This window comes from Nocardia sp. CC227C (assembly GCF_030767025.1).
In the GTDB taxonomy this organism is placed as follows: domain Bacteria; phylum Actinomycetota; class Actinomycetes; order Mycobacteriales; family Mycobacteriaceae; genus Nocardia.
The window spans coordinates 172,316-283,813 of record NZ_JASITE010000007.1 but is presented as its reverse complement, the minus strand read 5'-3'; the positions used below and the strand labels follow the sequence as shown (position 1 = coordinate 283,813).

General features: G+C 68.5%; 117 protein-coding genes and 1 pseudogene (2 of these 118 only partly in view). 60 read left to right on the top strand and 58 right to left on the bottom strand.

What is annotated here, in order from left to right; translation table 11 throughout:
* From QMO76_RS16895 to QMO76_RS16870, 6 genes are all read left to right on the top strand, one after another.
* On the top strand, nt 1-1,494 hold the 3' portion of the coding sequence (locus tag QMO76_RS16895; protein ID WP_306362252.1) for a SulP family inorganic anion transporter. 27 nt of this gene lie to the left of the window's left edge; 1,494 of the gene's 1,521 nt are visible here — the last part of the coding sequence; the start codon falls outside the window, past its left edge; it ends in the stop codon at nt 1,492-1,494.
* Nucleotide 1,495: 1 nt separating this feature from the next.
* Nucleotides 1,496-1,909 (top strand): MerR family transcriptional regulator, encoded by a 414-nt coding sequence (locus QMO76_RS16890; protein ID WP_306362251.1) that lies wholly within the window; start codon nt 1,496-1,498, stop codon nt 1,907-1,909.
* An 86-nt stretch (nt 1,910-1,995) separates the two neighbouring features.
* Nucleotides 1,996-2,973 (top strand): RNA polymerase subunit sigma-70, encoded by a 978-nt coding sequence (locus QMO76_RS16885; RefSeq protein WP_306362250.1) that lies wholly within the window; start codon nt 1,996-1,998, stop codon nt 2,971-2,973.
* 60 nt (nt 2,974-3,033) lie between these two features.
* The gene (locus QMO76_RS16880; protein WP_306362249.1) at nt 3,034-3,624 is read left to right on the top strand and encodes a maleylpyruvate isomerase family mycothiol-dependent enzyme; all 591 of its coding nucleotides are present in this window, start codon (nt 3,034-3,036) and stop codon (nt 3,622-3,624) included.
* Nucleotides 3,625-3,698: 74 nt separating this feature from the next.
* Nucleotides 3,699-3,998 carry a hypothetical protein gene (locus QMO76_RS16875; protein ID WP_306362248.1) on the top strand — a complete coding sequence of 100 codons (300 nt, stop codon included), beginning with the start codon at nt 3,699-3,701 and terminating at the stop codon, nt 3,996-3,998.
* A gap of 117 nt (nt 3,999-4,115) precedes the next feature.
* On the top strand, nt 4,116-4,568 hold the full coding sequence (locus tag QMO76_RS16870; protein WP_306362247.1) for a hypothetical protein: 453 nt from the start codon (nt 4,116-4,118) through the stop codon (nt 4,566-4,568).
* A gap of 191 nt (nt 4,569-4,759) precedes the next feature.
* Here QMO76_RS16870 and QMO76_RS16865 read toward each other — a convergent pair whose 3' ends face one another.
* From QMO76_RS16865 to QMO76_RS16855, 3 genes are all read right to left on the bottom strand, one after another.
* The gene (locus QMO76_RS16865) at nt 4,760-5,044 is read right to left on the bottom strand and encodes a hypothetical protein (protein WP_306362246.1); all 285 of its coding nucleotides are present in this window, start codon (nt 5,042-5,044) and stop codon (nt 4,760-4,762) included.
* 186 nt (nt 5,045-5,230) lie between these two features.
* The gene (locus QMO76_RS16860; RefSeq protein WP_306362245.1) at nt 5,231-6,313 is read right to left on the bottom strand and encodes a dihydrodipicolinate reductase; all 1,083 of its coding nucleotides are present in this window, start codon (nt 6,311-6,313) and stop codon (nt 5,231-5,233) included.
* The gene (locus QMO76_RS16855) at nt 6,310-7,317 is read right to left on the bottom strand and encodes a Rieske 2Fe-2S domain-containing protein (protein WP_306362244.1); all 1,008 of its coding nucleotides are present in this window, start codon (nt 7,315-7,317) and stop codon (nt 6,310-6,312) included. Before QMO76_RS16855 ends, QMO76_RS16860 begins: the two co-directional genes overlap by 4 nt.
* A gap of 118 nt (nt 7,318-7,435) precedes the next feature.
* On the opposite strand from QMO76_RS16855, the gene QMO76_RS16850 reads away from it, so the two are divergent.
* Nucleotides 7,436-8,110 (top strand): TetR/AcrR family transcriptional regulator, encoded by a 675-nt coding sequence (locus QMO76_RS16850; RefSeq protein ID WP_372341990.1) that lies wholly within the window; start codon nt 7,436-7,438, stop codon nt 8,108-8,110.
* Here the strand turns inward: QMO76_RS16850 and QMO76_RS16845 are convergent.
* From QMO76_RS16845 to QMO76_RS16835, 3 genes are read right to left on the bottom strand one after another with little or no spacing between them, the layout of a single operon-like run.
* Nucleotides 8,064-8,495: a nuclear transport factor 2 family protein gene (locus tag QMO76_RS16845; RefSeq protein ID WP_306362243.1), complete on the bottom strand. Its 432-nt coding sequence runs from the start codon at nt 8,493-8,495 to the stop codon at nt 8,064-8,066. The two genes, QMO76_RS16850 and QMO76_RS16845, sit on opposite strands and share 47 nt — an antisense overlap.
* Nucleotides 8,496-8,500: 5 nt before the next feature.
* Entirely contained in the window at nt 8,501-9,169 is a 669-nt protein-coding gene (locus tag QMO76_RS16840) for a class I SAM-dependent methyltransferase (RefSeq protein ID WP_306362242.1), read from the bottom strand.
* Nucleotides 9,170-9,192: 23 nt separating this feature from the next.
* Nucleotides 9,193-9,954 (bottom strand): SDR family NAD(P)-dependent oxidoreductase, encoded by a 762-nt coding sequence (locus QMO76_RS16835; protein WP_306362241.1) that lies wholly within the window; start codon nt 9,952-9,954, stop codon nt 9,193-9,195.
* Between the two features lie 101 nt (nt 9,955-10,055).
* Here QMO76_RS16835 and QMO76_RS16830 point away from each other — a divergent pair, with 101 nt between their 5' ends.
* The 8 genes from QMO76_RS16830 to QMO76_RS16795 are packed head-to-tail and all read left to right on the top strand — an operon-like array spanning nt 10,056 to nt 18,505.
* Nucleotides 10,056-11,348, top strand: coding sequence for a beta-ketoacyl synthase (locus QMO76_RS16830; RefSeq protein WP_306362240.1), 1,293 nt, complete (start codon nt 10,056-10,058; stop codon nt 11,346-11,348).
* On the top strand, nt 11,345-12,547 hold the full coding sequence (locus QMO76_RS16825; protein WP_306362239.1) for a beta-ketoacyl synthase N-terminal-like domain-containing protein: 1,203 nt from the start codon (nt 11,345-11,347) through the stop codon (nt 12,545-12,547). The genes QMO76_RS16830 and QMO76_RS16825 overlap by 4 nt, the downstream gene beginning before the upstream one ends.
* A gap of 43 nt (nt 12,548-12,590) precedes the next feature.
* Complete coding sequence (locus QMO76_RS16820; protein WP_306362238.1) at nt 12,591-12,833, top strand: acyl carrier protein; 243 nt, start codon at nt 12,591-12,593, stop codon at nt 12,831-12,833.
* Nucleotides 12,830-13,843 carry an acyltransferase domain-containing protein gene (locus QMO76_RS16815; RefSeq protein ID WP_306362237.1) on the top strand — a complete coding sequence of 338 codons (1,014 nt, stop codon included), beginning with the start codon at nt 12,830-12,832 and terminating at the stop codon, nt 13,841-13,843. Before QMO76_RS16820 ends, QMO76_RS16815 begins: the two co-directional genes overlap by 4 nt.
* Nucleotides 13,844-13,846: 3 nt before the next feature.
* Nucleotides 13,847-15,247: an FAD-binding oxidoreductase gene (locus QMO76_RS16810; RefSeq protein ID WP_306362236.1), complete on the top strand. Its 1,401-nt coding sequence runs from the start codon at nt 13,847-13,849 to the stop codon at nt 15,245-15,247.
* Complete coding sequence (locus tag QMO76_RS16805) at nt 15,247-16,464, top strand: cytochrome P450 (protein ID WP_306362235.1); 1,218 nt, start codon at nt 15,247-15,249, stop codon at nt 16,462-16,464. The genes QMO76_RS16810 and QMO76_RS16805 overlap by 1 nt, the downstream gene beginning before the upstream one ends.
* Nucleotides 16,465-16,503: 39 nt before the next feature.
* Nucleotides 16,504-18,120 (top strand): phenylalanine aminomutase (D-beta-phenylalanine forming), encoded by a 1,617-nt coding sequence (locus tag QMO76_RS16800; RefSeq protein WP_306362234.1) that lies wholly within the window; start codon nt 16,504-16,506, stop codon nt 18,118-18,120.
* A complete protein-coding gene (locus QMO76_RS16795; RefSeq protein WP_306362233.1) occupies nt 18,095-18,505 on the top strand; it encodes a nuclear transport factor 2 family protein in 411 nt (136 codons plus the stop codon). The genes QMO76_RS16800 and QMO76_RS16795 overlap by 26 nt, the downstream gene beginning before the upstream one ends.
* Here the strand turns inward: QMO76_RS16795 and QMO76_RS16790 are convergent.
* Together QMO76_RS16790 and QMO76_RS16785 are read right to left on the bottom strand one after the other, a co-directional pair.
* A complete protein-coding gene (locus tag QMO76_RS16790) occupies nt 18,489-19,997 on the bottom strand; it encodes an AMP-binding protein (RefSeq protein WP_306362232.1) in 1,509 nt (502 codons plus the stop codon). The genes QMO76_RS16795 and QMO76_RS16790 overlap by 17 nt on opposite strands.
* A gap of 52 nt (nt 19,998-20,049) precedes the next feature.
* Nucleotides 20,050-20,952: a helix-turn-helix transcriptional regulator gene (locus QMO76_RS16785; protein WP_306362231.1), complete on the bottom strand. Its 903-nt coding sequence runs from the start codon at nt 20,950-20,952 to the stop codon at nt 20,050-20,052.
* A 240-nt stretch (nt 20,953-21,192) separates the two neighbouring features.
* On the opposite strand from QMO76_RS16785, the gene QMO76_RS16780 reads away from it, so the two are divergent.
* A complete protein-coding gene (locus tag QMO76_RS16780; RefSeq protein WP_306362230.1) occupies nt 21,193-22,017 on the top strand; it encodes an AfsR/SARP family transcriptional regulator in 825 nt (274 codons plus the stop codon).
* 6 nt (nt 22,018-22,023) lie between these two features.
* Here QMO76_RS16780 and QMO76_RS16775 read toward each other — a convergent pair whose 3' ends face one another.
* Nucleotides 22,024-23,442 (bottom strand): MFS transporter, encoded by a 1,419-nt coding sequence (locus QMO76_RS16775; protein WP_306362229.1) that lies wholly within the window; start codon nt 23,440-23,442, stop codon nt 22,024-22,026.
* Between the two features lie 74 nt (nt 23,443-23,516).
* Between QMO76_RS16775 and QMO76_RS16770 the strand changes: the two genes are divergently transcribed.
* The 3 genes from QMO76_RS16770 to QMO76_RS16760 all read left to right on the top strand — a co-directional run bounded on the left by QMO76_RS16770 (nt 23,517) and on the right by QMO76_RS16760 (nt 27,149).
* Complete coding sequence (locus QMO76_RS16770; RefSeq protein ID WP_306362228.1) at nt 23,517-24,146, top strand: TetR/AcrR family transcriptional regulator; 630 nt, start codon at nt 23,517-23,519, stop codon at nt 24,144-24,146.
* An 876-nt stretch (nt 24,147-25,022) separates the two neighbouring features.
* Nucleotides 25,023-26,231, top strand: a complete 1,209-nt coding sequence (locus QMO76_RS16765; protein ID WP_306362227.1) for a cytochrome P450 — start codon at nt 25,023-25,025, stop codon at nt 26,229-26,231.
* Between the two features lie 207 nt (nt 26,232-26,438).
* Nucleotides 26,439-27,149: a helix-turn-helix domain-containing protein gene (locus QMO76_RS16760; protein WP_306362226.1), complete on the top strand. Its 711-nt coding sequence runs from the start codon at nt 26,439-26,441 to the stop codon at nt 27,147-27,149.
* On the opposite strand, the gene QMO76_RS16755 is transcribed toward QMO76_RS16760, so the two are convergent.
* On the bottom strand, nt 27,131-27,706 hold the full coding sequence (locus QMO76_RS16755; protein WP_306362225.1) for a dihydrofolate reductase family protein: 576 nt from the start codon (nt 27,704-27,706) through the stop codon (nt 27,131-27,133). The two genes, QMO76_RS16760 and QMO76_RS16755, sit on opposite strands and share 19 nt — an antisense overlap.
* A gap of 465 nt (nt 27,707-28,171) precedes the next feature.
* Here QMO76_RS16755 and QMO76_RS16750 point away from each other — a divergent pair, with 465 nt between their 5' ends.
* On the top strand, nt 28,172-29,125 hold the full coding sequence (locus QMO76_RS16750; protein WP_306362224.1) for a helix-turn-helix domain-containing protein: 954 nt from the start codon (nt 28,172-28,174) through the stop codon (nt 29,123-29,125).
* Here QMO76_RS16750 and QMO76_RS16745 read toward each other — a convergent pair.
* The 3 genes from QMO76_RS16745 to QMO76_RS16735 form a co-directional block, all read right to left on the bottom strand.
* Nucleotides 29,109-30,944: an acyl-CoA dehydrogenase family protein gene (locus QMO76_RS16745; protein ID WP_306362223.1), complete on the bottom strand. Its 1,836-nt coding sequence runs from the start codon at nt 30,942-30,944 to the stop codon at nt 29,109-29,111. The two genes, QMO76_RS16750 and QMO76_RS16745, sit on opposite strands and share 17 nt — an antisense overlap.
* 152 nt (nt 30,945-31,096) lie before the next feature.
* Entirely contained in the window at nt 31,097-32,353 is a 1,257-nt protein-coding gene (locus QMO76_RS16740) for a cytochrome P450 (protein ID WP_306362222.1), read from the bottom strand.
* A gap of 846 nt (nt 32,354-33,199) precedes the next feature.
* A complete protein-coding gene (locus tag QMO76_RS16735; protein ID WP_306362221.1) occupies nt 33,200-34,294 on the bottom strand; it encodes an AraC family transcriptional regulator ligand-binding domain-containing protein in 1,095 nt (364 codons plus the stop codon).
* Nucleotides 34,295-34,777: 483 nt separating this feature from the next.
* On the opposite strand from QMO76_RS16735, the gene QMO76_RS16730 reads away from it, so the two are divergent.
* Entirely contained in the window at nt 34,778-35,386 is a 609-nt protein-coding gene (locus QMO76_RS16730) for a maleylpyruvate isomerase family mycothiol-dependent enzyme (RefSeq protein ID WP_372342001.1), read from the top strand.
* Between the two features lie 784 nt (nt 35,387-36,170).
* Here the strand turns inward: QMO76_RS16730 and QMO76_RS16725 are convergent.
* The 4 genes from QMO76_RS16725 to QMO76_RS16710 form a co-directional block, all read right to left on the bottom strand.
* Nucleotides 36,171-36,977 carry a hypothetical protein gene (locus QMO76_RS16725; protein ID WP_306362219.1) on the bottom strand — a complete coding sequence of 269 codons (807 nt, stop codon included), beginning with the start codon at nt 36,975-36,977 and terminating at the stop codon, nt 36,171-36,173.
* 151 nt (nt 36,978-37,128) lie between these two features.
* Nucleotides 37,129-37,386: a hypothetical protein gene (locus QMO76_RS16720; protein WP_306362218.1), complete on the bottom strand. Its 258-nt coding sequence runs from the start codon at nt 37,384-37,386 to the stop codon at nt 37,129-37,131.
* Nucleotides 37,387-37,590: 204 nt separating this feature from the next.
* Nucleotides 37,591-39,075, bottom strand: a complete 1,485-nt coding sequence (locus QMO76_RS16715) for an ABC transporter substrate-binding protein (protein ID WP_306362217.1) — start codon at nt 39,073-39,075, stop codon at nt 37,591-37,593.
* Nucleotides 39,072-41,075, bottom strand: coding sequence for a hypothetical protein (locus tag QMO76_RS16710; protein ID WP_306362216.1), 2,004 nt, complete (start codon nt 41,073-41,075; stop codon nt 39,072-39,074). The genes QMO76_RS16715 and QMO76_RS16710 overlap by 4 nt, the downstream gene beginning before the upstream one ends.
* Nucleotides 41,076-41,323: 248 nt before the next feature.
* Here QMO76_RS16710 and QMO76_RS16705 point away from each other — a divergent pair, with 248 nt between their 5' ends.
* Nucleotides 41,324-42,160 (top strand): hypothetical protein, encoded by an 837-nt coding sequence (locus QMO76_RS16705; RefSeq protein WP_306362215.1) that lies wholly within the window; start codon nt 41,324-41,326, stop codon nt 42,158-42,160.
* Between the two features lie 91 nt (nt 42,161-42,251).
* On the opposite strand, the gene QMO76_RS16700 is transcribed toward QMO76_RS16705, so the two are convergent.
* On the bottom strand, nt 42,252-43,445 hold the full coding sequence (locus tag QMO76_RS16700; RefSeq protein WP_306362214.1) for a low temperature requirement protein A: 1,194 nt from the start codon (nt 43,443-43,445) through the stop codon (nt 42,252-42,254).
* Between the two features lie 50 nt (nt 43,446-43,495).
* On the opposite strand from QMO76_RS16700, the gene QMO76_RS16695 reads away from it, so the two are divergent.
* A complete protein-coding gene (locus QMO76_RS16695) occupies nt 43,496-44,185 on the top strand; it encodes a potassium channel family protein (protein WP_306362213.1) in 690 nt (229 codons plus the stop codon).
* Nucleotides 44,186-44,559: 374 nt separating this feature from the next.
* Here QMO76_RS16695 and QMO76_RS16690 read toward each other — a convergent pair whose 3' ends face one another.
* From QMO76_RS16690 to QMO76_RS16665, 5 genes are all read right to left on the bottom strand, one after another.
* On the bottom strand, nt 44,560-45,069 hold the full coding sequence (locus QMO76_RS16690) for a hypothetical protein (protein WP_306362212.1): 510 nt from the start codon (nt 45,067-45,069) through the stop codon (nt 44,560-44,562).
* Between the two features lie 196 nt (nt 45,070-45,265).
* Nucleotides 45,266-45,865, bottom strand: coding sequence for an HAD family phosphatase (locus tag QMO76_RS16685; RefSeq protein ID WP_306362211.1), 600 nt, complete (start codon nt 45,863-45,865; stop codon nt 45,266-45,268).
* Between the two features lie 40 nt (nt 45,866-45,905).
* Nucleotides 45,906-46,196 carry a hypothetical protein gene (locus QMO76_RS16680; RefSeq protein WP_306362210.1) on the bottom strand — a complete coding sequence of 97 codons (291 nt, stop codon included), beginning with the start codon at nt 46,194-46,196 and terminating at the stop codon, nt 45,906-45,908.
* Nucleotides 46,197-46,380: 184 nt separating this feature from the next.
* The gene (locus tag QMO76_RS16675; protein ID WP_306362209.1) at nt 46,381-47,169 is read right to left on the bottom strand and encodes a hypothetical protein; all 789 of its coding nucleotides are present in this window, start codon (nt 47,167-47,169) and stop codon (nt 46,381-46,383) included.
* A 1,829-nt stretch (nt 47,170-48,998) separates the two neighbouring features.
* Nucleotides 48,999-49,580 carry a TetR family transcriptional regulator gene (locus QMO76_RS16665; RefSeq protein WP_306362208.1) on the bottom strand — a complete coding sequence of 194 codons (582 nt, stop codon included), beginning with the start codon at nt 49,578-49,580 and terminating at the stop codon, nt 48,999-49,001.
* Nucleotides 49,581-49,717: 137 nt separating this feature from the next.
* Here QMO76_RS16665 and QMO76_RS16660 point away from each other — a divergent pair, with 137 nt between their 5' ends.
* From QMO76_RS16660 to QMO76_RS16650, 3 genes are all read left to right on the top strand, one after another.
* Entirely contained in the window at nt 49,718-50,470 is a 753-nt protein-coding gene (locus tag QMO76_RS16660; RefSeq protein ID WP_306362207.1) for a hypothetical protein, read from the top strand.
* An 86-nt stretch (nt 50,471-50,556) separates the two neighbouring features.
* Nucleotides 50,557-51,063, top strand: coding sequence for a hypothetical protein (locus QMO76_RS16655; RefSeq protein WP_306362206.1), 507 nt, complete (start codon nt 50,557-50,559; stop codon nt 51,061-51,063).
* 310 nt (nt 51,064-51,373) lie between these two features.
* Nucleotides 51,374-52,186 carry a CPBP family intramembrane glutamic endopeptidase gene (locus tag QMO76_RS16650; protein WP_306362205.1) on the top strand — a complete coding sequence of 271 codons (813 nt, stop codon included), beginning with the start codon at nt 51,374-51,376 and terminating at the stop codon, nt 52,184-52,186.
* On the opposite strand, the gene QMO76_RS16645 is transcribed toward QMO76_RS16650, so the two are convergent.
* Complete coding sequence (locus QMO76_RS16645) at nt 52,151-52,573, bottom strand: nuclear transport factor 2 family protein (protein WP_306362204.1); 423 nt, start codon at nt 52,571-52,573, stop codon at nt 52,151-52,153. The genes QMO76_RS16650 and QMO76_RS16645 overlap by 36 nt on opposite strands.
* 78 nt (nt 52,574-52,651) lie before the next feature.
* Here QMO76_RS16645 and QMO76_RS16640 point away from each other — a divergent pair, with 78 nt between their 5' ends.
* Nucleotides 52,652-53,197 carry a helix-turn-helix domain-containing protein gene (locus QMO76_RS16640; RefSeq protein WP_306362203.1) on the top strand — a complete coding sequence of 182 codons (546 nt, stop codon included), beginning with the start codon at nt 52,652-52,654 and terminating at the stop codon, nt 53,195-53,197.
* Nucleotides 53,198-53,547: 350 nt separating this feature from the next.
* The gene (locus QMO76_RS16635) at nt 53,548-54,312 is read left to right on the top strand and encodes an SDR family oxidoreductase (protein WP_306362202.1); all 765 of its coding nucleotides are present in this window, start codon (nt 53,548-53,550) and stop codon (nt 54,310-54,312) included.
* Nucleotides 54,313-54,352: 40 nt separating this feature from the next.
* On the opposite strand, the gene QMO76_RS16630 is transcribed toward QMO76_RS16635, so the two are convergent.
* The 5 genes from QMO76_RS16630 to QMO76_RS16610 all read right to left on the bottom strand — a co-directional run bounded on the left by QMO76_RS16630 (nt 54,353) and on the right by QMO76_RS16610 (nt 58,918).
* On the bottom strand, nt 54,353-55,630 hold the full coding sequence (locus QMO76_RS16630; protein ID WP_306362201.1) for an RNA polymerase sigma factor: 1,278 nt from the start codon (nt 55,628-55,630) through the stop codon (nt 54,353-54,355).
* Nucleotides 55,631-55,649: 19 nt separating this feature from the next.
* Nucleotides 55,650-56,069 carry a YciI family protein gene (locus QMO76_RS16625; protein ID WP_306362200.1) on the bottom strand — a complete coding sequence of 140 codons (420 nt, stop codon included), beginning with the start codon at nt 56,067-56,069 and terminating at the stop codon, nt 55,650-55,652.
* Nucleotides 56,070-56,174: 105 nt separating this feature from the next.
* The gene (locus QMO76_RS16620; RefSeq protein WP_306362199.1) at nt 56,175-57,353 is read right to left on the bottom strand and encodes an NADH:flavin oxidoreductase; all 1,179 of its coding nucleotides are present in this window, start codon (nt 57,351-57,353) and stop codon (nt 56,175-56,177) included.
* On the bottom strand, nt 57,350-57,919 hold the full coding sequence (locus QMO76_RS16615; RefSeq protein ID WP_306362198.1) for a TetR/AcrR family transcriptional regulator: 570 nt from the start codon (nt 57,917-57,919) through the stop codon (nt 57,350-57,352). Before QMO76_RS16615 ends, QMO76_RS16620 begins: the two co-directional genes overlap by 4 nt.
* A gap of 60 nt (nt 57,920-57,979) precedes the next feature.
* A complete protein-coding gene (locus tag QMO76_RS16610) occupies nt 57,980-58,918 on the bottom strand; it encodes a hypothetical protein (RefSeq protein WP_306362197.1) in 939 nt (312 codons plus the stop codon).
* 102 nt (nt 58,919-59,020) lie between these two features.
* Between QMO76_RS16610 and QMO76_RS16605 the strand changes: the two genes are divergently transcribed.
* The 4 genes from QMO76_RS16605 (at nt 59,021) to QMO76_RS16590 (ending at nt 62,694) form a co-directional block, all read left to right on the top strand.
* A complete protein-coding gene (locus tag QMO76_RS16605; RefSeq protein ID WP_306362196.1) occupies nt 59,021-60,112 on the top strand; it encodes a lycopene cyclase family protein in 1,092 nt (363 codons plus the stop codon).
* A 209-nt stretch (nt 60,113-60,321) separates the two neighbouring features.
* A complete protein-coding gene (locus QMO76_RS16600; RefSeq protein WP_306362195.1) occupies nt 60,322-61,248 on the top strand; it encodes a Ku protein in 927 nt (308 codons plus the stop codon).
* A gap of 79 nt (nt 61,249-61,327) precedes the next feature.
* Entirely contained in the window at nt 61,328-61,882 is a 555-nt protein-coding gene (locus QMO76_RS16595; protein WP_306362194.1) for a GNAT family N-acetyltransferase, read from the top strand.
* Between the two features lie 329 nt (nt 61,883-62,211).
* Nucleotides 62,212-62,694, top strand: coding sequence for a hypothetical protein (locus QMO76_RS16590; protein ID WP_306362193.1), 483 nt, complete (start codon nt 62,212-62,214; stop codon nt 62,692-62,694).
* Nucleotides 62,695-62,918: 224 nt separating this feature from the next.
* Here QMO76_RS16590 and QMO76_RS16585 read toward each other — a convergent pair whose 3' ends face one another.
* The 12 genes from QMO76_RS16585 to QMO76_RS16530 form a co-directional block, all read right to left on the bottom strand.
* Complete coding sequence (locus QMO76_RS16585) at nt 62,919-63,539, bottom strand: hypothetical protein (protein ID WP_306362192.1); 621 nt, start codon at nt 63,537-63,539, stop codon at nt 62,919-62,921.
* A 161-nt stretch (nt 63,540-63,700) separates the two neighbouring features.
* Nucleotides 63,701-64,150, bottom strand: coding sequence for a DUF4189 domain-containing protein (locus QMO76_RS16580; RefSeq protein ID WP_306362191.1), 450 nt, complete (start codon nt 64,148-64,150; stop codon nt 63,701-63,703).
* 91 nt (nt 64,151-64,241) lie between these two features.
* Nucleotides 64,242-64,907, bottom strand: coding sequence for a transcriptional repressor LexA (gene lexA, locus QMO76_RS16575; protein WP_306362190.1), 666 nt, complete (start codon nt 64,905-64,907; stop codon nt 64,242-64,244).
* Nucleotides 64,908-64,935: 28 nt separating this feature from the next.
* On the bottom strand, nt 64,936-65,673 hold the full coding sequence (locus QMO76_RS16570; protein WP_306362189.1) for a sigma 54 modulation/S30EA ribosomal C-terminal domain-containing protein: 738 nt from the start codon (nt 65,671-65,673) through the stop codon (nt 64,936-64,938).
* Between the two features lie 180 nt (nt 65,674-65,853).
* Nucleotides 65,854-66,207, bottom strand: a complete 354-nt coding sequence (locus QMO76_RS16565) for a hypothetical protein (RefSeq protein WP_306362188.1) — start codon at nt 66,205-66,207, stop codon at nt 65,854-65,856.
* A gap of 105 nt (nt 66,208-66,312) precedes the next feature.
* Nucleotides 66,313-66,687, bottom strand: a complete 375-nt coding sequence (locus QMO76_RS16560; protein ID WP_306362187.1) for a metal-sulfur cluster assembly factor — start codon at nt 66,685-66,687, stop codon at nt 66,313-66,315.
* 2 nt (nt 66,688-66,689) lie between these two features.
* Entirely contained in the window at nt 66,690-67,163 is a 474-nt protein-coding gene (gene sufU, locus QMO76_RS16555) for a Fe-S cluster assembly sulfur transfer protein SufU (RefSeq protein WP_306362186.1), read from the bottom strand.
* Nucleotides 67,164-67,166: 3 nt separating this feature from the next.
* Complete coding sequence (locus tag QMO76_RS16550; RefSeq protein WP_306362185.1) at nt 67,167-68,477, bottom strand: cysteine desulfurase; 1,311 nt, start codon at nt 68,475-68,477, stop codon at nt 67,167-67,169.
* Between the two features lie 5 nt (nt 68,478-68,482).
* Entirely contained in the window at nt 68,483-69,250 is a 768-nt protein-coding gene (sufC, locus tag QMO76_RS16545) for a Fe-S cluster assembly ATPase SufC (protein WP_306362184.1), read from the bottom strand.
* Between the two features lie 37 nt (nt 69,251-69,287).
* Nucleotides 69,288-70,466, bottom strand: coding sequence for a Fe-S cluster assembly protein SufD (gene sufD / locus QMO76_RS16540; RefSeq protein ID WP_306362183.1), 1,179 nt, complete (start codon nt 70,464-70,466; stop codon nt 69,288-69,290).
* Nucleotides 70,466-71,926: a Fe-S cluster assembly protein SufB gene (sufB, locus tag QMO76_RS16535; RefSeq protein WP_306362182.1), complete on the bottom strand. Its 1,461-nt coding sequence runs from the start codon at nt 71,924-71,926 to the stop codon at nt 70,466-70,468. Before sufB ends, sufD begins: the two co-directional genes overlap by 1 nt.
* On the bottom strand, nt 71,923-72,741 hold the full coding sequence (locus tag QMO76_RS16530; RefSeq protein ID WP_306362181.1) for a metalloregulator ArsR/SmtB family transcription factor: 819 nt from the start codon (nt 72,739-72,741) through the stop codon (nt 71,923-71,925). The genes sufB and QMO76_RS16530 overlap by 4 nt, the downstream gene beginning before the upstream one ends.
* Nucleotides 72,742-73,139: 398 nt before the next feature.
* On the opposite strand from QMO76_RS16530, the gene QMO76_RS16525 reads away from it, so the two are divergent.
* From QMO76_RS16525 to QMO76_RS16510, 4 genes are all read left to right on the top strand, one after another.
* Nucleotides 73,140-74,192: an alpha/beta fold hydrolase gene (locus tag QMO76_RS16525; protein ID WP_306362180.1), complete on the top strand. Its 1,053-nt coding sequence runs from the start codon at nt 73,140-73,142 to the stop codon at nt 74,190-74,192.
* A gap of 81 nt (nt 74,193-74,273) precedes the next feature.
* Nucleotides 74,274-74,462 (top strand): hypothetical protein, encoded by a 189-nt coding sequence (locus tag QMO76_RS16520; protein WP_306362179.1) that lies wholly within the window; start codon nt 74,274-74,276, stop codon nt 74,460-74,462.
* Between the two features lie 64 nt (nt 74,463-74,526).
* Nucleotides 74,527-75,627, top strand: coding sequence for an agmatine/peptidylarginine deiminase (locus QMO76_RS16515; RefSeq protein WP_372341989.1), 1,101 nt, complete (start codon nt 74,527-74,529; stop codon nt 75,625-75,627).
* 37 nt (nt 75,628-75,664) lie between these two features.
* On the top strand, nt 75,665-76,276 hold the full coding sequence (locus QMO76_RS16510; RefSeq protein WP_306362177.1) for a TetR/AcrR family transcriptional regulator: 612 nt from the start codon (nt 75,665-75,667) through the stop codon (nt 76,274-76,276).
* Nucleotides 76,277-76,330: 54 nt separating this feature from the next.
* Here QMO76_RS16510 and QMO76_RS16505 read toward each other — a convergent pair whose 3' ends face one another.
* Complete coding sequence (locus QMO76_RS16505) at nt 76,331-77,197, bottom strand: hypothetical protein (protein ID WP_306362176.1); 867 nt, start codon at nt 77,195-77,197, stop codon at nt 76,331-76,333.
* A gap of 465 nt (nt 77,198-77,662) precedes the next feature.
* Between QMO76_RS16505 and QMO76_RS16500 the strand changes: the two genes are divergently transcribed.
* From QMO76_RS16500 to QMO76_RS16490, 3 genes are all read left to right on the top strand, one after another.
* Nucleotides 77,663-77,905: a hypothetical protein gene (locus QMO76_RS16500; RefSeq protein WP_306362175.1), complete on the top strand. Its 243-nt coding sequence runs from the start codon at nt 77,663-77,665 to the stop codon at nt 77,903-77,905.
* 57 nt (nt 77,906-77,962) lie between these two features.
* The gene (locus tag QMO76_RS16495; protein WP_306362174.1) at nt 77,963-79,600 is read left to right on the top strand and encodes a serine/threonine-protein kinase; all 1,638 of its coding nucleotides are present in this window, start codon (nt 77,963-77,965) and stop codon (nt 79,598-79,600) included.
* Between the two features lie 92 nt (nt 79,601-79,692).
* The gene (locus tag QMO76_RS16490; RefSeq protein WP_306362173.1) at nt 79,693-80,148 is read left to right on the top strand and encodes a VOC family protein; all 456 of its coding nucleotides are present in this window, start codon (nt 79,693-79,695) and stop codon (nt 80,146-80,148) included.
* An 83-nt stretch (nt 80,149-80,231) separates the two neighbouring features.
* Here QMO76_RS16490 and QMO76_RS16485 read toward each other — a convergent pair whose 3' ends face one another.
* Entirely contained in the window at nt 80,232-82,061 is a 1,830-nt protein-coding gene (locus QMO76_RS16485; protein ID WP_306362172.1) for an ATP-binding protein, read from the bottom strand.
* Nucleotides 82,058-82,741, bottom strand: a complete 684-nt coding sequence (locus tag QMO76_RS16480; protein WP_306362171.1) for a response regulator transcription factor — start codon at nt 82,739-82,741, stop codon at nt 82,058-82,060. Before QMO76_RS16480 ends, QMO76_RS16485 begins: the two co-directional genes overlap by 4 nt.
* 122 nt (nt 82,742-82,863) lie before the next feature.
* On the opposite strand from QMO76_RS16480, the gene QMO76_RS16475 reads away from it, so the two are divergent.
* Nucleotides 82,864-83,244: a hypothetical protein gene (locus tag QMO76_RS16475; protein ID WP_306362170.1), complete on the top strand. Its 381-nt coding sequence runs from the start codon at nt 82,864-82,866 to the stop codon at nt 83,242-83,244.
* 95 nt (nt 83,245-83,339) lie between these two features.
* Here QMO76_RS16475 and QMO76_RS16470 read toward each other — a convergent pair.
* A pseudogene (locus QMO76_RS16470) lies at nt 83,340-83,866 on the bottom strand (SDR family NAD(P)-dependent oxidoreductase).
* Between the two features lie 120 nt (nt 83,867-83,986).
* Nucleotides 83,987-84,814 (bottom strand): proteasome subunit beta, encoded by an 828-nt coding sequence (gene prcB, locus QMO76_RS16465; protein ID WP_306362169.1) that lies wholly within the window; start codon nt 84,812-84,814, stop codon nt 83,987-83,989.
* 302 nt (nt 84,815-85,116) lie between these two features.
* On the opposite strand from prcB, the gene mptB reads away from it, so the two are divergent.
* The 6 genes from mptB to QMO76_RS16435 all read left to right on the top strand — a co-directional run bounded on the left by mptB (nt 85,117) and on the right by QMO76_RS16435 (nt 92,964).
* On the top strand, nt 85,117-86,799 hold the full coding sequence (gene mptB / locus QMO76_RS16460) for a polyprenol phosphomannose-dependent alpha 1,6 mannosyltransferase MptB (protein WP_306362168.1): 1,683 nt from the start codon (nt 85,117-85,119) through the stop codon (nt 86,797-86,799).
* Nucleotides 86,793-87,731: an ABC transporter ATP-binding protein gene (locus tag QMO76_RS16455; protein ID WP_372342000.1), complete on the top strand. Its 939-nt coding sequence runs from the start codon at nt 86,793-86,795 to the stop codon at nt 87,729-87,731. Before mptB ends, QMO76_RS16455 begins: the two co-directional genes overlap by 7 nt.
* On the top strand, nt 87,728-88,510 hold the full coding sequence (locus QMO76_RS16450; protein WP_306362166.1) for an ABC transporter permease: 783 nt from the start codon (nt 87,728-87,730) through the stop codon (nt 88,508-88,510). Before QMO76_RS16455 ends, QMO76_RS16450 begins: the two co-directional genes overlap by 4 nt.
* A 150-nt stretch (nt 88,511-88,660) precedes the next feature.
* Complete coding sequence (locus QMO76_RS16445; RefSeq protein ID WP_306362165.1) at nt 88,661-90,553, top strand: ABC transporter ATP-binding protein; 1,893 nt, start codon at nt 88,661-88,663, stop codon at nt 90,551-90,553.
* Nucleotides 90,550-92,310: an ABC transporter ATP-binding protein gene (locus QMO76_RS16440; protein WP_306362164.1), complete on the top strand. Its 1,761-nt coding sequence runs from the start codon at nt 90,550-90,552 to the stop codon at nt 92,308-92,310. The genes QMO76_RS16445 and QMO76_RS16440 overlap by 4 nt, the downstream gene beginning before the upstream one ends.
* 9 nt (nt 92,311-92,319) lie before the next feature.
* Complete coding sequence (locus QMO76_RS16435; protein ID WP_306362163.1) at nt 92,320-92,964, top strand: TetR/AcrR family transcriptional regulator; 645 nt, start codon at nt 92,320-92,322, stop codon at nt 92,962-92,964.
* A gap of 19 nt (nt 92,965-92,983) precedes the next feature.
* On the opposite strand, the gene QMO76_RS16430 is transcribed toward QMO76_RS16435, so the two are convergent.
* Nucleotides 92,984-93,397 carry a VOC family protein gene (locus QMO76_RS16430; protein WP_306362162.1) on the bottom strand — a complete coding sequence of 138 codons (414 nt, stop codon included), beginning with the start codon at nt 93,395-93,397 and terminating at the stop codon, nt 92,984-92,986.
* Nucleotides 93,398-93,486: 89 nt separating this feature from the next.
* Between QMO76_RS16430 and QMO76_RS16425 the strand changes: the two genes are divergently transcribed.
* Both QMO76_RS16425 and QMO76_RS16420 read left to right on the top strand, forming a co-directional pair.
* On the top strand, nt 93,487-94,437 hold the full coding sequence (locus QMO76_RS16425; RefSeq protein ID WP_306362161.1) for a YafY family protein: 951 nt from the start codon (nt 93,487-93,489) through the stop codon (nt 94,435-94,437).
* A 58-nt stretch (nt 94,438-94,495) separates the two neighbouring features.
* Nucleotides 94,496-95,470 (top strand): heme A synthase, encoded by a 975-nt coding sequence (locus QMO76_RS16420; protein ID WP_306362160.1) that lies wholly within the window; start codon nt 94,496-94,498, stop codon nt 95,468-95,470.
* A 3-nt stretch (nt 95,471-95,473) separates the two neighbouring features.
* Here the strand turns inward: QMO76_RS16420 and QMO76_RS16415 are convergent, their stop codons facing one another.
* The gene (locus QMO76_RS16415) at nt 95,474-95,686 is read right to left on the bottom strand and encodes a DUF397 domain-containing protein (protein ID WP_306362159.1); all 213 of its coding nucleotides are present in this window, start codon (nt 95,684-95,686) and stop codon (nt 95,474-95,476) included.
* Nucleotides 95,683-96,573, bottom strand: coding sequence for a helix-turn-helix transcriptional regulator (locus QMO76_RS16410; protein WP_306362158.1), 891 nt, complete (start codon nt 96,571-96,573; stop codon nt 95,683-95,685). The genes QMO76_RS16415 and QMO76_RS16410 overlap by 4 nt, the downstream gene beginning before the upstream one ends.
* A 162-nt stretch (nt 96,574-96,735) precedes the next feature.
* Between QMO76_RS16410 and QMO76_RS16405 the strand changes: the two genes are divergently transcribed.
* The 4 genes from QMO76_RS16405 to QMO76_RS16390 all read left to right on the top strand — a co-directional run bounded on the left by QMO76_RS16405 (nt 96,736) and on the right by QMO76_RS16390 (nt 98,460).
* Nucleotides 96,736-97,029 carry a hypothetical protein gene (locus QMO76_RS16405; RefSeq protein ID WP_306362157.1) on the top strand — a complete coding sequence of 98 codons (294 nt, stop codon included), beginning with the start codon at nt 96,736-96,738 and terminating at the stop codon, nt 97,027-97,029.
* Between the two features lie 2 nt (nt 97,030-97,031).
* On the top strand, nt 97,032-97,214 hold the full coding sequence (locus tag QMO76_RS16400; RefSeq protein WP_306362156.1) for a hypothetical protein: 183 nt from the start codon (nt 97,032-97,034) through the stop codon (nt 97,212-97,214).
* A 182-nt stretch (nt 97,215-97,396) separates the two neighbouring features.
* On the top strand, nt 97,397-97,840 hold the full coding sequence (locus QMO76_RS16395) for a hypothetical protein (RefSeq protein WP_306362155.1): 444 nt from the start codon (nt 97,397-97,399) through the stop codon (nt 97,838-97,840).
* Nucleotides 97,841-98,079: 239 nt separating this feature from the next.
* Nucleotides 98,080-98,460, top strand: a complete 381-nt coding sequence (locus QMO76_RS16390) for a hypothetical protein (RefSeq protein WP_306362154.1) — start codon at nt 98,080-98,082, stop codon at nt 98,458-98,460.
* Nucleotides 98,461-98,503: 43 nt separating this feature from the next.
* Here the strand turns inward: QMO76_RS16390 and QMO76_RS16385 are convergent, their stop codons facing one another.
* Entirely contained in the window at nt 98,504-98,704 is a 201-nt protein-coding gene (locus QMO76_RS16385; protein WP_306362153.1) for a hypothetical protein, read from the bottom strand.
* Nucleotides 98,701-99,009, bottom strand: a complete 309-nt coding sequence (locus tag QMO76_RS16380) for a hypothetical protein (RefSeq protein ID WP_306362152.1) — start codon at nt 99,007-99,009, stop codon at nt 98,701-98,703. The genes QMO76_RS16385 and QMO76_RS16380 overlap by 4 nt, the downstream gene beginning before the upstream one ends.
* A gap of 390 nt (nt 99,010-99,399) precedes the next feature.
* Here QMO76_RS16380 and QMO76_RS16375 point away from each other — a divergent pair, with 390 nt between their 5' ends.
* On the top strand, nt 99,400-99,978 hold the full coding sequence (locus QMO76_RS16375) for a dihydrofolate reductase family protein (protein WP_306362151.1): 579 nt from the start codon (nt 99,400-99,402) through the stop codon (nt 99,976-99,978).
* Nucleotides 99,979-99,991: 13 nt separating this feature from the next.
* Here the strand turns inward: QMO76_RS16375 and QMO76_RS16370 are convergent, their stop codons facing one another.
* Entirely contained in the window at nt 99,992-100,207 is a 216-nt protein-coding gene (locus tag QMO76_RS16370) for a hypothetical protein (protein ID WP_306362150.1), read from the bottom strand.
* A gap of 202 nt (nt 100,208-100,409) precedes the next feature.
* Between QMO76_RS16370 and QMO76_RS16365 the strand changes: the two genes are divergently transcribed.
* The 4 genes from QMO76_RS16365 (at nt 100,410) to QMO76_RS16350 (ending at nt 104,358) form a co-directional block, all read left to right on the top strand.
* On the top strand, nt 100,410-101,408 hold the full coding sequence (locus QMO76_RS16365) for a methyltransferase (protein ID WP_306362149.1): 999 nt from the start codon (nt 100,410-100,412) through the stop codon (nt 101,406-101,408).
* 187 nt (nt 101,409-101,595) lie between these two features.
* Nucleotides 101,596-102,042: a hypothetical protein gene (locus QMO76_RS16360; protein WP_306362148.1), complete on the top strand. Its 447-nt coding sequence runs from the start codon at nt 101,596-101,598 to the stop codon at nt 102,040-102,042.
* A 305-nt stretch (nt 102,043-102,347) separates the two neighbouring features.
* Nucleotides 102,348-102,872, top strand: coding sequence for a DUF1990 family protein (locus tag QMO76_RS16355; RefSeq protein WP_306362147.1), 525 nt, complete (start codon nt 102,348-102,350; stop codon nt 102,870-102,872).
* Between the two features lie 313 nt (nt 102,873-103,185).
* Nucleotides 103,186-104,358, top strand: coding sequence for a hypothetical protein (locus QMO76_RS16350; protein WP_306362146.1), 1,173 nt, complete (start codon nt 103,186-103,188; stop codon nt 104,356-104,358).
* Between the two features lie 125 nt (nt 104,359-104,483).
* Here QMO76_RS16350 and QMO76_RS16345 read toward each other — a convergent pair whose 3' ends face one another.
* The 4 genes from QMO76_RS16345 to QMO76_RS16330 form a co-directional block, all read right to left on the bottom strand.
* The gene (locus tag QMO76_RS16345; protein WP_306362145.1) at nt 104,484-104,627 is read right to left on the bottom strand and encodes a hypothetical protein; all 144 of its coding nucleotides are present in this window, start codon (nt 104,625-104,627) and stop codon (nt 104,484-104,486) included.
* A gap of 159 nt (nt 104,628-104,786) precedes the next feature.
* Nucleotides 104,787-105,287, bottom strand: coding sequence for a hypothetical protein (locus tag QMO76_RS16340; protein WP_306362144.1), 501 nt, complete (start codon nt 105,285-105,287; stop codon nt 104,787-104,789).
* Nucleotides 105,288-105,398: 111 nt separating this feature from the next.
* On the bottom strand, nt 105,399-106,319 hold the full coding sequence (locus tag QMO76_RS16335) for an alpha/beta hydrolase (protein ID WP_306362143.1): 921 nt from the start codon (nt 106,317-106,319) through the stop codon (nt 105,399-105,401).
* 526 nt (nt 106,320-106,845) lie between these two features.
* Nucleotides 106,846-107,469 carry a TetR/AcrR family transcriptional regulator gene (locus QMO76_RS16330; RefSeq protein WP_306362142.1) on the bottom strand — a complete coding sequence of 208 codons (624 nt, stop codon included), beginning with the start codon at nt 107,467-107,469 and terminating at the stop codon, nt 106,846-106,848.
* A gap of 157 nt (nt 107,470-107,626) precedes the next feature.
* Here QMO76_RS16330 and QMO76_RS16325 point away from each other — a divergent pair, with 157 nt between their 5' ends.
* Entirely contained in the window at nt 107,627-108,559 is a 933-nt protein-coding gene (locus QMO76_RS16325) for a metal-dependent hydrolase (RefSeq protein ID WP_306362141.1), read from the top strand.
* Nucleotides 108,559-109,716, top strand: a complete 1,158-nt coding sequence (locus QMO76_RS16320; RefSeq protein WP_306362140.1) for a hypothetical protein — start codon at nt 108,559-108,561, stop codon at nt 109,714-109,716. The genes QMO76_RS16325 and QMO76_RS16320 overlap by 1 nt, the downstream gene beginning before the upstream one ends.
* Nucleotides 109,717-109,886: 170 nt before the next feature.
* Here QMO76_RS16320 and QMO76_RS16315 read toward each other — a convergent pair whose 3' ends face one another.
* Nucleotides 109,887-110,549 carry an alpha/beta fold hydrolase gene (locus QMO76_RS16315; protein ID WP_306362139.1) on the bottom strand — a complete coding sequence of 221 codons (663 nt, stop codon included), beginning with the start codon at nt 110,547-110,549 and terminating at the stop codon, nt 109,887-109,889.
* A gap of 58 nt (nt 110,550-110,607) precedes the next feature.
* Nucleotides 110,608-111,219 (bottom strand): DUF4126 domain-containing protein, encoded by a 612-nt coding sequence (locus tag QMO76_RS16310; protein WP_306362138.1) that lies wholly within the window; start codon nt 111,217-111,219, stop codon nt 110,608-110,610.
* A gap of 269 nt (nt 111,220-111,488) precedes the next feature.
* Here QMO76_RS16310 and QMO76_RS16305 point away from each other — a divergent pair, with 269 nt between their 5' ends.
* Nucleotides 111,489-111,498 carry the 5' end (the start) of a hypothetical protein gene (locus tag QMO76_RS16305; protein WP_306362137.1) on the top strand. Its footprint extends 200 nt past the window's final position, so the window shows 10 of its 210 coding nt (coding positions 1-10); it begins with the start codon at nt 111,489-111,491; its stop codon lies off the right edge, out of view.

Here is a 111,498-nt window from a genome sequence, read left to right as displayed (position 1 = left end):
GATACCGAAGGGTCGGTACTTCACGCGCTGCGCAATCCCACCCGATTGCGCACCGAGGTGCTGGCCGGTCTGGTCGTGGCGCTGGCGCTCATCCCGGAGGCGATCTCCTTCTCCATCATCGCGGGCGTCGACCCGCGCGTGGGGCTGTTCGCGTCCTTCACCATGGCCGTCACCATCGCCATCGTCGGCGGCCGCCGGGCCATGATCTCGGCGGCGACCGGCGCGATCGCCCTGGTCATCGCCCCGGTGGTGGCCGATCACGGACTCGACTACCTCATTGCCACGGTGATCCTGGCGGGCGTGCTCCAGGTGGTGCTGAGTGTGCTCGGCGTGGCCAAGCTGATGCGATTCATCCCGCGCAGCGTCATGGTCGGCTTCGTCAACGCCCTGGCCATCCTCATCTTCATGGCCCAGATTCCGCATCTGCTCGGGGTGCCGTGGCTGGTCTATCCCATGGTCGCCCTCGGCCTGCTGATCATGGTGTTCCTGCCCAAGCTCACCACCGTCGTCCCGGCCCCCCTGGTCGCCATCGTCGCGCTCACCGCGGCCACCATCGTGTTCGCGCTGAACGTGCCCGACGTCGGCGACGAGGGTGAGCTGCCGTCGAGCCTGCCGTCGCTGTTGATCCCGAACGTGCCGCTGAACCTGGACACCCTCCAGATCATCGCCCCCTACGCCCTGGCCATGGCCCTGGTCGGCCTGCTCGAATCGTTGATGACCGCCAAACTCGTCGACGACATCACCGACACCCACTCCGACAAGACCCGCGAAGGCTGGGGTCAGGGCATCGCCAACGTCGTCACCGGATTCTTCGGCGGCATGGGCGGCTGCGCCATGATCGGCCAGACCATGATCAACGTGAAGGTCTCCGGCGCCCGCACCCGCATCTCCACCTTCCTCGCCGGCATCTTCCTGCTCATCCTCGTCGTGGGCCTCGGCGATGTGGTCGCGCTGATCCCCATGGCCGCCCTGGTCGCGGTCATGATCATGGTCTCGGTCGGCACCATGGACTGGCATTCCATCGCACCCAAGACCCTGCGCCGCATGCCCATCGCCGAGACCACCGTCATGGCCGTCACCGTCGCGGTCACCGTGTTCACCCACAATCTGGCCTACGGCGTCATCGCGGGCGTGCTCACCGCCATGGTCGCCTTCGCCCACCGCGTCGCCCACTTCACCGAGGTGACCAAGGTCCACGAAGCCGACACCGACCACGACGGCGACATCGACACCCGCGTCTACAAAGTCCGCGGCGAACTGTTCTTCGCCTCCAGCAACGACCTCGTCTACCAATTCGACTACACCGGCGACCCGCACAACGTCGTCATCGACATGTCCGACGCCCACATCTGGGACGCCTCCACCGTCGCCACCCTCGACGCCATCACCACCAAATACGCCGCCAAAGGCAAGAACGCCGAGATCATCGGGCTCAACCCCGCCTCCGAACAACGCCACGAACGCCTCAGCGGCCACCTCACCGGAGCCCACTGACATGCCCGACCGCGCCACCCTGCAAATCGGTCAGGTCGCCGAGCGAACCGAGTTGTCGATCAAGACGATCCGCCACTACGACGACGTTGGCCTGGTCACACCGTCGGCGCGGTCGACGGGCGGCTTCCGCCTCTACACCGACGCCGACGTGCGCCGCCTCATGGTGATCCGCCGCATGAAGCCGCTGGGCTTCACCCTGGCGGAGATGAAGGACCTGCTGGACTCCCTCGCTGTCCTCGACGACACCGCCGCCTCACCCGACGAGCACCATCGAGCGGCGGAGGTCCTGCGCGACTGTCACGACAAGGCCGAGACGAGCTGCGCGACACTGCGCCGCCAACTCGCCTACGCCGAGGAGTTCGCCGCACTGCTGTCGGATCGCAGCGCGGCCCGCTACTCCGCACCCACGGCCTAGCGGGTACCTCTCGCTGCAGCGTGCGGGCCGACACCGCCAACCGGCCGGTGGTGGCCCACGCGCGCGCCGACTGCGAGCATGGGGCCGTGGCCGTCGATACCGAAGAGTTGGACCCCCGCACCCTGGAGGCGCTGCGGATTCCGCTGACCGGTTACTGCTATCGCCTGCTCGGCTCCGCCGCCGACACCGACGACGCGGTGCAGGAGACACTGATCCGCGCCTATGCGCGGCGCGGCAGCTATGACCCCGGCAAGGGGAGGCTGTCCACGTGGGTGCACGCCATCGCCACCAATGTGTGCCTGGACATGCTGCGGGCGGCGCGACGGCGCATGCTCGTCTGGGAGGGGCCGGTTCCCGAGGGATTCGACGCCGGATCGGTGCTGCCCGCCGACCGGTGGATCGAGCCGATGCCCGACGCCGAACTCATCGACGCGACCGATCCGGCCGAGGTGGTCGTGCACCGGGAGTCGGTGCGGTTGGCGTTCGTGGCCGCATTGCAGCATCTGCCGCCGCGACAGCGGGCCGTCCTGGTCTTGCGGGACGTACTGGCGTTCTCGGCGGCCGAGACGGCCGGGATGCTCGGCGTCAGCGCGGCGGCGGTGAACAGCGCCCTGCAACGGGCCCGCGCGACGCTCGACACGGTACGCACGGGTCGCCTGGACGCACTCGACCTCGATACCGAGCGGGATCGAGAGCTGTTGCGGCGGTACGTGATCGCCTTCGAGGCGCACGATGTCGACGCCTTGGCCGCGCTGCTGTGCGAGGACGCCGAATCGAGCATGCCGCCCTTCCCCTGGCGCATCGACGGGCGCGCCGCCCAACTCCGGATCTTCGCCGCGGCCGACGACTGCGCGCGGGATCGGCTGGTGCCCGTCCGGATCAGCGGATCGGCCGGATTCGGGCAGTACCGCCCGGACGAGCACGGCATCCTGCGCCCGTTCGCCTTGCTCGCGGTCGAGCAGCGCGGCGGTCGCATCGCGCGCCTGCTCACCTTCCTGGGTACGCACGCGCGATTCGCACGGTTCGGACTGCCCGAGACACTCGATTCCCGCGACAACCGATGAATTCCGGCCACGCGCGTCGTAGCAGTAGTGACCCCATCGCTACGACGCTACGGAGAGCCCGTGAACGACACCATCGACCTGCGCGCCCACACCACCGCCGAGCGGGAACGCCTCGCCGAACTGCTGGGCACCCTCACTCCCGACCAGTGGGCCGCGCCCTCGCTCTGCGCGGGCTGGCGGGTCCGCGAGGTCGTCGCCCATATGACCATGCCCTACCGCATCTCGATACTTCGGTTCGCCATCGGCTTGGCCGCGGCGCGCTTCTCGTTCAACCGCTACGCCGACCGCGCGGCGCACGCCGACACCCGACGTCTGAGCGACGCCGACCTCCTCACCTGCCTGCGCGACAATGTGAACCACCCGTGGCGGCCGCCGGGTGGCGACCCTGCCGCCGCGCTGGGCCACGACGTCATCCACGGCCTCGACATCACCGAGCCGCTGGGCCTGCCCGCCGCCCCGGCGGACCGCATCGCGCTGGTCCTCGGGGACGGTGATCAGAAAGCGCTGGCCTACTTCGGTGTCGACCTCACCGGTGTCCAGCTGCGGGCGACCGACGCCGACTGCACGATCGGCTCCGGAAGCCCGATCGACATGCCCGCCAAGGACATCCTCCTCACCGTCACCGGTCGCCGGCCCGTCACGCGGGGATGACCGGATGCGGATCAGGGTGCCACTCGGGGACTTTCCCGATGTGCCCGATCCGACGGGCGAGGACACTCGTAAGTGTGACGACCAACGATCCCACCCCGCCCGCACCGATCACCCCGGCCGATTCCGCACCGGTGCCGCGCCCGCGCGGCGTCGGGGCCCGCTCGCTCGGCGTAGCCCTGCTCGCCGCCGGTCTCCTGGCCGTGCCCGCCGCATGGGCGACCGGCACGGCCACCGCGGAGAACACCGACGAACGGGGCTACGGCTACGTGCTCCAACTCGGCGAGAACGGCTACGAACACCACTGGGTCCAGAACCCCGACCGGAGCGGTTACTACTACCACGACGGCGAGATGCACTGGAATCCGGGCAAGTAGCCCGACACACCCGAATCGGTGCGGCCACCCGCGTCGATTCCAGTCGATTCCACCTGCGCCGCCCGATGATTCGCCCGCTCCGACCCGAGTGTCGGTGAACGGCGCTAGTCTCGCCCCATGGGCATTTCGTCGCGGCGCGATGGCCCGGTCGATCCGATCGCGGCCGCGTTCTTCTGGCTGCCGGAGCTCGGCATGCCACCGCGCCCCGGTGTGGAGGGCCTGTCCCGGCCCGCCGCCCGGGTCGTCATCGAGGCGGCACCGCAAGCCTGGCGCTACGCGGGCGACTGTCTCGGAACCAATTACGCACTGGAGTCCTTCACGCTGGTCGAACGTCTGGGCAGGCAGGCCCCCGACCTCATCCGCCGGGGCAAGCCCGTCCGCTGGGCGCGAGCCTGCGTCTGGGCGGTCGGCCACCGCTACGGGCTGATCGGCCAGGACTGCGGCCTGGACGTGCCGAATCTATCCAAGGAACTGGACGCCAAACCGCACTACCTGAACCGTGACGCCGCCGCCATCCGCGAGGTCATCGACCAGAACTGGCACATCCCCCTGGACTACGACTTCAGCTAGGCGGCGATGCGAGCGTGGCGGGCGCGAGCACCGCGCCGACAGCAGCAACGGGCCATGACAGCGCGCTTCATCCGGTGACAGTGCGCTGCACCCCCGTCATCACCGTGTCGGCCGCGCTCACCCGCCACAGCCGTCGCCGGGTGCCTACCGCCGCACGGCGGCCCGTGAACGCCCGGGGTCCGGCCCCGGGTTCAGTCGATGTGGAAGGTGTCCGCGCGGTGCGACAGCCGTTCGGCGAACGTCTCCGTCCACGCGGTGGACTCGGGTTCGTCGGGGGCGATGGGGGTGCGGTGACTCGCCGTGGGGCGCACGGGGATATCGCGTCGCGGGGAGCCGCCCGGACCGGCCTGTAAGGCCAGCAGGCGCACACCCCAGCGGATATAGGCCGGAACACTCATCCCCGCGCACTCGGCGGCATCGCGCAAGGTGAGCCAGTCCCCCTCGCTCACGGTCACCACTATGTCTTTGCTCGCCATACTCGACAACCGTAGGCCGCGTGCCGGGACGGCGCAGCGAGTCGGGGTATCCACTGCGCGGTGAGATCGGCCGCGCCGCGCGATGTAAGGCGTCCACCACGGCACCCCCTCGCCGTCCCAGCGCGCGAAGAACCACGCGCGATCGCGGAGCGTAGACGCGGCAACCGCCGGGGCTGCGCGGACGACTCAGGGTTTGAATCGGCCCGCGAAGGAGCGCAGGGGCAGGTCGGCGCTGGTGATGATCCCCGGCGGTGCGGCGTGCACGGATCGGATGGCGTTCAGCGCCGGCAATCCGGTGACGGTCATGCCGATGGCGGCGAAGTTCGCGGGATCGGACAGGTCCAACCCCTTGCGCGGGAAGATCATGTGCTTGCTGTAGATATTCGGATCGCCGGTGATCTGGGTGATGTAGCAGCCCTTGATATTCCACGCGGGGTCGGTATGCGGGGTCATCTGCCATTCGAGATGCGTCTCCACTCGCGACACGCCGTCGACCATGCCCCGGTACCTGATGCGGCTCGCGCCCAGCGAGCCCTCGGGCAGGGCGTACCAGCCCAGATCGACGTCCTCGGTGCACGCGCCGAGCTCGTAGTCGAACGACACCTCGTCCAGTGCGAGGTCGAAGGCGTCGGCCATGAGGTGCACCGCGTCGGCGAACACGGCGGTGTACTTGTAGAGCGAATCCGCGATGGTCGGATCGTCGACGGGACGCCCGTAGCCGACCGCCCGCCAGGTGTCCACGGAGTGGTGGCAGGAGACGTCGACCGATTCGGTCACGGTGACATTCTCGATGTCGGCGACGTCGGCGCTGTGCACGATGCCGAGGATCTGGCACAAGCCCGGATTCATGCCGGTGCCGTAGAAGGTCGAGTTCCCCCGCTCGCACGCGGCCCGGATGACCTCGCTGACCTTCCGGCCCGACGGGTGCGGATGGTTGCGGTCCCGATGGAATCCGGTGATCCAGTCGGCGGTGGTCACCACGTCGATGCCCGCCTCCAGCACCCGTTCGTACAGGTCCTCGTCGGGGAACACCCCGTGGAAGGTGAGTACATCGGGCCGGGCCGCGATGATCTCCTCGACCGATCCGGTGGCGCGCACGCCGATCGGTCCGATGCCGACGATCTCACCGACGTCGCGCCCGATCTTCTCCGGCGTGTAGCAGTGCAGCCCGACCAGTTCGAGGTCGGGGTGTTCGCGGACGCGTCCGATCATCTCGGTGCCGAGGTTGCCGGTGGCGACCTGGAACACCCGAATCCTGCCGGTGCTCATGCTGACGGGCCTTTCTGCCGTGGGATGGCGGGATAGAACTGCACCGCCCACTCCCGCAGTGCGGTGAATCCCCGGAATTCGCTGCGCGACAGCGCCGGCGGGTCCGAATACCGCTGATGCGACCAGATCTCGATATCGGCCTCGAACTGCTCGATGACGAAACCCGCCATCGCCCTGCCGTATTCGGTGATGTCGGGACCGTCCTCGCCGCGTTTGCGGCCGATCCACACGGTGAAGCGCACATCGCAGGTGCTGTCGTCGACCGGGGTCACCGCGGGCATGGTGCGGTTGTCGACCATGCCCCAGCTCTTGGTGATCGAGCAGCCCAGCCCGGCATTGACGGACTCGACGCCGCTCCGCACGGCGTCGGCGGTGACGCGCGCGTCGAAGGCGATGGTGAAGTCCACGTAGGAGACCGGCCCCGAGAAGTCGTGGCGGGTGAACTCGGGGACGAACGGCGTCTTGTGCACGAACTCGAAATGCGCGAAGTCGACACCGTTCTCCAGGACGTACTGCGGGTGCAACTCCAGTCCTCGCCGGTACAGCGTCGCGGCGGGGAACGGCGGATAGTAGTCGGCGGCGGTCTTGTCGTCGCCGAAGGCGGAGAACAGATCCGGGACCTCGAAGTACGGCGCTCGTCCGGCGGTGTCGAACCAGATCCAGACCGCCTCGTTGCGTTCGACGACGGGGTAGGAGCGGATGCGCCGTCCGCGATTCGGATGGCTCTCGTACGGTATGCACACATTGCGGCCGTCCCGGTCCCACTGCCAGCCGTGGAACGGGCAGACCAGGTTCTCCCCCTCGACGCGCCCGCCGTAGCCCAGATGTGCGCCGAGATGTTCGCAGTAGGCGTCGAAAACCGAGATCCGGCCCGAAACCGCCCGCCAGGCAACCATATCGCGGCCGAAGTACGTCATCCTGTGCACGCCACCGACGGGTATCTCGGCGGCCCACGCGATTTGGAACCAGCCCGTCGGCTCCATCGGCAGTGGTGGTTTCGCCATCTCGATCCTCCGAAGCCCGGTCCCGCGGCGACCATCAGCATAGAACCCTCTGTGAAAGAATGAAAGAGCCGTCTATGACAGTGGTTCGACGCGAGCGCGATCGGTAGTATCCGGCTGTGTGACGGAGGCGGCGATCGGTGGACGGCGGGCGAACAGGCGCGGCATCGCCTCTCGCGACAGCATGCTCGAGGCGGCCATCACCTCACTGGCCACCGGCGATCCCGCCGCGGTTTCCGGCAATCGGATCGCGCGCGATATCGGCGCGACCTGGGGCGTGATCAAATACCAGTTCGGCGATATCGACGGCCTGTGGGCGGCGGTGCTGCGCCACACCGCCGACAAGCGCGGCGATCTGCCCGCACGCGCGAACCCCGTTGGCACACTGCGTGACCGGGTGTCGGACCTGGTCCACACCATGGCCGCGGGACTGCGCACCCCCGAATCGCTGGCGATCGAGACGCTGCGCGCCGCCCTCCCCCGCGACCATGCCGAACTGGAACGCGACTATCCACGCACCGCCGCCGAACTCGCGTCCTGGAAGCCGCGGTGGGACCATGCCTGTGAACGCACCTTCGCCGACCTGCACGTCGACGCGGTCAAGGTGCGGCAGGTAGCGGCACTCCTACCGGCGGCCATGCGGGGCATCACCTCCGAACGCACGCTCGGCACCTACGGCAACCTCGACGACGCACTCGACGGTCTCATCGGCGGCATCGTCGCCTATCTCGAGCTCGGAGTATCCCCGGTCACACCGGATGGACCAGATCGTCCCGCCGGACGCGACGATGCCTGATGAGCCACCGCCCGTCGCCGCGCACGAGTTCGTCATCGCAGGTGCACAGGAACTCGATCGCGGTCGGGCCACCGGGCGGGGTACGGACGATGATGGCGTAGCTGCTCGCCCGGACGATCCCGTCGCCATCCGCCCGAATGTCGAGCGTGGTCAGGCAGTGTCTCCGAAGGACGTTGTCGTCCAGCAACTTCCGCGCCGCGACACCCGCTCCGGCGGCGATCTCGGCACGCCCGATCTGCGCGGTCGGGCGTGCGTTGGTGTGGAATTCGGCGTCCTCGGTGAAGTCGGCGGTCCACTCCGTCACGCGCCCTTCGTCCATGGCGCGCATATGGCGGGCGTAGAACAGGCTGATCTCGGCGTGCAGTTCGGCCGACACGGTCGTCACACCCGTCATCGCCGCGGCCCCCGCGCGGTGAACAGGGCGACGCTGCCCCGTATTTCGAGGATATGGCTCATGAAGTGCCGGTCCAGCGCGCCGTGCAGGGACTCCACGGTGTCGTTCTGATTGTGGAAGGCGCCCATCCGCTGATAGAGCGTGTTGAACGCCTTCGACAGCGGCGTCGTGGGAGCGCCGCCGGTGACCACCGTGCTGCCGAACACCACCGCGGTGTCGGTCAGCAGCGGCTTCAGCCGGGCGAACACCTCCTGTTTGCCCGCGGGCGGTTCGGGCAGACAGTGCAGCACGTAATTGATCGCGATGGAATCGAAGGGGGCGTTGGGTATCGGCGGCAGTTCGCCGAGGAGGTCGGCCCGCACGGTGTCCGGCGCGTAGCGCGCGATCCGCCCGGCGACGAAGGTCAGCGGGTCGGGATTGAGATCGAGCAGCGTGATCACCGGACGCGCGACCGGGAACTCGCAGTGGTCGAGGTAGTACCCGGACCCGGGGCCGATATCGAGGTGCCGGCCCGAGACGTTCCGGTTGTACAGTTCGACGAAATGCTCCGGCGGACAACGCCAGAGCAGCCGGTTCGCGGCATTGACCGTGATCAGGTCGTAGCCGTTGAGACGATTGGTCCGGTAGAAGGTCTGGCCGGGGTCGGTGGTCGCCGCAGTGTTCATGGCTCGCTTTCGGGACGTGGGTGTCAGTAGCTGCCGAGTCCGCCGCAGACATTGATCGCCTGCGCGGTGACCGATGCCGCGGCCGGGCCGGCCAGGTAGCCGACCATTCCCGCGACCTCCTCGGGCGTGCTGTAGCGGCCCAACGGGATCTTGGCCTCGAAGTTCGCCAGCACCTCCGATTCGGAGATGCCCTGCATACTCGAATAGGACTCCCGGATCGACACCGCCATCGGCGTCTCGACATAGCCGGGGCACACCGCGTTGACGGTGGCCCCGGTGGCGGCGAGTTCCTTCGCCAGCGCCTTGGTGAACCCGATGACGCCCGCCTTGGCGGCGGAATAGGGCGTGCCGTACGGCACCCCCTGCTTGCCGCCGGTGGAGGCGATATTGATGATCCGGCCGGACGCCCCGCGAATGGTGGGGCATTCGTTCAACACCGCCCGGGTCACCCAGAACACGCTGTTGAGATCGGTCTCGATCACGTCCAGCCACAGCTCGTCGCTGATGGTGGCGATCGGCCCGCCGCCACCGCGCCCGGCATTGTTGACCAGCACCTCGATCGGCCCGTGCGCGGCGGCCACCGTCGTGACGAGATCGCGCACCGCGTGGCGGTCGCGGACGTCGTTGACATACCCCGCCCACGCGGGTTGTTCGGCGAGCGTCTTGTCCAGCTTGACCTCGTCACGCCCGGTGATCACCACTCGGAAACCACTGTCGTGCAACTGTTTCGCACACGCGTACCCGATACCGCTGGTGCCGCCGGTGACCAGTGCCACGCCGCCCATGATTCCTCCGAACTCATCGACTGGGATTCTGCGGTCACGCTTCTCGTCGGGCTTCGAGCTCGCTTCGAGACCGGTTCGCGCTCGGCCGCGACCGGACTTCGATGCGATGTGGACATCCCCGCCGCAGGCTGTGCCGTGTGCGTCGACGAGTCGTAGTAACCGGACTGTCAGTACTGGCACCGGGATCGGTGGACACCGAAGGCTTCTGGGCCATGATCACCGCGGGGCGGACGGCGATCCGCCGGATCACCGCCTTCGATCCCAGCCAGTTCCGTTCCCAGGTCGCCGGGGAGATCGATCTCGACCCCCTGGCCATGGGGTTGAGCCACCGCGAGACGCGGCGGCTGGATCGAGCCGCCATGCTGGCCGTGATCTGCGCCCGGCGGGCGCTGGCCCAGGCCCGGCTGAGCGAGGACCGCGACCCCGGGCGAGTCGGCGTGACGGTCGGCAATGCGGTCGGCTCGGCCACCAGCATCGAGCAGGAGTACGTGGTGCTGTCCGACCAGGGGGCCGAGTGGTTCGTCGATCAGAGCTACCAGTCACCGCATCTGTTCGACTATTTCACGCCCGGCTCCATCGCCCGGGAGGTCGCGCGGGTCGCCGCGGCGGAGGGGCCGGTGAGTGTGGTCTCGGCCGGATGCACCTCCGGTATCGATGCCGTCGGGCACGGCGCGACCCTGATCGAGGAGGGTTCGGCGGACATCGTGCTGGCGGGAGCCACCGACGCCCCGATCACGCCGATCGCGGTGGCGTGCTTCGACGCCATCCGCGCCACGACCCCGGACAACGACGATCCCGCCACCGCCGCGAAACCCTTCGACCGCCGCCGCAACGGCTTCGCCATCGCCGAGGGCGCGGCCATGGTGGTGCTGGAGGAGTTCGAGCGAGCGGTGCGCCGCGGCGCGCCGATTCTCGGGGAGGTCGCCGGATACGCCTCCACCTGCAACGCCTATCACATGACCGGCCTGACCGCCGAGGGCGAGGAGATGACGCGGGCAATCGGCCAGGCGCTGGCGCAGGCGCGGGTTCCGGCGGAGGCGATCGGCTACGTCAACGCGCACGGCTCGGGCACCAAGCAGAACGATATGCACGAGACCGCCGCGATCAAACGCGGTCTGGGCGAGCACGCCCGCCGCGTGCCGGTCAGCTCGATCAAGTCGATGGTCGGGCACTCCCTCGGCGCGATCGGCTCCATCGAGATCGCCGCCTGCCTGCTGGCCATGCGGGATTCGCTCATCCCGCCCACCGCCAATCTGCACGAACCCGACCCCCGCTGCGATCTGGACTATGTGCCGCTGACCGCCCGCGAGGCCGAGCTCGACACCGTGCTCACCGTGGGCAGCGGCTTCGGCGGCTTCCAGAGTGCCATGGTGCTGCGAAAGGTGACCGCATGACCCGCACCGACTGCGTCGTGACCGGTGTCGACGTCCTCGCCCCGACCGGGCTCACCGTCGACGAATACTGGCGGCGAACCTGCCTCGGGGAATCCGGCATCCGTGTCGTCGACGATTTCGATCGGCGCTACCGCAGCGCGCTCGCCGGGGTGATCCCGGATTTCGTCGCCAGGGACCATCTCCCGGGACGGCTCATCACACAGACCGACCGGGTCACCCAGCTCGCCCTGGTCGCCGCGGAACGGGCGCTCGCCGACGCCAAGATCGACCTCGACCATCGCGACCCGTTCGACTGCGCGGTGGTCACCTCCAATGCGACCGGCGGTTTCGAGTTCTCCCATCGCGAGATGCGGCGGCTGTGGACCGAGGGCCGCGAAAGTGTCAGCGTCTACCAGTGTTTCGCCTGGTTCTACGCGGTCAACACCGGTCAGATCTCGATCCGCCACCGGCTGCGCGGGCCGGGCGCGGTGCTGGTGGCCGAACAGTCCGGCGGGCTCGACGCCCTCGGGCACGCGCGCCGCACCATCCGCCGCGGCCGCTGCTCGATGGCGATCGCGGGTGGGATGGAATCCTCCTTCGATCCCTGGGGCTGGGTCTCGCACCAAGCCTCCGGCGCACTGTCCCCGGCACGCGAACCCGCCGCGGGCTATCGTCCGTTCTCCCCCGCCGCGGACGGCTACGTGCCCGGCGAAGGGGGTGCGATGCTCGTGCTCGAAGCCGGCGACACCGTCGAACTCGGCACCGTCTACGGCCGCATCGCCGGGTACGCGTCCGGATTCGATCCCCGCGACGATCCTTCGCACACCCGGCCCCTGCACCGGGTGGTGACCACCGCGCTGGCCGACGCCGGACTGCGCCCGGGTGACGTCGACGTGGTCTTCGCCGACGCGGCGGGCACGCGGGCCGCGGACACGGCCGAGGCCGCCGTGCTGGCGGAGATCTTCGGACCACATGGCGTCCCCGTCGCCGCACCCAAGAGCGGCACCGGCCGCCTGATGGCCGGAGCCGGACCGCTGGATGTGGTGTGCGCGCTGCTGGCCCTGCGCGACAACGTGATTCCGCCCGCACCGCAGGTGCCGTCCACCGACCTGCCCATCGACCTGGTGTGCGGGCGGGCCCGGGATACGCCGCTGACCACGGCGCTGGTGCTCGCCCGCGGCGCGGGCGGCTTCCATTCGGCGCTGGTGCTCCGGAAATAGGCGTTCAACGCAGGAGAAAGCAACGCACGAGAAAGGCAGACCGATGCTGACCACCGAACAACTCCGCGCGGCCATGATCGCGAGCGCCGGCGAGGACGAATCCATCAACCTGGACGGCGATTTCACGACCACGGACTTCACCGAACTCGGCTTCGACTCGCTGGCCCTGATGGAAACCTGCGCACATCTCAAACGCGCGCACGGCATCGTGATCCCCGACGAGACCCTGTGGGACCTGACCACTCCCGAACAGTTGATGCGATGGGTCAACGGTGCCCCGGCATGAGCGCCCGCTCCCGCATCGTCTTCCTGTTCCCCGGCCAGGGCGCACAGCATCCGCGCATGGCCGCCGACCTCTACGGCGCCGACGAGACGTTCACCGACACCATGGACGCGGCGTTCACCGTTCTCGACGATCCCGCCCTGCGCAAGATCTGGCTGCGGCCCGATCCCGGGCCGCTGTTCCACGACATCACCCGTGCGCAGCCGCTGCTGCTGGCGGTGAACTGCGCGCTCGCCCGCACCGTCATGGCCGCGGGCATCCGCCCGGACGCCGTGCTGGGGCACAGCGTGGGTGAGATCGCGGCCGCGGTCGTCGCCGATGTCCTCGACTTCACCGACGCCCTCGCGCTGTTGGCCGATTTCGTGCGGCACTATCGCCATGCCCCCGCGGGCGGCATGCTCGCCGTGGCCGCCGATCCGGAATCGGTGCGGGAACGGCTCACCGGGCTGCCCGACGTGGTGATCGGGGCGGTCAACGGCCCCCGGCAGGTACTGGTGTGCGGAGGCAGCGACGGGCTGCACGCCGCCCGGCAACGGCTGCGCACGGACGGCATCACCTGCGCGGATGTCCATGCGCTGCAACCGTTTCACAGCCCGCTCATGAATGCCGGGGCACCGGATGCCGCGACGGGGCCGGCCGGCGCGCGGCTGTCCGCCGGACTGCGCGCCCCGCGCCTGCCCATGTACTCGGGATACCTCGGCGGCCCCTTGGACCCGGGCCACGCCACCGACCCCGAATTCTGGCTGACCCAACCGGCCCGGCCGGTGCTGTTCGGACCGGCGCTGCGCGCCGTCCTCGCCGGCGGACCGTGCACCCTCGTCGAAACCGGTCCCGGGCAATCCCTGTCGGCGCTGGCCCGGCGCACCGCCCCGGTCGCGGCCGGGGACAGCCGCTGCATCGCGCTGCTGCCGCCCCGGCGACTCCCACCCGGTGCCGACCGCGCCGCCCTGGCCACCGCGCTCGCCCGGCTCGGCACCCCGATCACGACCGCCGCCTCCGGCCGGAAGGAATGACCGATGCCACCCACAGCCGATCTGAACTCCCTCACGGACCGCCTGACCGGTCCGGTCGTCCGGCCCTGCGATCCGGGCTACGACCGCGCGCGTCGCGTCTGGAACGGCATGATCGACCGCCATCCGCTGGCTGTCGCGCGAGCCGCCTCCGTCGCCGACGTGCAGGCCGCGGTGACCTGGGCGCGCGCCGCCGAGGTGCCGGTCGCGGTGCGTTGCGGCGGCCACTCCATGGCCGGTCACTCCACCTGTGACGACGGCCTCGTCATCGACCTGCGATCACTGTCCGCGGTGGCCGTCGATCCGGACGCCATGGTGGCCCGCGCCCAGGGCGGCTGCCTGCTCGGCGCCTTCGACACCGCGACCCAGGCGCATATGCTCGCCACCCCGGCGGGCGTGGTCTCGCACACCGGGCTGGGCGGTCTCGTACTCGGCGGCGGGTTCGGCTGGCTGAGCCGCAAATACGGGCTGTCGATCGACAGCCTGCGATCGGCGGAGGTCGTCCTGGCCACCGGCGAACGGGTCACCGCGAGCGCGACCGAGCACCCCGACCTGTTCTGGGGGCTGCGCGGCGGCGGCGGAAACTTCGGCATCGTCACCGAATTCGAGTTCGACCTGCACCGCGTGGGACCGATTCGATTCTTCTGCGGCTACTTCGCCCTCGATGATGCCCGCCACGTCCTGACCACCTGGCGCGACCGGATGCCCACCGCCCCCGAGGAACTCACCTGGGTGTTCTATCTGCGACTCGCGCCGCCACTGCCCGAGATCCCGAAGCCGCTGTGGGGCACGCCGGTGCTGTGCTCGATGGCCTGCTGGGTGGGCAACCCGGTCGACGGCGAGGCCGCCATCGACGAGATCATCGCGCTCGCGCCCTGCCACGGCGTCACCAAGGCCACCCTCCCCTATCGCGGCGTCCAGGCCTACGCGTTTCCGGGAGCCGTTGTCCCCGAACGCATCTGCACCAAGAGTGGATACGCGGCCGCGCTGCCCGACGCGTTGATCGACCAGGTGCTGCACCACGGCAGCCGGATCACCTCGCCGTTCTCGCAGCTGGAGTTGCTGTACCTCGGCGGCGCCGTGGCCCGGGTGCCCACCGACGCCACCGCCTACCACAACCGCGACCTGCCGTACGTGCTGAGTTTCGCGGCGGCCTGGAACGATCCCGCGCAGGACACGGCCAATGTCGCCTGGGCGCGCGAGGGGTACGCCGCCATCGCGGGCTTCCTGTCCGGCGGCTACGTCAACTTCATGAATCCCGACGAGGACGACCGCACCGCCGACTCCTATGGGCAGGCCAAGTACCGGCGGCTCCGGGAGATCAAGGCCGCCTACGATCCCGACAACTTCTTCCGGCTCAATCCGAACATCCTGCCCGCCACCCCGACCGGCGCGGCGGCGTGCTGATGACGGCCGCCGCGCGGGCGACGCCGATATGCGACTTCCCCGTCGCCCAACCGGACGCGCTGCACGTCGAAACGGTGTTCGCCACCCTGCGTTCCCGTACGCCGATCGCCCGTGTCCGGCTGCCGTTCGAAGGCTGTGCCTGGCTGCTCACCCGCTACCGCGACATCCGCGCCGTCTTCGCCTCGCCGGACTGTCGCCGCGCCGCCACCACCGATCCCGCGACGCCGCGCATCCTGCCCCGCGCCGGCGGCGAGGGGCTGCTGATGTCGCTGGACGCACCCGAGCACACCCGGTTGCGCGGGGCGGTGGCGTCCTGGTTCACCGCACGCCGAGTCGAGGCGCTGCGGCCGGCCACCCGGCGCGCCGCGCGCACGCTCATCGCCGAGCTGCGGGCGGCCGGTCGTGCCGAACTCGTCGCACAGTTCGCCCAGCGGCTCTCCGCCATCGTGATCGGCGACCTGCTCGGTGTGCCCGCCGCGGACCGGAACCGATTCCGGCGATGGAGCCAGACCATGCTCTCCAGCACAGCGGCCACACCCGAACAGGTCGCGGCCGCGGCCCGCGAACTCGGCGACTACTTCGACCATCTCGTGGGCGAGCGTGTCCGACGACCGCACGACGACCTGATCGGCGCCCTGGTCACCGGCATGCGGGCCGGACGCCTGACCCGCGCCGAGGTGGTGGCGCTCGCCACCGATCTGCTCGTCGCCGGATTCGAGACGACGTCGGCACAACTCACCAACTCCGTCTACACCCTGGCGACCCGGCCCGATGCCTGGCGGTGGCTCGCCGCCGATCCGGCCCGTATCGCCCCGGCGGTCGAGGAACTGCTGCGCGTGCTCCCACTCGGCGCGGGCGGCTTCCGCGCCCGGGTCACCGCCGCACCGATCACCCTGGGGGCCGACACCGCCGCCCCCGTCACCATCGCGGCCGGTGAGGTCGTCATCGCGCCCACCATCGCCGCCAATACCGATCCGGACGTCTTCGCCGACCCGCTGGCGGTACGCCTGGACCGGGAACGCAACCGCCACCTCACCTTCGGGCACGGCGCACACCACTGTCTCGGCGCGCAGCTGGCCCGGATGGAACTCACCGTCGCACTCACGGAATTGGTCTCGGCCTTCCCCGATCTGAGGCTGGCGGTACCCGGGCACGAACTGCGGTGGCGGTCGGGCCTGCAGGTGCGCGGCCCGCACGCCCTCCCCCTGACCTGGTGACCTCCGACAGGCGTATCCGTTCGAGAAAGGCTCGTAGCCATGGGATTGACCATTCGACTCGATGACCGCGTCACCCTCGACCAGGTGGCCCGCGCCGCGCTCGACCGGTGGCCCGTGGACCTCGACGATCGCTCCTGGCATCGTGTCGCCGAATCCCGGTCGCTGCTGGACGAATTCGTCGCCGACGGCCGGATCATCTACGGGGTGACCACCGGCGTCGGCGGATTCGCCGACCGCTTCGTCCCGGCCGCCGACGCACAGCGGTTGCAGGAGAACCTGATCCGGGCCGTCGCCACCAATGTCGGGGCCTATCTCGACGCGGACACCACCCGCGCCATCATGATCACCCGCATCGTCTCGCTGTCACTGGGCAATTCCGCCATCCGGCCGGAGAACCTCCGCATCTACATCGCCATGCTGAATGCCGATGTCGTGCCCTGCATTCCGGAGAAGGGATCGCTGGGCACCAGCGGCGATCTGGGCCCCCTCGCCTATATCGCGATGGTCGGCATCGGACAGTGGAAGGCCCGCTACCGGGGCGAGATCCTCGACGGCGGTGAGGCCCTGCGGCGGGCCGGGATCACCCCGGCCCGGCTGGGCTACAAGGAGGGCCTGGCCATGATCAACGGCACCGCCGGGATGGTGGGCATCGCCCTGCTCACCTACCGGTCCGCGCGGCGGCTGGTCGAGCTGTACCACGTGATCTCCGCTCTCGCCATCGAGGGTCTCGCGGGCATCGTGGATCCGTTCGACCCGCGGGTGCACGCGGTCAAACCGCACCGTGGCCAGGCGCGGGCCGCCGCCCGCATCCACCGTGGCCTGCGCGACTCCGGACTGGCGCGGTCCGAACGCGATATCGAGGCGATCCTCGCCGCCCGCCGCGACGGCGCGGCGGGCGGCGTCGAGAAGATGGCGATCGAGGACGCGTATTCCATTCGCTGCACGCCGCAGATCCTGGGCCCGGTGCTCGACAGCCTGGACTGGATCGAGACGACCGTCGAGAACGAACTCAATTCCACCAGTGACAATCCCATCGTGCTGCCCGATATCCGGGAAGCCTTCCACAACGGGCACTTCCACGGTCAGTACATCGCCATGGCCATGGACCACCTGGGCATCGCCCTCACCACCGTGACCAACCTCGCCAACCGGCGCGTCGATCGGTTCCTCGACCAGTCCAACAGCAATGGCCTGCCACCCTTCCTGTGCCGGGAGGATCCCGGACTCCGGCTGGGCCTCATGGGCGGGCAGTTCATGACCGCGTCCGTGACGGCCGAGACCCGCACCCTCACCGTCCCCGTCTCCGTCCAGTCGCTGACCACCACCGCCGACTTCCAGGACATCGTGTCCTTCGGATTCGTCGCTGCCCGCCGGGCCCGGGAGATTCTGCGCAACGCCGCCTATGTGATCGCGTTCGAATTGCTGTGCGCCTGCCAGGCCGTCGACATCCGGGGCGCGGACGGTCTCAGCTCGTGGACGCGCCCACTGTACGAACGGGTGCGCACCGTCGTGCCCTACCTGGACCGGGATGTCACCATCACCGATCATCTGGAGGCCCTGGCCGAGTTCCTGCTCAGCGAGGAGGCGGGCGACTTCGCCGGACTGCCCAGCGACGACGAGGAGTACCGCGATGACCGCGCCGCCGAACATGTCTGAGCCGCAACGGATCACCGAGATCGTCGAACGGTGGCGCAGGGCCGAGCTGGCCGGCGACCCGGACTCGCTCGACGCACTGCTGGCCGACGACTTCCTCGGCGTCGGGCCCATGGGGTGGGTGCGGACGAAGGCGCAATGGCTGGACAAGTACCGCACCGGCGCGGTGCGCAACGACGCCTTCGAACTGTCCGACCTCCACATCAGGCCGCTGGGGAGCGCGGCGCTGGTGGTGCCGCTGGGGAGCGCGGCGCTGGTGGTGGCGCATCAGTCGCAGCGTGGCGTGAACGGCGCGGCCGACACCAGCGGTGAGTTCCGGTTCTCGCTGACCGTGGCCGGGGAGCGGATCGGCTCGATCCACGTCACGCGGATCATCCCACCGCGCTAGGAGCTTCCCGCTCCCGCAGGGCGAACCGGCGCACCTTGCCTCCCGGCGTCTTCGGCAGCGAGTCCACCAGCTCGACGTACTGCGGCACCTGGTCGGCCCGCAGCCGGTCGGCGCACCAGCGCCGCAGCTCGGCGATCAGCGCACTCGACTCGTGCTCGGGCACCGAGCGGGCCGGTACCGCGAAGGCCTTGATCCGATTCATCTCCGCCGTGCGGACCGCCACCACGGCGACCTCGGCGACGAGCGGATGCGCCATGAGCGCGGATTCGATCACGTGGGCCGAAACCCACAGTCCGCCGATCTTCATGAGGTCGTCGAGCCGGCCCAGGTACCAGTAGCGGCCGTCGACCACCCGGAAGCAGTCTCCGGTTCGGAACCAGCTGCCCTGGAACGCTTCTCGGGTCGCGTCCTGATTCCGCCAGTAGCGGTCGAAGGTGCTCGGTCCCCGCACCCACAGCTCGCCCGCCCCGGGCTCGGGCGCGCCCGGATGCGGGCGCAGATCGAGTTCGTAGCCGGGGACCGGCCGTCCGGCCGAACCGGCGACCACGTCGCCCGGCCGGTTGCTGCAATAGATGTGCAGCATCTCGGTCGAACCGATGCCGTCGAGGATCTCGAGCCCGAACACGTCGCGCCAGCGCTCCCAGACCGGCTCGGTCAGCGGTTCGGCCGCCGATACGCACAGCCGCAGCGATTCGAAACGCTCTGCGCCGCTGCGATGTCGGAGCATCGCGTGATAGAGCGCGGGTACCGAGAACAAGACCGTCGGCCGGTGCCTCGCGATGGTCCGGGCGATGCCCTCGGGACCGGGCTTGCCCCGCAGATACGCCACCGAGGCCCCGTGCCACAGCGGGAACAGCAGGCCACCGCCGAGGCCGTAGGCGTGGAACAGCTTGGCGGTGGAGAAGAACACGTCGTCGGGCCGCACGCCGAGCACCCGCCCGGCGTAGCCGGCACAGCTTCCGGCGATATCTCGGTGCAGGTGCACCACCGCCTTCGGGCGACCGGTGGAGCCGGAGCTGTAGAGCCAGAACGCGGTGTCCTCGCCGTCGACGACGGCTGGCGGGAGCCCGATGTCGAGATCGCCGGGCGGCGAGGCGATCAGCTCCCGCCCCGTGACGATCTGACAGGGGCCGCCGCTGTCCACCCGATCGGTCACCCACGCGTGGGCGCCGCTGTCTGCCACGGCGTAGTCGGCCAGATCCGCCCAGGGGTTGACCGGCACCGGCACCGCCCCGATGCGCACGGCCCCCAGGAATGCCGCGACGAACTCGACGGAATCATCGAGTTCCACCACGATCCGGTCCTCACGCCGCACGCCCAGTGCCCACAACCGCCATGCGGCGACGCGGATCAGACCCAGCAGTCCCAGGTAGCTGATCGGACCGTCATCGGTCCAGATGGCGGGACGCGCTCCGTCGCCGCGGGCGACGACTCGATCGACGAGGGTGAGCAGAGGCGCCGCGTTGTCCGCGTTGTCCGGAATCGCATTCACCGCACCAGTACCCGACACCCGCTTCGAGACCCCTTCGAAGATCGATCGAGGTTCAGGCCAGGTGCAACATGCGCGCGGTCGCGATGAGACTCGTGCGACTCGACGCGCCGAGCAGCTCCCGTACCCGGGTAACGTCGCGGCGAATCGTCTTGACGCTCACATTCAGCCGGACGGACAGTTCCTCGTCGGTGTCGCCGTCGATGACGCCGCGCAGCACACGCAGCCGACGGGATGCGGGCCGACACCCGACGCCATCCGGTGCGAGACCGTCGCAGTGGGTGCGGACCACCACGCCCTCCAGATCGTGGTGGAGCACGCCGAGACGTCCGTCGTCGATCACGATGCCGCGGACGTCGCTGGCGGGGTGTACGACCATCGCGATGTCGCGCTCCCGCAGCCACTGCTGCAGCTCGGCGTTCTCCGCCGCCGAGACGAAGGCCCGGGACCAGACGCTCGTCACCGGAAGCCCCTTCAGCTGTGCGTATTCGACAATGGTCCGCACCGCCTGCGCCGAACCCAGCAGCGGCCGGGCGTGGTACACCGTGAGATTGCGCTGGGCCATGGTGACCGCGGTTTCGGTCAGCGCCGTGAAACAGTCGATGCTGACCGCGATGTGCTGGGTGGCCGACTGCAACGCGGCGTGCTGGAGTGCGTGCGCGACGGTTTCGGGTGCGACCAAGCCCGCCAGGTCGACCTCGGGAATCTCGTCCGCCATGGCCAGCAGCGCCAGCCGCCCCAGGGCCAGCAGCGGACTCGTGGCCCGGACCGCGCCGGCCGTATCGCGGGAGTCGTCCACCAGACGGTGGAATCGCAGGTAGTCCAGTGCCTTGTCGACATCGCGATCCGGCCGCCCGATCGAGGGCGAGATCGCGGTGAGGGGCACGCGGCGCTCGTCACGGACGAACCGGTAGACGAGGCCGACGGCCGCACCACCGACGGGGGTCGCGGAGGTCATACCGCAGGAAGCCTAGTGTTCATCGCGGTCCGTGACCACTCCCGGACATGAGGTAGCCCACCACTTGCCATTCACCTCCACATACTTCCGTTCAGAAGTGAATCCGTGTCTGCATGTGGCCGAAACAACATCCTCCGGTTGCGGGGCCATGCCGAATCCGGCCAGTCTTGACCACATTCGAGGGGATTTCCAGATCAGCGTCGATACGGGGGATTCCAGATACTTACCTGGAGGTTTTGCGTGAAGCTGCTCGAGGGAGGACTGACCGCGGAGCCCACCGGCTTGGCGGTGCGATTGCTGGGCCCGGTGCGACTCGGGGCCGGACGAGCCGAGGCGACACTCTCGCCCAAGGTTCGCCAAGTGTTAGCTGTTCTGGCATTGCGACCCGGGACGGTGGTCACGCACGACACGCTGATCGCCGAACTCTGGGCAGAGGACCCGCCACGCAGCGCCACCACCACCATGCAGACCTACATCTACCAGCTGCGCCAGGCCATCGACGGCCTCGACGGCCGGGAGTGCGGCGGGCGGGTGCTCAGAACGGACTCACCCGGATACTCGCTGTGCGAGGACATCGTCGATATCGACCTCGCCCGCTTCCGCGCCCTGGCCGCCAAGGCCAGGGCGCATCTGTACGACGACCCGGAGATCACCGTCTCGCTGACCCGCCGGGCACTCGGCCTCGTGCACGGCGACCCGATGATGGATGTCGCCCTCGGTCAGGTGCTCACCGCGAGCGCGGTCCGGCTCGCCGAGGAGATCATGGCCGCACAGCAGCTCGCCATCGAAGCCCAGATGCGGTTGGCCCGGTACAGCGAGGTCATCGTCGAACTGCACGAGCTGTGCGGCCGGTATCCGCTGCGGGAGTGGTTCCACTACCAGCTGATGGACGCGCTGGCCCGCACCGGGCGGCGGGTGGAGGCGCTCGAGGTCTACGCCGAACTGCAGCGGCAACTGCGCGGCGAACTCGGGATCGACCCGTCGCAGTCGTTCCAGCGCCTGCACATGCAGATCCTCAGCGGCGCGGACGACGATCCCGGGCTGCCGGGCTCACGACCGGCCTGACCGCGCTCAGTCCCGATCGCGCTGGGCGGGCAGGGCCGCGGCGACGAGCGCGACCACGATCATGACGGCCGCGATGGCGTAGAAGGCGCGGTTGTAGGCGTCGAGCAGCACGTCCGGGGCACCGCCGTGCGCACCGGCCACGGTGATCAAGGCGGCCAGGCCGAGCGCACCGCCGACCTGTTTGGCGGTATTCATCACGCCCGAGGCCGCTCCCGCGTCGGCGGTGGGCACGCCGGCCGTCACCGCCGTGGTGATCGGGGTGTTGAGCAGGCCGCTGCCGACGCTGAAAACAATGGCGGGACCGAGTATTCCGAGCACATAGCCGCTGTCGACGGTGAGCTGCGCCTGCCACCAGAATCCGACCGCGGCGAGCAACGAGCCCACCATGATCAGGACTCGCCCGTCCGCACGCCGCATCAGCCACGGTGTCGCACGCGCGCCCACCAGGATGGCGACCACGGTGTGCGGCAGGAAGGCCAATCCGGTCAGCAGCGGACTGTATCCGAGCACGTTCTGCATCGACAGGGTGAGGAAGAACCACATCGGATTCAGACAGGCTCCGGCCAGCAGCATGGCCACGTTACCCACCGAGACCGAGCGAATAGTGAACAGGCGCAACGGAATCAGCGGCGACACCGCCACCCGCGCCTCCACGGCCACGAACGCGATGAGCAGACCTGCCCCCGCTCCGATACCGGCGATCGTCGCCGGCGAGTCCCACCCCGACTTCGCCGCCTCGGCGACACCGAAGGCGAGCGCGCCCAAACCGGCCGTGGCCAGCACCGCGCCCACCACGTCCAGTCGCGGCCGCGCCTCGCTCGGGCGGTCGGCGGCCACAGTGCGGGCGGTGAGCGCCACCGCCACCACCCCGATGGGCACATTGATCAGCAGTGTCGACCGCCACGACAGGAACTCGGTGAGCACGCCGCCCACCAGATTGCCCGCGGTGCCGCCCGCGATGCCCACGGCCGTCCAGGTCGCCAGTGCCCGGGTGCGGGCAGGTCCTTCGGGGAAGGTCGCGGTCAGAATGGTCAGGGTCGCGGGAGCCAGCACCGCCGCGCCCAAACCCTGGACCGCGCGCGCCACCACCAGCAGTGCGGCCGAACCGGCGAGGCCGCCCGCCAGACTCGCCCCGGCGAACAGCACCAGGCCGGTGAGGAAGATCCGGCGGCGTCCGAACAGATCCGCCAGCCGACCGCCCAGCAGCAGGAAGCCCGCGAAGGTCAGGGCGTAGGCATTGACCACCCATTGCAGTCCGGTCTCGTCGAAGCCGAGCGCGTCCCGGATCGACGGCAGCGCCACATTCACCACCGAGATGTCCAGCACCACCATGAACTGGGCGGCGCAGGCCACCGCCAGCACGACTTTCGCCGCACCGCTGGACTTCTCGACTACACGATCCGCCTGGACATCAGGTCGAGCCATCCCCGCCTCCTGGCTTATACGCTTGTATCATATACACTTGTATCATACCGCCTCCGACAGCGAAAGGACCGGCCGTGCCCCGGACCCCCGACCACGCGACACGACGCGCCGAGATCGCCGAAGCGCTGGTCCGCGTCGCGAGCCGCGACGGGCTGCATGCGGTGACGATGCGATCGGTCGCGGCCGAGGCGCAGGTGTCCCTGCGCCTGGTGCAGTACTACTTCCAGAACAAGGAGCAGTTACTCATCGGCGCGCTCCAACATCTGGAACAGCGCAGCCACCGCCGCTGGGCGCGGCGACTGGCCGACCTCCCCGACCCCCCGCCGCCGCGCGCCGTCATCGAGGCGTTCCTACTCGAAGCGCTGCCCACCGATGCGCCCAGCCGGGTCTTCCACCTGGTCGGCACCTCCTACGCGGTACTCGCCATGACCGACCCCCTACTCGCCGCACAGCCCTTCATCAGCGGTGTCGACCGGCTCGAACAACAGCTCGCCGCCGCGCTCGCCGATGCGCGGACCGCGGGCGAATTGGCGGAGCACGTCGACGTCATGATCGAGGCGACCCGATTGGTCACACTCACCAACGGCTTGGGCACCAGCATCCTGGTCGGTCAGCGCAGCGTGGACAACGCCGTCGCGGTGGTGCGCTACCACCTCGAGCAGCTGTTCACCACCGCGAGCGCACCCCGAACAGCGGCCCGGTGACCACACCGGCGGACCCCGACCGCTACCTCGTCCGGGTCGCCGACAACCGCTGCATATCGACCGCGCACGCGAGCGGGATCCGGACGAGCAGCATTGTCAGCCACCTCGGCGGTCTCGTCGTGCCCGCCGTCGATCGATACCTGGCGAATCGAGGCCGAACCGCATTCGCGCTCAGCCGCATCGGTTTCGACTTCCTCGGCGACTGCCCCTGGACGAATGCGACATAGCCGTCGAATCGACTCGCACCGGCCATTTCCAGGTGCTCGGACCGATTGGATAAATACGACCGGTCAGTATCGAATTCGATCTCGGTTTCGATATTCTCGCATCGTGCGGTACGCGCGATCGACCACCGCGGGAACCGAAATGCTATGGCAATTGCTCGCATTTCACGGAGATGAAGCCGACCTTTCGGTGCGGTTAACGGCGTCGCGGCCTACGCGCAGGCAGTACGCGGCGCCCACCGCACGACAAGCGGGAAACTGGTCGGATGCCGGTCGGCGCGCGGCGATGTTGCTCATGGCCCGTTAGCCCTGCACGCGGCGAATTCACCCGCTAATATCAAACGGCGGTATCTAAATACGCTGCGGTCGAACATATTTGGCGTGCCGGTGCAGGATGTCGAGTTGAGCCTTGCGCTGGTTCCCCGACCGCATGAAGCAAGGAGTTCACCGTGGCGAGGTCTTATCGACACTCGAACCTGGCAGTACTCACGCTCCTTGTCTCACGGCGCGGGCGGAGCGCGTCGACGGCGGTTTCGCTACCCACCCTATCGACTATCCGTGCAGTTGCACCTGAGGAGATGCTCTTGCCGACGCAATCCCATCCGCACCACCTCGGCCTCCGTGGGCACGACAGCGACGGCGGTGTGCGCCCGTGAGGCTGTACTCGTCGGAATTCGCGGCCGATCCCGGTGCCGCATACCAGGATCTGCGGTACCGCTACGGAGCGCTGGCACCCGTCGAGGTCGCCCCCGGGGTGCCCGTCACACTGGTGACCGGGTACCGGGCGGCCCTGGACGTACTCACCGACCCGTCCCGATTCCCGGCCGACCCACGCCAGTGGCAGCAACGCGTCACCGGCGACTGCCCCGCCCTGCCGATGCTGCAATGGCGGCCCGACGCGATGCGCAGCGCGGGCACCGACCACACTCGGTACCGGCGCGCCGTCACCGACTGTCTCGACCGCGTGGATCCGTTCGCACTATCCATGACGGTCGAGCACGCCGCCGCTCGGCTGATCGACGGATTCTGCGAATCCGGTTCCGCGGATCTGCTGAGCCGCTTCGCGATTCCACTCACCGTCCAAGCGTTCAACCGCGTACTCGGACTCGCACCGGCGGCGGCCCAGGCCGCGTTCGAGGCCATCGGCCTGATGCGGGAGGACAACGACGCGGCCTCGGTGGAGCACGGCGATCGGATGCTGCTGGCGGCCATGCGGGAGACCGTATCCGCCAAGCGCGCCGCCCCCGCCGGCGATGTGGCGACCTGGCTGTTGAACCACCCTGCCGGACTGGACGATACCGAGGTGGCCTACCAGCTGGCCATGTTGTACGCGACCGGGTGCGAACCGACCTGGAACCTCATCGCCAACACCCTGCTGCTGCTGATGACCGACGACCGCTTCGGCGAGGAACTACTCGCGGGTGCGCTCACCGCCCGCGACGCCATCGACGAGGTGCTCTTCGCCGACCCGCCGCTGGCCAACGCCTGCCCGCGCTTCCCGCGGCAGATGCAGATCGTCGGTGAGGCGATTCTGCCCGAACACCAGCCGGTGCTGGTCAGCCTGGCCGCGGGCAACAGCGACCCCGCCGTATCCGGCGACCGCACCGGCAACCGTTCCCACCTGGCGTGGGGTGCGGGCCCACATCAGTGCCCGGCGCGCGCGCTGGCCATGGTCATCGTCCAGGAGGCGCTGGACCAGCTGCTCGACGCGCTCCCGGATATCGAACTCGCGGTGCCGCTGGAAGAGGTGCACTGGCGGGCGAGCGCATTCCACCGCGCACCCGCCTCCGTCCCGGCCCGGTTCCCACCCTCTCCCCCACTGTCCTACGTCCACACGTCGCCGTCGTTGCCCCACCTCTAGGGGACGGTGCGCATCAGGAGACGGTGTGCTCTGTGGCACGGTGCGATCCCGGGCGGGGTGCGCTCCCGGGCACATTGCGCTCCCGGGCAGGGTGCGCACAGCATGGGTTCCGCACACCGAGTTCCACGATCCGGCCGGGTGCGATCGGTCGCTTCGCCCGGCGCGAGCGGCCGATCCCCCGGCCACCGCGCGATTAGAGTGGCGACCGTGGGGCTGGTATTCGATACGCGCGCGTCGGATTCGCCGTGGATCACCACGGTCTGGACCTGCCGCAGCGAGCGGGTGGCCGAGATGACGTCGGTGGCGACCGGCACCTGGGGACTGGTGTTCTGGGTGGAACGGGGCCGCACGCACGTCGGCGTCACCGGCGCGGAAACCCGTACGGGCACCGCGCCGGTGCCCGAGGACGCCGATTTCGTCGGCATCGAGTTCGCGGTCGGCACCTCGCTGCGGTCGGTGGCCGCCACCGCATTGCTCGACAGCGGTATCGCCCTGCCGGACGTCTCCCCGCGCGGCTTCTGGCTGGACGGCGGCCGGTGGGAGATACCGCATCCCGACGATGCCGAGGCACTGGCGCAACGGCTGGTCCGCGACGGTGTCGTGATGCACGACCGGTTGGTCGCGGAGGCGGTGCGCGGATATCGCCCCGCTGTCAGCGACCGGACGCTGGAGCGGCGGTTCCGGGCGGCGACCGGGCTCACCCGGGGTGCGGTACGGCAGATCGAGCGGGTGCGCACCGCCGCCACATTGCTCGCCTCGGGCGTACCCGATGCCGAAGTCGTTGCCGCACTGGGGTATTACGACGAGCCACATCTCGCGCGGGCGCTGCGCCGATACGTCGGGCGCACCGCGGGCCAACTCCGCGCGGGCGAGGGCGGGGCGATCGCGCTCGACCTCGCTCAGCGCACGACGCTGTAGACGAGTTTGGTCACCCCATTGGCGTAGGCCGCGGAATCCTCCAGGCGCAACTGCTGCTTGTCCCGATCGGCCCTGCTGAACAAGCTCTTGCCCGCGCCCAGCAGCACCGGGAAGACGAGCAGGTTGTACCGGTCGATCAGGTCGGCCTCCGCCAGCCGCCGCACCAGTTCGGCGCTGCCGTGGATGAAGATCGCACCGCCTTCGCCGCGTTTGAGTTCCGCGACATCCGCGGTGGAGCGCAGGATGGTGGTCGGACCCCAATCATCGACAAGGTCGCCGTCGGTGAGGCCGGTGGATACGACGTACTTGGGCAGCTCCTTGTACGCGGCGTGGTCCTCGGACTTCGGCCAGATCGGCGCGAAGACCTCGTAGCTGTGGCGGCCGAACATCAGCGCCGTGGTGTCGGCGAGCTCTTCTCCCTTGAGCGAGTACGCCTCCGGGACGAACTCGGTCTCGAACACCCAACCACCACTGCGATGTCCCTCGGCCTTGCCGCCGGGCGAATCGACCACGCCGTCGAGCGTCATGAAGCCGGTGTAGACCAGTTCTCGTGTCAAGGAACCCTCCAGAAGTTCGAACGGCCGAAGTGCCGATGGTCATGGTAGAGCGGCAATCCACCACGGTCTTGGACAAAACCGACATCAATGACCGTCGGGGCGACGCGGCGGCAGCCGGGCCCGGCCGGCGAAGGTGTACTGCGGCGCCTCGGGCTTCGTCGACCGAGGCGCCGCGGTCGACGTTCGCCGACCCATCGGGCGGGTACTGACGCCCCCTTCGCGTCAGTTCCCACCGGTCCTGCTCGCAGGGTGTCGGTTCTGGTGGATGCCACCACGACCAGATCCGCGAGAGTCTGTACCGCACACTAAGTCCCGCCGCCACCGGGTCTCGATCGCTTTCCTGCCCATTCGTGGTCGTTTTCTGCCCGCCGCACCCCGTCTCGGGGCTCGAAGGGGGCTCGGGAAGTCAGGTAGTGTGGTGCCCGATTTGTGGCTAGCTGCGGGTGTGTGAACGGGGCGGTTCGTATGGGTGGTGCGGAGTTTCAGACTGAGGACTTCGCGTCCGACGAAACAGATCCCGCCGGATCGTGGGACGACTACCTCGAGCAGAGGCAGGGATCGGTAGGGCTGACTTTCCGAGAGAACTTCCGCTCGACCGCCTTCGCCCAGCGGCTCGGCTCCATGCAGCTGGTCAGATTCTCCACCACCCCGCTCGACTACCGGCGCAGTCGGCGCCATATCCGCGCCGACGACGATGACCAGAGTTACCGACTCCTCATCCCGCTGGAGGGGAACTTCAGATTCGAGCAAGGAGATTCCAGGGAGATCTTCCGCCCCGGCAAGGTCGGCTTCTTCCGTTGGCACGAACCGCTGTTCATGACACACGAGGGGGATATCACCGCGCTGATCCTGACCGTCGGCAGGGACTCGGTCGAGGAGGCACATGCCGAACGAGCCCCGCTCGCACTGGATGAGACGCGCCCCCTGGTACGCACGCTCGGAGCGCAGACCAGACTGCTCGGCGAGGCCCAGGGGTGGACGGCCGTGGATTGGAGCGTCGCGTACAGCAGTGCGGTCGAAGTGCTCAGGGGGATTATCAATCCGTATCCGGACGCCGCGCTCGGCAAGCGCGCGATCGAGGCCGAACGCGCACGGCGAGTCATCGAACAGCACGCGCGGGACCCCGAGGTGACACCCGCGGCGATCGCCGCAATGCTCGGAATCGGCGAGCGCACGCTGTACAAGGTGCTGAAGAGTGCCGGGTATCCTCCGGCAGCCGCGATACTGCGCGAGGTCCGCGTACACCGCGCACATCGACGCGTGCGTACCGCGCTGCCGTTCGATATGGACACAGTCGCCTTCGAAGAGGGGTTCGCGAGCGCGCGCAGCTTTCGAGAAGCCTATCGCGAGCGCTACGGGCTCACCCCGATCGAGATGCGTGACAAGCTGTTCGGCGACCCCGCTACCGGTATGCGGTAGAGCCGACCTCCGGGAAGCTGGCGCTGTCCCAACCCACGTGCCCCATCCACGTCTCGATGTAGTCGGAGGTGAAGAGGGGTCCCGGTAGTGCGGGAAGCGCGAACGCGGCCACCAGCATCGGTAGATGGTCGGCGATCACACGTAGGTTGCGGGTGAGTTCGGTGGTGATCGCCGCGGCCCGCTGCGGAGTCAGTCGGTGGTTGGCGGTGTACCAGATGCCGTGGGCGTGGATGCGTCCGAGGGCGTAGGCGGCCGCCGCGGCGACGGCGAGTTTGCGGGCGGTGGGATCGGCGGTGGTGAACGCCGCGGTCGCCAGGGCGGTGGCGGCGAGGCGTTCGGCCGTCGCGGTGGCCAGCTCGATGGCGGCCGCATCGGGGCCGAGGATGTCACCGGCCGTTTCGTGGCTGCCGACGCTCAGGGCATCGGCGATGGTGCGTTCGCGGTCGGCGAGCATCGCGATGTACCAGGGCATCTGCGTTGGTGTGCCCGGCAACTGCAGTGCGGTGAGGGTGTGCCCCTGTCTGCCCGCGGTGATCTGCATGATCTGGTTCTCGCCTTCGGCGGTGCGGATCGCGGCGAGGTTTCCGATCCAGTCGACGAGATGGTTGATGCGCAGCGCGCCCTGGGCGGCGGCGCGATCACGGCACATCATGAGAACGTCGTTGGCGGTATCGGACAGCAGCGGTTTGGCGAGCATCGACCAGAGTGCGTGCTCCTTGGCGGTGACGTTGGCGTCCGCGCGCAGGTCGCGCAGACGACGCCCGAGCACACTGGTCGCGTACACAGCGGCGAGCCCGGTGGCGAGATCACGTTGCACCGCGTCGCGGTCGGCCATCAGGGTGCCCGAGCCGGGACGACGTTGGCGGCTGTAGTTCACCAGACCTGCCAACCCGGCACGGGCGCTGGCGATCGCGGCATTGGCGAGGTCGAGTCGTCCGTTGCCGAGAACGCTGATCGCCCGATGGAAGCGGCTACGGGGCGGCAGATCGCACGTGAAGTTCCCGTCGGCGTCGATGTGTGCCCAATCCCCACCCAGCAGGGCTTCGCGGGGTAGCCACACCCGGTCGAACCGGATCAGGGCGTGGTCCATGGGCGCGGAGTCCTTGTCGGGTAGTCGCACCACGTGCACGCCCTCGGCCAGCCCCTCGGACGTGCGGAGCTCGAGCAGGAAGGGCAGCACGCCTTGATCTCGGCCGTCGACGACCAGCCGTGCGGTGATCACCACCGTTTTCGGTACCGCCGGATCGGCGACATTGGGCATGAACTTGATCGCCGCGGCGGCCGGGGTGGTGAGCCGGAACCCTCCGGTGGCCGGTTCCCAAGTGGCGGTGGTGCGGTGGTCGGCGCCGTTGGTACCGCCGAGTTCGGTCAGTACCAGCACCCCCAGCGTCGCCGCGGTGTCCAACTCGGCCAGACACCGCTGCTGGTAACGAGATCCATTGCCGAGCGCGAGAATCGCACCGATCGCGAGGTCGAAGTGGCCGGTCAGCACCAGCAGCAGCCTGGGCGCGGCGATCTGCGCCCAGTCGCAGAGCGCGCCGCGCAGTTGGGCGTCCGCCGCGATCTCGCGGGCCGGGTGCCCCAGCCCGGCGATGACCGCTCGCAGCAGGGCCGGGGCGCGTTCGGCTTCCTGGGTGAAGGTGAGGCCGGAGGAGGGCAGATCGGCCAGCCCGACGACAATGTCGCGGACCCGGGTGTGCAGCGCGACGTGCTTGCCGAAGATCACCGCCTGCAACGCCTCGACGGTCGTGGCGGGGTCGGTGCGCCGCAGCGGCGGCTCGGCGAAGACTCCGTCTACCGGGAAATCTGTCGTTGTCATGGCACTCACCTATCCTGCGATTCCGCACGTGCCGTTCCGATTCTGTCGGGTTGCACGTACGGTTCCTACTTTCCGGACCGACCACGGTCGGCCGGCCCGGCACTGCTGTGTCGAAAACGATTCTGTGTGTTGTTATCTCAGCTGCGTGGTCGTCACCGGGTGTGCATACGCGGCGATGGGGGGAATACGGCTGGCAGCGCGGCGAGCGCGCGGTGGAAGGGACCCGGCCGCCACTCGAGTTGGTCGGCGGGAACGGCGAGGGCGAGCTCGGGCAGGGCGTCGAGGAGTTGGTCGATGGCGTCGCGGGCGATCAGTTGCGAGACGGAGCGCGCATGGGACGGACAGGCATGCGGGCCGGTGCCCCAGGCCAGATGCCAACCGTTGCCAGCATACTCGCCGGTATTGACCTCGGGGCTGTTGTTGCAGGCCGCCATGCTGGTGATGACCGGCTGGTCCACCGGCAGCCACACATTGTCGACGATGATCGGCTGCCGCGGATACGTGAGGCAGTAGTTGGCCAACGGCGGGTCGGTGGTGAGGATCTCGTCGAGCACCGACTGCGTCGACGGCGGGAATCCGTTGACGGCGGAGAATCTCTGGGCGTCGGAGAGGATCAGCAGCAGGCTGTTGGCGATCAGGTTCTGTGGAATCTCGATCCCTGCGGAGTAACAGGTGACGAGTTGGTGGATCATCTCGATATCGGTCAACCGCGCCGGGTGCTGGACGAGACGAGTCGCGATGTCGTCGCCCGGCTCGCGGCGTTTGAGCTGGGTGAGCTCCAGCAGAGCCGCATCGAGCATGGCGTTGACCGTCGCGGTGTCGACGCCCTCGAACAGCGCCGCACTCGCCGCGGCGACCTGCTCTCCGATTTCCGGTGGGCAGCCGATGATCTCGTTGAGCACCGAGAACACCAGCGGCAGGCAGTACTGGGACAGCAGGTCCGCGGAACCGTCGACGCAGAAGCCGTTGATGATCTCCACCGCGTGTCTTTCCACCTGAGCGCGCAGTCCGTGCAGGTTGACCCCGGCCAGCGCGGCGTTGGTCGCTTCGCGGTAGCGCGTGTGGTTGACGGTGTTGCCGTTGGTGCGCAGCGCGTTCGGACGCCATTCGATCATCGGCATGATCGGCAGGTTGGCCGGCACGGTCTTCTGCCACGGCCGCGGATCAGCGGAGAAGTGCTCTGGATCGTGGAGGATGCGGACCGCGGTGTGATAGCCGATCACCAGGGTGGCCGATATCCCGGGCCAGATTTCGACCGGCACCAAAGTGCCGTATCGCGAACGCATCTCGCGGTAGGTGGCATGCGGGTCGGCGGCGAACTCGGGTGTGTAGAGCGGGACCCGAGGTCCGAGCTGCTCGACCGACAGGGTCGGGGTGTCGTCGTGCTCCGTGTGGACGAAGTGCTGCACTGCAGGATTCTCCTGTCGAGGGTGCATGGATGGAAGCGGAAGGTGAGCTATGTGGCCTCTGTGATGCAGGGGAGCTACCGGCGGACCTGCCCCGTGCCCGAAACCGGACGACGAGCGGTCAGCGCTGCCGGGCTCGTGTGCCGATTCGATCTCGCCACAGCGGATTCCTCCCTGCGCAGTGCCGTATCGTGCCGTCGAGATCGAGCGAGCCGCTGGGCCGGATCGACGGCACGGCATACCAGATTCTTTCGACTGCAGCGCATTTCAATAACGACGATTGATATTACCGGTCAGGTCTGCTGCGCGCACCGCCAACGAGCGACTAGCAACACCACCGCGTAGCGCCGCGCATCCGAGCAGCGGTTCCAGAGCCACCGAACCGGTTTGTCCGCCACCTGTGCGCGAGGCACGGCACACTCCAAAAACTGGACGGCCGAGTAGAACACCGCAATGTCCAGGCAATTGACACAGCACGCCGCGCCGTCGACACCGGGCGGCCCGGACCATGACCGACGATGCAGAACGACCGAATGCGTTCGACCGGACTTCCCCGCCGGTGAGTTGGCGCGTTTGCCGGAGATTGGCGCGTTCGGCTCTGGCCGCCCGCCGGGAGCCCCTGCGACAGTGGCAGTCGGTACGCGCGGCACAGCGTCGCGCCGTTGTGATCTTGGAGCGAAATCAGTTGTAGGACATCCTCATCAGCGGTTCACCGTGGCCCGTCGACATGTGATTGGAGATACCGTGCCCCACACCCGAGAGAGCGCCGTCGCCTACGTGATCACGGCCTTGGAGGCCAAAGGTACGGCGACTCGCGATGATTTCGATGTGCCGGGGCTGGTCGCGACCTCACGTGCGATCGCCGGGAGCTGGGATCTCGAAGGCATGCCGCCATCGCTGTTCTGGACCCTCGCCGCCAGCCATCTCAGGGTCTAGCTGCGGTTCCGGCCCGGCGACCACAGGCGTCCGGTTCGCCACCGCCCAGCGCAGCGTCGCGCGGCGCATGGATGCGGCGTCCGCGTAGCCGAGCAGGCGGGCCTGCCGGTTGCGGCTCAGCGGGCCCGCGGCCGCCGCCGCGGTGAGGCGGGCATGGCGAGCGCGATCCAGCTCCCGGCGCCAGGTCGTCCCCGCTTCGGCCAAGCGGCGTTGCAGGGTGCGCGGGCTGGTGGCCAGGCGGCGCGCCACCGCCTCCAACGAGACGTCCCCGCTGTCGAACACTTCCGCGATCGCCACCGCTACCCGCTCCGGCCAGGCCGCCGCCAGCGGCGGCGGTGGCGGCAGGGCCTCGGCCAGTGGTCGCAGTACCGCGGCCAGCTCCGGATCGGCGGTGGTGAGCGGCAATTCCATATCGGCGGCCCGGAACGTCAGCGCGTCCGCATCCGCGCCGAATTCGAGCCGGGCGTCGCCGAACACCTCGCGATAGAGGTCCAGGCGACGGGGTGCGCGCTGCCGCAGCGATACCACGATCGGGTCCAGGGAGGCCGCGACGACCCGTCGGGCTCGGGTCAATACGGCGGTCAATCCCCATAGATGCGTGTGATCTCGCGCGCGTTCCCCGCCGTCGACCATATCGAGTCGCAGCGTCGGGCCGCGGTCACCGTCGACGACATCGAACCGGTGGTTGGTGGTCACCGCGGCGACATACGGGCCGCATGTCGCCAGTCCCGCGCCGACCGTCGGCGCGCTGACGAACAGATAGTCGTACAGCCGGGTTGCCTTCAGCTCGTAGCGGCTGGCCACCCGCAGCGCCACATCCGGGTCGTCCAGCCAGCGCGCCCCGATCTCCCACAACCGCCAGAACGTCTCGCTGGAAACGTGCACGCCGTCCCCGGACAACGCCCACCCGGGCACGCCGCACTCCCGGATCATCCGCTCCCGATCGAGTCCCGCTCGCTCCAGCTGATTCAGCACGAAGCGGTGCAACAGCGTCTGATCGGTCCCCACACCCCACCTCCGCACCTGTCGAGTCGGTCGGTGCGACATGCTAACTCGCGGCGTACGAGCCGTGTTCGGAAATTCGCATCCCGGTCCCGCTCTCGCGGCCGTACCGGATCGAACGCCATGGCACCGAGCCGACCCGGCGGTATCCCCGTGGCCTGCGCGACTACACCAACACCCGCCGCTGGACCGGCCTCCGGGGCGCGAGCAGCCGGATCAGCATCCGCGTGGGCGAACCTCTCGCCCCACCGTGCTGGAAGAGTGCCGTTCCGCCGCAGGCGTGCCTGTGGCCCGCCTGTGCAGGGTGCCGCGCACGGGCCGCAGGGACCCGACCGATGACTTTTCGCGGCCCGTGTCGTCGGTACAGCGATGGCCTGCGATCGTGCCGTGCGGTCGATGGGTCCCGCCCGCGCTGTCGACTGGCGGCAGCGACGAACCAGGAGGTTGCCTCGCGTGACGAAGCCGGTTACCCGTGACGAGCTGTGGGCCATGGCCCACGCCGAGCGTGCGGCATTGGCCGATGATCTCGCCGAGTTGGACGATGCGCGGTGGGCCGAGCGGTCGCTGTGCGGGGAATGGACCGTGGAGGAGGTTGTCGCCCACCTCACCGCGGCGGCGAGTATCGGGCGGTTCCGGTGGCTGCGCAGTGTCGTCGGTGTCCGGTTCGATTTCGATGAGCACAATGCGCGGCGGCTGGCCGAGCATCGGGGTGCGACCCCCGCGGAGACCTTGGCGCGGTTCCGGGCGGTGGTCACCAGCACCACCGCCGCGTCGGGGCATACGGCGGCCTGGCTGGGTGAGGTGGTCGTGCACGCGCAGGACATCCGCCGCCCGCTGGGTATGCCTCGCGAGCCCTCGGTCGAAGCAGCCACCGAGGTCGCGCGCTTCTACGCGAGCCGGGACTTCACGGTCACCAGCCGCAGCACGATCGAGGGACTCCGCCTGGAAGCCAGCGACGGCCCGTTCGCCACCGGAACCGGCCCCCTGGTGAGCGGCACGACGCTCGCGCTGACCATGGCGATGGCCGGTCGGTCCGCCTACTGCGACGACCTCACCGGCCCCGGCGTGGACACCCTGCGCGAGCGCTGCGCGGGCTAGCGACCCCGAGGACAGACGTCCACACAGACGAGACAATCCAGCTTCTGCGTCGTCGCCCCGCTCAGGGGCGACGTGCCGACCTGGCGAGCACGATATCGAGTTCGTCTCGGACGGACGAACTTGCTCGGGTGCCTTCGGGTTTCGCGCCGAAGGGTATGAGCGGGCCGTCAACGTCGAGGAAGAGCAGTGGGCGGCGCGGCGTATCCATCGGCCCGCAAGGCTAGCCGCACATCGCGGTTGGTGCACCTGGTACGAACGTGCCCACCCGGAGACCACCTGAGCGGGCCTATGGGGTAGCGAGGCGCGCGCAGTATCTCCGAAACATTATCGAGGAGTGCGACCACCGCTGCCGCACCGCGCTCCGGCCGAGCATCGAGATCTGCGTAGATCAGGGGCCGAGGGCTGGAAACGGTCAGGCAGTCGGTACGTTCGGACACGAAGCCGAACGAGAGACCGATGGTCACTTCGGTGACCGGGTCGCGGAAACTGCCGTTGCTCCTGACAACCCCCGGTTCGGGTACGGCAATGACCCCGTCACCGACTGCGCGACGAAGCACCGCGTTGATCACCGTCTCGAAGGAGAACCGGTAGGGGTTGTTTGGCAAGCCCAACGCGACACTCCAGCGCTGTAACGAATCCTCGTGCAGTGGAAGGGTTCTCAGCTCACTTACCACCCACGTCTCGGCCCACCGGTACGCGTCCGCGCTGACCGTGAACATGCGCGGATCTGCGAGGATCCTCCGCTCGGATCGCTTCCACCACCGCACTTCTTCGGCTCGATCGGTCACCACAGCTCGAACTCCGGCTCGTCCGATTCCAGCATCGCCGCCAGTTCCCCGGAGCTGACCGTGCGCCGGTCGGGGTGGTCGAGGAAGTAGCGGACCGTCGACAGCAGGCCGTTGGGGTCGACCGACCAGCTCACGGTGTTGATGATCCAGACGGACGGGCGTAGTTGTCGGCCCCACGCGCCGGATCGCTCGATCGGACCGTTGCGGGACACCTCGGACCGGGCCGTTCGGCACCTGAACTTCAGCGAGGCTTCCCGCGACGCCCACGGCCGACGGATCAGCTCGACGTCTTCGATGTCCTCCCAATCGAATTCGTGTACCAGCGACCCGCCGGTGATGATCAGACTCGCCGGGGAGAACGTCATCGAGTAAGCACGCACCACCACCAGCCGTTGGACGATCGCATATGCCGTGAGCGCGACGAGCACCGCTCCGACAACGACGAAGAGCGCTCCCCCCTCGTACAGCCCCGTGTCGAGGAAGGCGACCCCGACCCCGGCGGTCGACAGCACCGCGATGAGTTGCGGGTCGCGTAGCCGCTGCGCGCGCAGAACCGGTGGATTCGAACCCATCTCCACCGTCGTTCGACGTGGCAGCATCCACGCCAGCACGATCATGACACCGACCGCCGCGAGCGTCGTGCCCAGTGGCCTGCCGGCGAATACGCCCACGACCACGAGCACCACACCGAAGACCGCATACCACGCGCTCAGACGCATCGAGTGCGGCCAACCCCGGATCGGCGTGTACCCCTTCGGCGGAACAGCGTAGCCGTCGTGCACGAACTTTCCTCTCTCGTCCATCGGCTGCACCGCCGAGTCGAAAGCCGCGCACGCAGAGCGCGATTCGGCAGAGACTACCGAGCCGGAGCGATGAGCTGGAAGTTCCTCGGGACCGGGTGACCGTTCGCCGTTGGAGTTCGGTCGCAGTCGAAGCGGACGCGACCTCCGCCCCCTATTCGCAGCCGATGCCGTCCCCGTCGCGATCGAGGCCGTACTCGTCGGGCCCGATCACGCGAACCCGCCCGGTGTAGACCGGCCCATTGCCGCTGCCGCCCTCGCAATCCACATCACTGGTGACGGGCAGGCACGGGTCGTAGGAGGCGTGGCATTGCGCCGCACGCGCGGGCGCGGCGGTTGCGGTGGTGGGTGCGACCAGGACGAATCCGAAAGCGGAGATGGCGGATACGCCGAGCGCGGCTACGAGCTGCACAGAACTTCCCTTCGAGCTGACGAACCTCAGTAGCGTACACTGTCACGCTCTCGGCCGTAGGAGCGAATATCGTTGTCGCGCAGCACTAATGAACTGCTGTCTGCTAGCACCCGCCACGCCCCAGTTCTGTGGAATATCAGGGTGAATCGAAGCTCGGTGGCGGAGGCGGACCGGGTCACGGCCGTGGTGCGTAACCCGGCCGACTCACCTGTCGGGCCAGCTCAGCCCCGCGAATCCCGGACCCGCATCCACTCGCAGCTCGAGCACGGGAATCGGCTTGCCTATCGGGTTTCCCACCTCGTCGAAGGCGATCGGGCCGCCGGCGCCGCTGATCGCGGACCGGCCGTGCAGCCTGTTCATGACCTGCAATACATCGGTCGCGCCGACGTCGGCCACGGTGTCACCGGCCGCGCTGCGGATCGACCATGCGGCCGCCTGCACCGCGTCGTAGGCGATGATGGCGACCCCGTCGTCGAGTGAGTCCCCCGGAAACAGGGTGGGATAGCACGTATCACAGGAGTCGGTGAACTTGGCCATCGCTCCCGCGCTGAAATCCTCCGGCCGCACCTGCCACGCTCGCGGGTGTGCCAGCCCGGTGTAGACGACCCGGACACCGCTCTCCAGTGCGCGGCGGAGCGCATCGTCCTGTGCGGCGTACTGCGACAGATCGTCGGCGGTGGCGACGGTCATCGGCACGTCCCTGCACTGGCGCTCCGCCAGCGCCTTGATCAGCAGCGTCGCATGGGCGCCGCGACCGGCGAAGTACAACACATCGGGCTTGGCGGCGCAGATGTTGGGCAGCATGAGGGAGAACGTGTTGGCGACGCTGCCGGCGTCGGACAGATACCACTCCGTCGGGGCCGCGAGCCGGTGTCCGGCATCGACGAAGCCCTCGGCGAACGCGGTGGCGAGCGTCTGCGGGTAATGGTCGCGGGGGTTTCGGTCCTGCACCAGCAGGGCCGTACGGTGTTGCGGCTTCAGATAGTCCGCGACGGCGCGCGCCTGTGTGGAGTTGGTCGGTGACACTCGGACGAAACCCCGGATACCCGTCAGGTCGTCCGCGGTGAGGGTGGAGGCGAACATGGGCATCCGCGACTCGGACAGCTGTTCCATTGCCGCGCGGGCGTTCTCGGTGCTCAGCCCTATTCCGGTGACGGCGACGATCCGATCGCCGTCCGTGCGCCGGTGCAGTTCACCGAGCACCCGCCGCCAATCCCGCAGTCCGCTACCGGGATTGGCGAGCAGCAGCCGGACCAGCGGACGGCCGCCGCTCGCGCCGACGTCGTGATTGGCGGTGTGCTGGGCGAGGTAGGCGCCCTGCAGCTGATGGCGCACCCAGGGCATGGTCACCGTGTCCCCCGGGCGCAGCGTCATCGGCAGCAGGACCGCCACGCTGACATGATTCTCGTCCCGGCGGGCGACGTCCTGGTTCTCGGCGTGGATCAGTCGCTGCACGTGTTCGAGTTCCGGATCGAAGACGTAACTGCCGTCGGTCACGCCCGTGCATTCACCGGATTCGCCGGTGCGCGTCACGCCCGGCCCGCAACTGCGCAGCGCCTCCCGCACCGCCGGAACCACCACGAAGGCCGCGACCAGTGCGATCACCACCAGCACGGTTGCGCCGCCGATCCACGCCCACCGGTGCCACGGCGGCCGCGGTGGCACTATCGGTTCGCTTCGACCGCTCATCGGTATCTCTCCGCACGCTCGTAGAGCACCATGGATCCGCTGCCCCGCCCGATCGCCAAATGCTGGAGCTCGCTGCGGATCATGGCATGCAGGGTCGCGTCCGGATCGCCGAGCGGATCGTTCGCGATCCAGAGCGCCGCGGTCAACCAGCCCAGGCTGCTGCCCAATTCGTCGTGCGGCTCGCCGACCATCCGCTGGATCTGGTCGATCGGCGTGACATCGGTCGCGAGCCGGTTCGGCGCGGAGGTGATGAGGTCCAGATCAGCCAGCCACGCCGTCGCGGCCGCGACGTCGAACTCGGTGCCCGGTGCGTCGAAGGGCCTGCGCAGGTAGGCGACCACGGCGGGCACATTCTCCAGGGCAAGGTCGTGGTAGCGGGCCTCCGCCGCACGATCCCGCCGCTCGAGGCTGTCACGGCAGATCGAGTGGGTGCCGACCCAGTCGCGCGGATCGTCCGCTGCCCGCGAAGACAACTCGGTCAACAGGATTCGACGCAGCCAGGGATTGACGCGGAACCCGGCACCGGCTTGTTCCCGGATCCACAACAGGTTTCGCAACTTCTCCACCAGCGCGGCCGCGTCCGGACGCGCGGAGTCCAGCAGCTCCGGTTCGTACAGCATGTCGATGGTGTGCGCCGCGCTCGCCGTGACCAGATCGCGGCGTTCGGCGGCAGGGTCGAAGTCCCGCAGCAGCTGCTCGCGTGCCTGCTCGAGCACGGTGGGCGGCGGCTGCTCGGAGTCGGTGTGAGCGGGCGGCACGCGCAGGGTCAAGACCTGCCGCAGCCGCGTCGGCTGTTCCCGGTAGCCGGAGTTCGACGCCGCACCGAGCACGTCGATCGCGCCACCGGGATGTCCGTCGGTCAATCGATGCACGAAACCGACGAGGGTCGCGTCCGGACGCAAGCCGCGGGCGGCCGCCACATCGGCGATCTGTTCCGGCGCCAACCGCCCGAGATCGACCAGGTACCAGGGCGACCACGGGCAGAGAGCCGATTCACTATGCTCCTGCCAGTCCGTGGCGATATCGGTGAGCATCCGCGGCGCGGGCATGTGCAGCCCACCGGTCCGATGCGTCGGTGGATGCCGTGGGCCGTGAGACAGCTGGCTGCCCGGATGGTGCCAGCCTTCGCTCCACCGCGGAAGCCAGGCCCGACTCGTCGCGAATACCACCATCGGATCACTCTCCGCATCCGACCGGTATCGGGTGCGTTCGAGCGCGGAGAGGAACTTCCGACCCGTGGCCGTATGCACATTGTCCAGCAGGACAACGCAATTGAGTGTTCGCCTGCTTCGATTCAGCCCCGTGTAGGCGTGCCGGAGATCGCTGAGGAACGCCTCGCAGAAGATGGTGTCGACCTCGCTTCGCTCGGCTTCGCCTTCGCCGTGCGACCACCGGGCGAGATCTATCAGGGCGTCTTCGGCGCCGCCCTCGATGGCGGGAAGCCTGCCGATGTTCCGTAGCAACCGCCGCCGGTCGAACCAACCCAGACCGCGCAGCAGCCACCCGCTGGCCGACGAAGCCCAGGGCGGTAGCCCCGACCCGCCCGACGCCACCTCGCCGGCGAATTCCACCAGTTGTGTGATCGTGCCGAGGTTGCGTTCGATCGACGGACTTCCCGCGACGACCTGTCGCAGCCCATCGAGAGCACGCCGACGATCATCGGCATCGGTATGGATCGAGCTGCCGACGACCAGCAGGCACAGCCACAGTCGCGGAAAGGCCAGCCGACCGAATTGCGACCGGTGGCGGCTCAGCCCGAACGCCAGTTCACCAAGCACTTCACTCGGTTCCGCCTCGCGGTGCTCGAAATCCACGTACACGTACGGTATTTCCCGGCAGCGATATCGAATCTCGCTCAGCAGAGCGGTCTTTCCGGTGCCGCGCGGGCCAACCGCGATCACGATCGGAGAATCCATATCATTGCCCTGCGGCCGGGCGAGCAGATGTTCCAGAAACCACCCGGTGAACGGGCGGGTGCCCGACAGCCGCGGTGGTTCCATCGCCATCCCCACCCGCTCCAGAACTCATCCGATCAATGCGTACCAGCGATGCTAGTCACGACGGCCGAACCGAACGCTCGGTGCCGCACACCGTCGTCAACTCGTAACACTGTCGTCACGATCGTGAGTGCGACGTCATCGCGAATCGAGTTGGTGGGCGGTGCGTTCGGAGTAGGATCACGGTCGGCGTGGCCGTCACGGACGCGGATCCGCCCGACGGTGATCCGCCGGATCGAGGGGATGTGTCGATGTCAGACCTGCGCGCCTACACCGTCTTGATCGCAGTTCCTGCGCTTTTCGCGTACGGCCCCGGTGTCGCTTCGGCCGCACCGCAGCATCCGGAGCTCCCCCGGCCCGTCGCGTCCGGCCTCGACGCGGATCCGACATCTGCTCCGGCACAGGATCCCAACCACGTGCGGGTCGGTTCCCGGACCGTCCCCCTGCCCGCGGGCATCGACCCCGGGCTGCGGGAGCGAGCGCAGCACTATCTGGACGATGCGCAGCGGCAGATCGCCACCGCCTACGACGATATCGGCTTCCCCCGCAACGAGTCCGACCGCCGCGCCGCCTCCACCGCGACCGGAGCGGTCATCGGCGCGGTGATCGGCAAGGTCGTCGTCTTCCCCTTGGAGATCGTGGGGTGCGGCGTGGGCGCGGCCGTCGGCGCGGTGGCCGGTGGCGTCATCGGCGGACTCCCGACCGTCGGCGCGGGCGTCCCGGTCGGTGCTGCGGTGGGCGGGCTGGCGGGCTGCCTGCTCGGCGGGTTGGCGGTAGCCATCCCGGTGGATGTGGCCGGCCTCGTCGGCGGAGCCGTTATCGGCGGAACCATCGGCGGCGAACTGGGCTCCGGCACCGACCCGGGTTCCACCCATACGGCCGACCCCGTCGTCAATACTCCAGCGCCCCAGACCGATTCGCCACCGGTAGCGGCGGACGCACTCACCGCTATCGGCCCCGACACCGGCAGTGCGATCACCTCGCTCGACGCCGCGATCGACGCGATGCCACCGCTCGCCCCCGACACGCTGGGTCCGCTGACCCAACCCGCCAAAAACCTGCTCGCCGCCGTGCGGACAGCGTTCTGACCGGCCCTCGGACCGAACGCACGCCGCTTGGAGCGGCAGCGGCGGTGTGCTCCGATGCCACCGCCGCCCACGGCGCGCCGTCCCGATCGACTCAGCGCGCGGTGTCGCCGATGCCGACTTCGTCGTCGTGGGACCGCAATTCGCCGGTCGCGGCCCCCAGTACGGCGAGGACCGCCAGGACGAGGATGCCCACGACCAGGGCCGGAAGCCGCGGTGCGATCGGGAGGAGTACGGCCAGTGCGGCGAGGGCGACCATGCGCGATCGTGCCGTACGGCCGTAGCGCGACATATTGAAGATGATATTGCCGATCAGGTAGATGGCCGGCCCACCGAGGATCACCGCCGCCGTGGCCCATCCCGCGCGGTCGCCGGGGTGAGCGAGCACGAGTTCGATACCGACCGCGACCACGATGGCCCCGCCGACCATCAGCGCGTGCGCGTAGGCGTAGGCGCCGCGTGCCTGCCGGGTGGCTTCGACGGTCGGCGCCTCCTCGTGTTCCGCATTGCCCAGGCGATAGCTGAAATACAGCCACCAGAGCAGGAGGATGGTCGAGAAGCCGACGACCGTCGCCGCCGTCACCGCGGGCGTCCAGTCCAGACCGCCGAGCGTCGTGCCCAGGATGAGAATCGACTCGCCCAGCGCGATGATGAAGACCAGCCGATTGCGTTCCGCCAGATGTCCCTCGGCCAGCGGCCAGGTCGACATGTCCGAGGCGCCGACTCCGGGCAGCCAGAACCCCAATCGCGGTGCTGCATAGTCGATCAGAACCGCCACCAGCCACACGATCAGGCGCACGTCGTCGGGCAGCACGGCGCCGAGCACCCACACCGCGCCCGCGATCACACTCCAGGCCAGCAACTGCGTGTAGTTGCGGCGCATCACCGGATCCCGGCGGAAGGCGTACACCATGAAGAGGCTGCGCACGAGTTGCAGGAACAGGTACGCACCCACGAACAGCCCGGCGTGCTCGGTGAACGCCTCGGGTATCGCCACCGCCATGACCAGCGCCGCGAGCATGAGTACCGCGAGCAGGCAGCGCACCACGACATGTTCGGGATCGAGCCAGTTCATCGCCCACGCCGTGTAATTCCACCCCCACCACACCGCCGCGAACAGCACGCCCGTACGTAGCGCCTGCTCCCAGGTGAGTTCCTCGAGCAGGAAATGAGACAGCTGAATGATGGCGAAGACGTACACCAGGTCGAAGAACAGTTCGATGGCTCCGACGCCTGGGTGGGCGCCGCGCGGCCGCAGCACGCCTCGCGTTGTCGAATCGTCGGACACACCCGGACGATAGCAGCAGATTTGCCACCATCCGGTGATTTGATGTCGCCATGGTCGGCCGACGATTCGCACCGTTGCGCGACGAGCAGCGCCCACGCAATTCCGCACTGCTGCTGGCATTCGTGGTCGCGTTGCAGTTCGGATATCCGTTCACGCTGTACGGGCAATGGCAGACCGCTCTGTACATGCTGCTCTACGCGGGCATGGTGTTCTTCGGCATCGCGGTCGTACGTGACGACAACCAGCACGTTCTGCCGACACTGGTCCTCGGTGTGGTTTTCATCGTGTTGGCGGCGTGGTTTTCGATCGATCAGCACAGCCGGAGCGCCACGCTCGCCATGCTGTTCTCGGTGGCGTCGTTCATGTCCGCACTGATCGTGGCGCTGCTACGCTTCATCTTCCGCGCCGGCTCCCGCGTCGGTAGTGAGCTGATCATGGGCGCGGTCATCGTCTATCTCGTCCTCGGCGGACTGTTCGGCGCACTGTGCGCGGCGATGGAGATACTGCACCCCGGCAGCTTCACCGATCCCGTCACTCCGGGAGAGTCGCCACAGTGGCAGCAACTCGTCTACTACAGCTACGTCTCCCTCGCGACTCTCGGTTACGGCGACATCCTTCCCGTCACCCCGTGGGCCAGGTCGCTGGCGACCTTCGAATCCGTCCTCGGCACACTCTTCCTCACCATCGTGATCGCCCGCCTGGTCGGCATCTGGTCGAGCGGAAAAACCGATAACAGCTGACGCGAGTGCACGCGCGACAAGCTCGGTCGCGCAGGCTTGCCGACCTCCCATCCGGCGGCGCTATGTCCAGATAGCGCCGGGCGCGCGCCGCATATCCCGGCCGGGCGCGACGCGCCCCTCACGGACTGGCAGCACATCGCCGCGGATTACCCGGTCTTCCAGATCACGCAGTAAGGAACGAAAGCGTCATCTCCTCCTGCGCCGCTCGCCGTGCTCCCGGACCCACTCGACAGGCATCGGCGCTCGCCTCCGCAGGCGACAACAGCCCGACTTCCCGGAGGCCTTCATGAAGAAGCCGACAAGTCCGCTCGAGCAGGTGCTGTTCTCGTGCTTCGCAAGCCAACGGCACACGATCAACCGCCTTTACCTGCCGATCATCGAGGACCGATTCCTCTGAAGATATCGGAAATCGAACCCTTCATGCGACCGGTCTCGTCGATCTCGCCCCGAAGAGCCGACAGTCCCGGGTCGCGCGCACATAGAAAGTCCGTGGCGCGTTCGGACAGAACAAGCCTTCGCGTCTCGGCGAAGTCGTCGATACCGCCTCGACCGTGGATCTCAAGGGCAAACAGCGTGGTGGGGATGGTGAGCGGATCAGGTCCGACATCCCCGCCGCCGATTTCTGCGCGATCCTGGTAATAGATCGAACGCTCACCGGTGGCCGGGACCAGTCGATACCCAATGAAATCGGTCGCGGCCAACGCCTCGGCGAGCGGCTCGGTGACCCCGTGAATTCCACCGAGCCCGGACGAGAACAGTTCAGTTTCGACCGATGCGACGAAGGAGAAGACCACACTGACCAGGGTGGGCGGGTCGGTCGTGTTGTCCCAGGTGTTGTCCGCATTGTCGGCGGGAACGTCGGGCATGAGGGTGAACCAGGCCATCGATGTGTCCTTCCCGTTCGGTCAGACGGACATTAGAAGGCGCGAACTACCAGTACCGGCTGACGCGCCGAGGACATGACGTCATATTCCACTGTCCTGCGCCAGTGCTCCTGGCCTGGCTTTAAGCCCCCGGCCTGCGGCGGGCCATTTTGGATGGCAGCGCGGATTCAATGTTCTGCCATCGAAGTTGGCCCATTCATCTTTTTGCGTTGTGCAACAGCGTTTTCAGTGTGGTGATCGTGGTCGCGTTGTCGGTGTGGTGGATCGTGGTCATTCCGGCCGCGGCAGCACCGTCGAGCGCGATCTGCGCGTCGTCGATGAACACGACCTGTTGCGGATCGACGGCGAGCCGGTCGCAGGCCATGGCATAGATTCGGGGGTCGGGCTTGGCGATGCCGATTTCGTGGGAATAGATGATGTCGTCGACCAAGTCTTCGAACCCGTAGGAGCGTTGTTCTCGTTCGCGGGCGCCGACGAAGCTGTTGCTGATGATGCCGGTCCGATAGGCAGGCCGCAGTGTCTTCGCGTAGGCGATCAACTCGTCGTTGGCGACTCCGAGGTATTGCCGCCAGATGTCGGCGATGAGTTCGTCAGCGGTGCGAGGTTCGATCTCGAGACGCTCGATGATCGCGTCGCGAAATGCGGACTCGGTGATGGTGCCGATGGAGCCGGCTGGCCTGACGTCGGCGAGGCGGCCGAGGATCCGACCGCGTTCGAGACCGAGTCGCTGTTCCCACTCGATGTCGAAATCCATCACTTCGGTGACTTCGAGAACGCCTCCGATATCGAAGATCACTGCACGGAAAGTCAAGGCTTCCAACCTATCTGTGTGGAGGTCACCGCGGTGACCGGTCGGCCAGAAACAGGAACACCGAGGTGTCGTCCTCGGCGAGGCTCACCCACGTCCCGGCGGCGTCGACGACCCCGGAGACAACCTGATACCCCGACAGCTTGTAGGGGCCTGACAGCGGGATCTGCCAGCGGACCTCGCCACGCGCGCCACAGCTACCGGCGTCACAGAACACCGGCGAACGGTCCTGGGATCCCCCGCCGGCCTGATCCTGCCCGCAACCTGCGACCATCGTGAGCAACGCGAGCACCGAAGCGGCTAGTGGCCGGATCATCATGCACCGCACCGCCTTTCGATGCAGGTGTACCGCGTTCAATGCGGCCCCCCATGTCGATCTTGCCGTGCGCCAGCGACGGTAGCAGCTGTGCGAACTCGCTGGCACTGTCGGGAGCGTGGTGCACCGCCGGGGTTGACGGCCGGAACGCCCGGAACGCAACGATATTCGCGGACTTGGACCACACCTATTCGCGTCCGAGCAGCCTGCGCCACCCGCGCCGCACCGGCTGAGCCGGACCAGATGGGTCCGCGCTCGCGGCGAGGTCCTCGGGCCATTCACCCCACACGCCGGTGCGCAGGACCCGGGTGTGGCCCTCCCCGACAGCGCGCAGGGCGGCCGCCCACGCCACCGGTTCGACCTCCTCGGTGAAGCGCAGCCCCGGTAGCGCGGCGAGCGCGGCGCGCAGGCTCGGATGCAGCGACTGGTGTACCACCGCTCCCGCCCCATCGGTGACGGTCAACACCCCGATCGGGACCGCCGAGCGCGCCAGCCGCGCCAGGACCTCCAGCTCTCCCCCGGCCGCGGCACCGAAACGGTCGACGACCTCGCCGACATGCTCAGCCAGCCGCAACCGGATGCACCGGCGAGCGATATCGCGCTCGTCGACCCCCCACCGCGCGGTCAACGCGGCCATTGTCGGCGGCCGCACCGCAGACCACCCCGCGACCAAGACCTCATCGGCCGCCGCGCCCCACAGCGGCAGCCCATGCCGCTCGTGAGCCTCCCGGACGAAGTCCTCCCACACGAAATCCGGCGCTGTCGCCATCCTGCGCAGCGCCCCCAACGCCGCGCCCGACGCATACGCGTCATCGAGCAGCCACCGCGCCCGCGTCCGGACACCGGTCACCGTGCGATCGCAAAAGTCGGCGACATCGTCATCATCGAGACCACGGGCGAGCGCATCGAACAACAGCGCGTAGTCCTCGGCGGTCCAGGGCTGGCCGCGGCGGGCCGGACAGTCGGTAGCGGTCATCGAATCCCTCACATTCGATCGTGGGCATCAGCCCGGTGCCAACCGGTGCGCAGCACGCGGTATCCCCTTGGTGGCCAGATGAATACGACGTGAGTCCACCACCATCATCATCAACCAGCGCACCGACAAACAGACGTGAGGAAGTACAAGCACACCCATATCTACTCACTGGTGGCGCAAATGGTCAGTGGACCGATCAACCCGGTCAGCTCTCCCCCGGGGCGTGACGACCAGGACCGGTGGACACGCGGGGAATCGGGCGGCATCGGTCGCTGGTGGCGTTACCATGGTCAGGTCCGTCCCAGCCGGAGCATTGAAAAGCTTTGTGCCGATGTGGATCTTGCCTTGCTCCGCCAGCGTCAGCACCGTCGCGGGAGCCTCGACTGCGGGCTCGTCGGCCTCATCGGACCCAGCGTCCGGACTCGCCTCGGGCACGATGACGGTCCGAATCCGCGGCCGCGGCTGCGGTAGCGGGGGAATCACCGCGTCTCGGCGGCCGGCACCCACTGCGCCGGACTCGCTGTCGGCGCATCCGGCACCGGCGGCGGTGCGGTCAGGCCGAGATTCGAGTCGCTGGGGACGCCAAACCGGGTTGTCCTGAAGAGTGGCGACGCAGGTGTGCCCGCGCCAACTATTCGGCCGGGCGTACCGTCCAGCCGCCCTGCATCATCGGAGCAAGAAGCTGGTCACCAGGGACGCTCAACGCGGCCCGTTGAAGACGATGGGCGCCGGGTACCCCCGCTGAGGACCCGGTGCCGACCACGGCCACACGCCCGCCCAGCTCGGGCGTGGCCGACCATTCGTCACGATCAGCGGAGTGAATCGCCCGACCCGGCACTCGTCGACCCCAGGGATATCGTCCGGACGGTACGGGCGGTGCAGCTGGCCGATAGCCCGGACCACTACCTTGGTCCGGGATCTCCCCGAGGGGGTGGTCAACATCCACACCCTCGCGTTCTCGTCGTAGACCGCAGCGCTCCGCGCGACCGCCCGAGACCATCTGGCCTTCGGCCACGGTGCCCATCACTGTCTCGGCGCGCCGCTGGCACGGCTGGAGGCACAGATCGCCATCCCCGAGATCTTCGCGCGATCCCGACCATGGCCCTCGCCACCGGAGAGGAGCTCGGCACGACGCCGGGCTTCATATCCAACGGCCATCGCCGCTTTCCGGTCGTGCTGCACGGGAGGTAGTCAACGAGAGTCGCAATGCCGTGTGGGCATATCGGGTCCAGTGACGAGAAAGTCGCGCTTAGCGCGTTATCCGAGCTGGTCGGGGCCTTCCGGTGCCGGTGTTGTGCGGGCATGATCGGATCCAGTTCTGGCCGGGGTTGATTCGAGCGAACTGCGAGCGCGGTTAGCGCCACTGGTTGTTTCATGGGCGGCTGAGCGTGATGAGGGTGCCGTGGAGTACGGCAGACCACCGATCGACTACCGCGCAACGTCGTTTCAGGCAGGAGACTGGAGCAGCGACCGCCGCTGTGAACTGCCTTATCCGGAATCGATCTGAGTGATGACGAGGAGTAGCAGCGTGCGGGATCGGCAATGCATGATCGACGGCATTGTCACCGAGAGACACCGCAAGGCCAGCAAGTACGTCGACGGCTACCCGAAACCGGGCGCAAGCTAGGCGGCGATCGCCGACACCGTGGCGCGCCTGGGGTTCGTGTTCCACCCGACATCAGCCTGACGGAGGATCAGCCTGACGGAAGGGACGAAGGTGTCATCCCGGAGGCTGGTCTGCTCGGCACACGTCTGGATCACCAATGCGCGTCCCAACCAAGCGCGAGAACTTCTCGAAAGCCGCGTCGCACGCTGACCGAACCATTCGATCAGCGGGCCAGGCGGATGGCGGCCTGTCGCACCGCCTCGCGGGTCGATTCGGCGGAATCCGTTGTGCCGGCGTGCATCATGCGGGCCAGTTGGGGAACCGCGTACCACCAGCCGGCAAGGGCTAGGACCGAGAACGCGAGGTCCGCGGCGGAGAGCCCGGTGCCGATCACGCCGCGGTGTTGCGCACCGGCGAAGGCGTCGACCTTCGCGCGGTAGTACTCGGTGCGGGATTCCTCGTCTGGCACCTGGGGCAAGCCGAGCAGACCCTCCCACAGCAGCAGCCTGGTCAGGTGCGGATGCTCGGCGTGGTAGTCGTACACGGCGGCGGCGTAGTCGCCGACAGATTCGGGGCCGTCGAGGTTGTCGAGCGGCACTGCCGCGGCGACCTTGTTGAGTTCGTCGGCCAGCACCGTTGCGAACAGCCGGGGTTTATCGCCGAAGTACGAGTACAGGCGCTCCTTGTTGACCCCGGCGCGTCGCGCGATCCGCTCCATGGTCGTCCCGCCGACGCCGTGGGCGGCGAACTCCGCGGTGGCGGCTTCTTTGAGCTTGCGCTTGGTCTCGTCGGTGTTCCAGGCCATGGTCGGCAAGCATATCCAACGCAAACGTTGCAGTTAGCGCGCGGCGCATCTATCCTCAATTCCAACGCAACCGTTGGAATCGCGACCGCGATGTCGCACATCCCACAGTTCGTCACCAACCCAGGAGGAACGGACCAATGTCCCGTCTGAAATCCGCCGCGTCGGCCGCGGCCATCGTCGCCGTACTCGCCACCGGCGGAACGGCATTCGCACTCAACTCCACCCCGCAGCCCACGAGCACCGACAGCCCCCGAATGGGAAAGGACGCCACATTGCACACGCTGAGGACACCGGTCGTCGACCGAGTGGCAGGCGATCGAGCCGCCGCCGCGCTGCACGGCACCGGGCTCGAGATTCCGGTCGGATGGAATGTCGCCGACGTCCGCGCGGAGCGCCACGACGACCGTGATGTGACCGTCGTTCGCTATCAGCCGGATGGCTACCGCCTCGGCGGCGAGCACGCCGATGTCGTGCTGGACGCCGACGGCACCATAGTGGGCTTCACCCGACTTGCCCTGTCCGCCGACACCGAACTGCCCGACAATTCCGCTAGCGAAGAGATCGCGCGCGATTTCCTGCACCGAACGGCACCCGACTATCTCGCGGGTCTGACCGTCCAATGGGTCGACCGGCACGAGGAGAACCTCACGCTGCCCGACGGCACCATCGCGACCGTCGCGGGAACGAAAGTCAAGATGCGCCACGACAACGGCCGCTACGCCTGGGTCATCGTCGGCCCCGAAGGTGCGGTCCAGACCTTCGAACGCGATATCACCTGGGATTCCGGCCAAGGCCGCCGGAGCACCGAGATGTGGATGCACGATGCATGGATCGCCGCCCACGACGGTGCCGGACCGCAGCCGGAAGCACCCTATGCGCTCGTGAGCTGACCCATCGGTGCTCATCATCGACGGTGCTGACACGCGTGGGCGATTGGCTTAGGCTGCCCTTATCGAGCACGGGGAGGTCGGCGACGATGGGTTTCTGGGAGCACGCGCTGCTGGTCGGTGGTGGCGGCCTGCTGGTACCGACGGCTCTGCTGCTGATCTGTGTGCGTTGGGCGCGTTCGGCTTTCGCCGAGGATTATCCGGACAGCATCCGTGCCGCGCTGCCCGAGTTCGATCGGGTCGAAATCGTCCGCGGCCGGATTCTCGGGCCGCTGTTCCTGATCTCGCTCCTCGCGGTGGTATTGCTGGCGGCCTGGAGTTGGCTGGGCGCCGACGAGGCTCGCGGCTACCCGCACGCCTACGCCATGGCCTTCACGGTGTTCGCGCTCTTCGCCCTGATCGACCTGCTGGTCGTCGATTGGTTGGTCATCTGCTGGTGGCGGCCGTCGTGGGTGCTGATTCCCGGCACCGAGGACGACCCGGCCTGGCGCGACTACCGTTTCCACCTGCGGGCGCAGTTCTCACCGAAGGGGCTGATCGCCCTGGTGGGCCTGCCGGCGGTGATCGCGGGGCTCGCGGTTCTGATTCCGCACTGAGGCGACACTCGGCTCCGCCGACCGGTGCGCCTCCACCCCGCGGCCGCCGATCCGCACATCCGATTGTGCATGGAGCACGAAGTCCGCGGACGATTCCGGCCCGTGGACCCGTTTCGTGCCGGGCGGGTGCTGGTTAGCCTGATACCGCACCTGCCCGCAGGTCATCGGTCATCATCCCGGTTGACCTCTTTCCGTGGTGGCCGGCGGAACAGCGAAACGCCGCCACCCTTCCTGGAGATCCGCTCCGATGTCTTTCACCGCGTACCGTGTTCGACGATCGCCACGCGAGTTGACCACCCGGTCCGTACCGATGTTCTTCGCCCTCACGTTCGTGATCGGGTGGGGTCTGCTGGCCGTACTGCTGGTGTTCACGGAGCAGGTCGAGGCGGTCTTCGGCGCTGTGTCCTACTACAATCCGGTGTTCATCCTGGCCGTGTACTCGCCTGCTATCGCCGGCCTGGCGCTGGTGTGGCGCTGTCACGGTGTGCGTGGCGTGCTCAGTTTCCTCAGGCGATTCGGGCTCTGGCGGATGCCGGCCATCTGGTGGGTGCTGTTGGTGCTCGGGGTGCCGGTCGGCAAGTACGTGAGTGCTGCGCTCAACGGTACGGTGACCGAGTTTCCGATCTCGCCGTGGTATGGCGTTTTCGCGGCGCTGATCCCGGCCTTGCTGATCGGGCCGGTGGAGGAGATCGGCTGGCACGGGGTGGCCCGGCCATTACTGCAACGGCGGTACACGCCACTGACATCGGCCTTGATCGTGGGCGTCTTCTGGGGGTTGTGGCACCTGCCCGCTTTCGCGCTCGCCGGGACCGAGCAGCACGCGTGGTCGTTCGGTCCGTTCTTCCTCGGCGCGCTGGCGCTGTCGGTCCTGATGACGCCGCTGGGCAATGCCTCCGGCGGTAGCATCCTGCTCCCGGCGCTGTTCCATTTCCAGGCGAACGGTCCGGCCTGGCCGGAGGGCCAGCCGTGGGAGAACTACGTCTTCGCGATCGCGGCCGTGCTCGTCGTGCTGCTGAACCGGAACGCGATGCTGCGCCGGACCCGGGACCCAGCGCTCACCGAGGTGCTGATGCCGGCGCAAGGGCCGTCAGGCCGTGCGCGCCCCACCGCCTGCGCGCCGTAACACCCCCGGATTCCGGGCCAAGGCCGGCCCGAGACGCAGCATGAACCAGGTGGTCGCCGGAAGCGGGCGAAGATGTGGTCGCAGCCTGGTGATGCGATCCTGCTCGTCGAGATCCACGATCAGCGCATCGGTCAGTTCGGCGCGTCCCAGCCGCGCCGTGCCGACCACGGCCCGGTGGGAGCCGGTGCCGATCGGCTGCTCCCATCGTGGATCGCGCAGGATGCGGTAGACGGTCCCCAGCACCACACCCACGTCGTCGCGTCCGCGGAAAGTCATGCCCCCGAACAGCGGGGACCGCAGTTCCGCATCGGGGGCCAGCTCGCGGACCATGCCGGCGATATCGCATTCGTGGGTAGCGACCAGGAATCTGCTCAGCGCATCACTCATGGAGCATGACCCTAGGCGAGTCACTTGCGAAAAACAATGGACTAGGCTGGGGTGGTGCCAAAGCAATCATTCGGCGAGATGGCGTGTTCGATCGCTCGGACCGTGGATGTGATCGGTGAACGCTGGACCCTGCTGATCCTGCGTGATCTGTTCGCCGGCGTCGGCCGGTTCGAGGACCTGCGCCGCGACCTCGGCGTGGCACCCAATATCCTCACCGACCGCCTCCAGCGGCTGGAAGAACACGGCATCGTCAGCCGGCGGCGGTACCAGGACCGCCCGGTGCGGCTCGAGTACCACCTGACCGGCAAAGGCCGGGATCTGTTTCCGGTCCTGGCCGCGATCGTTGCGTGGGGTGATCGCTGGGCCGGTCAGCAAACAGGCCCTCCGGCGCTGTTGATCCACGAGCCCTGCGGCCGACCTGCTGACGCCCGGTCGGTGTGCAGTGAGTGCGGCGCGGAGCTGAACGCCGACACGGTCCGTATCGCGCTGGGCCCGGGTGGTCAGCCGGGTCCCGGTACGGCCCTACTGGGCCGCTTCCTGTCCGAATTCGAGAGCCACCCACATGCGGAGACCTCGGCATCATCGCCGCCGAATGGCGCGCTGACTCGGCCTCCCGTTCGATAACGAGCGTGGTGGTCGCGCACCCCGCTGACGCTCATGCCTGCCATTGTGGGGCTGACGAGCATGAGGCGCGCGCAGTGCAGGTCCGGGCGCCGCGATCGCGGGTGCGAACCGGCCGACTCTGGCCGCCCATTCGGCCGCGCTCACCTATGTGCGCGCGTCCTTGTCCGAGGTGGCTGAGGCACTGACAGGCGATCACGGGGTAACCACATCCGCTGGCGCGTGCCGACCGCCATCCGCTGGCTGCCCTTGTTTCGCGCCGAGTGACTGCAGTACCGGTACGGTGTGACGTCATGAACCCCCAATTGGGGCGGGTTCGCCGGGATCACGTGACTGAAGTAGCGTGCCGTCACATGAGTGATGATCTGAAGGGTAAAGCCGCGCTGGTCAGTGGGGCGAGCCGGGGTATCGGGCATGCGGTGGCGGCGGAGTTGCTGTCGCGGGGGGCCAGTGTGCTGATTACCGCGCGTAAGCCGGAGCCGCTCGAAGCGGCGGCTGAGCAGTTGCGGGCGCTGGGGCATCCGGGGAAGGTGCTCGCGGTGGCGGGGAACTCCGGGGATGCCGGGGCGCGGGCGGAGCAGGTGGCCGCGGCGGTGGCCGAATTCGGGTCGCTCGACATTCTCGTCAACAACACCGGGATCAATCCGGTGTACGGCGCGCTCATGGATGCCGACCTGGATGCCGTGCGCAAGATCTTCGACGTGAATGTCGTCGCGGCGCTGGGCTATATCCAGGAGGCGTACCGGGCGTGGATGCGGGACAACGGCGGGGCCGTCGTGAATCTCGCCAGTGTGGCCGGTATCCGCTCCACCGGGGTGATCGCGGCGTACGGTGCGTCCAAGGCCGCGCTCATCCGGCTCACCGAGGAGCTGGCGTGGCAGCTCGGACCGCGTATTCGGGTGAACGCGGTCGCGCCCGGCGTGGTGAAGACGAAGTTCGCCGACGCGCTGTACTCGGCCGACGAGGAGGCCGCCGCCAATGCCTATCCGATGAAGCGGCTCGGCAAGCCGGAGGATGTGGCGGCGCTGGTGGCGTTCCTGGTGTCGGAACAGGCGTCGTGGATCACCGGTGAGACGGTGCGCGTGGACGGCGGGCTGCTGTCCACCGGCGGCATCTGAGGTTCCACAGCGCGGCACGCACCAGGTCGGTGGAGCCTGCTCAATCCAGTTCCGCGAGTTTGCGTTCCAGCACCGCCCGCTCGCGGTCGTTGCCGCACAGTCGAATCGCGTCTTTGAATTCGGTACGCGCTTCGGCGGTGCGGCCCAGCCGGGTCAGTAGCTCGGCGCGCACGGTCGGCAGCAGGTGTGAGGCGGACAGCGTTCCCCCCGAAGCCAATTCGTCGACGATCGGGAGGGCGGCGGCGGGGCCGTGCGCCATGGATACCGCGACCGCGCGGTTCAGGTCCACGATGGGCGAGGGCGTCAGGCGGCCCAGCGCCTCGTAGAGCACCACGACGCGCGCCCAGTCGGTCTCCGCGACCGAGGGCGCGACGGCGTGACATTCGGCGATGGCGGCTTGCAGACCGAAAGCGCCCAGCCCCCTGCCGATCTCGGCGGCGCGGGCCAGGGCGGCCTGGCCGCGGCGGATGGCGGACCCATCCCAGCGGCGGCGGTCCTGGTGTTCGAGCAGGATCGGCTCGCCGTCGGGTCCGGTGCGGGCCGGGAAGCGGGCCGCGGTGAGCTCGAGCAGAGCCAGCAGTCCGTGGGTTTCGGGCTCGGTGGGCACCAGCCGGGCCAGCACCCGCGCGAGACGCCGTGCCTCACTGGCGAGATCGAGGCGGATGAGGTCGTCACCGGAGCTGGCCGACGAGCCCTCGGTGAAGATCACGTAGATCACCGACAGTACCGAGACGACGCGTTCGGCCCGCTTGTCGGCGGACGGAACTTCGAACGGAACCCGGGCCGCCGCAAGGGTTTTCTTGGCCCGAGTTATGCGCGCCTGCACGGTGGCGGTGGGCACCAGGAACGCCTTGGCGATCTCGTCACTGGTGAGGCCGCCCACCACCCGCAGCGTGAGCGCCACCCGCGCGTCCGCCGACAGCACCGGATGGCAGGCGGTGAACATGAGCGCCAGCACATCGTCGTCGATCTGATCGGGATCCCACGGCATATCCGGCTCCTGGTCCGCGGGCGTCGCGCCCGCGACGATGCCGCCCTCCCCCAGCCCGTGCGCGAGGTCGGCGTACCGGTCGTCGAGGGCGGCACGGCGGCGGAAGGTGTCGATCGCGCGCCGCCGCCCGACGGTGAGCAGCCAGCCCGCCGGATTGCGTGGAGCTCCGTCGCGCGGCCAGCTCACCAGCGCCTCGGCCAGCGCCTCCTGCGCGAGGTCCTCGGCCAGCGCGAAATCCCCGGTGTAGCGGGCGAGCGCGCCGACGATCCGGGCGGATTCGATCCGCCAGACCGCGGCGACGCTCTCCCTGCTCGCAACCTCACTCATGCGTTCAGCGCTCGACCGCTCAGAGCTGGCCGGTCTCTTCGCGCCACGCCCGCTCCCGCTTGATCCACTCGTTGTCCTGCGGGAATTCGTCGATGGTGGGTACCCGGCGAATCTCGGTCTTGATGCCCGGGCCGGTCATGGGCATCCGCTTGGCCCATTCGATGGCCTCCTGCTTGGAGGTCACGTTCAGGAGGTAGAAGCCGCCGAACAGTTCCTTGGTCTCGCCGTACGGCCCATCGGTGACCACGGGGGTCTCCGACGAGTAGTCCACGACCACGCTTTCGGCGGCATCCTCGAGCCCCTCGGCGGCGATCAGCACACCCGCCCGGATCAGCTCGTCGTTGAAGCGGCCCACGGTCTCGAGCATCTCGTTGAAGTCGACATCGGCGAACTGGGCGAAGCCCTCGTCGGTGGCGCGCATGATCAGCATGTACTTCATGGTTGTCTCCTCGGTGTCTCGGGTCCCTCTCGAACCCTCTCACCCCAAGGTCGAACGGGCGCGGCATCGAATCGACACGGCGGCGAAATCTTTCGCGACGAATCTCTACAGCGGTGCCGGGCTGTCCAGCCGCAGCACGCAGCGGGTGCCGGAGTAGATGGTCGGCATGCACCGGTTGCAGTGGATACAGGCCGAACGCCGGGTCCGGTCGGCTTCGATGCGCCGCACCAGATCGGGTTCCCGCAGCAGCGCCCGGCCCATGGCGACGAAATCGAAGCCCTCCGCCATGGCCAACCGCATGGTGTCGTGGTTGGTGATGCCGCCGAGCAGGATCAGCGGCATGGTCAGCTCCCGCCGGAACTGGCGGGCGCGGTCGAGCAGATACGCCTCCCGGTACGGGTATTCGCGCAGGAAACCGCGTCCGATGAGCCGGAAGCCCCAGCGCGCCGGGGGCGGCAGCACCTGCGCGAACTCGTGGCGCGGCGCGTCGCCGTGGAAGTACAGCATGGGGTTGAGCAGGGAGCTGCCCGCGGTCAATTCCAGGGCGTCGAGCGCGCCGTCCTGTTCCAGCCAGGCCGCGACCCGCAGTGATTCGGGCAGCCGGAGCCCGGCGCGCACCCCGTCCTCCATATTCAGCTTCGCGATGACGGCGAGCCGGTCACCCACGGCGTCGCGCACGGCGTGGGCGATCTCGCGCGCCAGCCGGGCACGATTGGCCAGCGAGCCGCCGTAGGCGTCCTCGCGCCGGTTGAGCAGCGGGCTGAGGAAGGAGCTCACCAGATAGTTGTGGCCGAAATGGATTTCGATCGCGTCGAATCCGGCTTCCTCGGCGAGCCGGGCCGCGGTGGCGTGCTCGGCGATGACGCCGTGGATCTCGGCCTCGGTCGGGACGTGCATCGGACGCATGCCCAGCGGACTGAACAGGCGGCTGGGCGCGAGCGCGGGCGCGCGGTTGGAAGCGGCGTTGGCGACGGGTCCGGCATGGCCGATCTGCGCACTCGCCAGCGCACCGGCCGCGTGTACGGCGTCGGTGAGCCGCCGCAGTCCCGGTACGGCCTCGGGCCGCATCCAGATCTGATGCCGGTCGGTGCGACCGCCGGGTGCGGTGGCGCAGTAGGCGACGGTGGTGAGTCCGACACCGCCCGCGGCCATTTCGTGATGGAAGGCGATGAGTTCGTCGGTGACGAGCGCGTCGGGGGTGCGGCCCTCGAACGTCGCGGCCTTGATCACCCGGTTGCGCAGCGTGATCGGTCCGAGCCGCGCGGGCGCGAAGATCTCGGTCATGCCCGGCCGCCCGGTGCCGTCAGCCCGGCGACGACGAAATCGCGCAGGGCCGCCACGGATTCCGGAGATACGGTCGTGTCGGTGCCGAAGCGGCTGATGACGAGATCGAAGGCCAGCATCCAGCGCCGACGGCTGTCGGCCGGGGCGAGGTCGGGCAGCAGGCCGACCCACGAATCCATGTGGAACCAATGGCGATTCCACGTCATCGGATACCGGCCCAGCACCAGTTGCGCGAGCAGGCGCAGATGCAGCCGCCCGACCGGATCGCCCGCCAGTTCCACGAACGGCGCGATGACCGCGTCCACCACCGTCGGCACCGAGGCGTGCTCGGTGTCCAGGTCGGTGAGCCGGTCGGCCCAGAGCGGGCCGAGCCGGTCCTCGATGAGCGCGGCGACCAGGGCTTCCTTGGAACCGAAGTGATAGTGCACGGCGGCGGGATTCGCGCCCGCGGCAGTGCAGATCCCGCGCACCGAGACGTCCTCGTAGCGCTCGGTCAGCAGGAGTTTCTCGGCGGCGGCCAGCAGCCGATCGCGGGTGCCCGCCCGGACGGACGTCTTCTCGACCATGAAAGAAGTGAAACACGTTCCAAGCAACGTTTCAATCATTGATTGAAACGACGGGAACCGCTAGCGCCAGAGCAGCGCGGCGGTGGTGTCGCTGTGGCGGTAGCGCAGATACTTCTCCACGGTCTCGGTCGGCACGGCGGCGGTCGCGGTGGCGAAGGTGATCACCAGGAACTCCTTCTCACTGCTGTTGCGCCACTTACCCGTCTCCCAGTGCTCGACGTACATGCCGGGACCGAGCCGCACATCGCCGTCGTCGAACTGGTCGACCGCCGCGGTCGCGGTGGCCGCGTCACCCATGCCCAGAATCAGCTGGGTGAGGATGAGCGCGCCGCCCTCGGCCGACCAGGTCAGCTCCGCGGCGTATTCGCAGCCGAGATTGGTGAGCGTGCCGTTCTCCTCGACGGGGGCACAACTGCTGTCGTCCTTTCCCTGCACCCACTGGGCCTGCAGGGCCACATCGCCGAGCCGGAAGTTCCAGTCGCCGCCGTACTCGGTGTAGCTGAGTTTCGCGCCGGCCGCCGGTGCCGTGGTGGGGGCGGCGGTCGTGGTGCTGGGCGTGGTGGTGGGTGCGGCGGTGGTCGTCGCCGCGGTGGTGGTGGTCGTGGTGGCTGCGGCCTGCTCGTCGTCGTCCTTGCCGGTGACGACCACGACCGCGCCGATCACCAGCCCCAGGGCCGCCACCACGGCGACCGCGAGGGCGATGAGCAGGCCGTTGTTCTTCTTGGGCGGCATCTGCTGATAGCCGGGCGGCTGGTAGCCCTGGCCGAAGTCGGGCTGCTGGTACGCGGCCTGGGGGTCGGGCTGCTGGTAGCCCGGCTGTTGATATCCGGGTTGCTGGTAGCCGGGTTGTTGATGGCCCGGCTGCTGCCACCCCTGCTGCTCCCAGCCCGGCTGACTCGCCTGGGGGCCGGACGGCGGCACCGGCTGCCCCCACCCGGCCGGGTCCTGCTGCGGTTGCTGTCCGTACCCGTACGGGTCCTGCCCAGGTGGGTATGTCATCGCGTTGCTCCTCCCCGATCACTGCTGACCTCGCGACCATACCGAATCAGACAAAACGCGCCCGCACCGAACGCTCCGCGCCGACCGTGATCCAATCACCGGGTGAGCTGCGATCTCCTCGTCTGCGGGCTCGGCCCCGCCGGGCGAGCCCTCGCCCACCGGGCGCTGGCCCGCGGGATGTCGGTCACCGCGATCGATCCGCATCCGGACCGGTGGTGGACCGCCACCTACGCCGCATGGGCCGACGAACTGCCGCCCTGGCTGCCGTCCACCGCCATCGCGGCGACGGTCGCGAACCCCGCCGCCTGGGCGCTGCGCCGCGTCGACCTGCACCGCGCCTACGCGGTGTTCGATACGACGGCCCTGCAACGCTCCCTGGACCTGACCGGGGCGGAGATCGTCGCCGACAGCGTCGTGGAAATCCTTCCCGCCCACCGTGGCCGGCCCGAGAGCGTGCGGCTCGCCTCAGGCTCGGTCCGCACCGCCGAGCGTGTCGTCGACGCCCGCGGGCTGACCCGATCCCCCGCCCGCGCCGAGCAGACCGCCTTCGGCGTCGTGGTCGATCGCGATCCGGAACTCGACACCCTGTTCATGGATTGGCGTCCGGACAACGGCGCGACCGCGGCGGCGCCGCGGTCCTTCCTCTACGCGATCCCGCTGAACGAGCACTCCATGCTGCTCGAGGAAACCTGTCTGGTGGGCCGCCCCGCCCTCGCCACCGCCGAACTCCGCACCCGGCTGCACCACCGCATGCGCTCCCGAGGTATCGCCGTCGGCGCGGACGCGCCGGTCGAGCGGGTGCGGTTTCCCGTCCAGGGCGGTAGACCGGGCCGCCGCGGCTTCGGTGCGGCCGGTGCGCTCATCCACCCGGCCACCGGATACGGCGTCGCCACCGCCCTGCGCACCGCCGACGACCTGGCCGCCGGGCGATCGCTGTGGTCGCCGTCGGCGCGGGCGGTCCATGCCCTGCGGCTGGCGGGCCTGCGCGCCCTGCTCGCCCTCCCCGCAGCGGACGTGCCCGTATTCTTCGACGCCTTCTTCGCGCTGCCGCCGCACCTGCGGCGCGCGTACCTCTCCGGCCGCGACGACCTACCCGGCACGACCGCGGCCATGTCGTCGCTGTTCGCCGCCCTCCCGTGGCGGCTACGGCGCACCCTGGTCGGCGCGACGATCGGCGCTCGCCCGCCGCGCTGACATTGACGTTCATCCGCCGCGCTGACATTGACGCTCGCCCGCTCAGCCGACACGGCGCGCCCGCTGTGCCGACACGGCGCGCCCGCTGTGTCGACACGGCGCTGGCCCGCTGTGCTGATGCGGACGGCGAATCACGCCGACCCGCCGTCTCCCCAGGTCGGCGGCGATTCGCTGAGACAGCGAATCGGACCGAACGTACAGTGGAGGCCATGCGGTCTATCTGGAAGGGCTCGATCGCGTTCGGACTGGTCAATGTACCGGTGAAGGTCTACACCGCGACCGAGGACCACGACATTCGGTTCCACCAGGTCCACGCGGCCGACGGTGGGCGAATCAAGTACGACCGGGTATGCACCGTGTGCGGGAAATCGGTGGCCTTCGCCGATATCGACAAGGCGTACGAATCACCCGAGGGCGATCGCGTGATTCTGACCGATGAGGACTTCGCGAAACTGCCGGTGGCCGAGAAACACGAAATCCCGGTGCTGCAATTCGTGCCCGCCGAGCAGATCGATCCGATTCTGTACGAGAAGAGCTACTACCTCGAACCCGATTCGAGCACCCCGAAAGCCTATGTGCTGCTGGCCAAGACCCTGGAAGAGGTGAACCGGGTCGCGCTGGTGCACTTCACGCTGCGGCAGAAGACCCGCTTGGCCGCGCTGCGCGTGCTCGACGGCGTCCTGCTGCTGCAAACGCTGCTGTGGCCCGACGAGGTGCGTTCGGTGGAATTCGAATCCCTCGACGGCGTGGCCGAGCCGAAGAAGCAGGAGCTGTCCATGGCGGAAACGCTGGTGGACACCATGTCCGACGATTTCGATCCGGGCCTCTACACCGACGAATACCAGATCGAATTGAAGCGCATGCTCGACGAGGCCATCGCCAGCGGCAGCAGCAAGGTCACCCGCGCTCCCGAACCGGCCGCGCCGGAAATGGACGCCGAGGTCGTCGATCTGGTGGCGGCGCTGCAACGCAGCCTCGAGGCGTCGGGGCAGAAGCCGGCCAAGAAGGCCGCGGCCGACAAGCGGACCGAGCCGGCGAAGAAGACCGCCGCCAAGGCCGAGAAGAAGCCCGCGAAGAAGGCTCCCGCCAAGGCCGCCAAGAAGACCGCGAGCAAGCAGACCCGCAAGGGTGCGTGATCGGCGTTCCGCGCCGCTCACCCCGCGTCTACCAGCGCGTTTCGATATCCACCGGCATACCCCTGGCAAACTGACGGGCATGGAATCCGATATAGCCATCGTCCCGATGGGACTCGGCCATCTGCGCCAGGTCATCGACCTCGGTTACCAGGTGTTCGACACCTCCGCCAAGCCCTACACCTCCTGGTCGCTCACCTCGGTGGCCGAGCATCTCGACAGCGCGGGCCGCTCCTGCTGGGTGGCGGTGGACTCGGATCGGGTGGTCGGATTCGTGCTGGCCTCCATGGAGTTCGAACTGCGCGACGACTGGGCCTATCTGGAGTGGATCGCGGTCGCACCGGACATGCAGGGGCGCGGGGTGGCGGGACGGCTCATGACCGCCTGCTGCGACACCCTGTTCAAGCACGGCGCGCGACGCATCGTCACCGATGTGGAGAACCACAACACCGCCTCGGCGAACATGATGCGCAAGAACGGCTTCGCCGAGGGCACCACGGTCACGCTGTTCGTCCGCCCCAATCCCGATGACGACGCGGGCGACGACCAGATCACCCTGGGCCCCGGCACCAAACGCGATCTCATCCGCCGCGGCCGCATCACCGGCGACGGCAGGCACGGCCGCCCGAAGAACTGAGCCCGGCTCGCCACCGGACCGCCCGCCTCCGCCGCCGCGAACCGGCCGTCGAGCCGACTAGCTATCGAGCCGCCAAGCCATCGAGCCGCCAAGCCGACGAGCTATCGAGCCGCCGGGCTGATCGGGCTGTCGGGCCGTCGAGCCATCGAGCCGCCAAGCCATCGAGCCGCCAAGCCATCGAGCCGCCAAGCCATCGGCCCGTCGAGCTGTCGGCCCGTCGAGCTGTCGGCCCGTCGAGCTGTCGGCCCGTCGAGCTGTCGGCCCGTCGAGCTGTCGGCCCGTCGAGCTGTCGAGCCGAACCTGTCGGACCCCTCCCCTACCGTGTCGGCATGACCGTCGCGGACCCGACCATGCTCGCCATCACCGACGCGGTAACCCTTGGGCGTCAAGGGGATACCGCCCGCGCCCGGGAGGCGCTCACCGCACTCTGGGAAGCGGTGGGCGTCACCGGCGACGCGTTGCACCGCTGCACCATCGCCCACTACCTGGCCGATCTGCACGAGCACGCCGCCGACGCGCTCACCTGGGACGTCCGCGCCCTGGACGCGGCGGCCTCGCTGACCGACGAACGCGCCCGGCAGGAGCATTCGGCCCTCACCGTGCGCGGCTTCTACCCGTCGCTGCACCTGAACCTCGCCGACAACTACCGCCGCCTGGGCGCATTCGACACCGCGCACGCCCACCTGGACGCGGCCCGCGCCCGCCTGGACGCCCTCGCTGACGACGGTTACGCCGCGGGTGTGCGCGCGGGCATCTCCCATGTGGAAACCGCGCTGGCCGAGGGATCGACCGAGCGCCTGCCCACTCACTGACGGCGGGGCCGCGTCCCCAGCTGCCGAAGCCGGTGCGCCACCCGCACATAGGCCACCGGCAGTGTGGACGCGACAGTTGAGTACCGGCAGATCCGAGTGCGGCCGACGACGGCAGAACCACCAGTTGCGAGCGCGGCCGGTTCCGACCGCAGCCAGGGTGTCATGCACGGCCGGTTCCAAGCGCGACCGGTTCCGAGCGCGGCCGTGCTCGCCCCGGTGGCAGCTCAGTGATCCGCCGCGCGCGCTCGCCCCTCCCGGAAGAAATCCAGTAGGCCCGCTACGGTGCCGACCTCGTCGCGCGTGCGCATGGCACCGAAGGGGGCGTTCCAGAACTCGCCCGGGCGGCGGGTCCACGGCCCGACATACGCGTACGGTCGCGGATTGTCCCAGTCCCCCGGCGACACCCCGTAGTTCACCTCGTCGACGGCGACGGACAGATCGAAGTGCTCCGGCCACAGCACCGGCCGTTCGGCGGCGAAGCGGCGGAGCGCGGTATCCCCGATGGCGAACCAGTCGTGGACGGTTCCCGCCGCTGTCGAATCCAGGGTGAACGGTTCATCGGGGTCCATATCGGTGCCGTCGGGGTAGAGGCCGCCGGGTGGACCGTCGGCCTCGAATCCGGCGGCGGCGGCCACATCCCGATAGGTGCCGTGCAGGGTGACGCGCCCCCGCGGCCAGACCAGATCGGTGCCCGTCACCGAGACCGGCCACTTGACGCCGGTGAACCCACCCAGCACGATGCGCATTCGAATGGTGCCGAAGCGCCGATACTGCGGTCCCGCGATCAGCAGTTCCGCCGCCGCGTGCAGTGCGAACCGGGTGTCCTCGTAGGTGATGTCGTCCACCTCGAAATCATCTCCGGGGCATCGTGAGCGAGGTGGGGAATTCGGGTGGCGGACACACCGATCACTCCCGGTTGCCCTCGGTGAATCGCACCCGGGAAAGCGAAACGCCGCGCCTTCCGGATATCTCCGGAAGCCCGCGGCGTTCCCTTGTTATTGCTGTCTCACCTGGCGTTATCGGTGCAGGCGGAAAGGATCACCTTCGCCTGCCGCGGCGACGCCGAACCCGCATCCGGGAACGACGGCGCACTTTGACCGAGCACATCGATGGCGGCCTGTTCGGCCTCCACCTTCGTCGCCGCCCACGCCCAGCCGAAACGGGTGTCGGCGCCCTGGGACACCGCACCGCAGGCATTGGCGAAATGCACGACGACCTCACAGTCGCCACCGCCGCATTCGGCGATCGCGGCCGTGTCCGCGGCACCGTAACTGCCGTAGTTCACCGCGTAGGCGACGTTTCCGGAGCTCTTGGACAGCGCCAGAGCGCCGTACAGATCACCGGCGGTGGCGGTGAAACCGCCATCGACCGCCGACGCGGGACCCGCGGCGACGACGCCGAGCGTCGCCATCGACGAGACAGCGAGACCCACACAGGTCTTGCGCAGCAACGACATTCACTTCTCCCCGTGAAGAAAGGCAATAACGGGTGGAATCTTTGCGGAGACCAACCGTTATGTCCAGTTGGCTGGCAATGCGAACAGCAGGTCAAACCCGCCGCATTACCGAGACGACCTTACCCAGGATCACCGCCTCGTCGCCGTCGATCACCTGGTAGGCCGGATTGCGGGGTTCCAGATAGACGTGCCCGCCGGTGCGTCGATACACCTTGACAGTGGCCTCGCCGTCGATCATGGCCGCCACGATCTCTCCGTTGTGCGCCTCGTGCTGTTTGCGGACCACGACGATATCGCCGTCGCAGATGGCGGCGTCGACCATGGAGTCGCCGCGCACGCGCAGCCCGAACACGGTCCCGCGCCCGACCAGCTCGCGCGGCAGCGAGAGCACGTCCTCGGTGTGCTCCTCGGCCAGAATCGGCGTACCCGCGGCGATATCGCCGACCACCGGCACCGGCACCTGCTCCTCGGACTCCGCACGGGCCCGCGGCGCGGAGTGCAGGAACATGCGCACGTCGATGGGCCGCGACATGGTGTCGCTGCGGCGCAGGAACCCCTTCTCCTCCAGCGCGTTCAGATGTTTGGACACCGTGGAGGAGGACTTCAGGCCGACTTCGTCGCCGATCTGGCGGGTATTGGGCGGATACCCGTGCCGCACCACCCAGTCCCGGATCACGGCGAGGATGTGATGCTGGCGCGGCGGTAGCGTCGAGGTGTCGAGATGCTCGAACGCATCGGAGTAGTCGTATCCGGTCACCGGGGCATCCTAATGGCCCGACACCGCGCTACCGGGCGATCACCACGCCCACATCGCCGTCGTAGCGGCGGTAGAGCAGCCGCCCGCGCCGATCGGCGGTATCGGTGCAGAACAGAAACGGCAGTCCGTAGCGGCACAGCCGCGCCGCCGCCTGGTGTTCGGCGAGCACGGGCACCCGGTGCGGATTCATGGTCATGGACAGTTCGTCCATATCGCGCGGCGGCCGCGGGCGCCACTGCCGGGCGAAACGCACCCCGCGCGGCCCGGCCCAGTACACGACCGCGTCCTCACCGGTTTCGGCATCGGTGAACAGGTGGGCGTCGTAGTCCATGGCGTCCATGGTCGCGATCGCCTCGGCCGGATCGCAGCTGCGCACCTCCACCGTCTTGCGCCGGGTGACCGGCCGGTCGTCGCTGACGCCGGCGAGCACGGCCCGCCGTCGATCCGGCATGCGGCGCGCCACCGACCGCTCCACCCGCCGCAGCTGATGATCCAACCGCTCCGCGGCGAAGGTCAGCGCCCAGCCTCCCGAACCGTCGATCTGAGTGCGCACGTCGCCCCGCCCGGTCCGCACATTCGCCTGCACGGTCATCAGTCCGGCACCAGGCCGTTCGACCAACCGCACCCGCGCCGGTTCGTGAATGTGGTGCCGCAGCAGTACCTGTCCGATCATCCGCTCCGCCCGGACGATCTCGGCGAACGACACCTCCCCGACCGCGCTCACCGCCACGTGCGCGTCTCCGACCACCACCGCGTGTGTGTCCACTGACGACGACCACCTTCCCCTGAGCTACGAACCGGTTTGGGCGTACCCATGCCACCACCGGAGCCTCGGGTCTCCTAGGGCCGAAGGTCCCCTCGGGTCCCAGGCATGACCGATAGGTATGCCGCATGTCACATGACCCGCGGGCACTCGGCGCGCATCGCGTGCGCGTCGGTCGGCGGGCTAGAACACGGCCAGCAGCAGCGTCCCGACCAGTGCGCACCCTCCGGCCGACAAAACGGTCAGCGGGAGCAGCCGCCACAGGCCCACGGCGGTGCGCCGGACGAGCAGGTACCCGGCTCCCGCTCCGCAGGCGGCCAGCACGAAGCCACCGCCGGAGACGAGGTAGAACACGCTCGCGAAGGCCGCGTTGAGGGCCTCACCGCCGCCCTCGGCGTAGCCGTCGAAGGGGATGGGGAAACGGAAGGCCAGCGCCGTCAGCGCGGCCGTGAACGGTGCGGCGAAGACGGCCGCGAGCGCACCCCACAGCATGACGGCCAGCAGCGGGATCAGCGAGGTGTCGAGGCGCTCTGTCACTCGCCCATCATGGCCCATGGGCCGAGCGGCACGGCGGGGCACCGACGACAACGGCCCGCCGATGACGTGAAGTCGTCGGCAGGCCGCGTTCGGTAGAAATCACTCCTAGACAGTGAACCCCAAGGCGCGCAACTGCTCCCGGCCATCCTCGGTGATCTTGTCCGGACCCCACGGCGGCATCCAGACCCAGTTGATCTGGAGGTCCTCCACCAGTCCGCTGCGGACCAGGGCATTGCGGGCCTGATCCTCGATCACATCGGTGAGCGGGCACGCCGGTGACGTCAGCGTCATATCGATCTTGGCGATGGACTCCTCGACCTTCAGGCCGTACACCAGCCCGAGATCGACGACGTTGATGCCGAGTTCGGGGTCGACCACATCGCGCATGGCCTCCTCGAGGTCCTCGAGGTGCTGCACTTCCTCGGGGGTCAGCTGCACCTCCGCCTCGGCGGTCGGGGCCTGCTGTTCAGTGTCGCTCATCTCTACTCCCCGTTACCCATCGACTTCGTGGCCTCTTCCGCGGAGGATATCCGCACCACCGCGTCCTTGAACGCCATCCAGCCCAGCAATGCGCATTTCACCCGCGCCGGGTACTTGGCGACGCCCGCGAAGGCGATGCCGTCGCCGATCATGTCCTCATCGCCCTCGACGGTGCCGCGGCTGGTGATCATCTCGTCGAAGGATTCGACCACCTTCAGCGCCTGCTGCACCGGCAGGCCGATGACCTGGTCGGCCAGCACCGAGGTCGACGCCTGGCTGATGGAGCAGCCCTGGCCGTCGTAGGAGACGTCCACGACGTCGCCCTTCTCGTCGATGTGTACGCGCAGCGTCACCTCGTCACCGCAGGTGGGGTTGACGTGGTGCACCTCCGCACCGAACGGCTCGCGGAGGCCGCGGTGGTGCGGGTGCTTGTAGTGGTCCAGGATCACTTCCTGGTACATCTGCTCCATGCGCATGGTCTATGCAACTCCGAAGAAGGTCTGGGCCTTCCGCACCGCGGCCACCAGCGCGTCCACCTCGTCGAGAGTGTTGTAGACGGCGAAGGAGGCCCGCGCGGTCGCGGCCACGCCGAAGCGGCGGTGCAGCGGCCAGGCGCAGTGATGGCCGACGCGGATGGCGACACCCTCGTCGTCGAGAATCTGGCCGACATCGTGGGCGTGGACACCGTCCACCACGAAGGCCACCGCGCCACCGCGGTTCACGTTCTCGGTCGGTCCGATGATGCGGACACCGTCCAGCTTACCCAGCCCGAGCAGCGCCGCCTCGGTGAGCGCATGCTCGTGCGCGGCAACCGCTTCCATGCCGACCGCGTCGAGATACCGCACGGCCGCGCCCAATCCGACGACCTGCGAGGTCATCGGCACGCCCGCCTCGAAGCGCTGCGGCGGCGGCGCGTAGGTGCTCTCCTCCATGAACACGGTCTCGATCATGGAGCCGCCGGTGATGAACGGCGGTGTGTCCGCGAGGATCTCGCGCCGCCCGTAGAGCACGCCCACACCCGAGGGGCCGAGCATCTTGTGCCCGGAGAAGGCGGCGTAGTCGATGCCCAGCTCACGGAAGTTCACCGGCATGTGCGGCACCGACTGGCAGGCGTCGAGCACCACCAGCGCGCCGACCGCCTTGGCCCGGCGCACCAGTTCCGCCACCGGCGCGACGGCACCGGTCACATTGGACTGGTGGCTGAACGCGACCACCTTGGTGGCGGGCGACAACTCCAGCGAATCCAGGTCGATGCGACCGGCATTCTTGTCGTCCTCCCGGCCCCAACCCGTGACGCCGTACCACTTCAGCGTCGCGCCCGTGCGCCGCGCCAGTTCCTGCCACGGCACCAGATTCGCGTGGTGCTCGAGTTCGGTGACGACGATCTCGTCGCCCGGACCCAGTCGGTACGGGAAGCGGTTGTCGGCGAAGGAGTAGGTCACCAGGTTCAGCGATTCGGTCGCGTTCTTGGTGAACACGATCTCGTCGGCGTCCACGCCCACGAAACGCGCGATATCGGCGCGCGCGTTCTCATAGGCGTCGGTGGCCTCCTCGGCCAGCTGATGGGCACCGCGATGCACGGCCGCATTGCGCTGGACGAGGAAGTCGCGCTCCGCGTCCAGGACCTGCGTCGGTCGCTGGGCGGTCGCGCCCGAGTCCAGGTAGACCAGGGGTTTGCCGTCGCGCACCGTACGGCTCAGGATGGGGAAGTCGGCCCGGATGCGGGCGACGTCCAGCACCCCGGCGGACCGGGCGGTGTGCGGCCGGGAATCATGCCCCGTGGCGGTCATGGATATCAGGCTCCTACAGCGGCGGAGGTGAAGCGCACGTAGCCGTTGGCGTCGAGTTCCTCGGCCAGTTCCGGACCGCCCTCGGCGACGATGCGGCCGTTGACGAACACGTGCACGAAGTCCGGCTGGATGTAGCGCAGGATGCGGGTGTAGTGGGTGATGAGCAGGACGCCGCCGTCCTCTCGCTCCTTGTAGCGGTTCACGCCCTCGGAGACGATGCGCAGCGCGTCCACGTCCAGACCGGAGTCGGTCTCGTCCAGGATGGCGATCTTCGGCTTCAGCAGGCCCAGCTGCAGGATCTCGTGGCGCTTCTTCTCACCGCCGGAGAAGCCCTCGTTCACCGAGCGCTCGCCGAAAGCCGCGTCGATCTCCAGCTCGGCCATGTTCTCCTTGACTTCCTTGACCCACGTGCGCAGCTTGGGGGCCTCGCCGCGCACGGCGGTGGCGGCGGTGCGCAGGAAGTTCGACATGGAGACGCCCGGAACCTCGACCGGGTACTGCATGGCCAGGAACAGGCCCGCCCGCGCCCGCTCGTCCACCGACATCTCCAGCACGTCCTCACCGTCGAGGGTGATGGAGCCGGAGGTCACGGTGTACTTGGGGTGACCCGCGATGGCGTAGGACAGCGTCGACTTGCCGGAGCCGTTGGGACCCATGATGGCGTGGGTCTCACCCGAGCGGACGGTCAGGTTGACGCCGTTGAGGATGGCCTTGGCCTCGCCCTCGGGGGTGGTGACCTCGACGTGCAGGTCCTTGATTTCCAGGGTGGTCATCGAATTCGGATTCCTTTGCGGGGTGGGAAAGTTCGTCTTATACGCCGACAGCGGCGAGCTCGGCCTCGATGGCCGCCTCCAGCCGCTCCCGGACCTCGGGGACCGCGATCTTCTGGATGATCTCGTGGAAGAAGCCGCGCACCACCAGGCGGCGCGCCGTCTCCTCCGGAATGCCGCGAGCGCGCAGGTAGAACAGCTGCTCGTCGTCGAAACGGCCGGTGGCCGAGGCATGTCCGGCGCCGACGATCTCGCCGGTCTCGATCTCCAGGTTCGGCACCGAGTCGGCGCGCGCGCCGTCGGTGAGCACCAGGTTGCGGTTCACCTCGTAGGTGTCGGTGCCCTCGGCGGCGGCGCGGATGAGCACATCGCCCACCCACACGGTGTGCGCGTCGGGCTTGGCCGAGGCCGGATCGCCCTGCAGCGCACCCTTGTACTGCACGTTCGACTTGCAGTTGGGCTGCGAGTGGTCGACCAGCAGGCGCTGTTCGAAGTGCTGGCCGTCGTCGGCGAAGTACAGGCCGAGCAGTTCGGCGTCGCCGCCGGGACCGTCGTAGCGCACGTTCGCGGTGAGCCGCACCAGGTCGCCGCCGAGGGTGACATTGGTGTGGCGCAGGGTGGCGTCGCGGCCCAGCCGGGGGTGGTGCGCGGTGGCGTGGACGGCGTCGTCGGCCCAGTCCTGCACCGCGACCACATTCAGCCGGGCGCTGTCGCCGAGCACGAATTCCACGTTGTCGGCGTAGGTTCCGCTGCCCCGGTAGTCGAGCACCACGGTGGCGGCGGCGAAGTTGCCGAGCCGGATCTGCACGTGCCCGAAAGCGGTCTTGCCCGCGCCCGGACCGGTGATGGTCACGGTGACCGGTTCGGCCACTTCGGTTTCCGCGCCGACCGACAGGACGGTGGCCTGCTCGAAGCCCGAGTACGCCTGGGCGGCGACCCGATCGGTGGGCACACCGCCCTGACCGAGGCGGCTGTCGGTGCGGTCCACGGTCTCCACCGTGACACCGGCGACCTCACTCACCTCGACGGTGGCCGCGCCGTCGCGCACCGCGCTGCCGTCGTGCAGGCCGCCCAGGCGGCGCAGCGGGGTGAAGCGCCACGCCTCGTCCTTGCCCGAGGGCACCTCGAAGGCGTCCACGTCGAAGGAGGCGAACACCTCACCCTTGTTGACGGCGGGGGGCCGTACTTCCGCGGCCTCCGCAACGTTCTCGACGGCCATCAGCCGACGGCTCCTTCCATCTGCAGCTCGATCAGGCGGTTCAGTTCCAGGGCGTACTCCATCGGGAGTTCCTTGGCGATGGGCTCCACGAAGCCGCGCACCACCATGGCCATCGCCTCGTCCTCGGTCAGACCGCGGCTCATCAGGTAGAACAGCTGATCCTCGGACACCTTGGAGACCGTGGCCTCGTGGCCCATGGTCACGTCGTCCTCGCGGATGTCGACGTAGGGGTAGGTGTCGGAGCGGGAGACGTTGTCCACCAGCAGCGCATCGCACTTGACCGTGGACTTGGACGCGTACGCGCCCTTGTTCACCTGCACCAGGCCGCGGTAGGAGGCGCGGCCGCCGCCGCGCGCCACCGACTTGGAGATGATGTTGGAGGAGGTGTGCGGCGCCAGGTGCAGCATTTTCGCGCCGGTGTCCTGGTGCTGGCCCTCGCCCGCGAAGGCGATGGAGAGCACCTCGCCCTTGGCGTGCTCACCGGTCATCCACACCGCCGGGTACTTCATGGTGACCTTGGAGCCGATATTGCCGTCGACCCATTCCATGGTCGCGCCCGCCTCGGCCTTGGCCCGCTTGGTGACCAGGTTGTAGACGTTGTTCGACCAGTTCTGGATGGTGGTGTAGCGGCAGCGGCCGCCCTTCTTCACGATGATCTCCACCACCGCGGAGTGCAGCGAGTCCGAGCTGTAGATCGGCGCGGTGCAGCCCTCGACGTAGTGCACGTAGGCGTCCTCGTCGACGATGATCAGCGTGCGCTCGAACTGGCCCATGTTCTCGGTGTTGATCCGGAAGTAGGCCTGCAGCGGAATGTCGACGTGCACGCCCGGCGGCACGTAGATGAACGAGCCGCCCGACCACACGGCCGAGTTCAGCGCGGAGAACTTGTTGTCACCGGAGGGGATCACCGAGCCGAAGTACTGCTGGAAGATCTCCGGGTGCTCGCGCAGACCGGTGTCGGTGTCGAGGAAGATGACGCCCTGGGACTCCAGGTCCTCGCGGATGGAGTGGTAGACGACCTCGGACTCGTACTGCGCGGCGACACCGGCGACGAGGCGCTGCTTCTCCGCCTCCGGGATGCCGAGCTTGTCGTAGGTGTTCTTGATGTCCTCGGGCAGATCCTCCCAGGACGCGGCCTGCTTCTCGCTGGACCGCACGAAGTACTTGATGTTGTCGAAGTCGATGCCGTCGAGGTTGGAGCCCCAGTTCGGCATGGGCTTCTTGTCGAAGATGCGCAGGGCCTTCAGCCGGAAGTCGAGCATCCACTCGGGCTCGTTCTTCTTCGCCGAGATATCGCGCACGACCTCCTCGGACAGGCCGCGCTTGGCACCGGCGCCGGCGACATCCGTGTCTGCCCAGCCGTAGCCGTACTTGCCCAGGGAGGCGATGGTCTCCTCCTGGGTGAGGGGCGGGGCCTGGGCTGCGTCATTCTCGCGGCTCGCCGCAGCGGTCGTCGTCATTCGGCACTCCTTCCGGAGTCGTTCGTCGATGTCGTCGCGGGCTGTGCGACGGGTTCTTCAGCGGTATTCGGTGTGGGGGTCAGCGCCCCGGCGGTGCCGGGTGTCAGCACGGTGAGGGGTACGTGGGTGGTGCAGGCGCAGTCGCCGTTGGCGATGGTCGCCAGCCGCTGCACGTGGGTGCCCAGCAGTTCGCGGAACGCCTCCAGTTCGGCGGCGCACAGTTCCGGGAACTCCTCGGCCACGTGCGACACCGGGCAGTGGTGCTGGCAGATCTGCACGCCCGCACCGACCTCCCGCGTGGAGGCCGCGAATCCGGCGGCGCTGAACGCCTCCGCGATCTCGTCGGCCTTGGCGGCCGTCTCCTCCGGCGTATGCCGGGCCAGACGGTCGATACCGGCGACGATCGTGCCGACCCGCTTGCGCGCGAAGTCGACGATGGCCTTGTCGCCGCCGATCTCGCGCAGCTGTCGCATCGCGGCACCGGCGAGGTCATCGTAGGCATGCCCCAACCGGCCTCTGCCCTGGGCCGTCAGCTGGAACTGCTTGGCGGGACGGCCGCGCCCCTTCTGCTGCCACGGCGCGGAGCGGGCGGCACGCGCCTCCCCCGACTCGATGAGCGCATCGAGGTGCCTGCGCACCCCCGCCGGGGTCAGGCCGAGCCGCTTGCCGATGGCGGTGGCGGTGATCGGTCCTTCCTCGAGCAGCAGCTTCACGACGGCTTCGCGGGTATGTCCTTCGCCTGCGGGTTCGGACACCGCAGCAGACCGGGCGCCCTGCTGGCGCCCGGTGCCTGCTTCCGCATTCCGCAAACCCATGGTTTTCACAACACCAGTGTGACGGAATTCCTTCCCGGGTTCTAGTAAGGGTCACCTGACTTGGAGGGGGTTGAGACTGTGAACCTCCGCACACGGGAAATGGGGGCGGTCCGGCCGGAAGCCGCGGCGGCGCGAACGCGGGCACGAGCGGATCAAGATTGCGAGCAATTCGCCCGCGACCGCCGGACCGGCCGCGAACCGCCATCCGAGCGGATCCGAGCCGGACGGACCGCGACACCGCCGACCCCGCGCCCACGTGTTGTGAATTACAGTGGCGGACAACGCGATAGCACCCCGGCCAGGGGGTTCGGCCGCCCGGAATGTTGCCTGTTATTGTAAGTTACATCTTTTCCGGGCGGTACGACCTCCGCCGATCGAGAGGGATCCACACCCGCGCCATGAATCCGGTGATCACCACGAACCTCCCCGTCGCGCTGCGCAACGGCTGGGCCCTGACCTTCGGCGACGGCATCGAAGCACCCGCGCGCACGCCCTCGACCGTGCTCTACGACCTCCCGCATCGGCAGCTGCGCCGCTTCGACCGCGACACCCCCGCCCGCGGGAATCCGGTCCTGCTGGTGCCGCCGCTGGCCGTGGACGCCTCCTGCTACGACCTGCGGCCGGGCCAGAGCCTCGCGCGCTTCCTGCGCGACAGCGGGCGACAGCCGTACGTGATCGACTACGGCCGTATCACCGCCGCGGACCGCGATCTGGGACTCGAGGAGTGGGTGGACGACATCGTCCCCACCGCCGTCGCCCATATCAGCGCACTGCACGACGGCGCGGACGTGGACGTGATCGGCTGGTCGCTGGGCGGCATCATCAGCCTGCTCACCGCCGCCGACCACGCCGATCTGCCGATCGGCTCGGTCACCACCCTGGGCTCGCCCATGGACTTCGGCCGCAATCGGCTGCTGACGCCGGTGCGCATGGTCGCGAAACTGACCGGTGGCCGGGAAATCGCCTACGCCACACATCTCCTCGACGGCATTCCGGCCTTCTTCGTGCGGGCCGGATTCCGCGGCATGTCGCTCGGCCGCGAGCTCACCCGCCCGCTGTTCATCGCCCGCAACGCGGGCCACACCGAGGCCCTGGCCCGCATGGAGGCCATCGACCGCTTCATCGCCGCCATGCCCGGGTACCCCGGACGCCTCTACCGTCAGCTGTACCGCCGCATCATCGTCGACAACCAGCTCGCCGACGGCCGCGTCCACCTGACCGCCGACCGCGTCATCGACCTCGCCAAACTCACCTGCCGCGTCCTCCTCCTCGGCAGCCGCTCCGACACCCTCGCCCCCGCCGCCACCATCGAACCCGGCCTCGACGTCCTCACCGGAGCCGCCGAAGCCCGCTTCGCCGACCTCCCCGGCCTCAACCACCTGGCCCTCATCGCCGGCCCCCAGGCCGCCACCACCACCTGGCCCGCGATCGACGAATTCCTCGGAACGTAGCGACACTCCACCTGTTCGGCCAAGCTGGCCGCATGTTCACCGCCGCCTTCCTCCAACACTCCGGCAAAGGCCCGCTCCGCCATGAGGAGTCGCTGCTCACGACGGGACTGCGGCGGCGCGGTCGATCACTACGACGGTGACCGGGCGGTGCCGCTCGAACACGGCTACGCGTTGGGCGCTTATGCCATCGATGCCGATCCGTATACCGAGTTGGCGCTGCGGCGGTGGGACGAACTGCTCGAAGGCACATCCGAACGGTTTCTTGACTGAAATTTCAGTCAAAGTGTAGAGTTGACTGAATTCTGGCAGAAAATCCCTGGTCGAGGAGGTGCTGATGCGGCGGCGGGCATTCATTCGGGCGGCCGCGGGTGCGGTCGGCGGGTTCGTAGCGGGAGGTTGTGGGATGGACGGCGAGGGCGCGGCGCGTACCGACGGCGGGTGGGTGATGCCCGAGGAGGGGCGGGCACACATTCGGACGTGGATGGCGTTCGGGGCCGAGGAGCGGGTGTACGGGGCGGAGTTGCTGCCGCTGGTGCGGCGGGATCTGGCGACCATTGCCAGGACCATCGCTCGGTATGAGCCGGTGTCGATGGTGGTACGGGCGGAGGAGATGGGGCTGGCTCGGGAGTTGCTGGGCGGGCCGGGGGTCGAATTGGTCGAGGGCGAGATGGATGATCTCTGGATGCGGGACATGGGGCCCGTGTTCGTGTCGGGAGACCGGGGGCGGGCCGGGGTCGACTTCAACTTCAACGGGTGGGGTGGCAAGCAGGAACATCGGCGGGATACGCGGGTCGCCGCGGCCGTGGCGGAGCGTGCCGGGGTGCGGAGGGTGCGAAGCGATCTCGTGCTCGAAGGTGGCGGGCTGGAGGTGGACGGCGAGGGTACGGCGATCATCACCGAAAGCTGCGTACTCAACGACAACCGGAATCCGGGATGGTCGAAGCGGGAGGTCGAGCGGGAGCTCGCCGCCGTGCTCGGAATCGCGAAGGTGATCTGGCTGCCGGGGATCGCGGGCGCGGACATCACCGACGGGCACACCGACTTCTACGCGCGCTTCGTCCGGCCGGGCGTGGTGGTGGCGGGGCTGGACAACGATCCGGAGTCCTTCGACTACGACGTCACCCGCCGTCACCTGGACATCCTGCGCGCGGCGACCGATGCGCACGGCCGTCCGCTGGAAGTCGAAGTGCTGGAGGGCCCCTCAACCGTCCGCGAGGAGTGGGCGGACGACGATTTCGCGGCCGGGTACATCAACTTCTACGTGTGCAACGGCGCGGTCATCGCACCGGAATTCGGTGACCCGCGCACGGATTCGGCCGCCCGCTCGATCCTGCGGCGGTTGTATCCCGAACGCGAGGTGGTCCAGATCGCCATCGACGCCATCGCCGCGAGCGGCGGCGGCATCCACTGCACCATCCAGCAGGAACCCGCCTGAGCGGTCACCCACTCCCCTACTCCTACAGTGAGGACCCGTGTCGGAGCGTCGAATTCAGATTCTGGAAGCCGCCGTACGCGTTATCGCACAAGACGGCGTGCGAGGATTGCGCGTTGAAAAACTCGCCGCCGCGGCGGGCGTCTCGACGGCACTGATCTACTACCATTTCACCGATCGCGCGGGCATACTGCACGCCGCCCTCGAACACATCAACCACCGCGCCGTCGATTACACCGAGCGCGCACTCGCCGAGTCCGATCCGCGCCGCCGACTCGAACGGTTACTCCTGCTCGAACTACAGGACACCGACGAGATCCGCGAAACCAGTATCGCCTGGGGCGAATTGCGCGCCAGCGCGGTATTCAACCCCGATCTGCGCGACCCCCTGCGCGCCACCACGCACTCCTGGAACACCGATATCGAAACCCTGATCCGCGACGCCCAGGGCTCCGGCGATCTGCCCACCGGAATCGACGCCACCGCCGCGGCCGAACGCCTGACCGCCCTCACCGAGGGCCTCAGCGAACGCTGGCACAGCGGCTCGCTCACCCTCGACCGCGCCCGCGAACTGCTCGCCGGTGCGATCACTCTCGAACTCGGTACCACGCCGTGCGGCAACCCGGCACCATCACTCGGCACAGCGTCGTGACTCGACGCCGCATCATCACTCGACACAGCATCCGACACAGGTCGGCACCGAGATTCAGCGCAGCAGATTGATGATCTTCCGGTAGGCGGCGCGGGTCTGCGGTGACAGCCGCGACCAGGTGACGGGTCCACCGGTGGCCAAGTGGGTGTCGTACGGGATCTCGGTGACGGCCCGCACGAATTTGCCCAGATAGCGCCGCGCGTGTTCGGCCACCGAGGGCCCGTCGTGCGGATGCTGCCGGGTGACGACGATGACGGATTCGGCCAGGTGGTACTGGCTGTAGTTGTCGTCGAGCCAGATCAGCGCGGGTTTGAGCCGATTCACCGCGTCGGCCCGCGCGGCCAGCGTGATGACCAGCGCGATCCGGGAATCGGAGAGCAGCGGGGCGAGCATCCGATTGCTGACCGGCGAGCCGCCGTCGTAGACGGGCAGGCATCCGGCCGAGCACAGGTCGCGATGCACCGAGGCGTAACTCTCCCGCCGGGGTAGTGGTTCCGGCCCCCGGGGCAGCACCCCGAAGCGGGCGCTGTTCTCCCCGGAACTGTCGAGCACCGACGGCGCGAGGCCGCGCGGGCTCATATTGAGCCAGGTCTGCACGGTGCCCGCGGGATCGATGGTGTCGCATCCGCGCCGGGCGAGATCACCGCCGGTGGGTGAGGCGTCGACCACGATGGGTGAGCGTTCGCCGTAGTCGGAGGCGGCGGCGGCCGCGAGGCCGATGGCGGTGGTGGTGGTTCCGGCCCCGCCGGAACTGCCCATGACGAGCACCGCGGGAATGGTCGCCCACAGCAGGAACCCGTCCCCGCCGTGCACGCGCACCAGATCGGTGGGCGACCCGGGCGGGGCCGGTCGCAGCAGCAGCGACAAATCCGTTGGGGCGGAGGACAGATCGGCGGGCTGGTCGGGGAATTGGTCGAACACTCGGGATTCCTTTGTGCGAGCGACATCCGGTTCTGCGGAATCGGCATGGCCACCGCCTCGCCGATGAGAGCGGTGACATCCATCGCGTGAACGATCCGCGGCGCGCGTGAGCACGCGAAGAATGGGCATTTCAGCGTCGGTCGACTCGTCCCCCCGGTCGACACCCACACCGTGTCGACGAGATCCCCTGCGCTACGAGTTCTCGATGCAGTCCTGCGGTTCCGCGCCCGTACACCCCCACTGTCGAAACACATACCAAAAGAATTGCAGTGCAACGCCTTTCAATGCCGCCAGATACTACACCAATCGGGCGGCCGCGACAGTTCTACGCGAAACTCATTCGGATGGATCATCGATCTTGCGACACGCCCGTGTTACAGGATGGACGGGTGTGGCGCGTTTGAAATTCTGAGCACAAGGGAATCGCTGGGACATACCTCCCCACGCAGGATCGAGGAGTATTCGATGACCCGCACGCTCCCTACCCGCGCGCGTCCCGATGAACGAGTTCTCATCGATAATGTCGACGGCTCGAGACTGGCACTGCTGCTCATGGGCGTCATCGGTCTCGCCTGGACGCTCACCGCCTCCGATGCCGACGCCCACGGCTGGATGGTGGCGGGGCTGGCGGTGACCGCCCTCGCGGTCGTCACCGGCATCGGCACGGCCGTCGAACGACGCCGACACCGTGGAAGCCGAAAACACTGAACTTGTCTCGAGAATCCCCGGGGCGCGCCGCGTGGACGGTGGCCGTAGGCTGTCGCGGTGAATTCCGGGCGGACAGTGGTCGACGGGCGATTCGAGTTGCTCGAGCCGCTCGGCAGCGGCGGGATGGGCACCGTGTGGCGGGCCTACGACATCGCGCTGCACCGTGAGGTGGCGCTGAAGGAGGTGCGCACCGACGCGGCCGACGGCACCGCGAGTTCCGGAGGGGCGCAACGGGAGCGGGTGTTGCGGGAGGCGCGGGCGCTGGCCCGCATCGGGCACCCGAATGTGGTGGCGATCCATCACATCGTCGATTCCCCGGGCGCGCATCCGTGGATCGTGATGGAACTGGTGCGCGGACGCAGCCTGGCCGACCGGCTCGCACAGGGGCCGATGATCCCCGAGCAGGCGGCCCGCCTGGGTCGCGGGATTCTCGCGGCGCTGCGCGCCGCCCATGCCGTCGGCGTCCTGCACCGCGACATCAAACCCGCGAATGTGCTGCTGCGCGAGGACGGTTCACCGGTGCTCACGGATTTCGGCATCGCGGCCATCGACGGGCTGGACGGGCTCACCGCCACCGGCAATGTGGTCGGCTCCCTCGATTACGTCGCCCCGGAACGCCTGGACGGCCAGGAGGGGCACCCCGCCTCCGATCTGTGGTCGCTGGGCCTGCTGCTCTACGTGGCCGTGGAGGGCTACCACCCGCTGCGCCGGGAGAGCACGGTCGGCACCCTCGCGGCCGTGCTGAAAGGTGAAGTGCCGCCGCCCCAACGGTCCGGCGCGCTCGCCACGGCGCTGGCCGCCCTGCTCGTCCCCGACCCGCACCGGCGGCCCAGCGCCGAACAGCTGGACTGGATGCTCGCCCAGGCCGCGGGCCCGGAATCCCAGCCGCCGCGGCCGCTCGGAATCGGCCCGCGTCCGCCGCACGCGACCGCGCCGCTCAATGCGACGGGATCGATTCTCCAGCACCATCATTCGCCGCCGTTCGCGGCCGGTCCCGGCTTCCCCGCGGGGGCATCCGTCCTCCCGGCCGCCGGTGACGGCACCTCGTCCGGTGCTCGACGCGGCCGCCGCTGGGGCACGGTCGGGATCGGCGCGGCGGCGGTGGTCGCACTCGTGGTCGCGGCGGTCGTCCTCAGACCCGGATCCTCCGATTCCCAGGCCGGTCCCCCGGGAACGCCCGCGCCGCCGATTCTCGACACCGCGCTGCCCACCGAACCGGGGCCGGTGCCGCCCGAGAATTCGGTGGACCTGTTGACCCCCGACGGTATCCGCCAGGCCATCAGCGCGTTCGAACAGGCCGGTGGCGGACAGGAATTCACCGACGCCACCTTCTATCCGACCTACGCCAGCACCGGCGTGCTGCTGGACGACGGGTCCCGGCGCTACGACGCCTACACCTACCGTGACGGCACTGCCAGCCGTCAGGGTCCGGGCGGCACCCTCACCGGCACCGAGACCACGGTGCGGCTGAGTTCGATCAACTGGGACATCCTCCCGGATCTGCTGCGCGCCGCCGACGAGCAACTCGGTGTGCCCGACCCGACCTCGCGGTACCTGATCGTCGACCCGGCCTGGACGTTCAACGACGACCGCCCGACGATCATGGTCTATCTGAGCGACGACTACGGCGGCTCCGCCTATCTCGCGGCCGATCTGGACGGCAGCATCGTGAAGGTCTACCCGCGCGAGAACTGATCGAGGAAAATCTCGGCGGATTGTGTCGAGAACGCGCGGGCGGCTCCGACCAGTGGGTGACAACAGGTCACACCCACAATCAGGAGGCCATCATGACCACCGTCAACACCTGCGTCTGGTTCGACAGCGCCGCCGCGGAAGCCGCGGACTTCTACACCGCCGTGGTGCCCGGTTCCCGCATCGTCGACATCGCCCGCAACTCCGACGGCGCGGCATTCGTCGTCGGTCTGGAACTCGCCGGTCATGCCGTCACGCTGTTGAACGGCGGCCCCGGCCACCCGCTCAACGACTCCATCTCGCTGCAGATCGTCGTCGATACGCAGGACGAGATCGACCGCCTGTGGGACGCCCTCGTCGAGGGCGGCGAGCCCGGCCCCTGCGGGTGGCTCACCGACCGCTTCGGTCTGACCTGGCAGGTCACCCCCACCGTGCTGCCCACCCTGCTGAACGGCGGCGACCCCGCCAAGGCCCTCGCCGCCGCGACCGCCATGCGCACCATGGGGAAACTCGATATCAAGGTCCTCCAGGACGCCTACGACCGCGGCTGACCACCCGTCCCGTCCACCCGCCACGCCGGGGCGGCCTCGTCCCGCCCCGGCGACAGGCGTCGACTCCGGTCTCCCGGTGTGGATCAGGCTGGCCGACCGTCGCCGTGCCGATCGGCCGCAGGGTGCCCCGCGGCGTGCGGGCAGCGCGCTGCGGGGCCTTCCGCGCGCGGATCACACGCCCGGTCGCCACCAGCGTGCGGACCGCCCGCTCCGTATCCCTCCGTGCACCGATCGAACCCCGGGTCCCAGTCGGACAAGGGCAGCCGGAGACGCATGTGCGCGCCGTGCTCGGAGTCGGCGACGGTGAGGGTGCCGCCGTGCAGGGTGGCGATATCGCGTGCGAGGGCCAGGCCGAGGCCGGTGCCGCCCGCTGCTCGGGAGCGGGCGGTGTCGAGCCGGGCGAAGCGTTCGAAGACCCGTTCACGGTCGGCGGCCGGTATGCCGGGGCCGTCGTCGAGCACGTCGAGCTCCGCGTGCCCATCGGCCGTGCGCAGGCGCAGGGTGGCGCTCGATGCCGCGTGGGCATCGGCATTGTCGAGCAGATTGGTGATCAGCCGGGCGAGGTGGGTGCGGTGTCCCGCCACCACGATGTCGCCGTCGGCCTCGACCGTCCAGCCGATCGGGCCGGACGGTCGCCGCTCGGTGACATCGCGGACGAGTGCACCGAGATCCACCGGGATCAGCGAGATCTCGGGGCCGGTGTCGAGGCGGGCCAGGGTGAGCAGATCGGCGATGAGCGCTTCCAGCCGGTCCAGATCCTCGAGCGCCCCGGCCGCCACGTCGGGCCAGTCGGCACGGTCCGGATAGCGGGCGGCGACCTCCAGCGGCGTCCGCACATTGGCCAGCGGACTGCGCAGTTCGTGCGAGGCGTCGGCGACGAACTGCCGCTCCCGCCGCGTGGCTTGTTCGAGCCGACCCAGGGTGTCGTTGAGCGTGGTCGCGAGACGCGCGATCTCGTCGCCGGTCTTCGGCACCGGCACCCGGCGGCCGAGATTCTGCACGGTGAGCCGCGCGAACTCCCCGCGAATGGCCTCGACGGGGCGCAGCGCCCGCCCGGTCGCGAACCAGGTCGAGGCGGCCACCAGCAGCAACAACAGCGGTGCGGCCAACAGCAGCCACCGTGTGGTGGCGGTGGTCGCCTCCCGTATGGACTGCGTGGACGCATCCGCCGTGACGGTGACATCGCCTTCCCCGCGCATGGCGACCGTCGCCGACTGCGCGCGGGTCGCCATCGGCGTGGGACCGACGAAGACGATCCGACCCACCCCCGTGTCTCCGGCCGACGGGTCGTTCGCCAGCGCCGGCAGGGGAACGGCCGGTGGTATCCCCGGGCCGGGCGCTGTGGGTGTCATGGACGGTCCCGACGCACCCGACGCATTCGGCACGACGGCGGTACCTTCCGCCGGTTCGGGCGCGGTAGCCGCCCCGCCCGGTGCCGAAACCACCCCGCCCGCTGCCGAATCCGCTTGACGCGCTGCCGAATCCGCTTGGCGCGGTGCTGAATCCGCTTGGCGCGGTGCCGAACCCGCTTGGCGCGGTGCTGAATCCGCTTGGCGCGGTGCCGAACCCGGTGCACTCGGCGTCGTAGCGCTCGGCTCGGGCGGAACCGGTGCCGTCATCGCCGGGGCGGCGAGCACGTCTCCGTCCGGCGCGGCGACCCGGATGGTGACGGCGCGATCCACCAGCGGCAGCGGAGCGCCATCGCGCAATGCCGTGGCGGCGACGCCCAGCTGGCGGTGCAGCATGTCGTCGACCCGGGCGGTGAGGCTGTTCTCCACGTACCGCACGGTGGTCCAGCCCGCGGCCAGCAGGGCGATGGCCACCACCAGGGTCGCCGCGAGCGTGGTGCGGGCGCGCACCGACTCCGGTCGCCACCGCGATCGGCGGCCCGTGTGGGAATTGCGCTCGGTCATGGGTTGCCACCTTCCGCGACGAGCCGGTAACCGTGTCCACGCACGGTGCGAATGCTGTTGCGCCCGAACGGCGCGTCGATCTTGCGCCGCAGCGCGCTGATATGCACCTCGACCACATTGGAATCACCGTCGAAGGCGAAATCCCAGCCGCTGCTGAGCAGTTCCCGCTTGGACACCAGCTGCCCCGGTCGGCGGGCCAGGATTTCCAGCACCGAGAATTCCTTGCTGGTGAGCGCGATATCGGTGCCGGCGCGCGCGCAGATGCGGGTGGCCGGATCGAGGGTGAGGTCCCCGACGCGCAGCAGCGTGGGCCTGGGCGCGGGGCGGCGGCGCACCAGATTCCGCAGGCGGGCCAGCAGCACCACGAAGGAGAACGGTTTGGTCACGTAGTCGTCCGCGCCGGAGTCCAGCGCCTCGGCCTCGTCGTGTTCGCCGTCCTTGGCGGTGAGCATGAGGATGGGCGTCCAGTCCCCGGCTTCGCGCAGCAGCGCGCACACCCGGTAGCCGTTGAGGCCGGGCAGCATGATGTCGAGCACGATCACCTCGTAGTCGGCGGTCCGCGCCATCTCCAGCCCCACCCGACCGTCACCGGCCACGTCGACCGCCCATCCCTCGGCCTCCAGCCCGGAGCGCAGCGCTCCGGCCAGTCGCGTCTCGTCCTCCACCACCAGTACTCGCACGCGGCGATCCTGACAGGCCAACCTGAAGACGTCTTCAGCTTCCTTCAGGAAGCCCTCAGCCGCGCCGGGCCAGAGTCGTGGACGTTCCGGACGGTCCGGGGCGATGAACTCGAGGAGACGATATGCGTTCCAAGCTTTCCACCCGCGCCGCCGCCGTGACGGTGGGTGCGGCGGCCCTGCTCACCGCCGGTCTGGGCAGTATGGCCGTGGCCGCCGCGCATCCGGCCGATCCGACCCCCGGGCCGAATGTCACCGTGCAGCGCGACGGCGAGCGGGTGGTGATCGACCGCGACGGCAACCGCGCTCCGCTGCACCTCGACGACGAGGGTGTCATCGTGCAGCGCGACGGCGACAAGGTGATCATCAAGCGTCCGGGCGCGCCGGATATCGTCGGTGTCCCGGCCAGGCCCGCCGTCCCGGGCGCGGTCGGCCCCGCCGTCCCCGGCGCGCTCGCCCCGGCCGCACCGCTCACCACCGCCCCCGGTACGGGTTCGGCGGGCTGATACCCACCGCGTTCCGCCCGTCGCCCGAATCGCGGGCGGCGGGCGGAACGCGTCGCGGCTGTCGGCCTGCTTCGGGAGCGAGCCCGTGCGCTGTCTCAGATATTGAATCCACCGCCGCAGATGAGCGTCTGTCCGCTCACGTAATCGGATTCGGGCAGGCACAGCAGGTACACGGCCCCGGCGGCCTCGGCCGGTGTGCCCGCCCGTCCGAGCGGGATCATCTGCTCCATGGCCGACAGCAGGTGCGGATTGACCCCCACCTTGATCTCCTTGCCCTGGATGTCGATGGTCCCGCCGGAGTCGGCGGGCGCTTCGGTGAGCCGGGTCTTGATCATTCCCAGGTGTACCCGGCGTTGTTGACAATGATGTCGAGCCCGCCGAACCCCTCCACCGCCGTGCGCACGAACCGGGTTCCGAAATCCTCGTCGGTGACGCTGCCGATGCACGACAGCGCCTGTCCCCCGGCCGCTTCGACGGCGGCCACCGTCTCCTTGGCCGGATCGGCGTCGAGGTCGTTGACCACGACCTTCGCCCCCTCCACGGCCAGCTTCAGCGCGATCTCACGGCCGATCCCGCGTCCGGAGCCGGACACTATGACCACCTTGCCATCGAGAGTTCCCATGGGGTGCAGTCCTTTCCACGATCCGCACCGGAGCCCGCCCGATGGAGTGCGGGCGGGGTCTGTCACATCGAGGGTGGCATGTCCCGTGCGTCCGTGGAGCCGATCCGCCGACTCGAACCCTCAGCCCCCGTTGGCGGCGACCCGCTCGTCCACCAGATCGCGGGCGATGCCCATCAGGCGATCGTCGGGAATCTCCCGTGCCCCTTCGGCATCGACGACGACCGAGGTGGGATAGATCCCGCGCACCACATCCGGTCCGCCGGTCGCGGTGTCGTCGTCGGCCGCGTCGAACAGTGCTTCCACCGCGACGCGCAGCGCCCGTTCCTCGTCCAGTCCGGCGGCGTAGGTCTTCTTGAGCGACGATTTCGCGAAGACCGAACCGGAGCCGACGGCGGCGTACCCGAACCGCTCCTCACTGCGCCCGCCCGCCACGTCGTAGGACACGATGCGCCCGGCCCGGTCCGGATCGGCGATCGCCGGGTCGTAGCCGACCAGCACCGGCACCACCGCCAGATCCTGGAGGGCGGCGGGCAGGTTGTCCCGCACCATCTTCGACAGCTTGGTGGCCTTGCCGTCGAAGGTCAGGGCGACGCCCTCGATCTTCTCGTAATGCTCCAATTCGACGGCGAACAGCCGAATCATCTCCAGGGCCACCCCGACCGTGCCCGCGAATCCGGCCGCCGAATAGGTGTCGGTGATGAAGACCTTCTCCATATCCCGTGTGGCCAGCAGATTTCCCATGGTGCCGCGTCGGTCCCCGGCGATCAGCACTCCGCCGTGGAAGGACACGGCCACGATCGTCGTACCGTGCACGGCGATCTCCCGCCCGAGCGGCTCGCCGCCGAAACCGTTACCGGGCAGCAGTTCCGGTGCGTGTCCACGCAGATATTCGGAGAAGGACGACCGGGTGTACCCGGTGTCGAACGGCAGGCTGTCCGCGGCGGTCATGGGGCCTCCTCGGTAACGGCGTACGTCGTATTCGACCCTCGACGCTACCGCCTCGCGCCGCGGGTCGTCGCGTGCCCGCACGGAATCGCGGAAATCCCGACCCCGCGTCCCCGGCACCGCAGCTCGGCGGGCCCGCGTGCCAACGGTTCGACCGGCGCTTCCTGATCTGGGAATTCACCCGGTGTTCGGCGGGTGTGAACCGATTCGACGGGACCGCGGCCGGTTCGCCCGCCACACCGCCGGGCACGGCGCGAATATGCCCGTGGCGGTGCTCGGCGGCACGGCGAATTAGGCTACCGATCGTGGCGGTATCGGAAAGCGCGCGGCGCAGGATCATCGAGTGGGGACGCCGGGCGCTGGGCCTGGACGTCCCGCCGTCGGATCACACCGCCGCCGCCCTGCACTCCGTCGAGAGCGATGTGCCGGGCCTGGACAAGCGGGAGACGCTGCAACTGGCCCGCATCCGGCTGCTCGGCGCCACCGGCGCGGTCATCATGGCTATTTCGGCGCTGGGGGTGGGCGCGCAGCCGGTGCGCCAGAACCCCACCTCCGGGCTGCGCATCATCGGCTTCTTCGCTCGCGCGCACACCTCCACCCTGGCCATGTGCATGATCGGCACGGTGCTGGTGGTGATGGCGTGGCTGCTGCTCGGCCGCTTCGCCATCGGCGGCTGGGGCGGCAACCCGCGCCATCGGCTCAGCCGCTCGCAGATGGATCGCACGCTGCTGCTGTGGATCATCCCGCTCAGCGTCGCCCCGCCCATGTTCAGCAATGACGTGTACTCGTATCTGGCGCAGAGCGAGATCGCGGTGCGGGGGCTGGATCCCTACGAGGTGGGCCCGGCCGACGGGCTCGGGCTCAACAATGTGCTCACCAACAATGTCCCGAATATCTGGCGGGAGACGCCCGCGCCGTACGGGCCGCTGTTCCTGTGGATGGGCAAGGGGATCGCCGTCGTCACCGGGGACAACATTATCGCCGGGGTGTGGCTGCATCGGCTGCTGGTGCTCGGGGCGCTGGCGTTGATCGTATGGGCGCTGCCGCGGCTGGCCCGCCGCTGCGGGGTCGCGGCGGTGAGCGCGCTCTGGTTGGGTGCGGCCAATCCGCTCGTCCTGCTGCATCTGGTCGGCGGCGTGCACAATGACGCGCTCATGCTCGGGCTCATGCTGGCCGGTCTGGAGATCTGCCTGCGCGCCATCGAGGACGCGTACCCGTTCGATCAGCGCGCGTGGGCGATACTGCTGGGCGGTGCGGGCCTGATCGCGCTGTCGTCCACGATCAAGATCGTCTCACTGCTGGCGCTGGGATTCGTGGGCATGGCGCTGGCCAGGAGGCTGGGCGGCGGATTCCGGATGGTCGTCAGGATCGGGCTGATACTCGGTCTGGTCGCCGGTGTGACCGTTCTGTTCGTCACCACGGCCAGCGGTCTCGGCTTCGGCTGGCTGTACACGCTGAACACCGCCAGCGCCGTGCGCAGTTACCTGTCGCTGCCGACCGCCATCGGCATCGCCACCGGTTTCGGCGGCGTCCTGCTCGGGTTGGGCGATCACACCACCGCGGTACTGAGCATCACCCGCCCCATCGCCGCCACGCTGGCGGCCGTCGTGATCGTGCGCATGCTGTTCGCGGCCTGGACCGGCCGCCTGCACGCGGTCGGCGCGCTGGGCGTGTCCCTCGGCGCGCTGGTGCTGCTGTTCCCGGTGGTGCAGCCCTGGTATCTGCTGTGGGCCATCGTGCCGCTGGCCGCCTGGGCGAACCGACCGGCCTTCCGGGTACCCGCCATCGGCCTCTCCGTCGTGGTGAGCCTGCTGGTCATGCCGCGCGGCGCGGACTTCTATGTCTTCCAGATCGTGCAGTCCGCCATCGCCACCGTCATCGTGGGTCTGACGTTCATCTTCCTCACCCGAAACATGCTGCCGTGGCGCAATCAGCCGGGGGTGTCGGCTCCGTCACAGGAGGCCACGGCATACGGTGTCAGATCGTGACCGCAGCCCCCTCCGGACCCGCCGTGCGCGTCGACGGCGTCGTGAAGCGCTACGGCGACACCACCGCGGTCGACGGCATCAGCTTCGAGCTCGAACGGGCGCAGGTGCTGGCGCTGCTCGGCCCCAACGGCGCGGGCAAGACCACGACCACCGAGATGTGCGAGGGCTTCGTCGTCCCCGACGCCGGGCGGGTGCGGGTGCTGGGCCTGGATCCCATCGCCGATTCCGACCGGCTGCGTCCGCGCATCGGCGTCATGCTCCAGGGCGGCGGCGCGTATCCGGGTTCGCGGGCCGGGGAGATGCTCGACCTGGTGGCCTCCTATTCCGCCGATCCGCTCGATCCCGACTGGCTGCTGTGCACTCTCGGCCTCCGGGACGCGCGGCGCACCCCCTACCGGCGGCTGTCCGGCGGTCAGCAGCAACGGCTTTCGCTGGCGTGCGCGCTGGTCGGGCGTCCCGAGATCGTCTTCCTCGACGAACCCACCGCCGGATTGGACGCGCAGGCGCGGCATCTGGTGTGGGAGCTCATCGACGCGCTGCGCCGGGACGGGGTGAGCGTGCTGCTCACCACCCATCTCATGGACGAGGCCGAGCAACTCGCCGATCAACTGGTCATCATCGACCACGGCCGCATCGTCGCCCAGGGCACCCCCAGCGAGGTCACCTCGCACGGGGCCGAGGGCCGCCTGTGCTTCACCGCCCCACCGAATCTCGACCTGCGTCTGCTGGAAACCGCCCTGCCCGAAGGCTTCTCCCCGCGCGAGATGTCCCCCGGCTCCTACCTGCTCCAGGGCGACATCACCCCGCAGGTGCTGGCCACCCTGACCGCCTGGTGCGCCCGTATCGACGTGCTGCCCACCGATATCCGGATCGACCAGCGCCGCCTGGAAGACGTATTCCTCGAACTCACCGGACGGGACCTACGCGGATGATCGACACCGCCAATCGCTTCGCGCCCGGGACCTTCGCGCCCGCTCCGCGGCCCACCACCCGGGCCGCCATGCTGGCGGCGCAGACGCGGCTGGAGCTGATCCTGTTGCTGCGCAACGGCGAACAGCTGCTGCTGACCATGTTCATTCCGATCACCCTGCTGATCGGCTTGACGCTGTTGCCGCTGAACGGTCTCGGCGACACCCGGGTGGACCGGGTGGTGCCCGCCGTCATGATGGTGGCGGTCATGTCCACCGCCTTCACCGGGCAGGCCATCGCCGTCGGCTTCGACCGGCGCTACGGCGCGTTGAAACGGCTCGGCGCGACGCCGTTGCCGCGCTGGGGAATCGTGGCGGGCAAGTGCGCGGCGGTGCTCATCGTGGTGGTGTTGCAGTCGATCCTGTTGGGGGCCATCGGTGCCGCGCTGGGCTGGCGGCCCACCCCGCTCGGGCTGCTGTTGGGTGCGCTCGTCATCGGACTCGGCACGGCGACCTTCGGGGCCCTGGGGCTGCTGCTCGGTGGCACCCTCAAGGCCGAGATCGTGCTGGCCCTGGCCAATATCCTCTGGTTCGTCATGCTGGGCATCGCGAGCCTGGTGCTCATGTCCGACGATCTGCCGTCGGCGGTGAGCCTGCTGGCGCGCACGGTGCCCTCCGGCGCGCTGTCGGAGTCCCTGACGCGTGCCCTGGCGGGCGGGATCGACTGGTACGGAGTCGGCGTCCTCGCCGTCTGGGGTGGCGTGAGCGGTTGGCTCGCCACCAAGTTCTTCCGCTTCGACTGACTCGTCGCGACATTCGACGCTCTTGTGCGGCTGCCTGCTCGCCCTTATTGTGAACCTCATTCATAAACAGGTATGGCATGCCTAACTTGTCGTCGGCGCTGCTTCCGTCGGCACACGGGGGTGCCGAGCCGGGTCCGATCCAGGAGTGTCATGACCGCAGTGCCTTCCTCGGCCGCCACGACGGAGAAACCTCGCAGCGATCCCCCACCGGACGCCGAGGACGCACGGCGAACCACGAACACGAAGGAACAGCAGAAGGCGGGCGCACGGGCGCTGCGCGAGCTGCTCGCGCCGGTCTCGACCCAGCTGACCATCGGCAGGCTGCTGGCGGTGGTGTCCGGAGTGCTCGCGGTCGTCCCGTACATCGCGCTGGTCCGCGTCGGTGAGGTGCTGCTCGACGCCCACACCTCGGGCGTGGCCGTCGACGGGGCCGAGGTCGACCGCTGGCTGCGCATCCTGGTCGGCGCGTTCGCGCTCCGGCTGGCGATCTACTTCGTGGCCCTGTGCGTCACCCATCTCGCCGATGCCCGGTTCGGGCACCTGATCCGGCTGCGCATGGTCCAGCGGTTCGCACGGGTTCCGCTGGGCTGGTTCACCTCCACGAACTCGGGACGGGTGCGCAAGGCGCTGCAGGACGAGATCGGCACGGTTCACCAGCTCATCGCGCACAAACCCGTCGACGGCACGAACGCGATCGTGATGCCGCTCGCGCTGATGGTCTACGCATTCGTCATCGACTGGCGGTTGGGGCTGCTGTCGATCGCGACGCTGCCCTGCTACGTCGTGGCCATGGCGCTGCCGCTGATCGGCATGGGCGAGAAGACCGTGGAGATGGATCGGCGGCTGTCGAGCGTTTCGGCCCGGATGGTCGAGTTCGTCACCGGGATCGCGGTGGTCAAGGCGTTCGGCCGGGTCGGGCGGGCGCACCGCAGCTACCGGGAGGCCGCCGACGACTTCTACAACTTCTACTCCGACTGGGTCAAACCGCTCATCCGGGTCTCCGCTCTGGGCACCTCCTTCCTCGCCGTGCCGCTGGTGCTGCTGGTCACCATCGGGGGCGGCTCCTGGCTGGTCCATCGCGGGTCGGTGACGGCGGCCGATGTGCTCGCCACGGCACTGATCGCGCTGCTCATCCCCTACGCGCTCGAGGTGCTGATGAACTCGATGTGGTCGCAGCAGCTGGCCGGCGGTGCGGCGCTGCGGCTCGTCGAACTGCTGGACACCCCGGTGCTGCCGGACGGTGACGGCGAGGCCGAGCGTCCGCGGACCCATGACGTGACCTTCGACCGCGTCAGCTACTCCTACGGCTCCGCCGCCGATTCCGCGCTGGCCATCGAGGACGTCAGCTTCACGCTGCGGCAGGGGACGGTGACCGCCCTCGTCGGGCCGTCGGGTTCGGGCAAGTCGACGATCGCCACCCTGCTGGCCCGATTCGACGATCCACGATCGGGCACCATCAGCATCGGCGGCGTCCCCGTCTCGCGGATCGCGGATCTCTACTCGCAGGTGGGTTTCGTCCTGCAGGATCCGCAGCTGCTGCGGATCAGCATCCGGGACAACATCGCCCTCGGCCGTCCCGACGCCACCGACGCCGAGATCAGGGAGGCCGCCCGCGCCGCCCAGATCCTCGACGAGATCGAGGCGCTGCCACGCGGATTCGACACCGTCTACGGCCAGGACACCACATTGTCCGGCGGGCAGGCGCAACGCGTCTCGATCGCCCGGGCACTGCTCGTCGACGCCCCCGTACTCGTTCTGGACGAGGCCACCGCGCTGACCGATCCCGAGTCCCAGCACGAGATCCAGCAGGCGCTGTCGGTGCTGGCCCGCGGCCGGACCGTGCTGCTCATCGCGCACCGCCCCGAGGTGATCACGGGTGTCGACCAGATCATCCTCATCGACTCCGGCCGTATCACCGCGATCGGAACCCATGACGAACTGCGCACCGAACCCGCGTACGCGCGGTTGTGGCGATCCACCGGAGCCGAGCGCAACACCGGCATCCAGCTGACCGCCGGTGCGACCGAAGGAGACCGGCCGTGACGCTGCCGCTGATCGATATCGTGCCCCGGATGAGCCGGATGATCTCGCGTCCGGAGGCGATGCGTCCGGCCCTCGCCATCAATGTCGGCGCGGGACTCGTCGAGGGGCTGGCCCTCGCCGCGCTGCTGCCGACCATCAGCGCCCTGGCCGAGGACGCTCCCGTCTGGGGTATGGACCTGGCCGGATGGCTGTGGCTGCTCGCCGGGCTGGCGACGGCCAGCTTCGCGGTGAATTACGTGCAGAGCCGCAAGAACTACGCCGTCGCCCTCGACTTCCTGATCAGCATCCACCGGCTGGTGGGTGATCAGGTGGCCAAGCAGCCGCTGGGCTGGTTCGCCCGGCCGGTGGCCGGCCGGCTGTCCCGCATGGTCTCCACCGAGCTGATGTCGGCGGGTGAGATCTTCGCGCACATGTTCGGGCCGCTGGTCAGCCGGATCACCGCGACGATGGTGGTGGTCGTCGCCGCCTGGCTCTGGAATCCGCTGCTCGGCCTGATCCTTACCGTGGCGGTGCCGGTCTTCGTCGTGATCACGCTGCTGTCCACCGATCTGATGCGCCGGGGCCGTCGCATCCACGAGCCGGCCGAGGTCGTGCTGGCCGATCGGATCGTGGAGTACGCCCAGTGCCAGGGTGCGCTGCGCTCCTGCGGCCGCAGTGCGGACTTCCCGCCGCTGTCGGCATCGCTGGAACGCGCGTACGCCACCAAGACTCGCGGTCTCTGGCTCGAATCCGCGGGACTGCTGCTCGGCGGCATGGTCACCCAGGGTGTGGTCGTCGCGCTGATCAGCGCGACCGGATCGCTGGCGGTCAGCGGCACGCTGGAACCGATTCCGGCGCTTGCCTTCGTCGGGCTGGCACTGCGGTTCTCCTCGACGCTGTCGGCCATCACCGAGAACGCCGTATCGCTCGAGTCGCGCCGTCCGCTGCTGGACGCGCTGGACGAGGTGCTCACCGCCGAGCCGCTGCCGGAACCGGCCACCCCGAGCCCGCTTCCCGCCCCCGGCACCGTGGCGCTGGACGGCGTCACGTTCCGATACGCCGCCGGCGCGGATCCGGTGCTGCGGGACGTGTCCTTCACCGTGCCCGCCGGATCCATGGTGGCGCTGGTAGGCCCGTCGGGCAGCGGCAAGACCACCATCGCGCGTCTCATCAGCCGGTTCTACGACGTGGACGCGGGCACCGTCGCGGTCGGCGGGGTTCCCGTCACCGAGCAGACCGGTACGCAGTTGATGGGTCAACTGTCGATGGTTTTCCAGGACGTCTACCTGTTCGACGACACCCTCGTCGCCAATGTCGCGGTGGGCCGTGACGACGCGACCGCGGCGGAGATCCGGCAGGCCGCGGACCTCGCCGGTGTCACCGAGATCGCCGAACGCCTGCCCGACGGCTGGGACACCCGGGTCGGCGAGGGCGGGCGGGCGCTCTCCGGCGGTGAACGCCAGCGGGTGGCGATCGCGCGGGCGCTGCTCAAGCGGGCGCCCATCGTGCTGCTCGACGAGGCGACGTCGGCTCTCGACGTGGAGAACGAGGCCCGGATCGTCGCGGCCATCGACGCCCTGCGCGAGCAGGCCACGGTCATCGTGATCGCGCACCGGCTGGACACCATCGCCGGGGCGGATCGGATCATCCAACTCGATGCCGACGGCACGGTCGCGGCCCAGGGGACGCATACCGAACTGCTGGCGGAGAACGGCACCTACGCCCGCTTCTGGCAGCATCTGCACAGCACGCGAGGGTGGCAGCTGACGAACCATTAGCCTATCCGCATGAGTGTTTCCGGATGGGCGGTAGGCAAGAAGGTCGGCCGCAAACCCGCCTTCACCGCGGACGACGTCGTCCGGGCGGCGATGGACCTGGGCATCGACACGTTCACCCTGGCCGCCGTCGCCGATCGGATCGGCGTCGTCACCACCGCGATCTACCGGGTGTTCCCGTCCCGCGACGACATTGTCGTCGCCTGCCTCGACACCATCGCCGCGACCGTGCGGCGCCCCGCTCCGGGCGCCGACTGGCGCGACACCCTGCACCTGTGGGCGGACGAGTGCTGGCGGGTGTGCGAGGAATATCCCGGGCTCGACCACGTGGTGTACTCCTTCGCGCCCGCGTTCACCCGGATCGCGCACATTCTCGACGAGTACGCGGCGAGTATCACCGCGCACGGCAAGACGCCGGGTCAGGCCATGTTCGCGCTGGACTTCATCGGCGACACCGTCTTCGTCTGTCACCTCGGCGTGGTGTCCATGCGTGCCACCGACTCCAGCGGGGCGACCGGGCTCGACCGGGTCCGCAGCGCGCTGGGTGCGGACCCGACCGCGCTCCGCCCCCGGGACTCGTGGCAGGACCGCGGGATGACCGATGTCAAGGTGGACTTCATCATCAACGGACTGGAGCGGCACTGGCCGGAGATATGAGCGCCGCCCATCGAAACCGCTACGCCCGCAGCTCTTTCAGCATATCCAGGTAGTGCTGGTTGAACATCACGCCGAGCACATTGCCGAACGGGTCGATCACCGAGGCGGTGACGAATCCGGTGCCGTGCTCGGTGGGCGCGGCGTGTTCGGTCGCGCCGAGGGCGAGCAGCCGTGCGAAGGCGGCCCGCACATCGTCCACGGCCCAGTAGGTCATGGTGCCCGCGGGCGTCTCCGCCATCGGGTGCGGCGCGTATCGGCTGTCGAGGATGCCGAATTCGTGCTGGTAGTCGCCGATGCGGAACTCGACGTAGGCCAGCTGCCCGGCGAAGTCCTTCTCGAAGTACGGCTCCACGCCGAAGACCTCGGTGTACCAGCGCACGGCGGCCGGGACGTCGGCGGCGAAGTGATTGACGGTGGTGAGTCCGCGCAACATGGGGTTATTCCTTCTCTCGGTGGTGATGTGATCAAGTCTGCGCCGCAAAGTGCTCACCGATTGAGCACTTTTTCTGGGAATCTGAAGACATGCGTGCCGATCGTCTCGTCGCCGCCCTGCTGCTCATGCAAGCGCGGGGCCGGGTGACCGCCGCCGAACTGGCCGAGGAGCTGGAGGTGTCGGTGGCCACGGCCCGCCGCGATCTGGAAGCCCTCTCCACCGCGGGCATCCCCGTGTATCCGCAGGCCGGGCGCGGCGGCGGATGGTCGCTGCTGGGTGGTGCGCGCACCGATCTCAGCGGCCTGTCGGCCACCGAGGCGCAGGCGCTGTTCCTGCTGGTCGGTCCGGCCGCCGCGGTCTCCGGCGAGGCGAAAGCCGCACTGCGCAAACTGGTTCGGGCACTCCCCCAGACCTTCCGCACGGAGGCGCAGGCCGCCGCCGATGCCACCCTCATCGACTCCGCGCGCTGGGGTGCACCGGTCCGGCAGCGCCCGGAGCTGGTGGGCCGGCTGCAAACCTCGGTGGTGTGCCGCCGCCGGGTGCGGCTCATCTACGCGAGCGCCACCGGACGGCATTCGGAGCGCACGGTCGACCCGTGGGGCCTGGTCGACAAGGACGACACCTGGTATCTCATTGCCGGAACCGCGAAGGGGCAGCGCACTTTTCGCGTGGACCGCATCGTGGCCGCCGAGCCCACCGACGAAATCTTCGAGCGCCCCGACGATTTCACCCTCACCGCCGCGTGGGACGAGGTGGTCGGCGAGATGGAGAGCATCCGCTCCCGGGTCCGGGCGACCCTGCTCGTGGACACTCGCCTGGTGTACGTGCTGCGCGACCAGTTCGGGCGGCACTGCGAGGCCGAGGCCGAGGCCGACGGGCGCAGCCGCGTCCGCGTGGGTGCGCCCACCGCCCTGGACATCGCCCGGCACCTGGCCGGGTGGGGTGCCGATATCGAGGTGCTCGACCCGCCGGAGGTCCGGGCGGAACTGGCGCGCATCGGTGCCGAACTCACCGCCCGCTACGACTCCCGCACCGCTTAACGACAATTCGTAGTAGACCGGTTGCCGGGCCGGAATCCGCTGCCGCTACCATCGGTGCGTGCTCTCCCGCGCATTCCAGCGACTAGCCGACCTGTTCCCGCTGCCCTCCCTGCGGGCGCAGCGCATCATCGCCTTCGCGGTGATCCTCTCCCAGGCCGGCATCTCCGTCACCGGAGCCATCGTCCGCGTCACCGCGTCCGGCCTGGGCTGCCCCACCTGGCCGCAGTGCTTCCCCGGCAGCTTCGTGCCGGTCACCGTGGCCGAGGTGCCGGTGATCCACCAGGCGGTCGAGTTCGGCAACCGCCTGCTCACCTTCGTGGTGTGCCTGTTCGCGGGTGCGGTGGTGCTGGCGGTGACGCGCGCGCGGCGGCGGCGCGAGGTGCTGGTGTACGCGTGGCTCATGCCCGCGGGCACGGTCGTACAGGCGGTGATCGGCGGCGTCACGGTGTTGACCGGTCTGCTGTGGTGGACGGTGGCGGTGCATCTGCTGGCGTCCATGGTCATGGTGTGGCTCGCGGTGCTGCTGTACGCCAAGATCGGTGAGCCCGACGAGGGTGTCGCCACCGTGCGGGCTCCACGCCCGCTGCGCGTGCTCACGGCGCTCAGTGCCGTGGCCATGTCCGGCACCCTGGTGGCCGGAACCCTGGTCACCGGCGCGGGTCCGCACGCGGGTGACAAGAGCCTGGAACGTCCGGTCGAACGCCTGGAAGTCGAGATCGTCCCGCTGGTCCATCTGCACGCGGAAATGCTGGTCGCCTACCTCGCCCTGCTGGTGGGTCTCGGCTTCGGCCTGGCGGCGGTCGGCATGACCCGCGCCATCCGCCTGCGTCTCACGGTCGTCATCGCCATCGTCTGCGCCCAGGCCCTGGTCGGAGTCGTCCAGTACCTCACCGACGTCCCCGCCGCCCTGGTTGCCCTGCACGTCGGCGGCGCGGCCGCCTCGGTGGCCGCCACCGCCGCCCTTTGGGCCGCCATGCGCACCCGCGAGCCCCTCCCCGCCGACCTCCGCGAACCCGCCGCCAACGCGGCCTGATCCCTACCGCCCGGGCAGGTCGAACCTTCCCGCCCGCAGCGCGGCGGTGAAGGTGTCCCACGCGGCCCCGCCGAACACCAGCGCGGGGCCGGACGGGTGCTTGGAGTCACGCACGCCGACGCGTCCATGCGGAAGGTGCGCGGCCTCCACGCATTCTCCGGTCGAATGGCTCCGGCTCGACTTGAACCACAGGGCTTCGGATAGATCAGTCGTCACGCGGTGTACTCCTTCGCCACTGCCGATATGAATTGCCTTGACGCATCTGGGCTCAACGCTACGCGACCGATCTCGGTGAAGGCATCGCGATAGCGTCGCACTTCCGCTTCCCGTTCGAGGTAGAGATCCCCGGCCCACTCCTCTACGTAGACCACCGGAGGTTCGCTCAGTCCCGTCGCTGGCAGCTTCGGAAACTCCAGCAGCACAAATGATCCCACCAACGAACCGAATCCGCGCTGCCGGGCACCGTCGAAAGGCACTACGCGCAGCGTGATATTCGGCCGCTCGCCGACATCTACCAACCGCCGCAGCTGACCGGCCATGACCGCCGGACCACCGATCGGGTCGCGAAGCACGGCCTCCCACAGAATGATGTCGACGGTCAACTCCTCGTCCAATCGAGCCTGCCGTCGTGCCATCATCTCCACCCGACGTTCGATGTTCTCCGTTGAAGCGGCAGGAGTTTCGGCCCATGCAACGGCGCGTCGGTATTCAGCGGTCTGCAGCAACCCGGGCACTATGGTCACCTTCCACGACACGAGGTTGCCCGCCGCGGCTTCCAGGCTCAGGTAATGGTCGAACCCGACCCGCATCTCATCGGCGTACGCGCGCCACCAGCCACCACCCGACTTCTGCGACGTTCTGACCTCGCCCGCCAAACCGAGCAGAATGACGCGCTCGTCATCCGTTGCCCGGTACGAGTCGCACAGCGTGTTCACGTAGAGGTCGGACACCTTGGTGGGCTGGCCCTCCTCCATGCGGCCGATCGTCTGCTGCGACACCCCGATCACCCGCCCGGCCGCCGATTGGCTCATGCCGATCGACTCCCGAAGCCTTTTCATCTCCCGTCCCAGAGCTCGCCTGGCGAGCGTCGATCCCGTCACCATCTCGTTAGCCTCACTATCGGACAATGCGAATTATGGAGAGGCCCGCTGCGCGGCGGCCCGTCGAGAAGTTCCAGGTAAATCCTGCCGGATTACCAGCCGTGGATACTCCAAAACCGCTGGATCGGGTGTGTACTCAGCAGAACCGACGATCGGAGATGCCCGATGAGCACCACCGCCACACCATCCGAACACCACGCGATCGCGGCCCTCCCCACTTGGGTGCGGGTCGACCACCCCGTCGTCGAATTATCCGCAATGCGCGGAATCGTCCTGACCCACAGCAAGATCCGCCGCATCACCCCCACCCACATCGAACTCTGGTGCGGCACAACCTACCTCCGCGATTCCATGCGCCCCGCCGCCGATCCCCACCAGGTGACCTTCACCCGCCCCAACTCCTACCTGCCCGGCGTCCGAGTCCGCCTCGCCAGCCCCTCCCACCCCGAGGCCCGATAACCATGCCCGAATACATCCCCCCGCGCACCCTGCAACTGGCGGCCTGCGACTACACCGGCCCCATGAACCCCCGCGACGCCCACGAAGCCCAAGCCCTGCACCGCGATTGCGATCCCACGACCTGCACCACGGCACGTCGCGCCGCCGAGGCCCATCCCGCTCCCCCACCATTCCGCCCCAGGTGACAGCACGATCCGCGTCACCGACGCGCGCGGCGGAAAAACCCCGACGACAACTCCGGCCCCGATCGAGTTACCGTGGCTGCCCTCTTGTGCACGTAACAGAACTCTGACGAGCTTTGATCGGTGTCGGTCGGCTACACTCCAAACGCCGTTCGGACGGCGCGGATTGATCGGGGAGGGGTTCGGTGCCGGAGAGGGCGGACAAGATCACGGTCTGGGAGCAGAGTCGGCGAGAAGATCTCCAATTCCTGCAAGAGGCGCTGGGCGCGGAAGCACTCGATCTGGAGCAAGATCCGCTGTCTTTTCTTGCACCTTTGGACCACTTCGTCTCGATGCAGGACTACGACGCATTGGACGAGGATGGCCGGTTCTGGCTGCACGCGGCCTTGAGTGCCTACATCGCTCAGGTGATCCTGGTTCTCTACGATGCCCGGTGGGATGTGATCACCGACAGTCGTGGCCCGAACTATGTCCTGGTGGTCAAGGGACTCGATGGCAACGACCATATCGTCTCACCCATGGATGTCGTCTACGACGACTTCAACCGCGCCAGGCGACCGGAGGTCGCCAGAATGCTCGGTACTGCCGAGTTGACGGCCGGGGTTGCCCGCGAGTCGTGGAATCGATAGCGATCGGGCCGGGGAAAGTGCCCCAGCCGACATCCGACAATACTGCCGCGACCCGCACGATCGCGCGAGCACCTCGCGGCGGCCGGGCGGCGAACGCACTGAAATACCGAATGCCGTACAGATTTCTCGCACCTGGTCGGCGCGGAGAGCCCACCCCCGAAACCGCCGCGAACCGATACGGTGAGAGCCGTTCTATCCCCAAGACAGGATCGTTGGAACAAACGACCGCGGAGGGTTCGATGTCCAAAGAGGTCTACCTGATTGCACTTGACGACCAGGGCCTGCCTGGAGTTCTGGACAAGTCGGTAGTACAGGAGATATTCGCCCGACACGGCGTAGACGTGGCTGGTGCAGAGGAGGTCTACGTCAGTGACCCTGAGGTCGAACACGCCTGGACGAAGGTCACCGGTTTGGGAAGCGGTGTACTGACCTTCTGGCGGCCTGCCGGCCGACTGATCTGGCATGTACTTTTCGATCTACTGATCGACTGCCACGGGTTCGCCTACGACGGCGGTTCCCTGATAGTCGGCAATCACGAGTCCCTGCGACGGCTCCACGCATCGGACGATTGGGACGCCGATAGTGCCCGGACCGTCACCTCAGCAAGCCAGCTCGGCTGATCTTGCGACGATAAGCAGCAACCTTCGAAGCATGCCGCAAGCATCAGGTCTGCCGGAACAACGGTGGATCTCGATCGCGGTTCGATGCGCTGTGCTGCGTCGCCTGGTGGTTGACGGCAGTGTTGCCCGAGCGTGATCGGGCCATAGCGGCGGCGAATGCGACGCGTAGCTCGGGAGCGGGCTCACCGAGAACGACGCTGCGGATAATCATCTCGATCATCACACGGTCATAATCGTCGTTCATCCGGGGTGCCGTTTGGGATCGGTCTCAACAGCAGCCGAGGTGATCCTTCGACCGTCCGCGGCCAGCGGGGAGAACGACACCTCGTATATCTCATGACCGGTCCAACTGCGGTGCATGAAGACAATGTCGCCTTCGGTGAAGATATTCCATTTCTCGTCCATGCTCCGTGACCGGTAGCCGCTCCGGATGCGGTCCCACTCGTTTGCGGTCCACACTCGGTCAGGCAGCTGTGGAAGCGGCTGGGGCGTGACGAACGGATACAGTTTGCGGAAGGCGCTTCTGGTCAGCGGCACGTCACGGTCCATGGCCCGATCATAAGTCTGCGGCAAGCCACGTCGCGGCGATCCGAGGTCGGCAGAACGTCCGCAACTACACCGGCTCACCCACCGGATTCCAGCTCCACAATTGGCTGGGTGCGTTCCGCGGATAGTGCCCCGCGCCAACGTGACCTACCCATTCGACCGGCGGCTCGGCGCGACCGTACACGCGAATCCCGCGCGCGACGAAGGGATCGAGCGAAACGAGATCATCCACGCCCAGTGCGACCTCGGACCGAGGCTAGGCGAGTTCGGCGTCGTCGAAGGTCATCTCCGGATTGTCGTACACCGGATCGCCACGGTCGACAGCGATGAATTTCGCCGTACTCCCCCGTCTGCACCAACGCACCCCGACGAAACCAACCCACGAGGAGCAGCATGACCGCCACCTACACCTGGGACGTCTTCTCCACCTTGGACGGCTACGGCTCCTATTCCGAGGACGGCGACTGGGGCGGCTATTGGGGCAAGCAGGGCCCCGAACTGCTGAAGCACCGTGCCGCCCTGTTCGCCACCGAGCAGCGGATGGTCTTCGGGGCCACCACTTTCCGGGAGACCGCCGAGATCATGTCCGCGGGCGTCGACCCCAACACGCTCGACGAGTGGAATGTCCGGACCATGCGGATGCCCGCCATCGTGGTGTCCTCCACCTTGACCGACACGCTCGGCTGGCCGGACGCGACGATCGTCAGCGGCGACGCCGTGGAGATCGTCACCCGGCTCAAGCAGGAATCGGATGTGCCGCTGCGCTCACAGGCCAGCCTGTCGCTGAACCGGGCACTGATGGCGGCCGGTCTCGTCGACCGCCTCCAGCTGACCATCTTCCCCGTCATCTCCGGACGGACCGGGACCAGCCCCGTCCTCGCGGGGGCGGGCGACTTCGACCTCGAACTGCTCGAGAGCCGGACGCTCGACGGCCGCACGCAGGAACTCGTCTACCGGCCTATCCCGCGGTGAGGGTGTCCGCACGCTACGTCCCCGTCACATCGCCATACCTCGCGGTCGCGGCGGCGGCCAGCACGGTCGCCGCAGCGGCGAGCGCCACAGTCGCGGCCCAGCCGAGCCAGCCGACGGCGGCGGCCCCGAAGGCCGTCCCGAGGCTGCCGCCGATGAAGTAGACGACCATGTAGGCGTTGTTGAACCGTGCGGGCGCGGGCCCACATATCCGGCGGAAATCGGCCCGCATAGCGCCCCGGCATCGAGCAGCGCGCTACGGGCAGACGATCCACCGGCCGGAGCCGTCCGGCACCGCACCCACCTCGCCGACTCCCTCACCGCGAGTACCCGAAACCGCACCCGCACGGCCAGGGCAACCCACCCGCCGCTCGCTGATCCGCAGCTGAGCACGAGACCAGCCCGGCGTAGGCCGTAGGGCACAGTGGATCCTCATGGGACACAACGACAGTACGGATTCCCTGCGCCGGATGGCCGGTCTGGGCACGCCGATGGCTCTCCGAGTCGCGGTGACCCTGGGACTGCCCGACCGACTCTCGGGCGACGGCGCATCCGTCGCCGACCTCGCGGTCGAGCTCTCCGTATCCCCGATCGCGCTCGAGCTCCTGACAGCCCACCTCGAGACCCTCGGAATCGTCGAGCACACAACCACCGGCTACCGGACCACCGCCTACGGCGCGAACCTCTGCACCTCTGCCGGCAACGGCCTCACCGATCTCCTCCACCTCGATTCCGCGGGCGGGCGGGCCGAACTGGCCTTCGTCGAACTGGCCCACAGCATCATCACCGGACGGGCCGCGTACCCCCAACGCTACGGCCGGGACTTCTGGGCCGACCTGGCCGAACATTCACCGCTGCGCGAGTCCTTCGACCGCCAGATGGTCAACCGCCTGCACGCTCAAATCCCGTGTATGGTCGCGGGTTTCGAGTGGTCGCGCTTTGCCACCATCATCGATGTCGGCGGCGGCACCGGTACGCTACTGGCCGCCATCCTCACCGCGTACCCCCACGTAGCCGGCCACCTGATCGATCTCGAACCGACCGCCGCGCAAGCCCGCCGCACCTTCGCCGAACGGAGCCTCGAACACCGCGCCAGGGTGACAGCCGCCAGCTTCTTCGACCCGCTCCCCACGGGCGGTGACGCCTACCTCCTGATGGACATCCTGCACGACTGGGATGACGAACACGCCGACCGCATCCTGGCCCGATGCGTCGAAGCCGCCGCCCCGGACAGCCGCATCCTCATCATCGAACCGGTCGGAGACCGCCGGGCGAGTACCGAATTCAACCTCGCCATGCTCGCGATTTTCGGCAGCCGCGAACGCCGAATAGCTGAATTCCGCTCTCTCGCAGCGGCACACGGCCTGGTACTCGAGACGGTCCGTGATCTCGCCGAGCAGCGCTGCCTGCTCGAGTTCCGAATGGGCCGATGAGGGAGTGCGAAACTGCGCCTTCCCTGAGCTATCTGACCGAGGATGCGTTCCGGAGCCCAGCGGCGAGCGAATCGCGGGAGCGAAACCCTCGGTTCATGTAACCCCGGGTTGCACACCCAGCTTTGCCCAAACCGCAACGAATGTCCGAACTTTGTCGCTTCAGCCCATCCCACCTACGGTATCCCCCATGGCAACGCTCGCAATCGACGATCTGCCCGCCCCGGCCGCGAATGTCCTGCGCCGACGAGCTCGAGCGGCCGGCCAGCCCCTCACCGAATTCCTCCGCGCTGAGCTGACCCGCCTCGCCGGAACCCGGGTCCCGGTCGACGCTATCGTCGATTTCCTCGATTCGGACAATCCCACCAGCGATTCCCCCGAATTCGACGCCACCACAACAGCATTGAGCCACGAGTACAACCTCCCCCCGGAAACCGTGCAGGTACTCACCCGCCGAGCCGACGCCACCGGAATCCCCCTCCCCGACTACATCCACCGGGAACTCCTCACCCTGGCCCGCCGCACCACAATCGACGACGTGGTCCTGGAACTCCGTGAGGTCCAACAACAGAACCCCGACCTCCAAATCGATATGGAAGCGGTGATCTCCGCCGTCCGCTACGCCCGCGCCGATTAACCCCCTGGGAGATCGCGTCGCGACCGCGATCCACCATCGGCATGTCGATGAACTCGGCTGCATCACTGCGCATGTGGAACACCGACGGTCGTCACGAACCAGGCCGATCGAGGCGGAAGAATCGGGTGATCCACGCCGCCCCCTGGTCGAACACCTCGCTGACCAGTACTGCCGCGCATCCTCGCAGAAGCCGAACCGATAAGCCGCCGACTGCTTCCGGAGTGGCGGCACGCTCGAGCGTAGCGGCCGCATATCGTGGTGCCGTGACGACTGTGCGGCGTTTCCGGCCTTCGGCGAGGTCTTGAATGACCATCGCCCTCACCTACCACCCGGTCGGAGCCACCCGTCCGGCCGATCCTCGGTGGCGGGAGCATCCGGCTGGGTTTCGGTGGTTCGCGCAGACCGTTGCCATCGGGTGCGGCGACGAGTTCTGGGCGGACGTGTCCGAGGATCTGCTGCACTGGGGGGTCAAGCGGCGCAGTGGGTTTCGGGTCAGCCCGTGCGGCAGTGCCGACGATCGCATCGCCGAGGGTGCGGAATACCGGATCTCGGTCGGGCTCGGACCGGTGTCGGTGCGCGAGCCGGTGCGGGTGGTAGCGGTGGTCGACCTACCCGATAGACGCGGGTTCGCCTATGGCACTCTTCCCGGGCACCCCGTATCGGGCGAGGAGGCGTTCATCGTCCATCGGGATCCGGACGGCACTGTCCATCTCACGCTGCGATCGCTGACACGACCGGCACCCTCCGGCGTCTGGAGATCGGCCTTCCCCGCGCTGCTCATTGCCCAGCGCTGCTACCGCCGCCGATATCTGCGGGTTTTGATCGACTGACAACACCGCCGAGGAGAACCAGCAGCTCGCCGACTTCGATGCGAACTGCTGTCGCCGAGCCCATCGGCTACGTGTTCATCACGCCCATTGTCGAATCGCCCAGCTCCCGCCAGCACGTCACCGCGCCGATCGCAGCGGTCGAGAACGGATCCGCGGTCGTATGGCGTACGCAGTCGGTGCCGCTTCGCACCTCGAGAAGGGTGAATTGGCGGGCCAGACCACGATCAGCGAGATGACAGAGGTTGATTCACTACTCGATGCCCTGTTCGGGCTCTGAACCGTCGCGGTAGGGCACCGACGGTAGGTTCGGCTCATGGGGAGAATGATCTCAGCCGTGCGCCTGCCGGGTAGATTCCACCGGCCATTAGCGATCGCGATCGGCCTCGTCGCGGCGTTGGCGGTCGCGAGCGTGCTACCGGGTTGGTGGTGTGGGCGCGACGCCGACGAGTGGTATCGCGGCGATGCGGCGCGGGTGCGGGGGCTGGCCGAGGAACTGGTGGCTTTCGAGGTCGCTGACGATGCGGGGCGGGCCGACGGGTTGTCGGAGCTCGCCGAGATGTGGGGGTTGCTCGTTCATCAGATGACCGCGCTGGGCTTGGCGCAGGTATGTCTGGAGTATCCCGAGTGGCGGGATCGCTACGCGCCCATCGCGACTCGCGCGGCGGCCAAGAGCCTGCTGCCCGAGATGCGGGCGGAATTCACCGCCGCCTGGCACGGCCGGGACGGGATGGCCGAGCTCGACAGCTCCGACGGACACGCCTACCTCTCCTATCCCGCTCTCGCGCTGGGCATGGCGCGCCTGGTCGATCCGGCGTTTCCGGCGGACCTCGCGGCCGAGCACGACGCAATGATCGCCGCGTTCGAGCGCCGACTGTTCGCCTCCCCGACCGGCCTGCTGGATACCTTTCCCGGCGAGGCATACCCCACCGATGTGGCCGCCGTCGCCGCCGCGATCGCGGTGCACGGCCGTGCGACGGGCAGCGACCACACCGCAGTGCTGGCGCACTGGGCGCAGCGAGTGCGCGAGGTGCAGATCGATCGAGCCACCGGACTGATAGTGCAGCGCATGGGAGTCGACGGCCGGGCCCATGACGCCCCACGCGCATCCGGCACCGGTTTGGCGGCCTACTTCGCCGGTTTCGCGGACCGCGCACTCGCCGCGGACTTGGCGGCAGCGCTGTTCCGCCAGGAACGAAGCATCCTGGGCTTCAGCGCAATCGACGAATACGGTGACGGTTACGACGGCCCCGGAGATATGGACAGCGGCCCCTTGATTCTCGGAACCTCCATTTCGGCAACCGGTTTCGCGCTCGCCCCCGCGCGTGCGTTCGGCCACCGCGATGCCTTCACCCGCCTGTACCGCACCACGAATCTCTTCGGCCTCCCGCTGCGCAGCGGCCCCCGCCTACGCTTCGCCACCGGCGGTGCTATCGGCAATGCGCTGCTGCTCGCATTCCTCACCTCCGGACCGGAGCTCGCATCATGAGCACCCCCGACATCTCGCGGCTCCGCGCCGTGTGGAAACCGCTGCGCATACCGCTGATCCTGGCAGCGCTGTACATCGTGCTGCATCCGATCGCGGCGGCACTGTCGGCACGGAACGGTTTCGGCTCACCCGATGGCCTTGGCATCGCCTACCTGGCCGTCACCAGCGCACTGGTAGCACTGCGGATCGTCCTGCTGGTCGTCGTCCCGGCGGTCCTCGCGTACCGCGTTGCGGCGCACCTGGTCACGCGCGCCCTCCACCGAATCCACCCCGCAGCCTTCCGATCCCACCCTGTCCGCGCAGTGACCCGCACTCGTTCACCCCGTACCCCCGGCGGTGACGTATCCGGCCCCCGCCACGATTCGCCACATGCGCTCGGGGTGGCCGGATGCCGTCGCAGCACGCTGACCACGGTCGGACCGCCGGGGCTAGCGTGTACACCATCCGATGCCCAGCCGCGTGCCCTCCGTCAGGCAGAGGATCATCAGCAGGGGGAAGAGCACCAGCGGCGTGGCGAACACAAGGTGCGGCGGTGCGGAATGGAAGAAGGCGTCGATCGGGATCCACGCGAGCACGGCCGCGAAGATCTGCCCGAAGACAACCAGCCAGGCTCCGGTGAGCAGCAGCGGTAGTCCGGATACCCTGCCGCGCAGCAGAAGTATCGCGCCACCGCCCAGCAGTCCCGCCACGAGGAGAAAGGCCCAGCAGAGCAGAGTGAGCAGATTGTCCGCGGTGATCGTCGAATCGCCGAGCGCGAGGTAGTCCGCGTTCTGCCACTTGCCTTCCTGCGACCGCATCCAGGCAGCGAATGCCATGGAGCCCCACAGCAGCGCACCGGGGAGGGCGAGCCAGGCGGCGAACCGGTGGCGAATGCGCCTGGCCCGTACCCACTCTCGATGCGCCCGCGACACCACCGAACGGTCCATCATCCAATCCCCCTCGTGCCGAGCTCGCCCGCACGGCCTGAGACCGATATTAGCGATGAGATGTGGGCATCCGCGGGATTCGATGTGGAGATACGGTGAGCGTCCACTACCTACCTAGGCATTGCCCAGCCGGTCCGCCAGCCATGCGTGCACATGCTGAATCGCGGTGGCCGCCATGGTCGTCGGAGATGATGTGAAGCCGTGCACGGACTCGGGGTACACCCGCACGTCGAGATCGTTGCCGGCGGCGCAGAGCCGGGCCGCCATGGCCAGGTTGTCTTCGAGCAGGATGTCCGACGCTCCGACGGTCAGCAGGATCGGCGGCAGGTCGCGGAGGTCGCCGAACAGCGGTGAGATATCGGGGTCGGTCCGGTCGGTGACGTGGCCGACGTAGGCCGGGATGAAGTATTCGTCGGCGTACCGGCGGCCACCGGGGGTCTGTCCACTGAGGTCGTAGGCTCCGAATTGCAGTGCGGCACCGGCGAAGCGGTGGACGAGACCGCTGTCGCGCAGTCGGAGCAGGGTCGCCATGGCCAGGTTCGCGCCCGCCGACGCTCCCCCCAGCGCCATACGGCTTGTCCCGAACTCTGTTTCGGCTTGCTCGACGAGCCAGCGGGCCGCGGTTTCGCAGTCGTCGGGGGCCGCCGGCCACGGATGTTCCGGGGCCAGGCGGTAATCGACACTCACCACGGCGATTCCGAGCACATCGGCCAAGCGTTCGTTGCGCACATCGTCCCTGGCCGCCGAGCCCATGTAGAAACCGCCGGCGTGGATGTCGAGATAGACGCCGCGAACCGTGCTCCCCTGTGGCGCGATAACCCGCACGGGCACACCGCGTCCGGCTGCCTCGACGAGCCGTTCGACAGCGCGGTCACTCGCCGGTGGGGGCGATCCGGCCTGCCGGTCGCGCACCTGCCGGAGTTCATCGTAATCGGCCGGACCGGAGGCAGCGGGCGCGGCGGCGTTGTGCTGCCGACTCTCCTCCGCAAAGGCCAACAGCTCCGTGTCGATCAGCGTCTCGAGCCCGAACCTCATGATCCTCCTCGTGGCATTGTCCGGCCGACCCGCTCGAGGGTCGGCGCCACTCGGATTCTCTCTCCCCGTTGATCTTCCGACGCAACCGGGCACAGCTACGACCGGAAAGGCCGCGAATGGCAACGCTCTGAATGTGCTAAGTCCGACGCATTGGGTCGTCGTCGTCGCCGCGCAGTCGCTCGGTATCGGCGAGGTTCGCCCACCAGCGTTCGCAGAGCAGGAGGTGCGGGTGATCCGGCGAAACAGGTGATAGCAGCGATTCCGCGATCGCGGCGGAAGTTCGTGCGGCACTTGCCGATGCCACTGCTGCGAAAACCACGACACTCCTCCTGTCAGCGCGGACTCAGCCCCAGCCACGCTTCAGGACTCCAGGGGGAACATCGACAACGATACGTGCTCACGCGCGGACAGTCGAACATTCCGCAAACTCGGCCGCTGCCGACAGGACCCGGTTTCCGCCCTGTTTGCCGCTGGGCCACCCGAGTGCATCCCCGTCAGCCCACCGGTGTGCGACGCCCGCGAATAGTCAGAGCCCGTCCCCTGCGTACTCGCTCTGGGCGGCGATCGCGGAACCCATCCAGCGGAGCAGGTAGGCGCGCAACTGCTCCTCGGTGCGCGGCGGATTGCCCGGTGACACGAAGAACGAGTGCATGGTGCGCAGGACGTACTCGACCAGTTCCAGCAGCGCCGCGTCGTCGTAGCCGTACTTCTCCCAGTCCACGTCGAAGCGGCGGATCATCGACATGCCGAAGGCTTTGGCCTGTTCGGAGGTGAGGCTGTCGGGGTCGACGTTGGAGTAGGAGTTGGACAGCAGAATGCCCAGGTGGGGGGTGCGGCGGACCTCGGCGAGGGTGTAGATCACGCCCTCGGTCATGGCTTCGACGGGGTCGTCGAGGCCCGCGACGTGCGCGGTCAGCCGGTCCAGGAATCCGTCGACCGAGGCGATGGCCGCCGCGGTCATCAAGGCGTCGGCGCTGGGAAAGTACCGGTACACGGTCTGCCGGATGACGCCGAGCGCCTCCGCGACATCGGCGATGCCGATCGCCGCACCGGTCTCCCCGATCAGTTCGACCGCGGTGGCCACGATACGACTATGCGCCTCTTCGTCATTCGCGGGCGGACTGCCGCCCCATCCGCGTCTACGCGCCACCGGGCGGACAGTATCACAGCGGCGGCACCGCATCCGCGCAGGTGGGCGGATTCCGGCAAAGCGATCATACAGTTAGACGTCTCTTTGTATGATTGTCGCATCGCGTCCGCCGGGCGCGACACCGATCGACCCCACATCCCGAGGCGAGGTACGCCCTGTGACCCACGTGCAACCCCGAAAGATGGACTTCGGCTTCGAGGAGGCCGACGTCCCATTCCTGTGGAACCCGCAGAATCCGGCCTGGTCGAGCATGTCCAACGCGGTCTCGTTCCTGGCCGTCGGCTTCGAGAAGATGATCGTGAAGCTGATCATGCAGCTGAAGCCGGTGCTCACCGATCCGGAGGTGGCCGCGGAAGCCAATGCGTTCATGCGGCAGGAAGGCCACCATTCCACCGCCCATCGTCAGCACGTCAAGGCGCTGATCAAGCGGTACCCCGGGCTGCAGAACACCCTCGACGCGGTGATCGGCGAGTTCGACCTGCTCACCGAGGCCACCTCGCACGACTACCGGCTGGCCTACACCGCCGATCTGGAGGCGACGTTCACACCGGTGTTCAAGCTCATGCTCGACAACGAGGAGACGCTGTTCCGGCCGGGTGACGACCGGGTCGCGTCGCTGTTCATCTGGCATTTCGTGGAGGAGGTCGAGCATCGCAGCTCCGCGCTGATCCTGTTCAACGCCCTCGTCGGCGACGAGCTCTACCGGATGCGGATGGCGCCGTCGATCTTCGCGCACGTGATGAAGGTGATCCGGATCGCGTGCACCGGGTTCAACCAGCACGTTCCGCTGGCCGACCGGCAGGTCGACTCGCTGTCCATGTTCGCCCGACATCGCGCCAAACAGCGGGTGCTGGAGTACTTCGCGCCGTACCTCACCAAGGGGCCGATGCCGCGCGCGTTCGACGGGCTGCCGCGGCGGGAACAGCTCACCGCCCTCGCCGGTGTCGTCCGCAGCCAGCTGCCCAAACACGATCCGGAACATGAGAAGCTGCCCGAGCTGGCCGACCGCTGGTTCGAACGCTACGACGCCGGTTACGACTGCACCCGCTGGTACACCGCCGAGGCGCTGACCGGTTCGGAGGCGAACTGATGGCCGACCTGTGCACGCCCACCTTCGCCGATCTCGCCGCGCGGATGGGCTTCTCCTGTGATGAGACCGGCGGACTCGTCGAATTCCGCAATCCCGCCGCATTGGAGAACTGGACACTGCCGGTACTCGAGCTCCTCATCGTGCTCGGCTCGGTACTCGCGCTCGTGTACGCGATCGTCCGGCTGCGCCGTCACGGTGACCCCACCAATCTGGTGCTCTGGTTCGGCGCGACCGCCTACCTGTTCATTATCGAACCGCCGCTGTACTTCCCGGCGGCCTTCGGCATCGACGAACACGTCGACACGATGTTCGCGCACAACCTGTTCACGGTGGAGTTCCTGTGGGGGCGGCTGCCGCTCTACATCATCGCGATCTATCCGCTGATGGCCACCCTCGCCTTCGAAATCGTCAGAATGCTGGGCGTTTTCCGGCGCTACGGCGTCGTACTCGGCGCGGTCTGCGTGGGCTTCGTCCACCACGCCTTCTACGAGATCTTCGATCAGATCGGGCCGCAGCTGCGCTGGTGGGAGTGGTCGGTCGACAATCCGATCAATCAGCCGATGTTCGATTCGGTGCCCTTGCCCAGTGTGGTCGTCTTCGCGGCCCTGTGGCCGATGTCGCTGGCCCTGTGCGTGCAGTACTTCGTCGGCCGACACGTCGACTCCGGCACGCACTTCAGCGGCCCGCAGCTGGTCGGGCGCACGGTGGTTATCGGACTCCTGGCCTCGGTCGGCACCTTCGTGCTGCCGCTGCCCGCCACGGTCTTCGGCATGGGCAGCGATACCGTGCGCGGATTCCTCTACGCCGCCGAGCTTGTCGTCCTGTCGGTGGTGGCGGTGGCGCTACTGGCTCGCCAGTGGTCCGCGCTGCGCAATGGCAGCGCCGCCGCACCCGGTTACCGAAACAGCTTCGTGCAGTGGTACTCCGCGATCTATCTGGCCGTCATGGCACTGCTGTGGATCACCGCCCTGCCCGACTTCCTCGGCGCGGAAGACGGCATCACCGCCAACGGCGACCCGATCGGCAACCTCTGGTACACGATCGCCTGCTTCGCGATCGCCATCGCGACCATTGTCGCGACTTTCACGGTGCCACAGGTGGACTCACGCGGCACTCGACGCGAAGCGGCCGAACCCATCGCGACCGAGGCAAGCTAGCGCGGGAACGATCGGAACACCGATCCTTCGACATCGCGGCGATAGTGGGCTGCCGTCATGCGGCTGCCCACTTCCGTCCGGGCTCGCCACATTGACCTCGACGCTGTGTGAATGTTCAGCGTCGAGGTGCCGGAGATCCCCCGACCGGTCACTGCTCGTCGCCATGCACCTCAGCACGTTGAGTGTGTGGCGACGTAGCCGTCGAGGAGTGCGGCCAGTTCGACTGGGCGTGCCAGAGCGGCGTAGTGGCCGGCGGGGAGTTCGTCCGGGGTGATGGCCAGGCGGTCGGCGACCACGCGACGCAGGAAGTCGGCTGGGAACAAACGGTCTTCGGTGCAGACGATGAACTTCGTGGGGATATCCGGCCAGCTCGGCAATGGCCACGGGGCCGCGCCGGCCGCGGTAGACGGGTGGTTGCGTTCGCGGCGACGCGCCCGCGCGGCGAGTTCGGCGGGTACGTCGTGGTAGTACAACGCGTCGTCGTCGACGTATTCGGTGCTGGACTGATGACCGGTGGCCTCCCACCAGTCGTCCGGCCGTTCACCCGGCAGCGGAACCATGCCCGCGACCAGGACCAGCAGATCGGCCGCCAGTCGCGCGGCCGCCAGCGGCGCGGTGAAGGCCCCGAACGAATGGCCGACCACCACGAGATCGGACCGGTCACCGACGGCCTCGACGACGGTGTCGGCATAGCCGTCCAATCCGACCGAATCATCATCGGCCGGAAGATCGGGAGTGACGACATCGTGCCCGCGACGACGCAATTCCGCCGCCACCACGTGCCAACTCCAGCCGCCGTCCCCGGCGCCGTGCACCAAAACGAACGTGCTCATGGTCACCTCTCCGCCGTCCTGCCACCGCAGGCTACCCGGAGTGCGCCGCGGGGCGTGATCAACGCCGCTCCCCACCCGCTCCGGGCTGCCCCCGCCCGCGTCCACCGCGAAGCCACCGCCCGGCCCGCAGAGCCAGCCAGCCCAGCCCGATCAGCAGGAGCAGCACCGCGATGAACGCGACCACCGGGACCGCCAGCGCCAGGACGGTGAGCGCGAGCGAGGTGCCGTCCTCGGCGGTGGAGACGACCGGATTGCCCGCGCCCGCAGTCGTTCCCGTGACGAACGGCCGCGCCGCGGTGCGCCCGGCGTGCACACTGCCCGCGGTGATCGCGCCCAGCACGGCGGCGACCCCGGGCGGCAGATTCGCGGACAGGCTGGTCTCGGCCGCGAAGAGGATCGCGCCGGACACCGGGGCGACGAGCACCCCGATACCGTGCACCACCGAATCGATCGCCGGGATCTTGTCCCCGACGAGATCGAGCAGGAACACCACCCCGATACCGATCAGCACCGGCGTCGACGACAGCCACCCGTACGAACTGCCCAGATCGATCCACCCCACCCGATCCGCGACCCCCACCGCCAGCAGCGGCAACCACGCATTGAGCCCCGCCGCACCCGACAGCCCGAACGCTCCGAGAACCGCCGCGACGGCCGCTGTGATCTCCATGCCACAAGTCTGCCGCCACGCACCGACAGCAGGCGATATTTGCCCGGCGAGGTGCGGGAAGGTGTTGCGCGCCGATGACGGCGAGCGGATACATAGATCAGCGCGATCCGGCGGCAGCCGCAGCGAATCGCGGCGGTACGGGCTGCCGCGTGCCGAAACGGTTCCGGCGATTCGCGTTCAGTCTGAGCCGTAGCGGACCCACGGCGCACCGGAACGGGACGTGCCGCGCTCGCGCGGACAGTGGCGGCTTATTGAATTACATTGATTCCGTGGGGTTTA

Excerpts from the sequence above, each read along its gene's own strand:
- QMO76_RS16890 (WP_306362251.1), top strand. The coding sequence starts at position 1,496 with ATGCCCGACCGCGCCACCCTGCAAATCGGTCAGGTCGCCGAGCGAACC.
- QMO76_RS16870 (WP_306362247.1), top strand. The coding sequence starts at position 4,116 with ATGGGCATTTCGTCGCGGCGCGATGGCCCGGTCGATCCGATCGCGGCC.
- QMO76_RS16865 (WP_306362246.1), bottom strand. The coding sequence starts at position 5,044 with ATGGCGAGCAAAGACATAGTGGTGACCGTGAGCGAGGGGGACTGGCTC.
- QMO76_RS16860 (WP_306362245.1), bottom strand. The coding sequence starts at position 6,313 with ATGAGCACCGGCAGGATTCGGGTGTTCCAGGTCGCCACCGGCAACCTC.
- QMO76_RS16855 (WP_306362244.1), bottom strand. The coding sequence starts at position 7,317 with ATGGCGAAACCACCACTGCCGATGGAGCCGACGGGCTGGTTCCAAATC.
- QMO76_RS16840 (WP_306362242.1), bottom strand. The coding sequence starts at position 9,169 with ATGAACACTGCGGCGACCACCGACCCCGGCCAGACCTTCTACCGGACC.
- QMO76_RS16835 (WP_306362241.1), bottom strand. The coding sequence starts at position 9,954 with ATGGGCGGCGTGGCACTGGTCACCGGCGGCACCAGCGGTATCGGGTAC.
- QMO76_RS16830 (WP_306362240.1), top strand. The coding sequence starts at position 10,056 with ATGCGATGTGGACATCCCCGCCGCAGGCTGTGCCGTGTGCGTCGACGA.
- QMO76_RS16825 (WP_306362239.1), top strand. The coding sequence starts at position 11,345 with ATGACCCGCACCGACTGCGTCGTGACCGGTGTCGACGTCCTCGCCCCG.
- QMO76_RS16820 (WP_306362238.1), top strand. The coding sequence starts at position 12,591 with ATGCTGACCACCGAACAACTCCGCGCGGCCATGATCGCGAGCGCCGGC.
- QMO76_RS16815 (WP_306362237.1), top strand. The coding sequence starts at position 12,830 with ATGAGCGCCCGCTCCCGCATCGTCTTCCTGTTCCCCGGCCAGGGCGCA.
- QMO76_RS16810 (WP_306362236.1), top strand. The coding sequence starts at position 13,847 with ATGCCACCCACAGCCGATCTGAACTCCCTCACGGACCGCCTGACCGGT.
- QMO76_RS16805 (WP_306362235.1), top strand. The coding sequence starts at position 15,247 with ATGACGGCCGCCGCGCGGGCGACGCCGATATGCGACTTCCCCGTCGCC.
- QMO76_RS16800 (WP_306362234.1), top strand. The coding sequence starts at position 16,504 with ATGGGATTGACCATTCGACTCGATGACCGCGTCACCCTCGACCAGGTG.
- QMO76_RS16795 (WP_306362233.1), top strand. The coding sequence starts at position 18,095 with ATGACCGCGCCGCCGAACATGTCTGAGCCGCAACGGATCACCGAGATC.
- QMO76_RS16785 (WP_306362231.1), bottom strand. The coding sequence starts at position 20,952 with ATGACCTCCGCGACCCCCGTCGGTGGTGCGGCCGTCGGCCTCGTCTAC.
- QMO76_RS16775 (WP_306362229.1), bottom strand. The coding sequence starts at position 23,442 with ATGGCTCGACCTGATGTCCAGGCGGATCGTGTAGTCGAGAAGTCCAGC.
- QMO76_RS16750 (WP_306362224.1), top strand. The coding sequence starts at position 28,172 with ATGGGTGGTGCGGAGTTTCAGACTGAGGACTTCGCGTCCGACGAAACA.
- QMO76_RS16745 (WP_306362223.1), bottom strand. The coding sequence starts at position 30,944 with ATGACAACGACAGATTTCCCGGTAGACGGAGTCTTCGCCGAGCCGCCG.
- QMO76_RS16730 (WP_372342001.1), top strand. The coding sequence starts at position 34,778 with ATGGCCCACGCCGAGCGTGCGGCATTGGCCGATGATCTCGCCGAGTTG.
- QMO76_RS16725 (WP_306362219.1), bottom strand. The coding sequence starts at position 36,977 with ATGGACGAGAGAGGAAAGTTCGTGCACGACGGCTACGCTGTTCCGCCG.
- QMO76_RS16715 (WP_306362217.1), bottom strand. The coding sequence starts at position 39,075 with ATGAGCGGTCGAAGCGAACCGATAGTGCCACCGCGGCCGCCGTGGCAC.
- QMO76_RS16710 (WP_306362216.1), bottom strand. The coding sequence starts at position 41,075 with ATGGAACCACCGCGGCTGTCGGGCACCCGCCCGTTCACCGGGTGGTTT.
- QMO76_RS16705 (WP_306362215.1), top strand. The coding sequence starts at position 41,324 with ATGTCAGACCTGCGCGCCTACACCGTCTTGATCGCAGTTCCTGCGCTT.
- QMO76_RS16695 (WP_306362213.1), top strand. The coding sequence starts at position 43,496 with ATGGTCGGCCGACGATTCGCACCGTTGCGCGACGAGCAGCGCCCACGC.
- QMO76_RS16690 (WP_306362212.1), bottom strand. The coding sequence starts at position 45,069 with ATGGCCTGGTTCACCCTCATGCCCGACGTTCCCGCCGACAATGCGGAC.
- QMO76_RS16680 (WP_306362210.1), bottom strand. The coding sequence starts at position 46,196 with ATGATGATCCGGCCACTAGCCGCTTCGGTGCTCGCGTTGCTCACGATG.
- QMO76_RS16675 (WP_306362209.1), bottom strand. The coding sequence starts at position 47,169 with ATGACCGCTACCGACTGTCCGGCCCGCCGCGGCCAGCCCTGGACCGCC.
- QMO76_RS16665 (WP_306362208.1), bottom strand. The coding sequence starts at position 49,580 with ATGGCCTGGAACACCGACGAGACCAAGCGCAAGCTCAAAGAAGCCGCC.
- QMO76_RS16660 (WP_306362207.1), top strand. The coding sequence starts at position 49,718 with ATGTCCCGTCTGAAATCCGCCGCGTCGGCCGCGGCCATCGTCGCCGTA.
- QMO76_RS16655 (WP_306362206.1), top strand. The coding sequence starts at position 50,557 with ATGGGTTTCTGGGAGCACGCGCTGCTGGTCGGTGGTGGCGGCCTGCTG.
- QMO76_RS16650 (WP_306362205.1), top strand. The coding sequence starts at position 51,374 with ATGTTCTTCGCCCTCACGTTCGTGATCGGGTGGGGTCTGCTGGCCGTA.
- QMO76_RS16645 (WP_306362204.1), bottom strand. The coding sequence starts at position 52,573 with ATGAGTGATGCGCTGAGCAGATTCCTGGTCGCTACCCACGAATGCGAT.
- QMO76_RS16640 (WP_306362203.1), top strand. The coding sequence starts at position 52,652 with ATGGCGTGTTCGATCGCTCGGACCGTGGATGTGATCGGTGAACGCTGG.
- QMO76_RS16635 (WP_306362202.1), top strand. The coding sequence starts at position 53,548 with ATGAGTGATGATCTGAAGGGTAAAGCCGCGCTGGTCAGTGGGGCGAGC.
- QMO76_RS16630 (WP_306362201.1), bottom strand. The coding sequence starts at position 55,630 with ATGAGTGAGGTTGCGAGCAGGGAGAGCGTCGCCGCGGTCTGGCGGATC.
- QMO76_RS16625 (WP_306362200.1), bottom strand. The coding sequence starts at position 56,069 with ATGAAGTACATGCTGATCATGCGCGCCACCGACGAGGGCTTCGCCCAG.
- QMO76_RS16620 (WP_306362199.1), bottom strand. The coding sequence starts at position 57,353 with ATGACCGAGATCTTCGCGCCCGCGCGGCTCGGACCGATCACGCTGCGC.
- QMO76_RS16615 (WP_306362198.1), bottom strand. The coding sequence starts at position 57,919 with ATGGTCGAGAAGACGTCCGTCCGGGCGGGCACCCGCGATCGGCTGCTG.
- QMO76_RS16610 (WP_306362197.1), bottom strand. The coding sequence starts at position 58,918 with ATGACATACCCACCTGGGCAGGACCCGTACGGGTACGGACAGCAACCG.
- QMO76_RS16600 (WP_306362195.1), top strand. The coding sequence starts at position 60,322 with ATGCGGTCTATCTGGAAGGGCTCGATCGCGTTCGGACTGGTCAATGTA.
- QMO76_RS16595 (WP_306362194.1), top strand. The coding sequence starts at position 61,328 with ATGGAATCCGATATAGCCATCGTCCCGATGGGACTCGGCCATCTGCGC.
- QMO76_RS16590 (WP_306362193.1), top strand. The coding sequence starts at position 62,212 with ATGACCGTCGCGGACCCGACCATGCTCGCCATCACCGACGCGGTAACC.
- QMO76_RS16580 (WP_306362191.1), bottom strand. The coding sequence starts at position 64,150 with ATGTCGTTGCTGCGCAAGACCTGTGTGGGTCTCGCTGTCTCGTCGATG.
- QMO76_RS16560 (WP_306362187.1), bottom strand. The coding sequence starts at position 66,687 with ATGAGCGACACTGAACAGCAGGCCCCGACCGCCGAGGCGGAGGTGCAG.
- sufU (WP_306362186.1), bottom strand. The coding sequence starts at position 67,163 with ATGCGCATGGAGCAGATGTACCAGGAAGTGATCCTGGACCACTACAAG.
- QMO76_RS16550 (WP_306362185.1), bottom strand. The coding sequence starts at position 68,477 with ATGACCGCCACGGGGCATGATTCCCGGCCGCACACCGCCCGGTCCGCC.
- sufC (WP_306362184.1), bottom strand. The coding sequence starts at position 69,250 with ATGACCACCCTGGAAATCAAGGACCTGCACGTCGAGGTCACCACCCCC.
- sufD (WP_306362183.1), bottom strand. The coding sequence starts at position 70,466 with ATGGCCGTCGAGAACGTTGCGGAGGCCGCGGAAGTACGGCCCCCCGCC.
- sufB (WP_306362182.1), bottom strand. The coding sequence starts at position 71,926 with ATGACGACGACCGCTGCGGCGAGCCGCGAGAATGACGCAGCCCAGGCC.
- QMO76_RS16530 (WP_306362181.1), bottom strand. The coding sequence starts at position 72,741 with ATGGGTTTGCGGAATGCGGAAGCAGGCACCGGGCGCCAGCAGGGCGCC.
- QMO76_RS16525 (WP_306362180.1), top strand. The coding sequence starts at position 73,140 with ATGAATCCGGTGATCACCACGAACCTCCCCGTCGCGCTGCGCAACGGC.
- QMO76_RS16520 (WP_306362179.1), top strand. The coding sequence starts at position 74,274 with ATGAGGAGTCGCTGCTCACGACGGGACTGCGGCGGCGCGGTCGATCAC.
- QMO76_RS16515 (WP_372341989.1), top strand. The coding sequence starts at position 74,527 with ATGCGGCGGCGGGCATTCATTCGGGCGGCCGCGGGTGCGGTCGGCGGG.
- QMO76_RS16500 (WP_306362175.1), top strand. The coding sequence starts at position 77,663 with ATGACCCGCACGCTCCCTACCCGCGCGCGTCCCGATGAACGAGTTCTC.
- QMO76_RS16490 (WP_306362173.1), top strand. The coding sequence starts at position 79,693 with ATGACCACCGTCAACACCTGCGTCTGGTTCGACAGCGCCGCCGCGGAA.
- QMO76_RS16485 (WP_306362172.1), bottom strand. The coding sequence starts at position 82,061 with ATGACCGAGCGCAATTCCCACACGGGCCGCCGATCGCGGTGGCGACCG.
- QMO76_RS16475 (WP_306362170.1), top strand. The coding sequence starts at position 82,864 with ATGCGTTCCAAGCTTTCCACCCGCGCCGCCGCCGTGACGGTGGGTGCG.
- prcB (WP_306362169.1), bottom strand. The coding sequence starts at position 84,814 with ATGACCGCCGCGGACAGCCTGCCGTTCGACACCGGGTACACCCGGTCG.
- QMO76_RS16450 (WP_306362166.1), top strand. The coding sequence starts at position 87,728 with ATGATCGACACCGCCAATCGCTTCGCGCCCGGGACCTTCGCGCCCGCT.
- QMO76_RS16445 (WP_306362165.1), top strand. The coding sequence starts at position 88,661 with ATGACCGCAGTGCCTTCCTCGGCCGCCACGACGGAGAAACCTCGCAGC.
- QMO76_RS16435 (WP_306362163.1), top strand. The coding sequence starts at position 92,320 with ATGAGTGTTTCCGGATGGGCGGTAGGCAAGAAGGTCGGCCGCAAACCC.
- QMO76_RS16430 (WP_306362162.1), bottom strand. The coding sequence starts at position 93,397 with ATGTTGCGCGGACTCACCACCGTCAATCACTTCGCCGCCGACGTCCCG.
- QMO76_RS16425 (WP_306362161.1), top strand. The coding sequence starts at position 93,487 with ATGCGTGCCGATCGTCTCGTCGCCGCCCTGCTGCTCATGCAAGCGCGG.
- QMO76_RS16410 (WP_306362158.1), bottom strand. The coding sequence starts at position 96,573 with ATGGTGACGGGATCGACGCTCGCCAGGCGAGCTCTGGGACGGGAGATG.
- QMO76_RS16405 (WP_306362157.1), top strand. The coding sequence starts at position 96,736 with ATGAGCACCACCGCCACACCATCCGAACACCACGCGATCGCGGCCCTC.
- QMO76_RS16400 (WP_306362156.1), top strand. The coding sequence starts at position 97,032 with ATGCCCGAATACATCCCCCCGCGCACCCTGCAACTGGCGGCCTGCGAC.
- QMO76_RS16390 (WP_306362154.1), top strand. The coding sequence starts at position 98,080 with ATGTCCAAAGAGGTCTACCTGATTGCACTTGACGACCAGGGCCTGCCT.
- QMO76_RS16385 (WP_306362153.1), bottom strand. The coding sequence starts at position 98,704 with ATGAACGACGATTATGACCGTGTGATGATCGAGATGATTATCCGCAGC.
- QMO76_RS16380 (WP_306362152.1), bottom strand. The coding sequence starts at position 99,009 with ATGGACCGTGACGTGCCGCTGACCAGAAGCGCCTTCCGCAAACTGTAT.
- QMO76_RS16375 (WP_306362151.1), top strand. The coding sequence starts at position 99,400 with ATGACCGCCACCTACACCTGGGACGTCTTCTCCACCTTGGACGGCTAC.
- QMO76_RS16370 (WP_306362150.1), bottom strand. The coding sequence starts at position 100,207 with ATGCGGGCCGATTTCCGCCGGATATGTGGGCCCGCGCCCGCACGGTTC.
- QMO76_RS16365 (WP_306362149.1), top strand. The coding sequence starts at position 100,410 with ATGGGACACAACGACAGTACGGATTCCCTGCGCCGGATGGCCGGTCTG.
- QMO76_RS16360 (WP_306362148.1), top strand. The coding sequence starts at position 101,596 with ATGGCAACGCTCGCAATCGACGATCTGCCCGCCCCGGCCGCGAATGTC.
- QMO76_RS16355 (WP_306362147.1), top strand. The coding sequence starts at position 102,348 with ATGACCATCGCCCTCACCTACCACCCGGTCGGAGCCACCCGTCCGGCC.
- QMO76_RS16350 (WP_306362146.1), top strand. The coding sequence starts at position 103,186 with ATGGGGAGAATGATCTCAGCCGTGCGCCTGCCGGGTAGATTCCACCGG.
- QMO76_RS16340 (WP_306362144.1), bottom strand. The coding sequence starts at position 105,287 with ATGATGGACCGTTCGGTGGTGTCGCGGGCGCATCGAGAGTGGGTACGG.
- QMO76_RS16335 (WP_306362143.1), bottom strand. The coding sequence starts at position 106,319 with ATGAGGTTCGGGCTCGAGACGCTGATCGACACGGAGCTGTTGGCCTTT.
- QMO76_RS16320 (WP_306362140.1), top strand. The coding sequence starts at position 108,559 with ATGGCCGACCTGTGCACGCCCACCTTCGCCGATCTCGCCGCGCGGATG.
- QMO76_RS16315 (WP_306362139.1), bottom strand. The coding sequence starts at position 110,549 with ATGAGCACGTTCGTTTTGGTGCACGGCGCCGGGGACGGCGGCTGGAGT.
- QMO76_RS16310 (WP_306362138.1), bottom strand. The coding sequence starts at position 111,219 with ATGGAGATCACAGCGGCCGTCGCGGCGGTTCTCGGAGCGTTCGGGCTG.